Source organism: uncultured Mucilaginibacter sp., assembly GCF_913773635.1.
Classification (GTDB): domain Bacteria; phylum Bacteroidota; class Bacteroidia; order Sphingobacteriales; family Sphingobacteriaceae; genus Mucilaginibacter.
On record NZ_CAJYGQ010000001.1, the window covers coordinates 57,672 to 173,014 of the forward strand.

Genomic DNA, 115,343 nt, shown 5'->3' on the forward strand with positions numbered 1-115,343 from the left:
GCGCAAGGTGGCTTTTTATATTGCTTTTTAGCTGATGTTAACCATCAGGCCATTGCCCGAAACATGGACGAGCAAACTTATGGACGTTGTGTAAAACTTATGCAGCATACAGGCCAGGTATCTAATAGTTACTCGCGTTACCAAAAATGGGGAACGTTGGCTTGTCCATTGCGCACTATTGCTGCTATATTACTTAACTGGGGGTTTTGGTATCTGACGTTTTATTTAATTGGCGGCCACGCACTCGCCTGTACATTATTTGGCGCCGCCGGATTCTGGGCTGTTGGTGTTCGTACTTTCAACTACGAAGGGCATGGCAAAGGAGAAGACAAGCGAAGAGAAGGTACAGATTACAACCAGGCCGATATGTCGGTTAACCAGGTATGGCCGGGTATTGTGGCCGGTGAGTGGCATAATAACCATCACTTGTACCCTAAAAGTGCACGTTCGGGCTTTTTGCCCCACCAGCTTGATTTAGCATGGTGTTACATCAAATTCTTGCATCTCATTGGTGGTGTTACGGAATATACCGATTCTAAAAAGAAGTTTTTGAAAGAATACTACCAGCCTTATAAAATGGCGCAATTACAGCCGCAACCTGTACTTGTGAAGTAGTAAGTTCCATATAACAACAAAACCCGCTTAATAGCGGATTTTGTTGTTATATGGAAATATTGTAGACAAGGTAATTGTTACATCCTGTTATATAGTCGCACCCAGCTTAAAAGCTTGCCTTCAGTGTTCTCATCAATGGTTTCTGTAAGCCGCCACATCCAGTTGTTCTTGAGAGATGAAGGATTGTTCATACGTGAAGATGCATCTGCTCCAATAACATCCTGCATAGGTAAAATAGCAATCTTTGCAGTTGAGGCATAAGCTTGACGCGCCAGAACGTCATGTATGTTTTTTGACTTAACCGACTGGCCCGTATACTGCTCAATTTGCTTTTTAATATCTTTGGTTACATCTTCATTAAACCAGCCAACGGTGGTGTTATTATCATGCGTACCTGTATAAACAAGATAGTTTTCCTGGTAGTTATGAGGTATGTACAATGATGCTGCAACGTTGTCACCAAATGCAAACTGCAAAATTTTCATACCGGGCATTTCAAACTCGTCACGCAGTTTAAACACCGGTTCATCAATTTCACCCAAGTCTTCAGCAACAAACGGAAGCTTACCTAGGGCATCTTTAACGGCATTGAAAAAGTCATTACCAGGACCGGTTTTCCATTTGCCGTTTTTAGCAGTGTCATCACCGGCGGGTACTTCCCAATAAGCAGAAAACGCACGAAAGTGATCTAACCTGATAAGATCAAATAGCTCCATGTTTTTCTTAAGGCGTTTTATCCACCAATCGTAACCCCTTGCTTTCATTACGTCCCAGCGGTAAACAGGCATTCCCCATAGTTGCCCATCGGCGTTAAAATAGTCTGGAGGTACTCCGGCAACGCCTGCCATACGCCCTTCAGCATCCAAATTAAAGCCATCAATATTAGCCCAAATATCAACCGAATCATGGCTTACATAAAATGGTATATCTCCAAAAAGGGTAACGTTCAATTGACTGCAATAGCTTTTAAGATCATGCCATTGGCGGTCAAAAATAAATTGCTGCCACTTAATTTCGTTTATAGTAGCTTCATGCAAACCGCTGAAACGTTTGACGGCTGTAGCTTTCCGTTGCCTGTATTCTGCCGGCCATTCGTACCATGGCTCGTTGTTAAAGTTTTGCTTTAAGGCTATGAACAAGGCAAAATCATTGAGCCAGTAAGCTTCTTTTTTGCAAAACCGTTCATATTGTTTTTCCAGCTTGTTAAAGTTACCTTCGGTATAATTGCGATAGGCCATAGTCAGCAACTGACTTTTGATATTACTTGCCTCATTATAGTCAACTTTGGCATTTACAGGAAGGGTGAATTTCTCAATTTCCTTGTTGGTGAGCAAACCTGCTTCAACAAGCAATTGCGGACTTATAAGTAAGTTGTTTCCCGCCATGCTACTTACCGAGCTGTAGGGCGAAAACTGCTGCTCGGCTCCGGTTGGGTTTAACGGAAGCAGTTGCCAGTATTTTTGTCCTGAACGGCTTAAAAAGTCTGCAAAGTTGTAGGCACCTGTACCCAAATCACCCACACCAAATGGTGACGGCAACGAAGTTATGTGCATTAATATACCAGCCCCTCTGTTTGTTTCAGGTAGCTGTAGTTTGAGTACTGCTAATGGAATGGTATTAAACACATCTTTAATGCGAATACTGCTTTCGATAGCTTTTCCATCGATGCCACTTAAAATGTTACTCCATTCGGCAGGTGCTTCGGCCGGTAGTATAACGCGTGTGTTGCGCCATTTTAATTCAGTTGCATTGCGGTCTTGGTCGCGACAAAGCACAGGTAAATTTACAGGAGCAACGGTAACATACCAAGTTTGCTTATAGCGCCGCGCATAGGCTATGATGTAATCGCTGTAAGCACCTTTCACTTTAAGCGGAATATAGCTCCCATTAGCAAAAGCATCAGCGTTTTCTCTGCGTTCGGTAAACAGCTTTTGCGTAAGCCACAATTTAATTTGGCCTGTAAAGCGTTCATTCCACAGCTTGGTAATGAGGGCTTCGGCGTCTTGGCTGTCACTAATTTCGTTTAGAAAACGGTTTCTTAACTCGTAATCAACCGGTCGGCGGTTATCAGGATCAACTAAACTTAAATCCCACAAATCGGTTCCTTGGTAAACATCAGGAATGCCAGGACTTGTAAACTTAAGCAATACCTGGGCTAAAGAATTTATAATTCCATAGTCAGCAACCTTTTTGTGAAAAGCTTCAAATGAGTGCCAAAAGTCGCTTTCTTTATTTAAAAGCTGTTCAGCAAAGCTCAGTGTTGCCTTTTCGTATTCCTCATCAGGCTGTGCCCAGTTCGAATTTGTCTTGGCCTCGCGTAATGCTTTGGTCAGGTACTCTTGTAACCGGTTCGTAAAGTCATCTTCAGATTGGCCCGGCATAGGGTATGCACCTACCAGTGTTTGGTAAATGAAGTATTCATCGTTAACATCGGGTGCCTCACTTGTTTTAACATCGGCGTTAATTTGTTGCCACTGTTTTACTGTTTGAATCCATGTTTTTGATAAATCAGTAAGCACGTTAAGGCGCGCCCTAACATCTTCCCCACGTTTTGTATCATGCGTGGATGTGCCGTTAATAGCAAGCGGCCACTGCTGTTGCCGCTGTTTCATCAGCTTGTGATACTCTTTAGTGCTTATACCAAACGCTTCCGGCGCATCACCAACCTCGTTATGGCCAATGAAGCGGTTGTAAGTATACATTAAGGTATCCTCAACGCCTTTAGCCATTAGTGGGCCGCTAAACTGCATTAAGCGCTGGTAAAACTGTAAAGCGCGTTGGTTATAATCGGCGCTGCCAAGCTTTGGCTTTTCAAGCAGTACAATTTCCAACAGGTTTAAAGCAGGCCTCAGTTTAGAATTTTCATCTTTAGCTTGCGTAAATATTGCTTTTACCGCATCATACTCATCGGGTTGCAACGGTAACTTATTACCATAATAGCGGTATACAGGGCAAAGAATAAGCAGTTGCGCAATAGCCTTTTTTACCAAATCGGCATCAATGCCGTCAATCAGTTTTTTGTCAGTAAGTTTAAGGCGTTTAAACAGCTGATACAAATTATCCAGCTCGCCACCCATGTGCTCAAATAAAATAGCCGCTTTTTTAGTTTTTATTTGGTCATGTACCGGTTGCTCACTATCAACAAGATCATTGTAGAAAGAAGTAAATCTTTTTTTTGCTGCCGCGTTAGTAAACAGATTGTTTAATACCGACAGGTAATCGTAGCCGGATGTACCTTGCAACGGCCAGCTTTCGGGAAGTTTTTCGCCTTGTTCAAGAATTTTTTCAGCTACTATATAGGTGTCTTCGCCAGCCAGTTCTCTTAAGCGTTCAAGGTATTGCGCCGGGTCATAAAGCCCGTCGATATGATCTATTCTTAAACCTTTAAAAACACCCGCCTCAACCTGATGCTTAATAAATTGATGAAAATGGTCAAATACTGCTTTGTCTTGAATGTTTAAACAGATAAGACTGTTCACCGTAAAAAAACGCCTGAAGTTAATACTCTGATCTGTTTCCTGCCAGCTGCACAGCCGATAAGCTTGATTGTCAGCTAATTGCTTCAACAAATCGTGACTTTGGTTTACCAAAACAATGTTTTGATCAAAGTGCTGCTTAAAGTCTTCATCGTTAAAGGCCTTTATTAGCTTTTGCTTTACACCCTGCCATCTGATTGCATACAGTCCCGCATCTGTAGTGGGTAGTGTGTTGATACTCTTAACCAGGCTTTGCAGCGTTTTATTTTCCGTGTTAAGAACGTTGCCCAATATGGCAGCGTACGAAGCCGGACTTAGCGGATATAAACTATCAAAGTATTTAAAAACCAGGCCCTGCTGCTGTTCATAGGCAACTGTAAGTTCGTTGTTCTCAATGGTTTCGTTTAAGCTGCTTCCTAAAAATGGAACCATAAGCGGTTCATCCCTGAATAGGGCAGAGGTCCATGTTGCATCGAAAAAAGATGCATACATAGACAGCTTCCCTTTTTCAAGCACATCCATTAACCACGGGTTATTGTGATGGAACCCCATGTGGTTAGGAACAATATCCTGCAACCAGTCAATATTGCTTTGCCCCAGTCTGGATGTAATTGCCTTTAGCTGTTTTTCGGTGCCAATTTCGGGATTAATACGATGCGGATTCACCCCATCATAACCGTGCGTACTACCCGGAGCTGCCTCAAATACAGGGGATGCATATATTGTACTTACACCCAGCTTTTGCAGGTAAGGAATTATACGCTCAAAATCATCAAACGTAAACGCCGAATGGAATTGAATACGGTAGGTAGCAACAGGATTATTCATTAATATAAATTATAAATGATTCGGGTTGAAGTTGCACAGGTGCTTCGTTGGTTAAACTTAATGGAGCGGCCTGCGGTCCGTTCCATTTTACATCGGCAGAATCAAATTGTTTAGTCCATGACGATGAAGTAGCGGGTAAATATAACGTTTGAATGTTAAGAGAAAAGTTCATCAACACTACTGCAGTTTGATCCTCATTTTTACGTGTAAGCGTTAGCGTATTGGTTGTTGCATCGGCTACAGCTTCGGTCTCTTTGCGGTTTAATTTACTTAATGCCGGTACGTTTTTGCGCAGGGCTATCAGCTCACGGTAAAAGTTAAGCATAAGCTTGTGCTTGTCATCACTTAGTGAAGCCCACTGCAACTTTGAATTTTTATACGTTTCTTCCGACATTGGGTCCGGCGCTTCTCCCTGCGCATGAAAGGCTGCAAATTCTTCTTTACGTCCTTTACGCACTGCTTCGGCCAATTCAGGATCGGTATGGCTAACAAAGTACATAAAGCGATTGGCTTCGGCCCATTCTTCACCCATAAAAAGCATAGGTAAGTAAGGCGCCGTGAGTACAGCTCCGGCCATTAACTTTTGCATCTCAAAGCTGAATAATTCGCTGCTGCGTTCCCCAAGCATCCTGTTTCCAACCTGATCATGGTTTTGTGAGAATACAATAAACTGCTCTCCACCGTTTTCGGTAGCCTTGCTGCCAAAGTTTTTATCACGATGCGGCGAGTATTGACCATCATAAACGTAAGCATCATTATAAGCTTTGGCTAAATGATCAATGCCGCTAAAGTCGCTGTAATAGCCTGTTTGTTCGCCGCCTGCTGTAATGCGCAAAGCGTGATGAAATTCATCTATCCATTGGCTGTCCATGCCATAACCAGCTTTTTTAATAGGGTTGATGTAACGCGTATCGTTCAGGTCGCACTCAACAATCAGATAGTGTTTCCGGCCTGTTTCCTGCATTAAACTATCTACACTGCTTTTAATTTCGGCCAGTATATGCACCGGGCTAAAGTCTTTAATTGCATGTACAGCATCCATTCGCAGTGCATCAATATGAAAATCGCGGAACCACATCAGCACATTTTCAATAAAGTAATGACGTACCGCATCACATCCTGCATCATCAAAGTTGATGGCATTACCCCATGGAGTGTTATATTTTTCGGTAAAATAAGGGCCATAACCGTTAAAATAATTTCCTTCTGGACCAAGATGGTTATAGACAACATCAAGCACAACTGCCAAACCTTTCGCGTGGCATGCATCAACAAGTGCTTGTAACCCTTTTGCACCTCCGTAGGAATTTTGTACAGCGTATGGAAAAACTCCATCGTAACCCCAATTGCGTTCGCCTGGAAATTGAGCCACAGGCATAATTTCAATAGCTGTAATACCAAGGCTCACCAAATGGTCAAGTTTCGCTTCAATGCCCTTGAAATCTCCTTCTGATGTAAAGGTTCCGGTATGAAGCTCGTATATGATGTAGCTTTCCAGAGCCGGATTTTGCCAGTTGGCATCCTTCCATGCAAATGCTTTTAAATCAACCACCTCTGATGTGCCATGCACCCCGTCGGGCTGACTTAAAGAGGCGGGATCAGGTAATTCATCACCACCATCAATAGAAATTTTATACCTGTCGCCAGCATTTATTTCATCGCTTGTAAGGTGCCAGTAGCCCCGTTCTGCTTCTTGCAAATCGAAAGATTTGCCTTGCACCTTAAGGGCTACTGTTTCTGCCTCCGGCGCCCACACCCATACCGATGCGCGGTTATCAGTTATATTTACTCCGGGGCGTGTGTTAATTTGATTCATTGTAGCTTTGGTCATATATTACCGGGTGATGAAGGACTACAATTGAACGGCCGTTAACAGTTATGTTCGATTCGGCATCATAAGTCTCTTCGTCAGCAACGGTATGGTTGGTGGTGTCAATAATTTTAGTCCAGTTTTTTGAGTACAAACTTCCTGGTAACTTATATTCAACCGGTTCCCAATGGGCGTTGAAAATCACGTAGAACCCATCATCTATAATGGCTTCACCAACACTGTTACGTGTACGTAAAGCGCGGCCGTTTATAAACACCGCCAATGATTTAGCAAAGTCAGTATTCCAATGTTCGTCAGAAAACTGCTCACCTTCGGGTAAAAACCAGGCAATATCTTCAACGCCTTTAATTGGCGTACCTCTAAACCAGCGCTTGCGGGCAAAAGCAGGGTGTTTACGCCTGAAATGGATCATCTGGCTGGTAAATTCAATAAGCTCCTGATCGGCACTTGACCAGTCGACCCATGATATTTCGTTATCCTGGCAATAAGCGTTATTGTTGCCATTTTGGGTACGGCTCATTTCATCCCCTGCTACCAGCATAGGTACCCCTTGCGATAGGAATAGCGTGGTAATGAAATTACGTTTCTGCTGCTCGCGTATTTGGTTTATCGTCTCGTCATCAGTGGGACCTTCGGCGCCATAGTTGCAAGAACGGTTGTTGCTTTCACCGTCTTTATTATCCTCACCATTGGCATCATTATGTTTGTCGTTGTAGCTTACCAGATCATTCAGGGTAAAGCCATCATGAGCCGTAATGAAGTTTATACTTGCAGTAGGATTTCTAAAATCATCTTTATATAAGTCGGCGCTGCCGGTAAACCTCGATGCAAATTCAGCAAGGGTACTATGTTCGCCGCGCCAGTAATCGCGCACGCAATCGCGGTACTTGCCGTTCCACTCGCCCCAGCCTTGTGGGAATTTACCTACCTGGTAGCCACCTTCGCCTACATCCCAAGGCTCTGCAATTAACTTAACCTGTGATATAATCGGGTCTTGGTGAATAATATCGAAAAAGGCACTCAGGCGATTTACTTCATGCAACTCGCGCGCCAGGGTAGAGGCCAGGTCAAAACGGAAACCATCAACGTGCATCTCAGTAATCCAGTAACGCAGGCTATCCATTATCAAACGTAATACGTTTGGCAGGTAAGCATTAAGGGTGTTGCCCGTACCTGTATAGTCCATGTAATGGCGCTTATCTTCGGTGAGGCGGTAATAGCCTTCATTATCAATACCCTTAAACGAAAGGGTAGGACCAAGCTCATTACCTTCGGCAGTATGGTTGTAAACCACGTCCAATATTACCTCTATGCCTGCTTTATGCAGCTCCTTAACCATTTGCTTAAATTCGGTTACCTGTTCGCCTTGTTTGCCGGCGCTTGCATACCGGGCGTCAGGTGCAAAATAACCTATGGTGTTATAGCCCCAGTAATTGGTTAAGCCTTTTTCAACCAAATGACGGTCGGCCACAAAATGGTGTACCGGCATAAGCTCAATAGCAGTTATGCCTAATTTTTGTAAGTACTCAATAGTTACCGGATGCCCTAATGCAGCGTAACTACCGCGTATTTCTTCAGGAATATCAGGATGAAGCTTGGTAAAGCCTTTAACATGCGCCTCATAAATAACAGTGCTATGATACGGAGTTGCAGGAGGGCAGTCGTCCTCCCAATCAAATTTCGAACTTACTACAACGCTTTTTGGTATGAACGGCGCGCTGTCGGTTTCGCTAAAGCTTAGATCTTTTTCATCGCTGTAAACATCATAAGCAAAAAGCGAGTCATGCCAGTCGATAGTGCCTGAAATAGCTTTTGCATAAGGATCAATAAGCAATTTATTAGGATTAAAGCGTAAGCCGTTTTGCGGCTCGTATGGGCCATGTATGCGGTAACCGTATAACTGGCCCGGCTTTAAATGAGGCACATATGCATGCCATATATGGTGCGAATGTTCTGTAACATCTATTTTTAGGAATTCAACTTCATCTTGCGGTGTTTTAAATAAGCAAAGCTCAACTTTAGTAGCATTGCTTGCATATATAGCGAAGTTAACGCCTTTGCTGTCAGGGGTAGCGCCTAACGGATAAGGTTTACCAGGGAAACTGTTTGTTTTCATACCTCATCAAGGATTTTAAACAAAAAATGTTTGAGAAGTGGATAAAATGCGTATGGGCTATTAACAAGTACAAGGAGTAAGAAAAGTTCAGCTTATATAATCATATCCTATTTTTGTTTAACAACTAAACTGAAGTGCCCTGTAACTAAGTCTAACTTCTTAAAATAAACAAAGGTGTTTTTTGTACACTAACTATTGTATGGTAAGAAAATCAAACTATATTTGACAATCGATTGCAAAAGGTGGATTCGCCTTATTTAAGTCAGGCGTAACAGTTATATCAACCGACATCAACGTTAGAAAAAAAGCAAACTAATGCTATTATTAGGTATAGATATAGGCACATCATCGGTAAAAGTATCAGTGGTTGATGCTTATTCACAAAAGGTACTTTCATCGGCGCATTATCCGGAAACCGAATCACCAATTATTTCTTTGCAACTGGGCTGGGCCGAGCAAGACCCTGAAATGTGGTGGCAGCAGGCACAGCAAGCTATTAAAATGTGTAATGCAAAAGGCGGTTACAACCCGCATGATATTGGTGCCATCGGCATCGCTTATCAAATGCACGGTCTGGTATTGGTTGATAAACACCAGCAGGTATTGCGCAATAGCATTATATGGTGCGATAGCCGCGCGGTTGAATACGGTGATAAGGCATTTGAGACCATTGGCGAGGAGCGGAGCTTATCGCACTTACTAAACTCGCCCGGTAACTTTACAGCAGCTAAGCTGGCTTGGGTTAAGCATAACGAACCCACGGTTTTTGAACAAATTGATAAGGTTATGCTTCCGGGTGATTTTATTGCTATGAAGCTTACGGGTGAAATTACTACGTCGGTATCTGCATTGTCTGAAGGAGTATTTTACGACTTTAAAGAGAAATCCCTTTCTAAAGATGTAATGGGCTTCTTTGAATTTGATGAGGATCTGATTCCGCAGGTAAGACCATTGTTTTCAAATCATGGCGGGCTAAAGGCCGATGTAGCTGCTGCTTTGAAACTTAAAGCCGGCATACCGGTAGCTTATAAGGCGGGTGATCAGCCTAATAACGCTTTATCACTAAATGTGCTTAATCCCGGCGAAGTTGCAGCAACAGCCGGAACGTCGGGGGTTATTTATGGAGTAAGTGACCAACTTGCTTATGATCTGCAATCGCGCGTGAATACGTTTGCACATGTTAACTACAATGAGGCAAAACCACGTATGGGCGTTTTACTATGTATTAATGGCACGGGAAGCTTGAACCGGTGGACCAAAAACCTGTTTGGTGCCAACATGAGTTATGCAGAAATGAACAATCTGGCTACACTAGCCCCAGAGGGTAGCAACGGGTTACGTATACTGCCCTTTGGTAATGGTGCCGAGCGTATGCTTTGCAATAAATTGGTAGGTGTTCACTTACACCATATTGATTTAAATTTACACCAACAACCGCATATATTTCGTGCGGTGCAAGAGGGCATAGCATGTGCTTTCCGTTATGGTTTGGATATTATGCGCAGTAACGGTATGGACCCTACGGTAATTCGCGCAGGTAAAGCCAACCTCTTTTTAAGTGATTTATTTGCCCAAACCTTTGTAAACGTAACCGGCGTACCTGTGGAGCTATATAATAATGATGGCAGCGTTGGCGCAGCCTTGGGGGCGGGTATAGGAGCAGGCTTATTTTCAACGCCAGCCGAAGCTTTCAGAGGCATGGAGAAATTACAGGTTGTTGAACCTGACCCCAATAGCAAGATTAATGAAATATACGAGGAGTGGAAATTGCTTTTGGAAAAGCAGCTTATTGCCTAAAATGTTATTTAGGAGAAAATTAAAAAGTAAGAACCGAAATCACAATAATACAAATTAACACAATCGATTAAATAAAGCTGAAATCGAAAATTCGAGATCCAAAAATAAGATAACTATGAGCATATTAACGGGAGACAGAGAGTATTTTAAAGGCATAGGGCAAATAAAATTTGAAGGACCTGAGAGTGATAACCCCTTAGCATACCGCTGGTATGACGAGAACCGGGTGGTTGCAGGCAAAACCTTAAAAGAACATTTAAAGTTTGCCGTAGCTTACTGGCATTCTTTTAATGGTAACGGCAGCGATCCGTTTGGAGGTGCTACCCACAACTTTGCTTGGGATGAAAAGGCCGATGCCGTTGAACGCGCTAAAGATAAAATGGATGCCGCGTTTGAGTTTTTTACCAAGTTAGGCTTGCCATATTATTGTTTTCATGATGTTGACGTGGTTGACTACGGTAACAATATTAACGAAAACGACCGCCGCTTACAGGCGCTTGTTGACTACGCCAAAGAAAAGCAAGCCGCCAGCAGTATAAAATTACTTTGGGGTACTGCCAACCTGTTTTCACACAAGCGTTACATGAACGGTGCGTCAACCAACCCTGATTTTCATGTATTGGCACATGGTGCAGCACAGGTAAAAGCAGCCTTAGATGCTACCATTGCCTTAGGTGGTGAGAATTACGTTTTTTGGGGCGGACGCGAAGGTTATATGAGCTTGCTTAATACCGATATGAAACGCGAGCAGGAACACTTGGCTAAGTTTTTACATGCATCAAAAGATTACGCCCGTGAACAAGGTTTTAAAGGCACATTCTTCATTGAACCAAAACCCTGTGAACCGAGCAAGCATCAGTATGATTATGATGCAGCTACCGTAATAGGCTTTTTGCAGAAATATGACCTGCTTAACGATTTTAAACTCAACCTTGAAGTAAACCATGCCACCTTGGCCGGCCATACTTTTGCCCACGAAATGCAGGTAGCTGCTGATGCAGGTTTATTAGGCTCATTAGACGCTAACCGCGGCGATTATCAGAACGGCTGGGATACTGATCAGTTTCCCAACGATATTACCGAAGTAACGGAGTATATGCTGGTATTGCTACAGTCCGGCGGTTTACGGGGAGGCGGTATTAACTTCGATGCCAAGATTCGTCGCAACTCTACCGATCAGGCTGATTTGTTTTATGCACACATAGGCGGAGCCGATATTTTTGCCCGTGCGTTAATCATTGCCGACAATATTTTGCAAAAATCTGATTACAAAAAGGTGCGTAGCGAGCGATATTCGTCATTTGACAGTGGAAAAGGTAAAGAATTTGAAGAAGGTAAACTTTGCCTGGAAGATTTGAGAGCTTATGCAATCGATAACGGTGAACCAGCCGTAATTAGTGGAAAACAGGAGTACCTCGAAAATTTGATTAACAGGTTTATTTAAGTATACTTGTTGCCAGTTAAAACCAAAAATCCAAGTATACATTAAAAAATGAAAGAGTTAATCGCAGGAGATTGGATCGTATTCGCAGTCTACTTTGTTATTGTGGCCGCTTATGGCTTATGGGTGTATCGTCGTAAACGCAACGCCGACGCTACCTCAAAAGATTATTTCTTAGCCGAAGGCTCGTTAACCTGGTGGGCTATAGGTTCATCTTTAATTGCTTCTAACATCTCAGCCGAGCAGTTTGTGGCCATGAGCGGTAACGGCTTCACCATGGGTTTGGCGGTATCTGCGTATGAATGGATGGCCGCCATTACTCTTGTAATTGTAGCCATATTCTTTATTCCGGTTTACTTGCGGAATAAGATTTTCACCATGCCGCAATTCCTGCACCAACGTTATAATAGCACCGTAGCTATGATTATGGCGGTGTTTTGGTTGTTGTTATACGTTATAGTTAACCTTACCTCAATTTTATACCTGGGTGCTATTGCCGTTAACGGTATCTCTGGCATCAACTTCACCGTTTGTTTAATTGGCTTAGCGTTCTTTGCCGTTATCATTACCCTTGGTGGTATGAAGGTAATTGGTTTTACCGATGTTATTCAGGTATTCTTCTTGATACTGGGTGGTTTGGTAACTACCTATATAGCAGTTAGTCTTGTAGCCGAGCACAGTGGTTCAACAGGTGTATTGAATGGGTTGAAGATCATGAGCGAAAAAGCAAACGATCACTTCCACATGATATTGAAGAAAAACAACCCAAGCTTTATAGATTTACCTGGCTTAACCGTGTTGTTGGGTGGTATGTGGATAGTAAACTTAAATTATTGGGGCTGTAATCAATACATTACACAACGCGCTTTAGGTGCAAACCTCAAAACCGCCCGTAACGGTATCTTATTTGCGGCATTTTTGAAATTAATGATGCCTTTAATTGTGGTATTGCCAGGTATTGCAGCTTACGTGTTGTATAAAGATCAAGTGTTTGACGCTGGCGCACAAGGCAGTTTAAAGGAGAACGCTGATAACGCTTATCCAATTCTGTTAAATTTACTTCCTGCGGGCTTCAAAGGTCTATCATTTGCAGCATTAACAGCTGCAGTTGTTGCTTCTTTGGCTGGTAAGGCTAACAGTATTGCTACTATCTTTACCTTAGACATCTTCAAAAAGTTGAAGCCTGAAACTCCTGATTACAAACTGGTGTCAGTTGGTAAAATTACCGTGGTTGTGGCTATGATTTTGGGCGTAGTTATTTCTCCGTTTTTAGGTATCGATAAAAAAGGTGGTTTTACCTTTATTCAGGAATATACAGGCTTCGTATCTCCGGGCATTTTCGCCATGTTTATTTTGGGCTTCTTCTGGAAAAAAGCCACATCAAATGCAGCTTTATTTGCAACAATCGGTGGCTTTATATTCTCAGTGATATTTAAGTTCCTTCCAAAATATGTTGACTTATCATTCCTGTACTCAAGTGGTTTTGCAGTAATTGGTAAAGACAGCCACAGATATGAAATTCCATTCCTTGACCGTATGGGCTTCGTATTCATCATTTGTATTATTGGTATGTGGATTATCAGTACTATTGAAACTTCAAGAGGTGTTAAAACAAATGGTCTTGACGTTGATACTTCAATGTTTAAAACATCAAAATCTTTTGCTATAGGTTCATTGCTTATTGTAGGCATCCTGGTAGCACTATACTCTTTACTTTGGTAATAAAATTATAATAACCACGAAAGGGCGGTATCTTTAAAAAGACACCGCCCTTTTTATTTTACGCCTGCACGTGCTGGCTAACTTAAATGTATTTAAAATGTCATGAAGCAATATTGCTGCTTAAGCGTTGTAACTTGTGTGCTTTGCGCCTATCTAAATTTAAAATACAATTTATAAGTGGAATCCATACTTGATATTACTAACCTGACTAAAAGTTACGGTAGTGCCGGTAAATCCCTTACCGTGCTCGACGATATAAATTTTTCAATTGAAGCCGGATCAAGCAATGCAATTGTTGGGCCCTCGGGTAGCGGAAAGACAACATTGTTGGGGCTTTGTGCAGGTCTTGATCGCTCAAGTGCCGGGAGCGTGGTACTTAACGGTATCAACTTAAATAATTTAAATGAAGACAAGCGGGCGCAGGTGCGTAATCAATTTATAGGCTTTATATTCCAAAACTTTCAGTTGTTACCCACACTTACGGCTTTGGAAAATGTGATGGTGCCTTTGGAGTTACGTGGCGAGCGCAATATTAAAGCACGCGCAATGGACTTGCTGGATAAAGTGGGTTTATTGGGCCGTAGCCACCACTACCCAACGCAGTTATCAGGTGGTGAGCAGCAGCGCGTTTCAATTGCGCGTGCTTTTTCCAATCAGCCTAAAATATTATTTGCCGATGAACCCACCGGTAACCTTGATACTGAAACTGGCGAAAAGGTAGAAAGATTACTCTTTGACCTTAACCGTGATGCAGGTACAACGCTTGTTGTAGTTACACATGATTTGGAGCTTGCCGGTAAAACGCAACGCATATTACGCATTAAAGGAGGCAAATTAGTTGCTGACGATAAAACCAACAGCCTACAATGAGCAAGCATGATAACTATGTTGATTTGAGGCGTAAGGTTAATTTTAAGTGGCTGTTTACCATGGCCTGGCGCGATAGCAGGCGCAATCGCTCAAGACTGCTTCTGTTTATATCATCAATTACCTTAGGTATAGCAGCCTTAGTTGCCATTTATTCCTTTGGCTACAATTTACGTGCTGATATTGATAAGCAGGCGGCTACCCTGTTAGGCGCAGACCTGGTGATATCGGGTAATAAAGCTCCCGAAAAGGGTATACAAAAACTGCTTGACACTTTAGGTAGTGAGCAATCACAAGAGCGCAACTTTGCATCAATGGTTTACTTTGTTAAAAGTAACGCAACAAGGTTGGTGCAAATACGTGCCTTACAAGGAGATTTTCCTTTCTATGGCACCATTGACGCAACACCCGAATCAGCATCAAAAGAATTCAGAACGGGTAGATACGCGCTTGTTGATGCTTCGTTAATGGAGCAATACAAAGCAAGTGTAAATGATTCCTTGAAAATAGGAAAGACAGCTTTTGCTATTAAGGGCGTTTTAAAACAGGCACCCGGTCAAAGCGGACTTGCTGCAGGTGTGGCACCTGTTGTATATATACCGCTACAATACCTTGATGAAACCGGACTTGTTGATAAGGGCAGCCGCATAGGCTACAGCTTTTATTACAAGTTTAATGATACTACCAACGTTGATGCACTTGCCGAAAAACTTGATAAGCAAAAGCTTGATAAAGCTAACCTGCGCTATGAAACCATACAAACCCGAAAAGAAAATACTGGGCGCGTATTTAGTGACCTTAATAAATTTCTATCATTAGTTGGCTTCATTGCCCTGTTACTCGGTTGCATAGGGGTAGCAAGCGCTACACAAATTTATATACGCGAAAAAGTAGCGTCCATAGCGGTGTTGCGTTGCTTAGGGGTCAAGGCATCTGAGGCATTCCTGATATTTCTTATTCAAATTGCTTGTCTGGGCTTAATTGGTTCAATTATAGGTGCTGCACTAGGCACGCTTGTTCAGCATCTATTGCCTATGGTGCTGAAGGATTTCATTCCTTTTGATATATCGGTGTCTGTATCGTGGCCGGCGTTAACCCAGGGCGTAGTGTTAGGCGTAATTATATCAATACTGTTTGCACTGCTGCCTCTGGTAGGCATACGTAAAATATCGCCGCTAAATACGCTGCGTTCTGCTTTTGAATCATCAGTTTCTAAGATTGATCCGGTACGGTGGGTTGTTTACATTTTAATTCTTGCCTTTGTAGCGGTGTTTAGCTATCTGCAGTTAGGCAACTGGCAGGGAAGCGCCGCCTTCACCGTAGCAGTTGTAGTTTCGTTTTTAATACTGGCTTTGATGGCGCTATTACTCATGCGGGTAATGCGGCTTGTTGTAAAGGCGTCGTGGAGTTACCTGGTGCGTCAGGGTTTTGCGAACTTATACAGGCCAAACAATCAAACCGTTATATTGATGGTTTCGATTGGTTTAAGCACAGCATTTATTTGCCTGCTTATATTTGTTCAGAGCCTTTTAATTAAGCAGGTAACGCTCTCTGCAAGCGGTAACCAGCCCAATATGGTACTTTTTGATATACAAACCCCACAGGAAAAAGGGGTGCTGGATATTACTAAGAAATATAAATTGCCTGTTATACAACAGGTGCCCATTGTTACCATACGTATTGATAACATAAACGGTAAAACAGCTGGTAGTTTGCCAAAGGATAGCACATATGATGACAAGAGGCGCGCCTTCGGTTATGAGTATCGAGTAACTTACCGTAATCAACTGATATCATCAGAGAAGATAGCTTCCGGGAAATGGATTGGTGAAGCTCCGGAAAAAGGTGATATTCCGGTTTCAATAGATGAACGCATGGCTAACCGCCTTGATTTGAAGTTAAATGACAAAATCACCTTTAACGTTCAGGGTTCTTTAGTAAATACATATGTAGCTAACCTGCGCAAGGTAAATTGGAATAAGGTGCAAACCAATTTTCAGGTTGTTTTCCCAACCGGTGTGTTGGAACAAGCGCCGCAATTTCATGTATTGCTTACACATGTGCCCTCAGCTCAGGTATCAGCAAAATATCAAGGCGCGGTGGTGAAAGAATATCCGAATATATCAATTGTTGATTTGGGCCTGGTACTAACAGTGCTGGATGAAATACTGGATAAAATTGGTTACGTAATACGCTTTATGAGCGGTTTTAGCATAGCAACAGGTGTAATAGTGCTTATTGCATCTGTACGTATAAGCAAATATCAACGTATAAAGGAAAGCGTATTGCTGAGAACTTTAGGCGGCAGCCGCACGCAAATTTTATGGATATCGGCGCTGGAGTATTTTTTCCTGGGAGCCTTATCGGCTTTAACCGGAATCTTGCTGGCTATAGCAGGTGGCTGTCTGCTGGCTAAGTATACCTTTGAGGTGCCGTTTAATATAAGCCTGATGCCTGCTGCAATTTTACTTGCGTTAACTATTGGCCTCACAATTGTTATTGGATTGTTAAACAGCCGGGGAGTGCTTAACCGCCCGCCGCTGGAAATATTACGATCTGAAACATAAATTATATCTACTATGAGCAAGCAAACGTTTGTTGCCTTACTAGCTTCTTTAAGCCTTTTAAGCTTTACAGCCTGCGAAAGCGGCACGAGCACCAAACAGGCTGATTCCACGGCTACTGCAGACAGTATGAATGACAGCGCCAAGAGCAAACCCACTAAAACAGTATTGTTTTTTGGCGACAGCTTAACTGCAGGCTACGGGTTGGACGATCCGGCCACAGATTCTTACCCAAGCATTATTCAGCAAAAGATAAACAGTGAAAAGTTGCCGTATACAGTCATCAATGCAGGTAATAGCGGTGAAACCAGCGCGGGGGGGCGAACCCGTATTGATTGGGTATTGAAGCAAAAAATAGATGTTTTTGTACTTGAGCTGGGAGCCAATGATGGTTTGCGTGGTATGCCGGTAAGTGAAACAACCCGTAACCTGCAGTTTATTATTGATAAAGTGAAGGCGAAGTACCCCGAAGCTAAGTTGGTAATGGCTGGCATGCAAGTTCCGCCAAGTATGGGGGCCGATTATGCTAACAGATTTAAGGCTGTGTTTACAAAATTGGCCGATAAGAACAAGATGACTTTGATACCTTTTTTACTGGAAGACGTAGGGGGGATAGCAAAACTCAATCAGGATGATGGTATTCACCCTAACCCCGATGGTGCTAAAATTGTAGCAGATAATGTTTGGAACGTTCTCAAAAACGTATTGTAATTAAATAAGGCTGAACAAATGCGTTGTTCAGCCTTATTTTCAAGTACTACTTTCTGAGTTTTATAAATGCAGTTATCGTAGCTGCAACAGCTAGGGTAACACCCCCTAACAGTGCATATCGTTTTAAGGTTCCTCTTGGTATATGTGGTTTAACCGTGTAAGGTTTTTCCGGATAAGCCTCATTTCTATTGTGCCCTTGCTGCTTAAGCGCCATTTGCAGTACTTGTGCAGTGTGTAGGGCCTCGCGGTCGGTGCCTTGTTCTATTTGCTCCCGGCAACTGAACCCGTCGGTTATAACCAGGGTTTCTTTTGCAGCTTCACGAACTGATGGAAGCAACACCTGCTCGCCTACAGCTAGGCCAACGTCATAATGAGCGCCTTCTTCATAGCCGAAGTAACCAGCCATGCCACAGCAGCCTGTTTTCAGGTGCTCATAGTCAAGACCGGTTTTGTCTAACGTTTTGCTATCGGCCTCAGTTTTCATAATAGCCTTGTGATGGCAGTGTGTGTGCACTATCGCTTTCTTGTTTAACTGCGGTACTTCGAAATCGGGCGCATACTTAACCAAAAACTCAGATATTGTAAACACCTGATTGCGCAAATGCTTGGCATCATCACGGTCGGGCAGTAAGCTGGTCATTTCGTCTCTGAATACAGCTACACAGCTCGGCTCCAGCCCAACAATAGGTATACCTTGCTTAATTTCCTCTTTTAGGCTGCTTAAAATATCTTTTAATAGTCGCTTGGCGGTGTCAAGCATACCGAAGTCATAAAGAGGCCTGCCGCAGCAAAGTATTTGCTTAGGCACAATCACTTTGAAACCTGCAGCCTCAAGTACATCCTTAGCGGCAACCAGTGTATCAGGTTTGAAATAATTGTTAAAGGTATCGGCCCATAAAATAACCTGCGTTTTGTTGATGTTTTTACGCGGTTGCTTATAAAACCAGTCTCTGAAATTGAATTTAGCAAACTGCGGTATGTCACGTTTTTGAGTAACGCCCGCCATTTTTTTAGCAATTTTTGCTGTGAACGGGTTGCTGGTAAAAAAGTTAGCAACTTCCGGCGCTAATGAAGCCAGGCGTGTCCACCAGTAAATCCAACCAAAGGCATAAGCTGATCGTGGACGCATTTTACCTTCATAATAATGTGATAAAAACTCGGCTTTATAAGTCGCCATATCCACGTTTACCGGGCAATCACTTTTACAGCCCTTACATGCCAGGCAAAGGTCAAGCGCTTCTTTAACCTCTTCGCTTTTCCAGCCTTTGGTAATAACATCGCCTTCCAGCATTTCAAACAATAACCTTGATCGGCCACGTGTTGAATGCTGTTCTTCGCGTGTAGCCATAAAGCTGGGGCACATGGTGCCACCTTCGTGTTTACGGCATTCGCCTACGCCCACACACCGTATGGTAGCGTGTGCAAAGCTGCCGCCATCCTCTGGAAAGCTGAAGTGCGTTTTTAGTTTGGGCGGATTATAATCGGGACCCAAGCGTAAATTGCTTGTTTGTCCGTAAGGGTCAATCACCTTACCCGGGTTCATTTTCCACTCCGGATCCCATATTTCTTTAAACTCACGAAAAGCCTGCATAAGCTCTTCACCAAACATCATTTCTAAAAGGTCGGCACGTGATTGTCCGTCGCCGTGTTCACCTGAAAGTGAACCACCATATTTCAGTACCAGTTCAGTAGCCTCAACAGTAAAGTTGCGGTATTTCTCTAATCCCTCTTCTGATGAAAAGTCAAAGTTGATGCGTGTATGCATGCAACCATCGCCAAAGTGGCCGTAAAGAGCACCGTCATATTGGTACTTATCCATCAGCTTATAAAAATCCTCAAGATAGGGTCCTACATGGTCGGGGTGCACGGCAGCGTCTTCCCAACCTTCCCAAGTATCGGCCATGCCTGGTACAAATGCCGTAGCACCTAAGCCGGCTTTGCGTATCTCCCATATTTTTTGAGCTTGACCCAAATCATAAAATAATTGCATTTGAGGGCAATCGCCCTCGGCCTCCAAACGCTTCATTACCTCAACGGCCTTGTTGTCGGCTTCTTGCTGGCTATGACCGTCAAATTCAACCAATAACCATCCTTTGCCCGGAGGTAAAAGGGTTAAATCATCTACGCGCAAACCCTTTTTATGCATAAAGATGATCAGCTTATCATCAATTGCCTCAATAGCAATAGGCTTCATTTCGCGTATATGACTAGAGTGTTTCCCGGCTTCATAAATGGTAGGATAGCCTAAAACCAGTAGTGCACGATATTTGGGGCGGGGTATAAGATTAAGCGTAGCATCTAATATAGTTACGCAGGTGCCCTCGGTACCAACAAGCGCCCTCGCAACGTTAAAACCGTTTTCAGGTAACAGCTCATCAATATTATAACCCGATACACGCCGTGGAATATTGGGGAACCGCGCACGTATCAAATCTGCATACTTGTCGCGTATATCCTTTAATCGTTTATAAATATCACCTTTACGACCGCCCTCACTGATTATCTGTTCCAACTCTTCCTCGGTGGTAGGGCCAACATCAAGCACCAACCCATCATAGGTAAGCACGGTAAGGCGCTCGGTATTATCAGACGTACGCGAACCCCGGCCGGCATTTTGAGCCATTATAGAGTGTGTACCACATGAGTTATTACCCAACATGCCGCCCAGCGCGCAATGATTATGCGTAGCCGGATCAGGACCAAATGTTATGCCCTCTTTTTCAGTTACTTTGCGTAACTCATCCAGTACGATACCCGACTCTACCTTGGCTTCCATTTTTTCTTTATCAACACTTAAAATGCTGTTAAAGTATTTGGTCATATCCATTACTACCGCAATGTTGCAGCACTGGCCGGCTAAGCTGGTGCCACCACCGCGTGATAGTACAGGCGCTTTATATTTATTACATATCGCAACCGTATCGATGATATCTTCACGCGTTTTGGGTAGTACAACGCCTATTGGAATTTGCCTGTAGTTTGAGCCATCGGTAGAATAAGTTGCACGGCTGCCATTATCAAACCTTACTTCGCCGCTTACAACAGCCCGAAGCTCAATTTCGAGCATGTTAACATCTATTTTGGCTACATGGGCCTGTACGTCTTCAACTTTCATAATTATATACCAGCAATTTAGGTACTATGTGAGGATTAATTATAATTAGGTAACGCATTATACAATTATTTGTAGGTGCAAAAGCACTTGTTTAATAATTTATAATCGTTTAAAATAAGGCGTTGCAAGATTAGCTAAACAACAAAGCCGCTGTTAACAAACTCAACAGCGGCTTTGTAAATATTGTTGGTCAACCGGCTACTTTTCGGCAATGTAACCGTCGTATGATATAGAATTTTTGTTATTGCTAAGCACCTGCAACGTTGCACGGCCGCTGGTTGTAACATCTAAAATCATGCGGTTGGTGTACCTTGCATCCTTTGGATTAATCGTAATAGTGGTATTTCCCTTTTTGCCGACTTTTGATCCGTATTCAAATTTTGTTGAAGTAAACTGCACGCCATTATCGCTGTTGGTACCATAAGGAACGGCCATGGTTGCACGCCCGAAATAAGGAAGGAAAGCAATCACCGAATCTGGCTTTATACGTACGTCGTAATTATAATTCAGGTAAATGTGGCCTGTTCCATCAGGCGAAAGGTTAAACATTCTGCCGTTAAGGGTGGTATACGGCCCGCCCAAGGGGTTTGCATATTCAGCTTTAAAAACAAAGCTTTTGCTATCAAGTAATTGTTTAACCTCTTCCGCTTTCATGTCTTTATGTACATGCTTTACTTTCTTTAAGCTGTCAGCCTCCTGCGCATTGCTGCTAAACGTAAAGCCAAGTACAGTGGTAAATAATATAAGATATTTTAAGCTTTTCATATTTGTTATATTATGAGTAACTGGTTAAATTATAAGCATATCCAAACAGTATTGTTTGATAATTGAAGCATTTAGACGCAAAAAAAGCTGCCTGGTTTAAGAGGCAGCTTTGTATATAGCTTATATTTTAACCAATAAATTAGTGATAAATAAATTCACCAAATTCTGATTTTACAGTTACTTGCTTTTTACCTTCCTCAACACGTCCTATGATTTTGGCTTCAATGCCGAAGCTTTGAGAGATATCGATAATGTCGGCAGCAATTTCTTCAGAAACGTAAACTTCCATACGATGACCCATATTGAACACCTTATACATTTCCTGCCACTCAGTGCCTGATTCCTGCTGTATAAGTTTAAATAGCGGCGGGATAGGGAAAAGGTTGTCTTTTACCACATGTACATCATCAACAAAGTGTAGCACTTTGGTTTGAGCACCGCCACTGCAATGTACCATACCATCAATCTGGCTGCGGTATTTATCTAAAATAGCTTTTATTACCGGTGCATATGTACGGGTTGGTGATAGCACCAGTTTGCCCGCGGTAACAGTTTGCCCGTTGCCAATATCAATTACATCTGTCAGGTTTTTTCCACCCGAAAAAACAAGGCTTTCCGGCACAGCAGGGTCAAAACTCTCAGGAAATTGTTGCGCTACGGTTTTGTTGAACACATCATGGCGGGCAGATGTTAAGCCATTGGAACCCATACCACCGTTATACTCTTTTTCATAAGTGGCCTGACCGTATGAAGCCATGCCTACAATCACATTGCCGGGTTTAATGCGATGATTCGATATTACATCATCGCGTTTTAAGCGGCAGGTAACGGTAGAATCAACAATAACAGTACGTACCAAATCGCCCACATCGGCAGTTTCTCCTCCGGTAGAGTAAATGCCTATACCGTGGCTGCGTAACTCTTCCAAAATTTCCTCGGTACCGTTTATAATGGCGGCAATAACCTCGCCGGGTATAAGGTTTTTATTGCGGCCGATGGTAGATGACAGCAAGATGTTATCTGTAGCGCCAACGCAAAGCAAATCATCAAGATTCATGACAATGGCATCCTGCGCAATCCCTCGCCAAACAGAAAGGTCGCCGGTTTGTTTCCAGTACACGTAAGCCAGTGACGACTTAGTGCCTGCACCATCGGCATGCATAATATTACAGTACGCCGGGTCGTTGGTTAATATATCGGGTATTATTTTACAAAAAGCTTTAGGATAAAGGCCTTTATCAATGTTTTTGATAGCGGCGTGCACATCATCTTTAGAGGCTGATACCCCGCGCTGATCGTATCTTTGCTCAGAAATCATGGTCAAATATACGGCTTAGGGTTTTAAATTTTGTTACTTTGCTTACTTCGCATTCTTTAACTATGATAAAAAAGCTACTTGTTATTGTAAACCACTGGCGCACCCGGCAGCCATCGCAACGCAATTTTTTAATATACTGCAGTGTGCTGGTAGGGTTACTTGGTGGTTTAGCAGCAGTAGTTTTGAAGTTTTTGGTTCATTTTATGGAAGAGTTGAGCCGAAACCTGGCATCACAGGTCCCGTATCATTATAGCTATTTATTGCTGCCTGCCTTAGGCATACTAATAACCGTAGCTTACCAGCATTTTATAAACCGCGACAGCATGCAAAAGGGTATTGGTAACATACTCATGAACATTAAGCGGAATCAGGCTAACGTACCGCATGATAACGCTTACGCACACTTGGTAAGCAGTTCGCTAACTGTGGGTTTTGGTGGATCATCAGGTTTGGAGGCGCCAATTGTAGTTACAGGTGCGGCCATTGGTTCCAACGCCGGGCGATTTTTTAAGCTAAGTACGTACGAAAAAACCGTTTTACTTGCAGCCGGTTCGGCAGCGGGTATTGCTGCTGTTTTCAACAGCCCAATAGCCGGAGTGCTTTTTGCGTTAGAGATATTGATAGGGGAGATAACCATTCCAACCTTTATACCACTGCTTATAGCATCAGCTACAGGGGTTGTTGTAGCAAAGCTGCTTAATTCACAACAGCTGTTTCACCTGGTAACCGAGGGATGGCTAGTTAAGGCATTGCCATTTTACGCTATACTAGGGGTATTAAGTGGTTTGATTGCTGTGTACATTAATAAAGTTGGCCACGGTTTAGAAAAGGGAATACTGCCTAAACTGAATAGATATACCCGCGCCCTGGCCGGTGGACTTATGTTAGGGGTGCTGATATTGTTATTCCCTCCGCTTTTAGGCGAAGGTTATCATTACCTGCAGGCTATATTAAACGGCAATATTGATGTTTTAAAAGAAGAATCTTTATATGCCGATTGGTTATCTGAACCGTGGGTAATGTTGCTGTTTATTGCTGCGCTTGTACTTATTAAAATTGTGGCGGCGGGTATAACCTTGGGCTCTGGTGGTAACGGCGGTACATTTGCACCTACCATGTTTACTGGTGCATTTTTAGGCTTGCTATTGGCTTACGGTGTAAATCAAACGGGTTTAATTCATTTAAACACCAGTAACTTTATAGCAGTTGGCATGGCCGGAGCTTTAAGCGGCGTGTTGCATGCTCCGTTAACAGCTATATTTTTGATTGCCGAAATAACAGGTGGGTATATTTTATTTATACCCCTGATGATTGTCTCGGCCATATCATACATTATATCACGGCTGTTTAATAAGCATAATGCTTACTGGCATACGCTTATACATGAAAAAGACATACACCCTGATCAGGATTTCAGCATGTTAAATACAATGAGGCTCGATTCTTTGGTAAACCGTCAATATGTTGCACTTAGGCGAGATATGCCGGTTGCCGAACTTTATAACATACTGTCAACCGGTACGGCCAATATTTTTGCTGTTTTAAATGACGAAAAAGAACTTGAGGGCGTAATATGGATGGACGAAATACGCAAGCAGTTATTTAAAGCCAAACAGCCCGATGCCAAAGTTGAAGATATAATGGTCGACCCACCGGCGCTGATCAGTTATAACCAGCCAGTAAGCAGCGTAATGAATGTATTTGATCATTTGGATGTATGGCAGTTGCCTGTTATCCGTAATGGTAAATTTATTGGCTTTGTATCTAAATCAGGCTTACTTAATCAGTATAGACAGGTGTTTATACAGCAACATAAAGATGCTGACTTATTTTCACGCTCCTAATACATTATACTAGTTCATCTCTGAGCAAAGGCAAACTCATACAATGAAAACCGCCTCTTGCGCGTGATAATTCTGACGATGGCATTAGTATCAGCGTATCCTGCATCTCCTGAGGGTTTATAGTTCCGTTTTCCATGTCTTGCAGCAGGTCGGCTACTTTTACAATTTTGAAGCCGTTTTGCTTAAATGCATCTACGGTTTTGTCGTTACGATCATAACCTAATACCACACCCTCGCGCAAGGCTAACAGGTTGCATGAGTCGGTCCATTGCTCGCGCGCATCAAAAGGAAAAGTGTTATTCCCGGAGTATATAAACTTGGTTTTGGTATTGCTTTTTAAGTCGTTAACACTTACGTCGTCAAGTAAACTTTCAATACTATCAAAAGTGCGTGGTTTGCTTTTACCAACAGTAAATTGAACAATTTCAACCTTGTCTTTTTGCTTCTTTTCGCCAAAGTAATTGATAGGGTCTTGCGATTCCTTTTTGCTTTCATTTTTTGCCAGTGAACCTAAAATTACCCAAGTGTCCCGTTTAACTTGAGTAAACACGGTATCAATGTGCATGTAATCACGCTTATGCGGTATTTTAAGTATAGTTACCTTTTCAATAACTTTGTGGTCGAACAACAACTTCAGGGCTTGTTGAGCTCCGCTAAGCGATGTGCGCTCACTACAGCCTATAATGACGTGATTTGGGCTTACTACCATTACGTCACCACCTTCCAAAGTAGTTTTCTCATCCTGATCTTTGCCGGGACGTAAAAAATGCTGGATGGGATCGGCTATCTCCAAAATATTATTGCGATGATTTTCAAAAATGGGATGATTAAATAATATATATCTGGCAAGCAGTGTCTCGCGTGAGCGGGCTTTTTTTGCGGGCTTATTTATCAGTATATGGTTATTGATGGTGATGCCAATGTCGCGCGAGAAAATGAGATTGGGTATGGGCGCAAATATCATATTGTCCTTATCAAGCGCTCCCGAAATAAATATTTTAGCAAGTTCAACAGGTGAAATCTTATTTAACTTCTCCTGTAGCCTGTAATTGCAGCTCTCAATAGCACAAACAGATGCAGTAAGTTTTTCTCGAATAACACTATCTTGCAGAATATCAGCCAACAGGGTTTGTATTTCTATAACTCTATCCGATGCGTAAAAGTCTTCGTGATCGGGTTTGTAAAAAGTCCGGTCGCTTTCCACAGCATCAATTTGGGCAAGGCGACCCTTGATTTTGTCGGCATCTAAAAAGTAGAGTAACAGTTTTATATAGTAATCATACTCATTGCTGCGCATGGTATCTAAATGAACAATGTCTTCAAAAAGCCAATCTTGCGCCTTTGATGGCACTACCTTACCCAAACCGCTATCAGGACTATGAATGAGTAATGCTTTAAGAGTTCCTATTTCAGACGTAACATTAATATTCAGTTTGTTTGATAGTAGTGTCATAAGTAATTGTAAACTTCAAAGTTATTCAATATAATGAATTTAAATATAGGCATGAGGTTAAGCCAATTTAATTAATTTTGCGCGATGGACTTCATTACCAACGCCACCGTAAAAGCTGTTGAGCATTTATATAACGCAACTATAACCGCACAGGATGTAAACCTGCAACAAACACGCAAAGAGTTTGAAGGGCAGATAACGATAGTAACCTTCCCGTTTACCAAAGTATCGCGCAAGGGGCCTGAGCAAACCGGCCAGGAAATTGGCGAGTACCTGCAAGCTAACGTACCTGAGGTGGCAGGTTTTAACATTATTAAAGGTTTCTTGAATATTTCAATTGCGGATAGCTTTTGGCTTAATGTATTCAAAGGAATATATGAAAATGAAAACTTCGGAACATTGCCGGCTAACGGCAAAAAGGTGATGGTGGAGTATTCATCTCCAAATACAAACAAGCCATTGCACTTGGGGCATGTGCGTAACAACTTGTTAGGTTACTCAGTAGCTGCAATACTACAGGCTGCGGGTTACGAGGTAATCAAAACTAATTTGGTTAACGATAGAGGTATACATATATGTAAGTCGATGCTGGCCTGGCAGCTATTTGGTAATGGAGAAACACCAGAGTCAGCCGGAATGAAGGGTGATCATTTGGTTGGGAAGTATTACGTGGTTTTTGATAAGGAATATAAAAAACAGATAGATCAGCTTAAAGAAGAAGGAAAAACTGAGGAAGAAGCCAAAAAGCAGGCGCCACTTATTTTACAAGCCCAACAAATGCTACAAAAGTGGGAAGCAGGCGATGAAGAGGTGATTGAGCTTTGGAAGACCATGAATACCTGGGTTTATGAAGGTTTTAGCAAAACATACAAAAAACTGGGCGTTGATTTTGATAAATACTATTACGAAAGCAATACCTATTTACTAGGTAAAGATATTATTGAGGAAGGACTTGCAAAAGGCGTGTTCTTTAAAAAGGAAGATGGTTCGGTATGGATTGATTTAACTGAAGACGGCCTTGACCAAAAACTAGTTCTTCGTGCCGACGGTACCTCTGTATATATAACGCAGGATTTAGGCACTGCCCAACTCAAGTACGATGACTTTGGAATGAATGAGTCGATATATGTTGTAGGTAACGAGCAAGACTATCATTTTAAAGTGCTTTTCCTGATTTTGCAAAAGCTTGGCAAAGCTTGGGCAAACGGACTGTACCATCTTTCATACGGCATGGTTGATCTTCCATCTGGCAAAATGAAGTCAAGAGAAGGTACCGTGGTTGATGCTGATGACTTAATTGCTGAAATGGAGCGTACTGCTAAAGAGCAGACCGAAGCGCTAGGGAAAACAGGCGACTTAGCAGAAGCGGACAAGCAGCACTTATATCATATAATAGGTATGGGTGCTTTAAAATATTTCCTTTTAAAAGTTGATCCTAAGAAGCGTTTGTTATTTGATCCTAATGAGTCTGTAGACTTTCAAGGGCATACCGGTCCGTTTATTCAATATACTCATGCACGCATAAAGTCGGTACTCAGCAAAATTCAAAATGCTGGATCAGAAATTTTGCTCCCAGACTCATTGCAAAATGAGGAAAGAGACCTCATTATTTTGCAGTCGCAGTTTATTGATGTTATATCACAAGCTGCAAAGGAATATAATCCGTCTGCAGTTGCTAATTATGCTTATGAATTAGCTAAAACCTATAATAAATTTTATCACGAGCATTCAGTATTACAAGCCGAATCTCAAAATTTAGTCTATTTCCGAGGTGGATTATCAAAAAAAACAGCACAAATCCTGTCAAAAAGCATGCAAATGTTAGGAATTGAGGTCCCGGAACGTATGTAATTCGGTATTTCTTTATTTTAAGTAGCGTTTAGTATCACATTTTTATTACAATAGACTTTCTTGTTCAAAATTTGAAAGCGGGTAGTGTTAACTATCCGCTTTTTTAATTAAACATTTATAATTTGGGTATTTACTTACACAATATTGGAGCTGATTGGGCAAATAGTGCTTTAAAATTCTACGATTTTTAAAAAAAGACACTTTTTTTAAAAATATCTTCAATATTTCTATGATTTATCGAATTGAATTTATAATTTTCACTTTTGAAAACTATTTATTAACTCAAACAATTAACAAATGAAGAAAATTTTACTCAAATTCTTCTGGGTTTTGTGTGTCTTGTGCTCAATAGGGGCATATGCTCAAAACCAGTCAGTTTCCGGTAGAGTAACCGGTAAAGATGACGGACTCCCATTAGCAGGTGTAAGTGTAAATGTTAAGGGCACAAATATCGGGACTCAAACTAACGCCGATGGTAAGTTCTCTATAAACGTTCCTCGCAATGCAACACTTGTTATTACATTTATTGGTTATGCTAATCAAGAAGTTTCTGCTAACGGAAACTTGAACATTGCACTTAATCCAACGTTAAATCAACTTAATGAAGTATTGGTAGTATCGTATGGTACTGCAAACAAAAATACTTTTACAGGTTCAACTGCGCAGGTAAACGCTGCAGATTTTGAAAAGCGCCCTATAACTAACGTGCTTAGTTCAGTTGTTGGAGCGGGTCCGGGTATTTCAACTACTGTTGCCAGTGGTGCGCCTGGATCAAGTCCTGCAATTCGCATCAGAGGTTTTGGATCAATCAACGCTGGTTCTGGTGCTCTGATTATTGTTGACGGTGCTGTATATGATGGAACAATTGCTACAATTAACCCTGATGACGTTGAAGCAGTTTCAGTACTTAAAGATGCAGCCACAACAGCTTTATATGGTTCTAGAGCAGGTAACGGTGTTGTTCAAATTACCACCAAAAAAGGTAAAGCAGGCAAACCTACACTTACTTTTAAGGCAAACAGAGGCTGGCTTAGCAGAGGTTTGCCCGAGTATGACAGAGTTGATGCTTATCAATATTACCCATTAATGTGGGAAGCGCAGAGAAATGCAATGGTGTTCTCAACCAGCAATCCCGTTCCCATTGATATCGCAAACAGCATTGCATCTGGATTAACCACTTCTTATAATGGAAATACCTATTCAGGTATCAAATCAAATTTAGGATATAATCCATTCAATGTTGCTGATAATCAAATTGTGGGAGTTGATGGTAAAATAAATCCTAATGCCAGTTTACTTTACCCTGGTGACCTAGATTGGGCAAAGGAGGCAGCCAAAGGAGGTAAGTCAAGACAAAATTATAATATGACCTATTCTGGCGGTGCTGATAAATCAGATTACTTCGGATCATTTGGTTATACTAAAGAAGAAGGATACCTGATAAATTCAAATCTTGAAAGATATAACGGCCGTTTGAATGTAAATACTCAACCACTTAAATGGTTTAAAACAGGTATGAATTTAACAGGGTCATATACTAAAGAACGTTTTGATAACGTAGGTGACGGTGGAACATCTGTTGTAAATCCGTTTTACATATCTCGTTTTATAGCGCCAATATATCCTGTTTATGCTCATGACGCTAATGGAGGATTTATTCTTGGACAAGACGGACAACCGTTGTTTGACTTTGGTACATCCCGTCCATTCTCACAAAACAGACATACAATATTTGAAAATCTTACAGATCAGCAAAACTTAGTTCGTGGCGCTATAAATAGCCGTGCTTATGCTACAATTAATTTTTATAAAGATTTAAAATTAACTACCAATATAGCTTTCGACTTACAAGACAGCCATCAGCGTACTTATGATAACCCTATTGTTGGTGACGGTGCACCTAACGCAAGAGCATATCATGATTTTTGGCGTACCACTTCGTATACCTTCAACCAATTGTTAGAATACAGCAAAAATTTTGGTAAACATCATATTGATGCACTTGCTGGTCATGAAAACTATGCTTATAAGTATAACATTTTATCAGCAGCCAAGGGAGGATTTATTGTAGCAGGTATTACTGAATTGCCAAACTTTGCTACCATTTTAGGTACGCCTTCGTCAAGAGAAGATAATTCGACTATTGAAAGTTATTTATCTCGATTGAATTACAATTTCGATGAAAAGTATTTATTGAGCGCAAGCTTAAGAAGAGACGGTAACTCAAAAGTAGCTCCTGATAACAGATGGCAAAACTTTTGGTCAGTTGGCTTAGGTTGGAATTTGCATAATGAAGACTTCTTTAAAGTAAGCTGGCTTGATCAATTGAAGTTGAGATCTTCATACGGCGTATTGGGTAATGCTGATATTGGTCTGTTCCCTTATCAGGCGTTATACACCTTGGGTAGAAATAACTATACTCAGCCAGGATTTACCCAAGCATCATTACCTAACTATGATTTAAAGTGGGAAACATCTAAAAACTTTGATATCGGCATTGATTTCACAGCTTTTACAGGTCGTATCAGCGGTAGTGTTGAGTACTTCAACCGCGTAACCGATGGTTTAATTTTCGATGTGCCGATTTCGTTAGCAAACGGTGGTACTACAACTTCAAATAATTTTACTATCCCTACCAATATTGGTTCAATGTACAATAAGGGTGTAGAGTTGAATTTGAATGCACAAGCCGTAAGGTCTAAAGATTTTAACTATAACGTTAATTTAAATCTTACCCACTTCAAAAATCAAATAACAAAAATGCCGGAGAGCAGTCCACTTGTTCAAGATGGTACTAAAGCTTACAGTGCTGGTCATTCACGTTATGATTATTACTTGCGTGAATTTTATGGTGTTGATCCTCAAACTGGTGCAGCATTATATAAAACCAACGCAACAACTGCAAATTCTCGCATTATAGGTCAGGATACCGTTACAACGCAAATTGGTGAAGCTAACTTTAGATATGTAGGTAAGTCTTCAATACCTAAAGTGTCTGGTGCGATGACTCACACCGTAAACTATAAAAATTTCTCTCTAAATGTTCAGTTCACCTTCCAGCTAGGAGGAACTGCATATGACACTCAATACGCACAACTTATGCATAGCGGAAATTATGGTACTGCTTTAGCTACCGATATTTTAAACCGTTGGCAAAAGCCAGGTGATATTACCAACGTTCCTCGTATGGAGGCAGGTAATCTTGCTAACTTAGGAGGTGCTACCAGTACACGTTGGCTAATAAGCGCAAGCTACTTCCAATTGAATGCAGCGAATTTAAATTACAGCCTTCCTAAAAGCTTGCTAACCAAGGTTGGGGTAAAAAATGCTAATATATTTGTTAGTGGTGAAAACCTTGCGCTTTTCAGTGCCAGAAAAGGCATGAACGTATCAGGTACCTTCAACGGAACGAATGATAATACATATAATTTTAGCCGTATTGTATCTTTAGGTTGTAACGTGAGTTTTTAATCTGAAGTAACTTAAAATATTACAACAATGAAAAAAATATTTAATCGCACAGTTTTAGGCTTGGCTATAATAGTTGCGGCAAGTTCTTGCAACAAAGAATATTTGGAAACTAATCCAACCAATCAAGTTTCTACTGCAGATGCGTTCAGCTCTACTCAAAATGCTTGGGCGGCATTGAATGGTATACATCGTACCCTGTATATGCAAATTTATGGTTCACAGCCACAAGGTGGGCAAAGTGGAAATAAAATTTATATGGATATGATGGGTGAAGATATGGTTTTGAATACCACATCAAACTCCGGTTTCCGATCAGAATATCAGTGGACTACACATCGTGTTCCGACAAGTACCGTTAATGAGTATCATTACTCGTTTTATTACATGATCATTGCTAACGCAAACATGATTCTGGAAAATATTGATAATGCAGCAGGGCCGCAAGCTGACAAAAATTTTATCAAAGGTCAAGCCCTTGCTTACAGAGCGTGGTCATATTTTCAAATGGTTCAACTTTTTGGTGAACGTTATGTTGCAAATGCGCCAAACAGTGGGCTTGGTGTACCTTTAGTGTTAAAGCCAACTACCGCAAAAACCCCAAGAAACACTGTGGCAGAAGTTTATGCTCAAATCAATAAGGACCTAGATGAAGCCATAACCAATTTACAAGGTTACAACAGAGCTACAGATAAGTCGCAGTTTAATATTAATGTGGCAAAAGGCTTTAAAGCGCGTGTAGCGTTAACTCAACAAAATTGGGCTGATGCAATTAAGTTTGCGCAAGAAGCCAGAAGTGGTTTTACTTTGATGACTGCAACTCAATATCAGGCAGGCTTTAATGATTACAGCAATCCGGAATGGATGTGGGGATCACGTATGACATCTGATCAAACTAACTACTTCTATTCGTTTTTTGCATATATATCATCAAATTATGCTTCAACTGCAACAAGGACAAGTCCTAAGTCAATTTTTTCTGTATTGTATAATAAAATTACAAATACTGATGTTCGCAAGAAGCTGTGGGAGCCAAATGTATCTAACACCGCATTTCCAATTCCCGCAGGAGGAACCAGATATCCTTACATAAGCAATAAATTCAGATCTACTGATGCCAGTCAACCAACAGGTGACTTTGTGTATATGAGAGCTGCTGAGATGTACTTGATTGAAGCTGAAGCTCAGGCTCGCAGTGGAAATAATGCCGCGGCTGCAACTGCTTTATACAATCTAGTTGTTACGCGCGATCCATCTTACACTTTGTCAACAAAATTAAATGGCGATTTAATTGAAGAAATCATGATCCAACGTCGTATAGAGCTATGGGGCGAAGGATTCCGTTTTTACGATTTGAAACGTACTAATAGTCCTCTTGACAGAACAGGTGGTAATCACACAGCAACTAACGCAAACAATACTTTGCAGGTTCCTGCGGGAGATAAAAGATGGCAGTTTTTGATACCACAGGAAGAAATTATAGTGAGTAATGGTGTTGTTACCCAAAACCCACTTTAATTTTCTATTATTAAATAAAAAAGCCGCCTTATATAGGCGGCTTTTTTATTTAATAAAACTATAAAATAACTTGATTTTTAACTTGATTTCTACTTAAATCATTGATCAAAGGAATAGATGCATGGCAATTATCGTGGCGACTTAAAATTATACTTTCACTATCCTCATCTCTATCTCCGTTAAATATAATTTTGTTTACAACTATTCCTCTTGCCTTTAATAGCTCTAATGAGAGCAGCGTATGGTTAATGCTTCCTAAATAGTGTTTAACTACCAAAATAACTTCTGCATTGAACTTTTGAATTAAATCAATGATGAAATGTTTATTGTTTAATGGCACCATCAGGCCGCCGGCTCCTTCAATAACTAGTTGGTTATCGGTTTCGGGAATAATTATTTTTTCAAGATCAATTTCTACGCCATCTAACCGGGCCGACTTATGGGGCGAAAACGGTTGGTTTAGCCGATATGCTTCTTTATGAAATTTTGAAATGGGATTTGATACTAGTGCCTTAACTTTCATGGTGTCACTGTTATCCAGGTCGCCTGATTGTATGGGTTTCCAATAGTCAGCCTTCAAGTATTCAACCATTATGGCCGATACTACTGTTTTACCAACATCAGTACCTATGCCTGTAACAAACAATGGAGCTTTATTTTTCATTTTGTAATTGTTGTATTAGTTGCACTAAAGTACCTATCTCATGCCTGGTATTGTAGGAGTGTATGCATATCCGTAACCTTTCAGTGCCGGTTCTTACGGTAGGGCTCAAAATAGGCCTTACGTCAAAGCTGTTTTGCTGAAGTGCCTCAGCCATTCGCTTTGTTGCATTATTGCCGCCAATAATTATTGTTTTGATTGTGCTTTCTGTTAAAACCTGCATGGGCGCTTTTTGGTTCATAAGCTGATTATACAGCGCAATATTCTCCTGCAATTTCGAAATCTTGTGAATGTTTAAATTCAGCATCTTGTAGGCCATTTTAATGGCTGCCAATTGATGAAATGATGCTGCGGTTGTATAGATGAAGGACCTTGCAAAATTAATGAGATATTGCCTTAAGGCAGTGTTTCCAAGCACCGCTGCTCCATGGCACCCCATAGCTTTTCCAAAAGTTATTATTTGTGCAAAAATTTCTGTTTTGAGACCCAAGTTCGATATTAGCCCTTTGCCAAAAACGCCAATTGCGTGCGCTTCATCCACTATAACTTCGGCCTTAAAACTATTGGCAAGTTCACATATTTGTTTTAAGGGAGCGATATCCCCATCCATTGAATACACACTTTCAACTATGATAAAGATGGTGCCTTTGGCTTTACTAAGTTTTCTTTCAAGATCATGAATGTCATTGTGTCTGAATGAAAACCTGTCGGCATGGCTAAGTCTTATACCATCTATGATTGATGCATGTGCAAGTTCATCATGTATTACGGTATCGCCACGCTGTGGTACAGAGGATAGCAGACCAAGATTGGCGTCATAACCTGAATTAAAAAGCAAAGCGGAAGGAGCATCATGATATTCAGCAATCAAGTTCTCAAGTTCTTCGGCATACGTTGTATTACCCGATAGTAACCTTGAGCCTGATGAACCGTTTAAATGGTTTGGGTGTGCAGAAAGTTCATCTGCTATGAGCTGTTTTAATTGAGGCGATCTGGCAAAGCCAAGATAGTCATTTGAGGAAAAATCAATTAAATGACTTTCAGGTTTCAGCTCTCTGTATGATAGGCTTTCAATCCGCTGCTGTAGTTTCTTTTCGATGTAAGCGTTTGCTCCCAATGGCGTTGATTTTATGCAAAAATAAAAAAAGCGGCTAAGTGCCGCTTTTTTTAAGGTTACTTTTGTGCCGGGGGAGGGTTACCACCGCCCTGGCGCATTCTGCTTGCCCTTTCAGCTTGCCATTTTTCGAAGGCTGCTTTTTGATCGGCAGTTAATACCTCTTTAATTTTTGCATTCGACGCTTCCATCATGGGGCGCCATGCTTGCATCATAGCCTGGCGGTCGCCATTAGTAGCCGTCATTAGGCTGTCGCGCTTTTTAGCCTGCACATCGTAAATCGCTTTAATTTTTGCGGTTTGTGCATCGTCAAGCTTAAGCTGAGCCTGTAAACGTTTAGCCTGTTCTTCCGGATTGCCACCCATTCTGCCTCCGCCACCTTGGGCAAAGCTTACAGCGCTAATTCCAAGCAGGAAAAAGCACATCAAAAAGATCTTTTTCATTTTAAGTTTGTTTAGTTTTTTGATAAAGATATTGGCTATGAGTTTAATAACAAGCCTGTAACTTAATTGTTGCTTTGCAAACGTGAAATGGATTTCTGCATTTCGGCCATCATGCTAGTGAGGTTTTCAATGCTTGGCTCGGGCGTAGGCATTGGCAAATGTGTAGATAAAAATGCTTTTGCTTTCCATATTTCCAAAATGTCTTCCCCGCCAATTTCATATGGTTCATAAGCCGGGTTATCAGACAGTAACTTCAACTTTTTGTTGTCGCGGTACTTGTTGCCAATCCGTTTATAAACCACGCCTTCGTTTTTTGATAATACAACGTAAGTTTCGCCAGCTTTGATATCGGCCCAGTTTTCAACATACTCACCAATAATTACAGTGCCTGACACTAAAGGCAGCATTGAGTCGCCTTTTATTTCAAATGCACGGTAAGTACCTTGTTTAAACATAGGTAAATACAGCTTAGGTAAATTTGATACGTACTCCGGATCGGCGTAGCCATTAAGGTAACCCGCGCTGGCTTTTACCGGTACCATCTCAATATTTTCGTTTTCATCTTTATCAACCGTAATACTCAAAACACGCAAGTTAGCCGGATTGCCTTTTGGCTTCGGGGCCCATTTCTCGTTGATAGTCTCATTGATAAAATCATCAATACTCACCTCAAAATATAGTGCTATTTTTTTTAGTAAATCATATTTTGGGTCGGCACGGTCTTCCTCATAGGCACCGACTAGGGAGCGTTTAATGCCAATTTCGTCGGCAAATTGCTGTTGCGTAAGACCTTTCTTTTTTCTGAGGAATTTAATATTAGATGAAATTATTGACATAAAATTTGGAAATACTAAATTTGTTAGTAAATTTATGCTCATAAAATTAGTAACAAATTTCTATTTAGCAAAATATATTATCAAATGAAACACTTCATCTATATCCTTACTGATAGGAATCGCAATAATCTTCACGTTGGATTGTGTACTGATATTTTAAAAACAATAAAATTTTATGATGAGATGCCAACGCTGTTTTTTGACAAAGCGCAGCAACTAAATCGCTTAGTATATTTCGAGGAGATAAATACAGAAGAGCAGGCAATGGAACGCTTTAAGCTTTTAAGCACGTTCACCCGTGCGCAAAAAGAAAAGATGATCAGAGCTGTAAACCCTGATTGGATTGATCTTACTATTGGTTTACAGATGGAAAATGCCAGAGTGAGACCACTGCTAAGACCATCGCTTGCTGCCAGAAGACGCGCTTTTGCTGTTTAACAAAGCAACAGGATAGAGCAGTGTTAACTATAAAGCGCGGTCTTGAGGGATAAGGCATTTGCTTAAGGTATGCATAATACCGTTGCTCTCTTCAACATCAAATAATCCAATTACGCTTTTGCCGCCAGTGTTGTCGGTTAAAATAATGTTTCTGTTTTCGTTTACGGTAGCGGTTAATTTGCTGCCGGCTAGCGTTAAAATTGTAGCTGTTCCATGGGCATCTTTTATAAGTTTTAACAGGTCCTTACTTGTATAACGGCCGGGTAATATATGATAGCTCAAAAAGTTTACCAGCTCATATTTATGAGTTGGCTTCATCAATGTATCTAACCTTGCTCCAAGCTGTTGCTTTAAATCATCATCGGCAGGTAACAATAGGGTAAGAGGTCCGCGGCTTTTTAATGTTCCATACATTCCTGATACTCGTAGCGCGTTCAAAAAAATTGTGTTTGATTTTGACGCCGTTAAGTTTTCTATAAAATCCATAGCCTTATTAACAGGTTCCCCATTAACCATTATTACTTTTCCTTCAGCAGCGCTTGCCCGTACCGAGTCTTGATATGACGAGCCGCGCGTGGGTATGGTTTGCGCCGAGGCCGTAACCGATAGAATTGTAGTTATAAACAATATTAAGTATTTCATAGTGTAGGTATTTATATTACTGATTGCTATAAAATTTGTTTTATGAAAAAAAGCGGCGCTACGGCCGCTTTCAAAGTTATAACTTATGTACAATTACCAGCCTGGGGTAAAGTTCAGGCCAAACACCGGTTTTTTAACATCGGTACGGTTAAATGGAATTGCATAGTACGGCTCTAATATAAGCGCACCAAACAGGTTTACTCGTAATGAAATACCAGCACTTAACGCAGGAACACGCTGATTGGTGTTGTAAACCCCATCAAGTATAGGTTTTCCTTCACTGTCTAAAACCGGCCTGTTGTTATCATCAACACGGGGCTGATAATATAATAAGTCAGGTGCTTTTTGGAATTTAATGGTATTACCGCTGTTCCATGCTAAACCTGCATCAAAAAACAGATTCAATTCGCTGAATAAAAACTTTGATTTTATTGCCGACAGCTTTTCAGGACCGGTGAATGGTAATCTGATCTCGAAATTAAATACCGCAACTCTTGATCCTGATAGCTGATCAATAGTAAATCCATTTGATCCTTGCGTAGAGTTGTTGTAAAAGGTTTGACTTTCATAACCTCTTATGAGGAAAGGATAACCAATGTAGTATGGGTACAAACCGGTTTCTTGCCCAAAGCGGCCGAATGAATTAAAACGCGCTGCAAGTGTTATGGGCTTTAAGCGCTCATATTTACGCAAATCAATTGTTGGCGAAAAGAAGCGGTAGGAGCCCACATTATATTCTGCCTGCAAGCGATACCTGAAGCCGCTTAATGGTGATGCAATGCCAAAATAAGAGTTATCGCCAACTAAAGCCGCACTTATTTGAGCCAGTGAAAACGACCTTAAATATCCTACGTTATTGTATTGGTCATTGTTATAATCATCTAATGAAACGCGTCTGCGCCTATCGCGGTAAATGCCGCCACCATCAGGGTAGTAGGTGCTAAAGCGATGAACCATATAAGAGTTATGCGAAAAGCCTCCTCCAAATTCGGCACGTGTTGTTTTTGAAAATGGATAAGCTGTAAACACGCTTACCTGATCCTGAAATATGCGTATAATATCAAATCGCTCTTCAACAGCATCAACAGTTACATCCTGCCCTGAATTGTTTTGGTATGTGAACTTGCTTGGTACAATATTGTAGGTTGCAAGCTGGTAGGGTATGTGAGACAAACCAAAGCCGAAGTTCCAGCGGCCTGTTTGCTTAATGTATAGAGCCTGCGCACCAAAATCATAAATTTCCCCGTTGACAGATGCTCCGGCATATATCTGATTTCTGCCCAATATATCACTGAACATGCCCTGTATACCGCTTGATAAACCCGCACCGTAACTGCCTGCACCGCCTATGCCCACGCCAACGCCTACACCGCTGCTGGCAAGGTAATCAAGCTTGAATTGCGGACGATACGGAATGTTTTGTATAGAGTCGATAGCAATACGCTGGTACGATAAGAAATTATTAAGGTTGGAGTTTATTAAATCAACACCAACGGCACGCGGCGGAGGCAGTAGTGCTGCTTCGAAATTAGTTTCATTGGCAGCAACAGTTTTTACATCTTTAAAGTCGCTGGCCTTTGCATTATAAAGGGTATACTTTTGTGCACGATAATAAGAATACAATACATCGTCATTTGTAGATACGCTTAAAGCAGGTGAAAATTCGGTAATACCTGATATACCGGTGAACAAATGAGTCATTTGCTCAACATTTCCGGTGGCTGATGTAAACCTGTAAAGGTTGCGGAATCCATCTCGGTTAGAGAGGAAATAAATCTGTTTCCCATCACCCGAGTATTGCGGGTTCATGTTGTTGGCACCATCAAAAATTTTAAGATCGATTACTTTGCGAGACGCCAAGTCGAGCTCGGCCAGGTTAAACGTTATGGCTTGCGTTGTTGAAGCATCGTAAGTAGTACGGTCGCTGGTGAAAATTATCTTTCTACCATCGCGTGAAAACGCTGGCTGATAATCTGAAAATTTATCGTTGGTTAGCTGCGTAACTTCTTTGGTATTGAAGTTATACATATACAAATCGCTTTGCCCGTTAGCAAGACCCTGGAACGCTATTAAATTACCATCGGGGGACCAAGTAAGGTTACTGAATTGACCCACCCGCCCCATTGAAATATTTTGAAGAACTTTTCCGCTTGGCACCGATACAACAAGCATTCGGTTTCGACCACCGCTGAAAACGCTGAACGCAAACTTTTTGCCATCCGGCGACCAGGTTCCGGCCGATTCGATAAAGTTGAATTCATCTATGTGCGTATTGGACGTTTTGCTTGTGAGTCGCCGTATAATTTTACCCGTTTTAGCGTCGGCCAAAAATAAATCAATCGAAAACAAATCTTTTTCAGAAAGGAACGTCATGTATTTGCCGTCAGGACTAACAGAGGGCGCAACGTTCATTTCGCCTGAGTTTTTGTTGTCAATTACCTTGGTTCCGGGCAAAAACTGAGTTGTGTCTTTCAAATAAGGTTTATACATATTTACTATGGAGTTTTTCCATAGGTTTGATAAAGTTTTATCATCATATCCAAACGTACGCCGTATACCATACTCTAGTCCAAAACGGGCAACATTTTTGAAGAACGGTACGATGATGGTATCGCCGTAGGTTGATCCTAAGTATGACCAAAACGCCTCCCCATACCTGTACGGGAAATACTTGCCGCTTTCCGTCAAATCTCGTATGGTAGGTATGTCGTTATTTAAGTAGGCATCGCGCATCCACATTGCTGTATATGCATCCTTTTTTCCTAATGATAAATACTCAGCCATACCTTCAATCATCCATAGTGGCAAATTGTTGATGTTATTTTGGCCGGTTGTATCACTCTCTAAAAGTATGTGGTACTGAAATGCATGCACCAACTCGTGCCCTAGTACATGGCGGGTGGTGTGGTTGGTTTCCATAATTGGCATAACCACACGGTTTTTTAACCCTTCGGTAACACCGCCTGTACCTACTCCTATATCACCATCAATGGCCGTGGTTTGTTGAAAATCAGGATGATCGGCATATAATATAATAGGGTTGGGGCGTTTGAAAGTGTCTCTGAAAACCTGTTGATGCAGAGTATACCACAGCTCGCTCTCCTGCGCAAAACGCTTGAGCAAGCTATCGTTTTTCATGTAGTAGTAAATTTCAAAGTGAGGAGTTTTAAATACTTTGAACTTCAAATTTTTATAGCGAACCTTATTTTGCCCAAAATACTGAGCCTGGGCCGGTTGGCTCATGAACACGATACTTAGAACGAAAACAAGCAGGAGGCAAACCTTTTTAACTTTGCTTACCACAAAGTATAATTTACTCATATACAACGGTTATAACTGTAAAAGAACAGGTTAAATTTATTTAAATTACTGCAAATTGCGTAATGGTTGGCAATTATTGTTGCGCAGTAGTATCAGGCGGTGCAATAATACTGCTATCGGCCGGTGCGCTTGTGCTATCACTTACCGATGAGGTGTCAACCCTGATGCGTGGCGACGGACACATGTAAGTTTTAGTTATTTTAGACCAAGGCTTAGGAAAAGGCCCATAAGTGTAGCCTGATGAAGGGTCGGAATAAACCTTCTCCATAAAAGAACCAAAGATAGGTAGTGCAGTATGTGACCCTTCACCTGTTTCAGATGAATTGAAGTGTACACTACGGTCATCGGCACCAACCCAAATTCCTGTTATTAAATCTTTGGTTATACCCATATACCATCCGTCCACATAATCAGATGAGGTTCCGGTTTTACCACCAATTTGATTGCTGGCTTTTTTCCAAAGAATTGGATATTCCCATAGCGCTTGTGAGGTGCCACCGGGTTCCTCCATGCCGCCGCGGAACATATACAGCATTAGCCAAGCTGTTTCCTCGCTGATTACGCGTGTGCTTTTAAGTCCGAATTCTTTAATAACATTATCATTATGATCAGTAATCTTTGTAACCAAAAGCGGATCAATTCTTTCGCCCCTATTCAAGAATGTGCTGTAAGCCCTAACCATTTCATAAACTGATACGTCGTTTGAACCCAATGAGACTGAAGGGACAGCTTTCAGCGGACTTTCAATACCGCACTTGTGAGCATATTCAACCACCTTATCCCAGCCAACTTCCTGCGTAATTTGTGCAGTAATTGAGTTAACAGATTTGCCCATGGCCCAACGTAAAGACATTTCACGGTATGAGAAATGAAAGTCGGCGTTTTTAGGTTCCCAAACTTCAGGCTTGCCGTTATCATCATATGAAATTGATACCGGTTTATCGGTGAACTTATCGCAAGGTGAATGGCCGTTATCAATTGCAGTTAAATAAGCAAAAGGCTTGAACGTTGAGCCAGCCTGCCTTTTAGCCTGGTTAACGTGATCGTATTTGAAGTACTTGTTGTCAATTCCGCCAATCCAAACCTTTATTTTCCCGGTAGATGGCTCAATAGTCATCATGCCGGTATTAAGCAATTTGGTGTAGTAAATAATTGAATCGGTTGTTGAAAATGTAGTATCGCGTTCACCTTTCCAGGTAAATACCTTCATTTGTTTAGGCTTATCAAAATACTTGTTTATCTCAACAGTATCACCGTTGTATTTCTTCTTCAATAAGCTGTAAATAGGCAGCTTCTGTTTGGCTTTCCATAAAAAGTCGGGTATCTCATTGCCTTTTGAGTCGCGCCATGGATTTTTGCCCCGCCATACGTTATAAAACCTGCGCTGCAACATTTTCATCTTTTCGGCAACGGCTTCTTCCGCAAAGCCCTGCAGCTTTGAGTCAATAGTGGTATAAATTTTCAAGCCGTCTTCATACAAATCGTAGTCGTTCTCTTTAAGCCACTTATCAAGCCACTTTTCAACTGCCCTGCGTAAGTAAGAGTCACTTTGACCCACCTCTTCAATGTGACTTAAATCAAGCCCTATTGGCTGTTTAATGTTGGCATCATACTCAGCCTTTTTCAGGTAGCCGTATTTTTCCATTTGCCCTAACACTACGTTACGGCGTTCAACCGCTTTGTCGGGATAACGTATAGGGTTGTAGGTTGATGTTGCCTTAAGCATACCAATTAACAGTGCAGCTTCGGCAGCGTTAACTTGCTGAGGGTTTTTATTAAAATATTTTAACGTAGCTGTTTTTATCCCAAAGGAGTTATTGCCAAATGTTACCGTGTTAAAATACATGGTAAGTATTTGTTGCTTGTTGTAAAGGTGTTCAATTTTAAACGCCGTAAGCCACTCCTTAAACTTAAATGCCACTGTACGCACCAGCGGAATATGCCGTATAAAACCTTGAGCTTTACGTTTACGGGTTTTGAAAAGATTTTTGGCAAGCTGTTGCGTTATGGTACTGGCACCGCGCCTGTCGCCGGTGGCAGTAGATATTAAGCTGGTAAAAAAGCCATAATAGTCAACACCGCCATGTTTATAAAACCTAACATCTTCTGTAGCCACCAGGGCATTAATCAGGTTAGGCGAAAGATCTTTATACTCTATAGGTGAGCGGTTCTCCTTGTAAAACTTGGCAAGCAGTTTCCCATCGGCGGTATATACTTCTGATGATAATGATAGCGTAGGGTCTTTAATATCCTGTAAACTTGGCGAATAGCCAAATATTCCGAACAGGTTTAACTCTATAGAGCAGAAGAATATAATGACGAAATAAATAAATATCAGAAGGTAACGCAGTATAGGATTGCGGACACGTTTAAACATTGGCTAAAATTGTAAGTTATATAGTAACATAAAGCCACCAACCAATACCAATAACGGTAATATGCGTTGTAAATTTTATGCTAACATCGCACAAAGCTATTTTAATCATGCAAAATATAACTAACAATTTTAAAATTACCGGTAATAAGAAAATTTCTCTTAACAATTTCGATACAGACTATACTGCTGATGTAAAAAAAGAAGATGCAAAAGCAATTTTAAAAGCGCTGGTTAAAGAAACAGCCGATTTACAGGATAAGCTTTACGCGGCCAATAAATATAGCATGCTGCTTATATTTCAGGCTATGGATGCAGCCGGTAAGGATGGAGCTATAAAACACACTATGTCGGGCATAAATCCGCAAGGATGCCAGGTTTATAGTTTTAAGCAGCCAAGTACCGAGGAGTATAATCATGATTTTTTATGGCGTCATAGTAAAGCTTTACCCGAGCGCGGACGCATAGGCATCCATAACCGGTCGCATTATGAGAATGTACTGGTTAGTAAGGTACATCCCGAAAACGTTCTAAGAGAAAATTTGCCTGACATACATAGAGTTGAGGATATTGACGATAAGTTTTGGAATGAGCGTTACAAGAGCATCAGAGCCTTTGAACGAAACCTGCATAACAACGGAACTGTAGTTATTAAATTCTTTTTGCATCTATCAAAAAAGGAACAGAAAAAGAGGTTTTTGCAACGTATCGACGATCCTTCAAAGAACTGGAAATTTAGTGCGGCTGATATAAAAGAGAGAGGGTATTGGAAGGATTATATGGCGGCTTATGAACAAGCCATAAGCGAAACTGCCAATGATGATGCTCCATGGTATATTATACCGGCTGATAAAAAGTGGTTTTCACGGATAGCCATATCAAGCGTAATTGTAGAAACGCTGAAAAGCTTGGAATTGCAATACCCGGTGTTGCCAAAGGACGAAGCCTACCGTTTGCAACAAACCAAGGAGCAACTAATGGGCGAATAGTTAATTCAGATCTATTAATGCAGAATCACCAAGGGAAACCTCCTTGCTGATTAAGTCGGCAATGCTGGTTTCAGAAAGTATTTTTAGCGTTGCATCTCTGATGTCCATAAACATACTTCTGATACCGCAGGTAGACTCGTTGTGGCATTCTTCGCAACGGTGATAAAAGTTAAGACTTACGCAAGGCACCATGGCAATGGGCCCATCAGTAATGCGAAGTATGCTTACTAAAAAAATATCTTTTGGGTCTTTGTTTATGGCGTAGCCGCCACCTGCTCCTTTTTTGCTGTACAAAAATCCAGCTTTGCGTAATTCAAGCAATATAACTTCAAGAAACTTTTTAGGTATTTTTTCCAGCTCTGCTATCTGCGCAATCTGCATCGGCGGATTGTCTTTGTTTTTTCCCAAAACAATCAGCGCCTTAATGGCATACTTAGTTTTCTTAGATAGCATAGTTAAAAGTGAGGTACAATTATAGGAAAAAATGCAGCCAAATAAAAAATTGACCTTTACAAGCAAACAATTGGTTTGAATATCGTCTTAAAGCGATTTATAAATACCGCAGTCTTTCAATCAATTTGTAAGACTGTTGATATCCATTTAAATAGCAGTAAGGTCTACTAAAATTATGGATTATTTGCCAAACAAAATATTATTCTTTAATTTTTTGCACCATTAGCACAATTAAACCGCCTAACATGGCTATTAAGCCAAAAGACCAGCGTAGGCCAACCGCTTGTGCAACGTAGCCGACAAATGGCGGTACAAGTAAGAAACCGAAGTAACCTATAGTAGATATAGAAGCAATAGCGACCCCGCTGCTTAACGTGGCAGATTTACCTGCAATACTGAAAACCAGCGGTACAACGCAGGCAACGCCAAGGCCCACAAGCATAAATCCTATAGCCGCAGGTATGGCGTAAGGCACTAGTACGGCAAGCAGCAGTCCGGCAAATATAAACCAACCACTATAGTTGAGCATGTTTTTAATGCCAATACGTGTAACAACCTTATCTCCAACAAAACGCGCTATGGTCATAGCTATCATATAGCCTACAAAAGCCGCTGTTGCCGTGGCCTTGCCGGTATAAATGGCTTTTTCAAAGTAAATGGCACTCCAATCGTACATGGTGTTTTCACAAGCCATGCAGGCGAAGCAAATAACTGCAAACTTAAGCATGTGCTTATCAGGCAGTATTAAAAATGGTTTACGTTCAACAGGCTTTGGTTTCTGGTGAAATGTTGACGGATAGTAATAGATTGAGGCCGCACAAAGCAGTAAACTTACAGCGCCAAGATGATACAGTAAACCGATATTAAAGCTAACCATCACATATCCAACGGCAGCACCTGCAAAGCCGGCCATGCTCCAAATACCATGAAAGGTTGTGATTATAGACTTTGGATATAGCGATTGTACACCTACTGATTGTGCATTAACAGATAAATTAAGCAAGTTTCGGCCTGAGCCAAATGCAAATAGTATAACGGCAAATTGCCAAACCGTGGTTGCAAGACCCAAAAACAGCAGCACAGCATTAAACAGCAACGCACCAAACATCATTATGCTGCGGCTGGTGTAATGGCTAAGCAGCCGGCCTGTAACGGGCATAGTTGCCATGAGGCCAATTGGAAGTGCAAAAAGTAATGAACCTAACTGGGCTTCATTCAAATGCAAATCATGCTGTACACTTGGTATACGCGACGCCCATGATGAATAACCAAAGCCTGAAATAAAAAAGAAGACTGCACACCCTATGCGTAAATCACGAGGCGATTTATTGACGAACTCTGCCATGCGCCGCAAAAATAAGCATTGCAGCGGCTTTTTTGGCCTTTACTTCCTTTTAACTGATGAATCCCTGATTATTATCTCGGATTTTTGCGTGATTCTTTTTGCAGATTGAGCAGCTGCTGATGTGTTATTTATACGGTTAACAAGTATGCGGGCGGCCTCTTCGCCCATTATATCGCCTTTGTAATTTACCGTTGTCAAATTGGGCTCAATTATACTTGCTTCGGTGTCATTGTTAAACCCGGCAAAGGCAATATCCTGAGGAATGCGTATGCCAGATTTTTTTATCTCCTGCATGCAGCCTACGGCGCAGGCATCGTTAGTAACAAAAACAGCATCAGGCCGCTCTTCCATATTCATTATTTGTTGAGCCGCATCAATCCCAGCATTCATGGTAAGGTCTGTCTTAATAACTAAGCTTTCATTAAAAGGTATATTATAATCTTCCAATGCCTTTTTATAGCCGGTAAACCTATCGGCTGCTACACTACTTATTTTAAAGGCAGTAACATGCGCAATGCGTTTACAGCCCTGTGTAATTAAGTGCTCAGTAATATCATAAGCGGCCTTTATATTGTCTATCTCAATACCCGGGCATTTAGGGTGCGGCCAAACACGGTCAAAATATACCAGCGGAATACCGCGTTTTACAAAACTTTCGAAATGGTCTGCATTCTCCGTTTCATAAGCTAAAGATACCAGCAACCCATCAACCCGGTTATTGTACATAGCCTGCGCTATGTTAATTTCTTTGTTAACATTATCAAGGGATTGACTGATGATGAGATTATAGCCGGCATCACTCAAAACTCTTTCGGCGCCGGCAATAACGTTTGACATGAAGCTGCTGTTGAGGTTACCTACTATAATGCCAATGATGTTACTTTTACGCTTACGCAGGTTGCTGGCCATTTGGTTTGAGCGGTATCCCATGCTTTTTGCCGTTTCCTGCACCTTTGCTTTGGTATTAATATTTACCGAGGGATGGTCCATCAATGCACGGCTTACGGTAGCTGCTGAAATATTTAAAGCTTTGGCAATATCGTATATCGTAATTTCTTTATCAGGAATACTCATTTCATCAAATTCATTTTAATGACAAATGTAAAGGTAGCGTTTATAGTTGTATAATAAACCTGATTGTTACGGTATAGAGAGGGGATGTAGCCTCGCTGATTAATACAGCGTGTAAACAGAAAAAGCCGCCTTGAAGGCAGCTTTTTCTGTTTTGTATTAGCGAATTAATTTATCCTTTACGCTGGATAGCTTTTTGCGCTGCCTCAACAATGGCAGGTGCATTAAGCTTATATTTCTGCATCAGTTGCTCTGGTGTACCTGATTCACCAAATGAATCATTAACTGCTACGTACTCTTGTGGTGCCGGCAGGTTTTTAATTAATACCTGTGCAACCGAATCACCTAAACCACCTAGGCGGTTGTGCTCTTCGGCTGTTACCACGCAACGTGTTTTGCTAACTGATTTTAAAATGGCTTCTTCATCCAAAGGTTTGATGGTGTGGATGTTAATTATCTCAGCTGAAATACCCATAGCTTCCAGTTGCTCTCCTGCTTGTATGGCTTCCCACACCAGGTGGCCGGTTGCAATAATGGTAACATCAGTACCTTCACTAACCATCCAGGCCTTACCAATTTCAAAAACCTGATCGGCAGGGGTGAAGATAGGCACTACCGGGCGACCGAAACGCAAGTAAACCGGGCCATGATGCTCGGCAATGGCAATGGTAGCTGCTTTGGTTTGGTTATAATCACAAGGGTTAATAACGGTCATGCCCGGAAGCATTTTCATCATACCCAAATCTTCCAGTATCTGGTGGGTTGCGCCATCTTCGCCCAGGGTTAAACCGGCGTGTGAAGCACAAATTTTAACGTTTTTATCAGAATAAGCTATTGATTGGCGAATTTGATCGTAAACGCGGCCGGTTGAAAAGTTGGCAAAAGTACCGGTGAATGGAACATGGCCACCAATTGTCATACCGGCTGCAATACCCATCATGTTAGCTTCGGCAATACCTACCTGTACAAAACGTTCCGGGAATGCATTGATAAAATCCTGCATTTTAAGTGAGCCAACCAAATCGGCACAAAGGGCAACAACTTTAGGGTTGCGTTTACCAGCCTCAAGCAAACCTGCTCCAAAGCCCGAACGCGTATCTTTTTTCTCTGTATATGTATACTTGGTCACTGTTTTCTTCTTAAGTGATTGAGTTATTCAGTTAATTTTTGTTGGAAACGTGAATTACGAGTTAAAATTTTGTTTTCTACTCTTGGCTCTGTTCTTAGTAGTCTCCTAAAGTTTCCTGTAATTGATCTAACGCCTGCTGTAACTGGGCATCGTTAGGTGCAACGCCGTGCCATTTGTGGCTGCCCATCATAAAATCAACTCCGGCACCCATCTCGGTTTGCATCAATATCATTACCGGTTTGCCTTTACCGCTAAGGGCAATAGCTTTTTGCAGTCCTTCAACAACCAAGGCCATGTCATTGCCCTGCATTTCCATAACCTCCCAGCCGAAAGCTTCAAACTTAGCACGCAAATCGCCTAATGATAATACCACTTTCGTAGGACCATCAATTTGCTGGCCATTTACATCAACTGTAGCAATCAGGTTGTCGACACGGTTGTGTGGAGCAAACATAGCTGCTTCCCAAATTTGGCCTTCCTGTAATTCTCCATCGCCATGTAAAGTAAATACCAGGCGGTCATCACCGTTGAGCTTTTTACTCAACGCAGCACCAATACCAACCGATAAGCCCTGGCCTAATGACCCGGATGCCATGCGAATGCCAGGCAAACCTTCGTGCGTAGTAGGGTGACCTTGCAGCCTTGAATCTAACTTACGGAAAGTTCCTAATTCTGATTTGTCAAAGTAACCGGCGTGAGCCAGTACCGAATAGAAAACAGGTGATATGTGCCCGTTTGATAAAAAGAAAAGGTCTTCGCCAACACCGTCCATATTAAAAGACGGGTCGTTTTTCATGATTGAAAAATATAAGGCTACCAAGTAATCGGTACAGCCTAATGAGCCACCCGGATGACCGCTTTGACAGCCGTGCACCATGCGCACAACATCGCGGCGTACTTGTGAGGCAATATTTTTAAGCTCTGAAATATCTTGTGTCATTTTTAGTATTAGTTGATTGATATTAGTTCATAGTTAATGGTTTATAGTTCATAGCGTGAGCCTAAGCAGCCATGAACTATGGACCATAAACTTAAAATTATTTAACCGGCTCAACGCCCGCTGCAGCAGCTTTAGCATGGTCGGCAAGGAACTGAGCCAGGCCGTTGTCGGTTAACGGGTGTTTCAACAAAGCAGTAATTGCGCTAAGTGGGCCGGTGATAACATCGGCACCAATTTTAGCACAATTAATGATGTGCATAGCATGACGAACCGAAGCTGCAAGAATTTGAGTTTCGTACCCGTAGTTATCATATATCAAACGGATATCTTCAATCAAAGTTAAGCCATCTGTTGATACGTCATCTAAACGGCCAATAAACGGCGATACGTAGGTAGCACCCGCTTTAGCAGCCAATAATGCCTGACCAGCCGAAAATACCAGTGTACAGTTAGTTTTAATACCTTGCTGGGTAAAATATTTAATGGCTTTAACACCATCTTTAATCATTGGCACTTTTACAACAATGCGTTCGTGCAGCTCGGCCAAAGCCAAACCTTCGGCAACCATTTCATCATAAGTAGTTGCAATTACTTCGGCGCTAACATCACCATCGGTAATGTCGCATATAGCTTTATAATGAGCAATTACATTATCATGGCCGGTAATACCTTCTTTAGCCATGAGTGATGGGTTAGTGGTTACACCGTCTAAAATCCCCATGTCATGGGCTTCGCTAATTTGAGACAGGTTGGCCGTGTCGATAAAAAACTTCATAATTAATGGTATGTATTGAATTAAATGTCAGAATAACACTTATTTTAAATTTGTTAAAGCTAAAGAATGCGGTGTAAAAATGCAATTAATTTTCGGGGTTACCTAAATATTTTCTGCAATCGATTGTATTGCTAATTGCTTGTATTTAGTAAATATTGAAGAAGAACTTAGAAAGCTTCACCCAATCCAAAACGTATTGATGAGAAACCTTTGCTCATGCCATAGTCAATGGCAATATTAGTATTTGAGGCCTTGTTTACTTTAATGCGTAAACCGCCACCTGCTGCAGGGTGAAAGTAGTTGAATTGCCGTGTATCAGGCTCATTCACTGTTGTTACGTTTGCAAATAGTACAAAGCCAAGCAAACCGTTACGTGTAATGCTGCGACGATACTCGGCTTCGGTATACCATAATGCTTGTCCGCGGTAACGGTTTTGCTCCAAACCGCGCCCTGATGTATTATAAAAATCCCAACCCACAGCCGGCAGACTTAGATAAGGGGTGCCACGGTCTAACGTTGTCCAGAAATAAGTCCAGAAAGCAAGTGTGTTTTGGCGCGATGGTTTGGTTTCATCAAGTGCAATGTACTTTCTTACATCGGCATAAAGTGATGACCACGGCCTGGTGCTACCAAGTAAAGTTGAGTTATAGCGGTAAACTAAATTAGCATAACAGCCGGGCAGGGGATTGATGGAATTATTACGGGTGTCATAAAGCAAATTAACCGTAACACCCGATGAAAATGAGTTTTGACCTTGAGCGGTTCCGAATATATAGCCAGATGCATCATCAAGTTCTGGCGCATCATGATTGGTTTTAATGCGCATGTGGTAATCAAGGTTGTAACCTACGCCTGCAAAAAAGTACGGTTTAATGCGCCTGAGTAAACTTTGATAAAAACGAATGTACTTATAATCAACACGCATGCGAGCACTTTCAGGAGTGCCGCCACCAAGGCCCCAGGTGTCTTGCGGATAAACTAAAAAACGCGTGTCGCCGGCTATATACCATTTGTTATCGTTTAGCCAAACACTTGAGCGTAGTGGTAAGCCAAACCTACCATTGAGATTGAAGTATGGAGTAAAGCTGATGTTTGAAATATTGGTAGTTTGCTCGTTACCCATGTAGAAGCTGGCAGTGGTAGAGGTAACAAACATTTTTCCACCACCACTCGGCAATGCCGATGCCGTTGGTAAAAAGGAGAAATACACTTTGTCCTCCTTTTGATCAAGCTTTATATCATTGCGTTTAGTTTTTGGCTTAAACACTGTTCTGAAAACATCGATTAAATCTTTTTGACCCGTTGTGTCAATATTTTTTTGCTTAAAGGTTGATACTATAGTACTGGTGTCTTGAGCTACCAGTAAAGCCGGAGCAAGCAACAATATCCATGAAAGCATCAATTTGTTAAGGGCCATCAATATTTAAGCAAGTAACGGGTCAGTATTACAAATTGTAAATAACAAATTATAAGCCAATATTGCAATAGTATGACATTAAATGTTTAACGTGAGCGAGTATCTAAAAGTTATATAAGCGAACCTTTATAACCAAAAAAGGTGCAATGCAGCTGCATCACACCTTTTACCCGTCCGAATTTAAGTAGATTATAGTCTTCCGGGATGATAGTTTTTTCTACTACGATATGCTTTGCGGTTAGCTCTTGCGCGTTTTTCTTTCGCTCTGCGGCTTTCATTGCCTATGATATAACCGCCACCGGCGCCAACAGCTCCGCCTATTATAGCTCCTTTGGCGTTGCCGCCAATTAATCCTCCTGCTACAGCACCACCTGCGCCGCCAATAATGGCACCTTTAGCTTGTGAACTCATCCCTTTTTTGCGCTTTTGAGCAAATGATGAATTAGTTGCACTGATGACTAATGTTAATATAAGGCTTAATAAAAATAGCGTCTTTTTCATGTTGATGTATGAATGTTTTTTGCCAATACTTTACAAATTGCAAGCCAACTTTATTCACTACACCTCGAGCAGGTAGTATGGGCATTGGTAACCGGCTTTGCTTAACACCTGTTTTGCAACGTTAAATACCTTGATGTCACTGTTAGTTATTGAGCCTTCAAGCGTACCTGCGTGAGCATGGCCGTGAAAAGCGGCAGTTACGTTATTTCTTATTAGCGGCTCGGCTAAACGTGATGAACCCAAGAATGGATAAATTTCAGGCGGCTCGCCTACAACGGTAGCTTTAATAGGTGAATAATGTAAAACGGCTATTTTTTTGTTCACCTGAAACTCACTATCAAGTTTGTTGAGTGCACGCTCTAAATGTAATGCTTCATCTACAGCCTCCTGAACGTAGGCCTTGTTGGCGTCTTCGCCAAACATCGTAAGCAGGTAGCGGTCAAAACCACCACCAAAACCTTTTACACCAGCAAAACCAACACCTCCAATTACAATAGCTTCCCCATCAAGTACGTGTACGTTTGCGCTTTGTATAGCTTGCCTTATGAGCTTGTGCCTGCCTTTTTCATAATCATGATTACCAAGCACGCAAACTACCGGTATGGTGCACGCATGTAATTCAGTAGCAAGTATAGCCGCTTCGTCTTCATCACCTGTATCGGTTAAATCACCGCAAATAATGAGCACATCTGCATTAGCCGATACTTCTTTAAAGTAACTTACCCATTTTCCTTTGTCAGTTTCTTTAACATGTATATCTCCAACGGCTGCTATGCGGGTTACTTTTATATCGTCCATAAGTCATTAAACGGTTTTAATGGTGTATGATTTATAGTCCCAATCTTTTACATCAACACTGTATTGTGTTTGGTCAATCATTGGGCCACGACAAACTTTCTCTTCGGGTGAAGGCAAGTCAAACTGTTCAGCCGCGCGGCGTAACAATTCATCATAAAGCCAGCGTGGTATTATGTTTTGATAATCGGCAGGGTAAACAAATTGAAAATTAATCAGCTGACCTAAAAGCAACTGCCAGTGCTGATCGAGCCTGAAAAGTAAATGATGCCAGTCTAAATTTTTTCCGTACTGTACCAGTAAATGGTTTAAATCTGCCCCATCATATCTTTCGCGGTTTTGTACGTATATTTTACTCCATATCAACTCCTCAGGGCCGAGCAGTTTTACATCCCTGTCAAAAAAGCTCGCATCAACTGCGCGTTCTATCCAGGTATCGTCAACCTTACAAATGTTGTTTACGGTATCAAATATCAAATCAATGAAGTATTCTCCTTTGAAAATCTTGGCCAACCAGCGTGCGTCGGTAAATTGGGTTTCGTATCCTAAATCGCCAAAATATTTCATTATCCGCGGACAATCAACCGATTTACAGTACACATCAAGGTCTTTTGTATCGCGGTAAATTCCGGTGTAATGAAATATGGCAAATGCGCCACCAAGCATATATTCTATACCGCTGTCTCTTAAATGGTCAAGAGCTTCCTGGTAAAATGCTATGCAATCTTCATCGTCGTTAATTCTCATTTCAGGTGTTTGTTAAACAGTACTGCGCTATTGAATACTGCGTTCTGTTTAACATAACCTTAATATAATACTTAGTGTTTTAGAGTTAATAGCCAATTTGCTTAAATTGAATTGCTTTGATAAGCAAAAAAGCGACTTGTGGCTTCACAAATCGCTTTTTATACTTTAATAACTAAGCTTATCTATCGGGTGTTCCGCGTTCACCAAGTTGTTTTATTAGTTCTTCGGTAAATTCACGTTCACTTTGAAAAACGCGGTTAACTTTATCAGGAGGTAATATTTTTAAAAACTCCTTTGTATAATGTTTTTTGGCATCAACCAATTGCTGATCGTACTCAAGGTCTTTCTGAATCTGATCTTTTGACTTATTAAGGCGGTTTTGCAGTTTGGCTTTACGTATAGAGTTTACTTCTTCTTTATACTCTCGGTAAACCGGCCAAAACTTGGCTTTCTCATCATTACTTAGCTTAATTTGAGTTTCAATATAACCCTCGCGTATTAAGTTAAGCTTTTTTGACGGAGCCGATGTGCTTCTGAAAGATGCCGGTGGCTGGCTGAACACCTCATAGCCGGCAAAAATCATCAACGTAAACAATAAATATTTCAATAGTAACTTCATCTTAATTAATTATTGCAAATCAACATAATCCTGTATGGCCGCTCTTAAAGCGTTACTGTCTATCTGCGTGCCGTCGGCAATTACTCTGTGTTCGGTTTCGGTAGCTTCAGTTTGGGTTTCCAAAAAGTTTCTGATATCATCAGAAGGTATTTCTGAAAGTTCCTGATGCAGGTACGACTGTCCGTGTGATTTTAACAAAGGCGCGTCGCTGAAATATAGTGCTGCACCCGCTACAATGGCAAAACAAGCCGCTGAAGCATATTTAAATGCCGCAGTTGAAACCAGCTTGCGAATTACACCAACCGGCCTTGAAGGCATTTGAATAACTTTAGCTTCACCCTCGCCGGTAGTTTGGCTTATTATGCTTTGCTGTAAAGTGTCAAAATACCCGGCTGGAACTTCAAAAGCATTTTGATGAGGCTCGGTAGCTTCTTCTAAAGCAATGCGGCTTAAGATGCTGTCACTCAAGTTTTCAAAATAGCCCTTTGGTACCTCAAAGCCTTCATTTTCACCGGCTAAAGCTTCTTCAATCACTAAACGGCTTTGAATGTTACTGTTTAGTTCTTCAAAATAGCCTTGCGGAACGGTGAACGCTTCCTGGCTTGCATCTGTAGCTTTTTCAATAGTGATGCGACTTTGAATATTAGCTGCAAGTTCATCAAAGTAATTTGCCGGTACAGCAAATGCATTTGTTGAACCAGTAAGGGTTTCTTCAATGGCAATACGGCTTACAATATTATTGCTTAAACCGGCAAAGTAATTTTCCGGAACTGTAAAACCACCACTAATGTCGTTACGCTTAAATTGTTCTAAATGTACACCCGATATGATCCGCTCGCTCAAATCATTAAAGTACCCTGCAGGCACATCAAAAGCATTGCCTGGTTGAGGCAGCTTTTGGCGCCAGGAGTTGTCTTCCGGCAGGTCTTTATGTTCTATATCGATTTCCATATCCCTCGTTAGATTAAAATGAAACTAAAAGGTTTAATGTGTAAATGAAAATTAATCGGTTGATAATAAGAATGCTTCAATTTTTTTTACTGCCAAATGGAAAGACGCCTTTAAAGCTCCTACACTTGTACCCAGTATTTCTGAAATTTCTTCATACTTCATATCATCGTAGTATTTCATGTTAAATACCAGCCGTTGTTTATCGGGCAGGGTAAGCAAAGCTTGCTGAAGTTTAAGCTGCACCTTGTCGCCGCTGAGGTACGTGCTGTCGGCCAGTGACTCCGATAACTCATACGACACATCATCCAACGGAATGTTATTCTTTTGTTTCTTTTTATTTAAAAATGTAATGCACTCGTTAGTTGCAATCCGGTACATCCAGGTGTACAGCTGGGCATCGTTCCTGAAACCTGGCAAGTTTTTCCATATTTTTATGAATACATCTTGTACCAGGTCATCTGCATCGTCATGATCAATAACCATGCGGCGAACATGCCAATATATTTTTTGCTGATACTTTTTAAGCAGCAAATTGAAAGCCTCATTTCGGGTACGTTCGTCCTGAAACTTAGCAAGTATCTCGGTATCACTAACGGATGCTGACATTTAAATTTATATCTGTTGGATGGATGCTAAAGTGATAGGTTTAATGCCAAAGCACTTTATTTTACAATAAAGCTAAGTTATAAAAATGTTTTAATTTACCTCATTACGCTTTTAGCAGGTCAAGCACTTGTTGTGATGAGTTTTTTGTATCTACTTTTGCAATAACGTGGCTTATTACACCTTCGGGATTTATAATAAATGTGGTGCGCTGGGTACCCATATATTTTTTGCCGTACATATTTTTTTCAACCCATACGCCATAGTCATTCACAATTTTTTGGTCGGTATCGGCAATTAGTGTAAATGGTAAGCTGTATTTGGTTTCAAACTTTTTGTGAGATTTTTCATCGTCAACACTTACACCAATAACTTCATATCCTTGCGAACTAAGGTATTCGTAATTGTCTCTGAAATCGCATGACTCGGCAGTGCACCCAGGGGTATCATCTTTCGGATAAAAATATAAAATGACAGTTTTTCCTTTGTAATTGTCTAAAGATACCGTGTTGCCATTTTGGTCTTTAGCTGAAAATTCAGGGGCTTTATCGCCTTGTTTTAAACTCGACATATTGTATAGTGTAAATGTTATTTGTTAAATGTAACTCTATATTGTGAAACGTTATCTTTAGCATCGGTAGCTGTTACTTCAAACTCATGCTTACCTGCACTTACGCTTTCATCAAAGGTATATCTGTATATGCGTGTGCGGTAATCCTGGGTAAGTAAAATCCACTTGCCGTCAATTTTTGCAACAACCGATTTTAACCCCGACAAGTCATCACTTGCACGCAGCGAAATGCTTTTGGCTGCTGCTAAGTTGGCGCCGTTACTAATGTTTATTGGAACAATACGTGGTGCAGTAGTATCAACCTTAATGTAGTAATCACCAAATACAGCTGGTTGTGCCTTTATATAACCATCTTCAAATTTGCCGCCCATGCTGCCACGCATAGTGTTCACGATAACTGCTTTGTTAGCCAGCGAACCAATAGACGCATCGGGCTTAATCCATAAGTTGATGTGATCATGAATAGGGGTGAGGCGATTATGTATACGATGTATAACCGAGTACATTCCGGGCTTTTGTGGCAGGGTACTGTACTTAAAATCCAGGTCATCATAAAGGTTGCCCGGATCAACTACCACCTTAACCGCAGCGTTATTAAACTCATTACGTTGATTGTATGAAAACTTGGTACCCGAATAAGTAACCACTGGCTTATCTTTGGGAATGCTCGACTGTACTTTCAATTTAAGTGTTGAAACGTTACCTGCAACGTCTTTAACCAGGTATTCCACATCGTGCAAAAGGGTATCACGGAAGCTAATGATGCCCCGGTTTTCGTTTTGTGGATAAAGTGTTATGCGGCTGCCTGGAGGAATAAAGCACTTCTGAATCCACCGTTTATATTGAATAAACTGCGGATAATCAATATAGCCATTTATAGCGTGGGTTTGATCAAATGCAAAACGTTCAACTGCAAAGGTATAAACGGTGCGGCCATCAAGCTTAAGCTCAACGGAGTAAATTCCGTTACGGTTTGCCGATGAGTTATTGAGATCATTAGCTGTTATTCCAAAACCTATATCGCCGCTTAAATTAAGTGTTTGTGGTTTGGTAAGGCGGTAATTACCTGAAGCACCGGTTACGGCATAAGGCTCTCTGAAAGTATTTTCGCTAAAGGGTTTACCATTCAAATGATAAATGCTGATGCCGCTTATGCTTGGCGGAATGTTATCAGCTATGGTTAATCCGAAAAGCTGCGGATTAATAGTTTCCTCGGTTAACGAATCACGGATTTCAAAGTGAAGATGCGGACCACCCGAAGCACCAGTATTGCCTGATATAGCAATAAGTTGACCCTTGGTTACCGGAAACTGGAAAGGCTGCAACTTAAAGTCAACCTCAAAGCTTTGATGCTCGTACTGATACTTGCGTACAGCAGCAGCAAGCTCGGGTGTAAGATGATCAAGGTGAGCATATACACTGGTAAACCCGTTTGGATGGGTAAGGTACACAGCGTTACCAAAACCGCCTAATTGTACCCGCAACCTTGATACGTAACCATACATGGCTGCATGCACCGGAAAACCAATTTGACGGTTGGTTCTAAAATCGAGCCCGGAATGAAAGTGATTGGCGCGTAATTCACCAAAAGAACCGGCAGTGCTTGGGGTTAAATCAAGTGGATATTGAAAAACCCCTTTTTGATAAGTTTTAGTTTGTACAATTTCTTGCGCCCGGATGCTTTGTAAAGAGGCAAGACATCCGAGCAGGCAAAATAGCTTTTTTAGCATCAAGAATTATTTTACGTGAAAATCGAGTAATTTTTGTCCGTCGAGATAACCCTCTAAGTGGTCACCTTGTTTTACGGCCGATACACCTTCAGGTGTTCCGGTAAAAATTAAGTCGCCCTTTTTTAACGTAATGTATTGTGATACAAACGCTATTAAACGTTCAAATGAAAATAAAAGATCTTTAGTATTGCCATCCTGGCGTGTTTGCCCGTTAATGTCAAGTTTAAGGTTTAAGTTGTAAAGATCAGTAAATTGAGCTTTAGGCAAAAAGTTACTGATAGGGGCCGAGTGATCAAAACCTTTTGCAAGCTCCCATGGTAAACCCTTTTCTTTATGGCGTGCCTGTATATCACGAGCAGTAAAATCAATACCTAAACCAATTTCTTCAAAATAGTCGGCTGCGAATTTCTCATTAATGTATTTACCCTCCTTACTGATTTTGAGCACCAATTCTATTTCATGATGCACATCGTTTGAAAACTCTGGTAAATAAAAAGGCTTGTTATCTTTTAAAATGGCAGTATCGGGCTTCATAAAAATAACCGGGGTAGTAGGTACCGGGTTATTCAGCTCTTTAGCATGTTCGGCGTAGTTGCGGCCAATGGCTATAATTTTCATAGTGATTGAGTAAAAATCAAATCTATAAAATAATACAATTTACGGCCCAATATTATTTTTAAACATCAGGTATGTGTTTTCTTGTGTTTAATCATATTTTAAAATATAATTAATGTTGGTTAAACGAACGTTTGATTGTAATTAAATAGTTGTTAAATATGCTGGATTTGCGTTGTCATAATCAACATAATTGTATATTAGTATTCCTGATTCTTGATTAATAAATATTGTATATTATGGCTGCAAAATTATTGTGTTGCCCTAAGTGCAAAAAGCCATTTAGCTATCGCGTTGCCCGCGCAAAGTGGGTCAAGTTGTTATTGTTTTTTCTTCCGATACGACGTTATTTCTGCAGCGCATGCTTTGCAAAAAGATATGTGCTTTACATGAATACTGCAAGGTTTCAAAACATGCTGGAAAGTAAATAGGATGAAGATTTTATAAGACAGTTATACGGCGTATAACCGATTCGGTACCAACCATAACTCTTAAAAAGTAAAAGCCACTGGTGAGGTTACCCGGTAAAGGTGAGGTGAATTTTTTTTCGCCCGATTCAACCCTGTCTGAAAATAAGGTTGCAACGTTGTTTCCTAAAACATCAACAATTTTAATGGTTACGTTAACATTGCGCGAAACCATGTACTTAACGTTAATCTGATCAACAACCGTTGTAGGGAAAATTTGTACGTTATTTAAAAGCTTATCAGTACTTACCGGAATGGTTGGTTTAATATTACTGTATGGAGATGGCTTAATTTGAGGCATGCTGCCCGGCGTTAAGCCGTTTTTTAAATAGGAGTTTTTGGCAGACCTGGTTTTACGTGCGTAAATGGTATCAGCTTTGGCGTGGCTACCCAACCCCAAAGTAAAGGCAAAGTTTATGGATATTGCTGCTGCAATTAATGTTATCCATAAATAATTAAAAGTATATCTTTGCCCCATATTTACATTTGATACAAAGGTACTAATAAAACAGTAACCCGTTACAGTGTACAAAGTACATATTATAATTTTAACAATTTTTAACAAAATTGAATTATAGGGGTTTGGTAATATAATTACTTGTTTATACAGGCATTCAAATGGTTAAGTGTAGAATGACCGTTTTCTTTTTTCAGTAAAATTTATACTTTAAAAGTGTCATCACATCATAAAGATCTGCAAAAGCTCACAGCTGCTGGGCTGCTTATCAGTTTAGGTATTATATACGGCGATATTGGTACCTCTCCACTTTACGTATTCAAGGCCATTGTAGGTGGCCACCGCATTTCAGAAGCACTTGTTCTTGGAGGTGTTTCGTGTATTTTTTGGACGCTTACGCTGCAAACAACCATTAAATACGTGGTTATAACGCTGCAGGCCGATAACAAAGGGGAGGGTGGAATATTTTCACTCTTTTCGCTTGTAAGGCGCAGGGCTAAATGGCTCATTGTTCCCGCAGTGTTAGGGGGCTGTGCGCTACTTGCTGATGGTATAATCACACCACCAATTACCATATCATCAGCCATTGAGGGTTTGCACACCGTTTATCCAAATTTGCCAACAATGAGCGTTGTTATAGCAATTATAGCCGGCTTGTTTTTCATACAGCAATTTGGTACATCACTGGTAGGTAAAGCTTTCGGTCCTATCATGTTTTTGTGGTTTACCATGATGGGCGTATTAGGTATAATTTATATAACGCAAATGCCTTGGGTTTTCAAAGCACTTAATCCATACTATGCGTATCATTTGCTAAGCACAGATCCCGCGGCGTTTACCATTTTGGGGGCAGTATTTTTGTGTACAACAGGTGCAGAGGCGTTATATTCTGATCTTGGACATTGTGGGCGCTCAAACATCCGCATAAGCTGGATTTATGTGAAAGCCTGCTTGATACTGAATTACCTGGGTCAGGCAGTTTGGCTAATGCAGCACGACGGCCAAATACTGGATCTGAACAAGCTCAATCCGTTTTATCAAATAATGCCGCAGCAGTTCTTGATATTTGGAATTGGTATAGCTACAGTTGCTGCAATTATTGCCAGCCAGGCACTCATATCAGGCTCATACACACTCATATCTGAAGCTGTAAGGCTCAATCTTTGGCCTAAAGTTAAAATTAATTACCCTTCTGAACAAAAGGGACAATTGTACGTGCCGAGCATTAACTGGATTATGTGTGCCGGTTGTATTGGCGTGGTATTGCTATTTCAACATTCGGCCGAAATGGAAGCTGCTTATGGTTTGAGCATTACGGTTGCCATGTTAATGACAACCATTTTGGTGTCAAAGTTCTTAAAGCGACGCAAGGTGCCGGGTTATTTGATTAACCTATTTTTAGCAATATATTTACTGGTAGAGGGTATATTTTTATACGGAAACCTGCGTAAGTTTGTTGATGGCGGCTGGTTTACATTAAGCATTGGCTTAATATTGTTTGGCGTAATGTGGAGCTGGCATACAGCAAGGCGCATACGCAACCGCTATGTTAAATTTGTTGAAATTGAAGACTATTACGACATTCTTAAAGAATTGAGTGACGATGATACAGTACCTAAATATTCATCGCAGCTAGTTTACTTAACCAGTGCAAACTTCAATTCTGAAGTTGAATCAAAGATTATATACTCTATACTTCAAAAGCAACCAAAAAGGGCAGATGTTTACTGGTTAGTACACGTTGACGTAATGGACGAACCATATACCCGTGATTATGAGGTAGACTTTTTAGTGCCTAACAAGTTAATAAGAATTGACTTTAAACTTGGTTTTAGGGTAGAACAGCAGATAAACCTACTCTTCCGCAAGGTGGTGGAAGATTTGGTTAAAAAGGGCGAAGTGGATATTACCAGCCGTTACAAATCACTTAATAAAAGAAAAATTGTAGGCGACTTCCGTTTTGTGGTAATTGAGAAGGTACTGTCACGTTCTCATAGTTTATCGTTTTACGAACGGGTTATTATGGCGGTGTACGCGCAACTAAAAAAAGTAAGTATATCTGAAGAGCGCGGTTTTGGTTTAGATTTAAGCTTCGTTACACTTGAAAAGGTGCCACTTATGCTTACCGATCCGGAGACGGTTGTTATCAATCGCGTTAGTTAAGCGGTTTTTTACATAATATGAAAGGCTGCTGTGCTTATGCATGGCAGCCTTTTTTGTGTGTATTACTTACGCTTGAGTAAGCCTTTGCTCATGGCTTGTGAATGCATAAACGGGCGATTATCCATAAAAGTGATCCAGATGATTGTTGATATGGTACCTACAATTGAGCCTGCCGTAACGTCTTCAAAAAAGTGCTGGCTTAAGTACATGCGTGAATATGCGACGGCAATAGCCATTAGTAAAAATATAAAGCCCCAGCGCTTATTAACAGCGAAATAGGAAAGCACCACTGCCGCCGAAAATGCCGTAACGGTATGGCCCGATGGAAAGCTGTTACTGTGCAATAGAGATATCCCTTTAACAAAATGTATATCGGCAAGCTCCTTTTCAAAGTAAACAACGGGGCGGGGGGCTTGTACTATGTGCTTTATAACTTGTACTGTAATACCGCTTACCGCAAAGCTGGTTATAAGCAACAGCGTTTTACGGTAGCTAAAAAGAAGCATTATAAGCGTTAGCGTTACTACCATGTACCCTTCGCCAAAATCAGTAACGTACGGAAACAGCCAGTCACCCCAATTGCTGTGGCGCGTGTTAACGGCAAAGTAAATAGCCTCACGGGTATAAGAAAGTTTAATAATGAGGCAAGCAATAAGGATGATAAGGTATGGTAAAAAGAACAATCTTATCTGTCGTAAAACGTCGGTAATGCGGGTGTTCATGGCACAAATTAAATACAATATCTGTATTAACGTTAAAAAATGGTTATGTTTGATACTGCTAACGTTTAAACATTCCAATGTCGAAAAGTATATTTCGAAAAAAATCCCTTGACAGAATTCTGGCCGACGTGCAGAGCGGTTTTAGTGACAGTGAACATACCGGCGGAACCCACCTTAAAAAAGAACTTCGTACTAAAGATTTAACCCTCATGGGTATAGCCGCAGTTGTTGGCGCAGGAATTTTCTCAACAATTGGCGAAGCATCATTTCATGGCGGACCCGGAGTGGCTATACTTTTTGTACTTACTGCTATAACCTGTGGCTTTTCGGCAATGTGTTACGCTGAGTTCGCCTCACGTATACCAGTTGCGGGGAGTGCCTACACATATGCCTACGCCTCGTTTGGTGAGCTTATTGCCTGGATAATTGGTTGGGATTTACTTATGGAATATGCCATTGGAAACATTGCAGTGGCTATATCGTGGAGTGGTTATTTTGTAAACCTGCTGGAAGGCTTTAATATCCATATGCCTGAATATTTAACAATGGATTACTTTTCGGCTTTTAAGGCGCACGAAAAGCTTGCAGAGCTTACCGCCGGGGGCAAGGTAGCCGAGCTAACCGATCAAATTAAAACCGGTGCATTGGCTTGGGCAAGTGCACCATCAATTGGTGGCATAAAGCTTATTGCCAATATTCCTGCTTTAATTATTGTAGTGCTCATAACGTACTTGGTTTACATTGGTATACGCGAAACAAAGAAGGTTACCAATGCCATGGTGCTTTTAAAAATAGGGGTTGTACTGGCCGTAATAGTTTTAGGCTTTTTTTATATAACTCCCGAAAACTGGCACCCGTTTATGCCTAACGGCTTTAAAGGAGTAATGAAAGGTGTTTCAGGCGTGTTTTTTGCCTACATAGGTTTTGATGCCATATCAACCACAGCCGAAGAGTGTAAAGATCCTCAGCGCGACCTGCCTAAGGGTATGATTTATTCGCTGATTATTTGTACAATACTTTACGTTCTCATTGCGCTGGTATTAACGGGTATGGTAAGCTATAAAGACTTACAGGTAGGTGATCCGCTTGCATTTGTGTTTGCCAAAGTTGGCCTTAACAAAATAAGCTATGTAATATCAGTAAGTGCGGTTATTGCTACTGCAAGCGTGTTGCTGATATTTCAAATGGGGCAGCCACGTATTTGGATGAGCATGAGCCGCGATGGTTTGCTGCCTAAAGCTTTTTCACGCATTCATCCAATTTATCAAACGCCATCTTTTGCCACTATTATTACTGGTATTGTTGTGGCTGTACCGGCGTTATTTATGAACCTTACGGAGGTTACCGATTTAACAAGCATTGGTACTTTGTTTGCATTTGTATTGGTTTGCGGAGGTGTGCTGTTACTGCCAAAAAACGAGGCCGGTGCAGGTAAATTCAGAATACCGTACATTAACGCAAAGTGGATTGTACCTGTTCTGTTTGTTGCCGGTATTGCATTCTTTTGGGAACCTATGCTTGGAGTATTTAAGGTTGAGAACAGTCACGAGCAATTTCCATTCGCGCTGTTCATCATTTTATCTGCTACTTTAACCGTGCTTGCATTTGTTAAAAACTTGTCGCTTATACCTGTGCTTGGTTTGTTAAGCTGCTTTTACCTCATGACTGAGTTGGGTTACACCAACTGGTTACGCTTTTTAGTGTGGTTGATAATAGGTTTGGTTATTTATTTCAGCTACAGCTACAAAAACAGCCGTTTAGGTAAAGAGCTTAACTAAGCAGCGCTATAAGTTTACAGCGAAGCATTTTCTACTTGTTTCGGAAGTAATTGTTGGGCTGCTTCAATAATTTGCGCAGGTGAAGGTAATGGAACCGGCTGGCTGTAAAGCTTCCGATCTAAAAATCTGATTACCTCGTTTTTGCTCTTAAGGTGTTGAGGAACGCTGAATTCTAAAATAGCCGCAGGTGTATTCCATGGAGTATGCTGTGGGTTAGTTTGTGCGTATAACACTATAGTAGGCGTTTTAAATGCGGCTGCAATATGTATGGTGCCTGTATTTACAGATAGTAAGAGGGGCGCATGTTCAACAAGGCATATGAACTCATTTAGCGGCAATAAACCAGCTACAGAAAATGAACCTGCCCCAATTAACTTTTGGAGGTCATCGGTCATCGCTTTTTCTGACGATGCACCCGTAAGTAAAACCTGATATCCTGATTCTACCAATTCTTTGCCAACCAACGCCCACTCATGCAGAGGATATTGACGTTTAAGCTCGCTAACGCCGGAATGCAGTATTACCCACGGCTTTTTAAGTTCGATGTAATAGGCTTGCAGCTTTTGATTGAGATCAGAAAAACTGTAATTGCTTAGTAGCCTTAAGTCATTGTTGTTTGTGTAAGCACCAACATGCGCAACCAAATCCAAATCGCGTTGAACCTGGTGCTTAATACCCTCATAAGGCTCTTTATCGGGTACCCAGCAATTAATTAATTGATAGGGGTTTTCGCGGCAATAGGCAAGTATTTGAGGTATGCCAGCCAAATAAGCCAACATAGCTGTTGGTAGCGGATTTTGACTTAATACGGTAAAAATTACGGCAGCACCAAAATTACCTTGTTTAATTGTTGCTACTACCTCATTAAGCATTCCGGGCTTTGGAGTATCAGCTGTTTTTACCCAAGGAAGATCAAAAATTATGGAATCGTCAACTTCGGGCATATGGGCAATTATGTTCTTCGCCATGCCCGAAGTTAACACGGTGATATGTGCGTTAAATGTTTCCTTAAGTGCCCGTATGGCAGGTCCGCTCATAATAAGATCACCCATGTTGTCGGGGCGAATCACCAGTATTTTCTTACAGCTTTGCCACTTCATGCAAATTGAGTAGTAAGTATATCACTTGCAGCCTGATTTATTGAACTGCATACGTAGCCTGGTGACCTCATTGGCCCTGCCAGCCATTCAGTTTCATTACCATTGTTAATTAAAATCGTTCTGCAGCCTGCTCTGTTTCCCGCTTCAACATCGTTTAGTATGTCGCCAATCATCCATGATTCTGTTAAATCAATTTTCAATTCACCTGCAGCTTTAATTAAAAGACCTGGCTCAGGTTTGCGGCAAGTGCACGCTGTTACAAATGCTGAATTTGCCTCGCTTACCGCCTCATGAGGGCAATAGTAAAAGCCGGATAAAGCCAAGCTAAACGGTTGAAGCAGTTCTTGTAAACGCGAATAAACACCATTTAATTCTGCTTCGGCAAATAATCCACGCGCCACACCCGATTGATTGGAAATTATTACAAATAAGTATCCCTCATCCCTTAAACGCTGCAAACCTTCAATGGTATCATCACTTATGGTGATCAGGCTGGGGTTAACGTTGTAAGGAATATCGGGTATCAATGTGCCGTCTTTATCTAAAAAAATGGCTTTATTCATGATGGTGTTAAGCGTAAGTTTTGAATAGTACGTTCACTAAGCTGCTGCCTGGCTTTTGCTTTGAGGTACGGCAATGTGGCGGCGTAAAATAGCAGGCTGTAACTTTTTGTATAAGCTGTTAATTTGCTTGGCAACCTCCTCCCAGGTAAACAAGTCATTTACCCGTTGCACTGCTTTAGCACCTGCGTTGTAAAGAAGTGATTCATCATTTAATACCTCTGTAAGTTTTGATGCCAATGCTTGCGGATTATGCGGAGGTACCAACCATCCGGTTTCTCCATCGGCTACGCTATATTTGATGCCACCTACATCCGAACCAATTACCGGAGTGCCGCAGGCCATTGATTCCAGTGGAGTAATACCGAACGGTTCATACCATGGCGTTGTAATAAACACATCTGCAGCGGCGTAATAATATTTCAACTGATCGCGATTTTTACGCCCGGTAAAAATTACCGAATCTTCTAAATTCAAATCGCGAACTATGTTCATCAAACGCGCATACTCCGGGCTTTCACTTTCAGTAAGCTGATCAGATTCGCCACCAACTATTACCAGTTTAACCGGTTTTGAGGCATTCTTTAACTTTGATAGAGCCTGTATAACGTTATCAACGCCTTTACGTGGAACCATACGTCCCAACTGTAAAATAATATGTTCATTTTGTGGAAGACCAGTAATCTTGCGTGCACATTCCTTATCGATTTGATAAAACTCCTGTGAGCTAAAACCGCACGGAACTATGCTCATTTTATTGGCGGGTGCGTTGTAGTATTGCATCAGGTCATCCATATCCTGCGGACATTCGGCAATAATATGATCGGCTTCCAAAACTGCCTGTTCTTCAATTAATAAGCGCTCCTCAGGAAACTTATCCTTTTCGGCCTGATGAATTTTACGTACATGGCCTAATGCGTGGAACGTAACAACAAAAGGTATATCCAATTCTTTTTTTATACCTATGGCCACCAAAGCCGACATAAAGAAATTGGCATGTACCAGCGAATAATGTAATTGTTGATTGATGATGAAGGCAATCATATTGTCCTTAAACTCATCCATGTATTGCAAAATTTCTTCTTTTGCAATAACCGTTGCAGGGCCCGCCGTAACATGAATTACCCTAACCCCGCGCACCCAGTTAACAACTTCGGGAGTTGTATTGCTTTCCTGGCGCGTATAAATATCAACAAGGTAACCTTGCGCTGCCAAATGCTTTGCAAGCTGGGCAACATAAACATTCTGACCGCCTGTATCAACACCTCCAAGGCTTGCTAACGGAGAAGCGTGTTCGCTGATAAAGGCAATTTTTTTGTGCTGTAATTTCATAAGCAATTAATTATGCCGATAAAACATTCTTGTTTTTTTGAGTCACTTCGGCAAATAATTGTTCCCAGTCATTGGTAAACCTTTCAATGTTGAAGCGCTTCAATGCTACTTCACGTCCGTTGTTTCCAATTTCACGGGCAAGTTCAGGATCGGCAATTAACAAATTCATTTTATCGATCAGGTAGTTTATATCTGTATGTATAAATCCCGAAAAGCCGTTATCAATTACGGCCGATAGTTCAGTAGTGGCTAATCCAACTACGGGTATTCCCATCATCATGGCTTCGCAAATAGCCAGGCCAAGGCTTGTGTAGCGTATAGGGTTGAAGAAAAAGCGGTACCTGCTTTGAAATTCAGGTAACTCAGGGTGTAAGACTTCTCCCAGGCCAAGGTCTCCGGTATTCATTCCCACCAAATCAAGCGGAACGTATTCCCGTGCTTCCATAAAAACATCAAGGCCTAACAGGCGGCCACGGCTTGGTAAATTATTAATAACTACTATGCCGCGGGCAATATCACCTTTGTAGCTTATAGGTGATGTTGTTACGCCATGTTCTATTACGCGCGTAGGAGTTTGGTTACTTTCCCACATTAAACGGTTAAAATGCGTAACGTGCACAAGAGTAACATCAGTGGTATCTAAAATATGCTTAGTATCAGTAGGATGCTGGCGAGGTGGATCATGTTCTATGTATATTTTGGGTAGCTCGCGCTGTTCGGCACTTAAAATTTCGTACTGATCTTTTAAGTAATTCTGATTGGTTTGAAATAGTATACAGTCAAATTCATAATTCTTTACTTCATTGGCCGGAATTTCAATGACATTATCGCCAAATGGAAATGTTTCACCTCGCCCGTAATATCCTTCAGTTTTTTCGGGCTTGGTAGGTATGTAAATGGTATAATTTCCCTGCGACAGATAAAACAAATAGCTGCCATGAATATGCCAGGTAAAAATTTTCATAGGTGTTGTTATTAGTGATGCTTGCTTAAGTTGCTTCTCAATAATGACACCGTTTTTGACTTTTAGTTTTAAAATATTGTTTATAATTAAAATTGTAAGCTTTAAATTATGATTGTGATAAATACTGAACTAATAACAGCCTGATATTTATTAAAAATTAAAAAATTAGAAAATTTTAAGAAATGCTTTGGCACGCCACACGCTATGGTAATAATTAATTATGTATAGAGAAGTGAACCTTGTTGTTCAGTAAACGTTTCAACTTAAAGATTGAAGGATTACGGATTTAAGTTTCATGGATAAGCTATTTAATTATTAATGCAATGAATTATTTATAAGTTATTTTTTAAAAACACATGTTGTAAAAATGTTGTAGTAGATAAAAATGCTTCTATGAATAACATCATTTCAAATCTTAACCGTGATGGCAGCCTGGCCAGCCCATGGCAGCAATCCAACATGTTACACGTTAATACTAACAGTGATTTAAGTGAACTTTTTGACTGCCTTGTGGTTGGAGCGGGCATAACCGGCTTAACTGCCGCCTTGCAACTTCAAAAAGCCGGAAAAAAGGTTGTAGTTGCCGAAGCTTATACTATTGGTTATGGTACCACAGGTGGTACTAGTTCGCACATTAATACTTTTGCAGATACTACTTACACAGAAGCTGAAAGCGCTTTTGGAGAAGAAGGCGCTATACTGTTTGCTCAGGCTGTAAAGGGAGGATTAAATATAATCAAACAAAATGTTGAGCAATACAATATCGATTGTGATTTGAGTTTTAAGCCCGGCTATCTTTACGCTGAAGATGACAAGCAAGCCAAAGAATTAGATGACATTTATAAGGGCGCTAAAAAGGTTGGAGTTGACGTTGACTATGTTGAATATGTACCTGTAAACGTTCCTTACCAAAAAGCGCTTGTGTTTACGGGGCAGGCACAGTTTCATCCAATTAAATACTTAAACAGCCTTGCCAATGAATTTACGAAAGCTGGCGGTTTGCTTTTGCAAAATAGCAGGGTAGAAGAAGTTGAAACAAGCACCGATATACATGTTGCCAAAATTGGTGGTGCGGGCGTAAAGGCAAAAACTGTTATTTACGCAACACATATGCCGCCGGGCATCAATAACCTAAACATGCGTTGCGCTCCCTATCGCAGTTATGTGCTGGGCGTTAAACTTATAGGCGACAATTATCCTGATGCCTTAGTTTACGATTTGCAGGAGCCTTATCATTACCTAAGAACACATGTTATTGACGGCGAAAAGTATTTGCTGGTAGGTGGAAACGATCATAAAACCGGACATGATGACGAGGAAGCCGCTTTTAGCGATTTGGAGCAATACACACGTCAGTATTATGATGTGGAAGCGGTAGTGTATAAGTGGTCTTCGCAATATTATGTGCCTGCAGATGGTTTGCCTTACGTTGGCCAAATGCCCGACCGTGCTGATGGTATTTACGCCGCCACTGGTTTCAATGGTAACGGAATGATGCTGGGAAGTATCTCAGGCGCAATACTGGCCGACTTGGTAATGGGCAAAAAAAACGCCTTGGCAGATTTGTTTAGCATTAAAAGATTTAAGCCAGTTGATGGCTTCACCGAATTTGTAAAAGAGAATGCCGACGTGGCCTGGCATTTTATAGCCGACCGTTTTAAGGCCGAAGATTTACAACAGCTAAATGAAATTACGGCCGGCATGGGTAAGCTTGTTAAAATAGACGGTAAAAAAGTGGCTGCCTATCGTGATCATGATGGTGCTTTGCACACGCTCAGTTCTGTATGTCCCCATATGGGATGTACCGTGAAATGGAACGCCAGCGAAACAAGTTGGGATTGTCCTTGTCACGGAGCGCGTTATGATGTAGACGGTAATGTTGTAACCGGACCGGCAATGCACCATCTCGAAAAAATAAATATTTAAAGTACCCCATTATATAAGGCGCTTCCCCAAACCGGGGAAGCGCTTCTTTGTAAATTATTCCTCATTTTGTTGATTTTTTAGCTCTTGCAAGAGCATCTTGATGCATTTATTAACGCTGGATTTAATGTTTAACCGAAAGTTAAGTTCGTTTATGCGTTACAGTTGTAATTTTAATTGACGCAAGATACTATGGCGTTGAATTTGTAGTTATTTTTGCATGGGTTAATAGCCCATCCCTAATTAAACTATTTATTAAATGCAAAACGGGCACCCGTGTGGCGGGTGCTGTATGGTATGAACATTCGTCCAACAGAAAAAATTACAACAAGCCAGTTGAATAGTGGCTTGAACTTGGTTATTGCCGATGGCCTATCTGCCGAAGCAATGGTTGTTTTTACAAGCGGAACTTTTTTGACTGCAATGGCAATTAACATGGGGGCCACCAACTTTCAGTTAGGTGTATTGGCCGCATTGCCTACCTTTACAACCATCTTCCAGCTTGCGGCAATTTGGCTGGTGCGCCGCTTTAATAACCGCAAGGTTATAACCACTATTTTTAATTTTTTAGCCCGATTACCTTTGCTGGCTATTGGCGTTATACCGTTTGTATTTACATCGGGTACCAGTGTGCAAGTGTTGATTATGCTACTGTTCTTTCAGCATATATTTGGCGATATAGGCGGAGCAGCATGGAATTCATGGATGAAAGATCTCATTCCGGGCGAGCGTTTAGGATCGTTTTTTTCGCACCGTAGCAGGATGGCTCAAACTTTAAACGTTACGTTAAGTTTGGCTACGGCAGTGGGTATTGATTACGTTAAAACTCATTATCCGCACTATGAAATTCTTACCTATAACCTGCTGTTTATGCTGGGAGGGATATTAGGTATGGTAAGCGTTGGCCTACTGCTGCGCACACCAGAGCCAAAGGCTGAGGTTATTGACGATAAGCTTTTTACTTTATTTACCAAGCCTCTTAAAAACCGCAACTTTAGAAACTTATTGTTATTTAATTCATTTTGGGCATTTGCGCTTAATTTGGCTACGCCATTTTTCGCAGTTTATATGATGAAAACGCTGGGGTTGCCCGTTGCATACATCATAGCATTAGGCATAGCAGGTCAGTTAAGCAGTATAATATCAATAAAGCTTTGGGGTAAATATTCTGACAAGTTCAGCAATAAAAATATCATTAGTATTTGTGCTCCTGTGTACATAGGTTGTATAATAGCCTACGCATTTGCAGGCGTAAACAGCAACACGGAAACAACGTTGACTTTGTTAGGCGTAATACACGTTTTGAGCGGTGTAGCTACAGCTGGTATTAACTTAGCCTTGTCAAATATTGGTATTAAGCTGGCTCCGCGTAATGAAGCAATCGCTTATATATCGACAAAAAATATGCTGGTTGCTATATCATCTACCATTGCGCCTATGCTGGGTGGTTTGTTTGCTGATTTTTTTGCAGTACATCAACTCAATTGGACCATACAGTGGAATAGCGCGGGCAACATTTCAAATATTCAGTTACTTGCTTTGCACGGTTGGAACTACTTCTTTGTTATAGGCGGAGTATTGGCTTTGTTATCCTTACGCTTGCTTAACAAGGTGAACGAGCACGGCGAAATACGTCGTCATCGTTTGGTGATACACATGCGCACACAATTGCGCCGTAAGTTGCGGGCTAATTTAGGCCGAAGGGTAACCGATGGATTGTACCTCCCTTCAACAATACTGCGCAAAAATATAGTGAAGATTTTTGGAACCGAATCTGTATACAATAAGGCCGCCTAGGTAACAAAAAGTAACTTTCTAATAAGTCAAGTTCAACCGGCTAGCTGTTTTACCAAAAACGTAATTTTTACCTTTATTTAAGTAAATAAATTTTAATAATCAAATAATTTACCTAAAAGTAAACAACAGGTAGTGTGATTTGTAGTAAGGTGTAACAAACCCAAAAATTATAACAGTTATACCTTACTCCAATGTATGTACTAGGCATTAACGCCGTATTCCACGACTCGGCAGCGTGTATTATTAAAGATGGTGTTTTACTTGCTGCTACCGAAGAAGAACGCTTCACACACTTCAAACACGGCAAAAGGCCTGTTCCTTTTTCAACTTGGGAACTACCGTTTCATGCCATTGATTACTGCCTTAAAATAGCAGGCATTCACATAAATGACGTTGACCATATAGCTTATTCATTTGATCCGTATTTACTTATTGGTGAGAAATATAAGGGTAAATCTACCATACAAATACCTTTTGAAGAAGGAAGTTCACATTTAAATCAGGACTTTATAAACGTATGGGATCCACTGTTCCTGTCATCAATTATTAATGCTCCGGGGCAGTTGCGTGATGGTTATCCGCACCACCTTCAAAAGCGGTTTATAGGTTGTAATATTCAGAGCGAAAAATGGCACTTTGTTGAGCACCACATATCACATGCGGCTAGTGCATTCCATTGTTCGCCGTTTAAAACCGCAGCTGTAATGACGGTTGATGGTCGTGGCGAGCAGGCAACAACTACTTACAGCGTTGGTAATGGTAATCAGCTCAACAGAATTGGGCAGGTAAATATGCCGCATTCTTTAGGTTTACTGTACGAAGACGTAACTACTTACCTGGGCTTTTTGCATTCATCAGATGAATACAAGGTGATGGCACTGGCATCTTACGGTAAACCTGAATTTGTAAATGATTTTCGTGAAATTGTACAGTTAGGCGCAAACGGACAGTATACCATTAATGACCAGCGACTTGAAGAACGTTTTGGTCCGAAACGTTTACGCCATGAAGAGTTCACTGCTCACCATTTCAATATTGCACATTCACTACAGCTTGTTTTAGAAGAAAGCATGCTAGAGCTAACGAGCTGGTTACAAAAAGAAACGGGCGAAGAAAACCTGTGCCTGGCGGGTGGTGTTGCGTTGAATTGCGTAGCAAACGCACGTATACGTGATAAGGGTGCATTTAAGAATATTTGGGTACAGCCAGCATCAGGCGATGATGGTACAGCGCTTGGAGCCGCCCTTTGGGTAGATGCCAAAGAGCGTAAAACTGATGAACGCAAGTTCGAAATGACCCACTGTTACTGGGGGCCGGAATACACCGATGAGGAGATTGAAAAATCAATGAAGTTATGGAAAGTGCCTTATCGTAAGCTGGAGAACATTGCTGAAGAAACGGCCGACATACTTGCTCAAAATAAAATTATAGGTTGGTACCAGGGCCGTATGGAGTTTGGTCCGCGTGCGTTGGGCAGCCGGTCAATATTGGCATCGCCTATAACAGCCGAAATGCAGGCGAGGTTAAATGAAGTAAAAGACCGTGAAGATTTCAGACCAGTTGCACCTGTTGTTTTAGAAGAGGAAGCTGCTAACTGGTTTGAAAACGGCAGATACTCACCTTTTATGTTGTTTGTTTATGATGTAAAGGCCGACAAGATTGATAAAATTCCTGCCGTAACGCATACAGATGGTACCGCACGTATACAAACCATTAACGAGCATCAGCATAAAAATTATTATGATTTATTGAAGGCATTTCAGCGTAAAACCGGTGTGCCTGTGTTAGTCAATACCTCGTTTAATACATTAGGAAAACCTATTGTATGTACCCCGCGCGATGCCATTGAATGTTTTTGGACTTCACCGTTCGATGCATTGGTTATCGGATCGTTTGTAATTGAAAAATGAGTGTTATTGCATCAGTAGTAATACCAACTTATAAACGCCCGCATTTACTACGAAAGTGTCTTGAAGCCCTATTGCAGCAGCAGTTTGATAAAGCTGCTTACGAAATAATTGTGGTAAGTGACGGGCCCGACAGCGATACGCTTAAAGAGGTGGAGCGTTTTAGCGGTTACGACAAGCCGGCTGTGCGCTACATAGCTTTACCTGGTAAAAAGGGGCCGGCTGCTGCACGTAATCTAGGTTGGAAAAGTGCGCAGGGAAGCGTTATTGCCTTCACCGATGATGATTGCATACCGCAAAAAAGCTGGCTGCAAAGCATGGTAAATAATTGTGCTCCGGGTCAGGAAATTGCATTAACCGGCAAAGTAATAGTACCGCTTAATGATGAACGCCCAACTGATTACGAGCTCAACACGGCCAATTTGCAAACGGCTGATTTTATAACTGCTAATTGTGCTTGTACAAAATTGGCTCTTGAAAAGGCCGGCGGCTTTGATGAACAGTTTAGTATGGCCTGGCGGGAAGACAGTGACTTGCACTTCAAGCTTCTTAACAACGGAACGCCGATAAAAAAAGTTGGTAATGCCGTAGTGGTGCATCCGGTAAGGAGTGCAAAGTGGGGGGTAAGTATAAAGGAGCAAAAGAAAACTATGTTTGATGCATTGCTGTACAAAAAGCACCCTAAGCTATTTAAAAAGAAAATTCGTGGTGTGTCCCCTTACTTATATTACGCTATTTTAATTGCGTTTGTGTTGCTTGTTGCAGGTTTGCTTTCAAGAAACGAAAACCTTTTAGTAACGGGGCTGGTTGGTTGGGTAACGTTTACCATTTACTTTATATATAAACGTTTAAGCGCTACCAGTTTAACTTCCAGCCACATTGTTGAAATGGTAGTTACCTCGCTTTTTATACCTTTTTTGTCGGTTTATTGGCAGTGGTACGGTGCCCTTAAATACCGTGTGTTATTTATCTGAGATCAATGAAATTACCTGTTAACGAAATAAAAAGCATAGCTATTTTCAGAGCCTTACAGCTGGGAGATATGCTGTGTATAATTCCGGCCGTTAGGGCCTTGCGCAATGCATACCCGCAGGCGTCTATTACGCTTTTAGGTTTGCCCTGGGGTAAATCCTTTACCGAAAGGTTTGATCATTATTTTGACGATTTTATCCATTTTCCAGGTTATCCAGGTTTGCCCGAGCAGCCGTTTGATGCGAGAGATTTTCCTCCATTTTTGCAGGAAGTACAAAGCAGGAACTTTGATTTGGTAATACAAATGCAGGGTAATGGATCGGTAATAAACCCAATGATGGAACTCTTTGGTGCAAGGCATACCGCGGGTTACACCATAGAGGGGCATTACGCGCCAAACAACGGTTTGTTTATGACCTACCCTGATTTTGGTCATGAAATTGAGCGCCATATACGGCTAATGGAATTTTTAGGCATTGAACCGCAAGGTAAGGAGCTGGAATTTCCGCTTAACGAGAATGATGAGCAGGCATTAGAAAACCTCAAGCTGAATATTGAACCGGGAGATTATGTATGTGTACATCCAGGATCGCGCGGAGCGTGGAGACAGTGGCCGGTTCAATACTTTGCAGCCCTGGCAGATCATTGCGCCGAGCAGGGCTATAAAGTTGTAATTACAGGCACCAAAGAAGAAGCCACTATAATTGACGATGTGATATCGCACATGCGCCATGATTGTATTAATACGGCAGGGCAAACCAGTATGGGTGCTGTAGGAGTTTTAATAAGAGATGCTGCTTTACTTATTTCCAATTGTACAGGAGTATCGCATATGTCGTCGGCTTTTAAAACACCAAGTATTGTAATAAGTATGGATGGTGAGCCATATAGGTGGGGGCCGCTTGATACTCGTATTCACCGTACGATAGACTGGCTACAATCTCCTGACTTTCATGCCGTATTTCGCGAAACGGTAGAAATGGTTGTGTAAGAAAGCCAACAGAACAGTACCGGGCTTAATCTTTATTCTAAAACGTTATATATAGTGTATTGATTTGCCTTGTTCTTTAATGAAACTTCGCCAAGCATTTCAAATTTAAATGATTCCTTAACCTGTTCGTAAACGGATTCGGTAATTACAATTTGTCCTGCTTTGGCTACCGACTGCAGTCGTTGCGCTAAGTTCACCGAATCGCCAATTACGGTGTAATCCAAACGTTTTAACGATGCCGAACCGATATTACCTGACACCATTTCTCCGGAGTTTATACCAACTGAAATGTTAGCCTCAAAAGTTTTATCGCCAATTACTATTGGTTGAATTGAACTCATTTGTGCTTTTACGGCAAGCGCCGTATCGATTGCCCGGTCTAAATGGTAATCGCCGCGGTAAACAGCCATTACAGCATCGCCCATAAACTTGTCAACGTGGCCGCCTTGTGCAATAATTTCTTTTACAATACGGTCAAACAGGCTGTTTAAAAGTTCCACTACGGTGTTGGCCGGTACCTGTTCGGTTATTTTGGTAAAGCCGCAAACATCTAAAAACATAACCGTGCCGCTCAAAACTTCATTTTTAAGCAAGCTGTTTTCAAACTCCTTATGCGTCATAAAGTTAAGTACGTTTTCGTCAACATACATCTTTAATATGTTGTTCTCTTTTATGGCTTTTATGGTTTGCTGTAATTGCTTAACATGCTCAATGGTTTTTTGCATGGTAAGGTCAAGGTCGTCAAAATCAACCGGCTTGCAAACAAAGTCAAAAGCGCCCCGGTTCATTGCCGAGCGTATACTTTGCATATCACCATAGGCCGAAACAACTACAGCCTTAAGCATAGGGTTAGCATCAGGCAAACGGCTTAACAAAGTCAGGCCATCCATAACCGGCATATTTATGTCGCTTAGTACAATATCAATATCGGCATGTTCCTGCACACGTTCTAAGGCTTCTTCGCCGTTTTGTGCAAAAACAAACTCATAAATATTCTCTCTGATTTTCTTTCTGAATTTTTGCTTAACCAGTATCTCCAAGTCAGCTTCATCATCAACAACCAGTATTTTAGCCATTATGTAGTACCGTGTTTAGTTTCTCTTTAAGTAAGTTAAAATCGAGCGGCTTTGTCAAAAAGTCATTCGCGCCCAGCTGCAACGCATTGGCATGTGTTTCCTCATCGCCATAGGCTGTTATCATCATCACCAACGGGGGTGGGTTGTCATAATCCTTACGTATGGTACTCAGTAATTCAATACCGCTCATGCCGGGCATATTTATGTCTGATAGTATGAGCACAACCTCTGAATGTTTATCTTTTAAATAATCAAGAGCCTGTTCCCCTGAAAAAGCGAAGTCAAAATCAAACACATGATTCCGTATTTCTTTACGGAAACATTGTAAAAACAACGGCTGAACATCGACCTCATCATCAACAACCAAAATTTTCATAAATGCCCCTAAATATAGTAATAATTAAATAATTGGCAGGGTAATGATAAACACAGAGCCGTTACCTTCTTCAGACTCAATGGCGATATTGCCATTATGACCTTTTACAATAATGTCATAACTGAGCGATAAGCCAAGGCCGGTACCTTCGCCTGTTGGTTTGGTGGTAAAAAAGGGTTGCATAATTTTATCACGTATGGCTTCAGGTATACCGATGCCATTATCTTTAACAGTCAGTTCAATATTGTTATGTTGCAAGCGGGTTGATACCTCAATTTTTGGCCGGAAGGTTTGCCCGATCTCTTTTTGTTTTTGATGAACAGCATAAAACGCGTTGGTAAATAAATTTAGTAGTACACGTCCTACGTCCTGTTGAATGATATTTACCTCAGGTAATGAGTTGTCAAAATTTGTTACTAGTTCAGAGTTAAAACTTTTATCCTTTGCCCTTAAGCCATGATAGGCCAGCCGCATATACTCATCGGCCAGGTTATTGATGTTCACAGGTTCTTTTTGGCCGTTACTTGTACGGCTGTGCTGAAGCATGCCCTTTACAATACTATCGGCACGTTTGCCATGCTGAGAAATTTTTTCAAGGTTTTGCCTGATGTCGTCGGCAATATATCTAGCCTCTTCTAGGTCGCCTTTGGCTAGCTCCTGGTTCATTTCCTCCAGCAATTCGCTGCTTACTTCGGCAAAGTTGTTTACAAAGTTTAGTGGATTTTGAATTTCGTGGGCAATGCCGGCTGTAAGCTCACCAAGCGAGGCTAGTTTTTCTGACTGTATAAGCTGTTGCTGGGTGTTTTGTAAAAGCTCAATGGTTGCTTCCAATTCCTCTTTTTGGTTTTGGATTTCGGCAGTGCGTTCTGCTACCAGGCGGTCAAGTTCCTCATTTTTTGCCTTGTATAAAAGAAGTTCTTCGCGTTGTTTTTTTGATGCAGCCCAACGGCTAATAACCCAAATAAAGGCGGCTACTAACGGCAGCAAAAAGTATTGATCATACTCGTCGTAAAAGCCTGGTGCAATTATGGAAATCAGAAAAATCAATATTCCAACAGCAATAAGCGGGTAATGCGATTCAAAGTATGAGCGGAAAGATTTAAAGTCTTCCTGCTCGTTAAAATATTTGATAATGGCCCCCAAGGCAATGCTACCTATAAGTAGGTGCACCTCATCACTTAAAGGCTTTTTTAAAACAAAGTAAGCTACTGCTGCGGCACCCTGGCCTATTCCTAATACGGCTTTCCACTTGAAACTTAACGGCGTCATTTTAACTGCTCTGTTAAGCCAGTTAAACAGTAAGAAAATAGACAAGTAAGTTAAAAAGCTCATAGGCCCAGGTATGAAAATGAATGAATGATAAAGATAATTAAATAATGATACACTCAAATAGCTCATAGTGTACAGCAATGCAAACTATTTATATATTAGCGCATAAAATAAACCTATGCGAGCTGAGAAGGCAGGGCAGTGTATTATGCAAAAACTAGCGCAAGAGCTGCCGCCACATTTTACTTACCATAATGCAAACCACACGCTGGATGTGAACAACGCAGCCTTAAGCATTGGAAGGGCAGAGGGCATAAACGAAGCAGAAACTGATTTGCTTTCAGCCGCAGCCTGGTACCATGATGCCGGTTACCTTGAAAGTATTACTGACCATGAGGATGTATCATGTAAAATAACAAAACAATACTTACCTGAGTTTGGCTATCATGAAAATGAGATAGCGGTAATATGTGATATGATAAGGGCAACACGGCTTCCGCAGGCGCCGCAAAACCACTTAGAGCAAATACTGGCTGATGCTGATTTAGATTATTTGGGCCGTAAAGACTTTAGTGTAATCAGTGAAAAACTCTACATAGAACTTAAGCATTTAGGGGCTGTTGCCAGCACGGTAGACTGGGACAGAAAACAGGTAAAATTTTTGCAGGAGCATCAATATTTCACAAAAACATCAATTAATACCCGACAAGCGCAAAAAGAACTTAATTTAGCAGAAATTAAAGCTCGCTTACACCTTCATGAAAAATAGACTTCTGCCGCACTGGTTAACCGACATATTTTACACCCTACTTGGTATCCTGTTCTGTAGTTTTGCTTTAAAAAGTTTTTTGGTACCCAATAGCTTTTTTGATGGCGGTGTAACCGGCATATCACTGTTAATACACGAAACCTACCACTCAAACATTGCTTATGTAATTGTATTGGCAAACATTCCCTTTATTGTTATGGGAGCTTACCATGTTAATAAAATGTTTGCGGTTAAAACCCTTGTAGCAGTTATTTTGCTGGGCCTGGCTTTACTACTCATACCTTTCGAACCCGTAACAAGCGACAAATTACTGGTATCTATTTTTGGAGGTGTATTTATGGGTATTGGCGTGGGCTTGGCTATGCGTGGAGGTTGTGCACTTGACGGTATAGAGGTACTGGCCTTGTATACTGGTAAACGTATAAGCTTCACCATAAGCGAAATTATCCTTGGAATAAACATTGTTATATTTCTAATTGCCGGTATAAAATTAGGATTACCTACTGCACTATATTCCATACTTACCTATTACACAGCTTCGCGAACTATTACTTTTGTGATTGAAGGTTTGGAAGAGTATACTGGTGTGACCATCATATCTGCCGAAAGTGAAGCTGTTAAGAAAGAACTTGTGATGAATCTAGGCCGCGGTATAACGGTTTATAAAGGCGAACGCGGGTTTCTAAAAGACAGTTTTGATGTAAGCCATCCGGTTGATATAATTTACACCGTGGTAACCCGGCTTGAGGTAAGGCGCCTGCGTAACATTGTGCATGATCTTGACCCCAAAGCCTTCATCTTTACAGGCATTATTAAGGAAGCTTCCGGCGGTATATTAAAACGCCGTGCAAGGCACTAATAATGTACAAATTAATTTTTTTTCATTTACCTCAATTAAGTCTTTTACTTCTTCGTATGTAAAACTATTTAATAGGCGTACTGTTAAATAATTCCAGAAAATTAAGATACATTGGATAGTTTAAACAACGGAGAATTCAGCTTTTCGAACGATACAATTAAGCAAGATCTTAGTCTGCTGATAAAGGCTTTGGATGCTTCATTATCGGGTGTTATTCTTACAGATAACCAACAGCCTGATAATCCCATTATTTACTGCAACAAAGGTTTTGAGCGCATCACTGGCTACCGCCGTCAGGATATAATTGGGCATAACTGTCGTTTTTTACAAAAAGACGATCGTAATCAGCCTCAACGTCAGCAATTGAAGGATGCTATAGCTAAGGGCGAAAATATTGTTTTAGAAATTCGTAATTACAAAAAGGATGGCTCGCTGTTTTGGAACGAGCTTTACATGTCGCCTATAAAAGATGCAAAGGGAAATACCTGCTATTTCATAGGCGTACAAAATGATATAACCCGCCGTAAGAAAGCGGAGGCTGAGCTGGAGCATGAAAAAGATGTAATGGAGCAGCGTATAGAGGAGCGAACCAAAAGCCTACGTGAAAACGAAGAGTATTTGGCAAGCATTGTACAAACTGTACGCGAAAGCTTAATTGTGCTTGACCCCGATTTGAAAGTACTGAGCGTAAACAGTCATTTCTTAAAAACATTTAAAGTTTCACAAGAGGAAACTGAAGGAAAAAGTTTATATGAATTAGGTAACGGCCAATGGGATATACCTAAACTAAAAGAATTATTAGAAAAGATTCTACCAACTAATAACCCTGTTGAGGAGTTTGAAGTAGAGCATGACTTTCCGCACATAGGCCGTAAATTGATGCTGCTTAACGCTCATCGAATTGAGTTGGAAGGGCAGTACCGCGACCGCATCTTAATTGCGATAGAAGACATAACCGACCGCCGTGATATTGAGCGCCGCAAAGATGATTTTCTTTCCATTGCGAGCCATGAGCTTAAAACGCCGCTTACCACTATTAAAGGCTATGTGCAAATAATGCAAAGGCTACTGCCAAAAGATGCTTCGGAGAAATTCAAAGAAATTTTGACAAAAACCGGTGTATACGTGGAGCGATTAAATAGCTTGATAGCTGAATTGCTTGATGTATCGCGTATTCAAACCGGCAACATTGAATTGCACAAAGAGCCGTTTAATTTCGACAAAACGGTATACGAGGTTGTAGAAAATCTGCAGGCCGCTAACCAAAGTCATCAAATAATAATTAAAGGTGAAGCCACTGATAGCTTTGAGGGAGATGAATCACACATAACCCAGGTTATAAATAATTTGCTGTCAAACGCAATTAAATACTCACCTGATGCAAATAGGGTGGAGGTTTATTTGTCACGCGTTAGCAACTACTTAAAGTTTGCCGTAACCGACTATGGAATGGGCATAAGCCTTGATGAGCAAAAGAAGATATTTGAGAGATTTTACCGCGTTGGAGAAATACAACAACGCTTCCCGGGAATGGGAATTGGACTATACATCTGCGATCAGATAGTCAAAAATCATGGGGGCAGCCTGTGGGTTGAAAGCGAGCCAGGTAAAGGGTCAACCTTCAATTTCACACTTCCGTTAAATGAAAGGATCAGTTATGAGTGATAAAAAAGTACTGATCTGCGATGATGATGAAGGTATTTTAGATATGTTGGGATTGATATTGAGTGATAGTGGTTATCAAACTATACCAGTTCAAAACAGTTTGCAGATATATGAGGAGATAAAGCGTGAGAAACCAGACCTTGTGCTGCTTGATTTGTGGATGCCAGTTTTATCTGGCGATCAAGTGCTGCGTACGTTAAGAAAAAGTCCTGAAACTGAGAATTTGCGTGTAATTGTAATTTCTGCCAGCCGCGAAGGCGAGCGTATTGCTACAGAGGCCGGGGCTGATGGTTTTCTGGCAAAACCATTTGACCTGGAGCAGCTTATAAGTAGAGTAGAGCAGGTTATTGCTGCGTAATACTTGTTCATATATAAAAAAAGCTGCACATCTGGAATGATGTGCAGCTTTTTTATTTAAAAAAATTGTAATAACGTTCCGTTACTTTTCTTCTTTGCCTTTTTTTGAGGTTTTTTTACGTTCGTTAATTGCTTTGTTAAGTAGGTATTCAATCTGTCCGTTTATACTTCTGAACTCATCGTTTGCCCATTCTTCAATCTCCTTGAGCATTTCGGCACTTACCCTTAACGCAAATGATTTTTTTTCAGCCATAATTACTCCATCAAAGGTGTTAGCCTTCGGCCGCTAAAAATTTAATTTTATATTCATCAAGTAAGCTAATTTCTGATTTAAACTCAAATGAGCTTCCACTTATCAATGGTATAGTGTTCCTGTATTTACAACCGGCGATACCGCACGTTCGCCGCAAAGTACAACCAATAAATTGCTTACCATGGCCGCTTTGCGTTCTTCATCAAACTCTACAATGTTTTTTTCAGACAGTCGTGCCAGTGCCATTTCAACCATGCCTACTGCACCTTCAACTATTTGTTTACGTGCCGCAATAATTGCTGATGCTTGTTGCCGTTGCAGCATAGCGTTTGCAATTTCAGGTGCGTAAGCCAGGTGTGAAATGCGTGCTTCAAGTACCTGAATGCCTGCGCGAAATAAACGCTCATTAAGTTCTTTCTCCAGCATCTCGCTTACCTGGTCGGCACCATCTCGCAAGGTAACCTCGGCAGATTCATCTTCCATGTTGTCATATGCAAAGGTGTTAGCCAAATGGCGTACTGCTGCTTCGCTTTGTATATTTACATACTGCACATAGTTTTCAACCGAAAAAACTGCTTTAGCGGTATCGTTAACCTGCCAAACAATTACAGCTGCAATTTCAATAGGGTTTCCCATTTTATCATTAACTTTAAGCTGCTGCCCGTTAAGGTTGTTGGCTTTAAGCGATACTTTCCTTTTTACGGTAAAGGGGTTAACCCAAAAAAAGCCGTCTGCTTTTACGGTTCCTACGTACTTGCCAAATAGTGTGAGTACCTTAGACTCATTTGGATTAATAATAATGAGGCCTGATAATAAAATTAAATCAAAAAGTGCTAAAACAACGCAAGCTACTATGTATTCCTGTATGCCCAGGTATACGCATGTTGCACCTAATGCTAAAAACAGAAGCAGTGCACCATAGCCCGAAAGCGGTTTGATTGATTTTTCGTTTTCCATGTCAACTTGTTATTTATTTTGATATTATAAAGATATCAAAATGTATCTGAAAAATCAAGATGAATTTTACTCAACAGAAAAACCCGCAGGCTTGCAAGGCAATGCACTGCGGGTTGGTAACCGCTACGTTACAGCTCTTTATCAGCTATCAGTTTTGAATCGCGGGTGTTTTTTTGTACAGCAATAGCCGAGAACATACTCAGACAAAAAGCCATAGCGTAAAAACCTTTTTCGCTTTTTGCCAAGTCTGCATTCCAAAGTCCTATGGTTAGTAAAATCATGGCTGCTATAGTGGCAAACCAACTGAGGCCATAGTATAAGTCGGTAACTATAAGTCCTTCGGCCCTGTCTCTAACGCTTTTTTGTACAGAGATTACGGCAAATAGTCCGAATAATAAAATAGTGAAATAGTACCCCTTTTCATTTAATTGCATGCCGGCATTCCATAATCCAATGCAGTAGCCAGCTACCCCGGCCAATAAAGCAAACCATGATGCTCCGGTAAACGCGGCTGTTGGTTTGTAAGGATTTCTAACGCGATCTGCGTATTTACTGCTGCTTGTAATTTCTTCCATTTTGTTTTGTAGCGGTTCCATGATATTGTTTTTTGTTGTTATTATGAAAGCAAAGATGGGCCTGTAGCAATAGCATTAAAAATCAGAATTGTTAAATAACTGACGATATAAATTCAGAATTTTATAGCTTTAGAATGATTGACTACAGCATATGGACTCATTAAACGAGCTTGTTAAAATACTTGATGATACCGACTTTAAACAATTTAAGCAGTATTTGCAGAGTAGAAATAAACGTGATGATGTCAAGAATTTAGAATTACTTAATTTGTTAAAAACTGACGATATAGATAGTTTAAATAGGCTATATAATTGTGATAAAAATAAGGATGCCTACCATGCATTGCGTAAGCGGCTTCAGGAAAATTTGTTGATATTTTTATCTAATAAAACGTTTGAAACCAGTCATTCTGAAAGTCAGAACGCATTGCGCTTATTAGTGGTTGCCCGCTATTTATTGGAAAATGACCTGGTAAAATTAGCTTTTAGGTGCCTTAAAAAAGCGGAAGTAATGGCAGAGCGCGCAGAGCAGTTTAATTTGCTCAATGAAATTTTGTTGCTCAAACTGCAATACGCTCATTTGCCGCAAGCCGGAAATTTTGACCTGATTACCGCACGCTTCACGCAAAATCAATTGTGTATGCAGAGCGAAGCTAATCTAAACGTAGCGTATGCTTACCTGAGGCAGCAATTACACTTCATAAACCAGGAGGGGAGGATTGTAAATCTTACAAGTCTTGTTATAGCAACTATTCGTAAATACAAAATTTCCGTGGCTGATTTAATGACATATAAGTCTGTTTATCAAATTCTTTTCATTGCTAACGAGTACGCAGCCATACAGCAGAACTACCAACTGATTGAAAGATTTGTTAACCGTGTTAACCGCTTTATTGAACTTAGGTCAGCAGAGAATAAGTCTCATACTTACTACCAAATACAGGTCTTATACTACCTGGCGAATTTCCATTTAAGGCAGAAGAATTTTATGAGGAGTATGGGTTATTTAAACGAAATGATGGCTATTATGCAAGGAGGTAAGTATAATCAAGTATTTTTTATGCAGCACCAGTTGTTGTATGCGCTCAATAAGTTTTTTACAGGTTCTGCTGATGACGCGATAGATGTGCTTCAGGCTGCACTTACTGGTAAAAGCAATAACGCCAAACTTGAAGATATGGAAGATCTACGCATTTGCATTGCTATGTTTATGGCCTTAAATGACAATCGTAAAAGCTTAAAGCATTTAAGTATGCTTAACCAAACCGATGCCTGGTATGAAAAGAAAATGGGTATGCTTTGGAGCATCAGAAAGCATTTGATGGAAGTGTTAATTTACGCACAGTTTTCAAACTTTGAACTTGCAGCATCGCGTCTGCAAAGCTTTAGGCGCAGATATAAAAGTTACTTGTTAAAAACGTCAGAGCAGCGGGTGCTTAATTATTTAAAACTTGTTGAGCGTTATTTAGTCAACCCTAATGTAATTGACGACGAGCGATACAAGCGTTCGGTACACGAAATGGCGAATGCAGAACAAAACAACGATATATTTACCCTGAGTTTTATTGGTTGGCTTATAGCAAGATGGGAAAAGAGCAGTACTTATGAAATTGTGCTCAACTTAATAAAAATAAAATAAGCAGTGTTCAAAGCAATGGTTGCTAATCATTTATAGCATAAGCTTATCTACGAGCCTTTAAACGATAATATCCGTATCTGCTTAAATAAAGATTTATGGATTGGTATCTATAAGCAGATACAGATTTGTAAGGCTGTGTTATTGTAGCTTAGTAATTACCTGGTACTTTCAACGGTGTACACAAAACTGCTGGCCTTGTAATAACCCAGGTTATATTCAATTGCCCGCTCACCCGGATCAAAAACATATCTTTTTCTGAAAAGCAGCGGACTTCCCGCCGGCAAACGTAACTTATCGGCTATGTCATCATTAGCGGCAACAGCGCTAATTTCTTCTTTGGATAGGGTAGCTATAATAGAGTGCTCATGTTCAAGCATTTCGTATAGCGGCCGTTTAAAGTCTTCTTCACCTGTTAAGCCTACCCTTGGGTGAAAGTACGACACAAAGTATACAAAAGGCTCGTCGGGCCGGCCGCGCACCCGCTCAAGTTTAAGCACTTTGCGATCGGGTTTTATCTCAAAAAATGCTGCCAGTTCTTCATCCGGAGTTACCCACGTAACATGTAATTCAAAGTTCTTAATAGGAATACCGCGCAGCTTCATCTCCTGCGAAAACGAAAGCCAGTTGTTTGACTTCGAACTTACCACATTTTGAGCTACTCTTGTTCCTGAGCGTTTTTTACGAACCAGTAATCCCTCAAAAACAAGCTTATTTATTGATTGCCTGAGTGTTGTACGCGAAATAGCAAGCTTTTTTGCAAGCTCAACCTCATTAGGTAGTACTTTTCCGTTTCTGTAATCTTCTTCTTGTATCAGCTGCCTAAGGAGGGTTTCGGCCTGTGCATGTAATGGAATCGGACTTTTATGATCTATGCTATACTTTCTCATTGTGTACTAAGTACAATAATAAGGCTTTTATTTAAAACTTTAAATGTATGTACATATATCCTGTACGCACATTTCAACTTCTTCAACATCAGTATAAAAATAAATCAAAAAAAATTTGCAATCAGTAAATTATAGTTATGTTTGTACATATAAACAATAAACCGATTGTCAGCTTTTGCTGAATTCCTCTAATATAACTAAGCATGCTTCGGCTTTGCTTATTATTATGTACATACATTATAACATTATGAACGAATCTACTCTTGTTCAAACGCTGCCGGGCAGCAATACTGCCGATGCCAGAAAAACTACGCAATACTTGATGCCTCAGCGCATTGATACGTCAGTTTCAAAGTCGGCCAGGTACAATATTTATCCAGCTTGCTCGCTTCAGACTGGTAGTATACAAAATGGATATGAAGGTTTGGCCGAATGGATTGCCGGACAAAAAACGGTAATTATCGATGGTTATGTAGGCGTGTTTTGGAAGCAAATTCAAGCAGCATTGCAAAGTTGCTTACAAAATAAAGGGCTCAAAGTAAACTGGGTCGACGCCGCAACGCTTTTAAAGCCGGCATCAGTAATTGACGAGATGGTTGCTCCGTTCATGGGCACTTATGAGTCTGTTTGGGGTACGCGCTGTACCTTAACACTGGCAGACTACTTTGATCAATCAGCTGCAGAGATGCATTCGCCAGACGCCAAAGCCGACATCAACATTATCATTGGTACAGGCGCTGCTTTAGCGGGGTGGGATGGTGCATTGGTATATTTTGATTTACCAAAGAACGAATTACAGTTCAGAATGCGCGCTGAGTCTATCACCAACTTAGGCAGTGAGCGCACCTATGAACCGTTTTACATGTACAAGCGGTTTTACTTTGTTGACTGGGTATTACTTAACGAGCATAAAAAAAATATACTGAACAAAATAGATGTAATAGCCGACGGACAATGGCCTGATAGCGTTAACTGGATGGCAGGCGACACACTAAGAATTGGCTTGAGTACTTTAACCACCATGCCTCTACGCGTGCGCCCCTGGTTTGAACCTGGTGCATGGGGAGGACAATGGATTAAATCAAATATTGAAGGCGTTAACCCCGATGCAGTGAATTATGCATGGTCATTTGAACTGATTGTACCCGAAAACGGGCTGGTGTTTGAAAGTGACGGTTGGTTGCTTGAGGTGTCGTTTGATATGTTGATGTTTCAAAATGGCAAAGATGTACTTGGCAGCCACGCTGAGGTTTTTGGCGATGAGTTCCCGATACGTTTTGACTTCTTAGATACTGTTAAAGGCGGTAACTTATCAATTCAGTGCCATCCATCCCTTAAATATATTCGGGAAAACTTTGGTGAGCGTATTACCCAGGATGAAACTTACTATATTTTAGATTGCGATCCTGACGCACAGGTTTATCTTGGCTTCCAAGATTCAATAAACCCGGAGGAGTTTAAGTCGGCATTGGAAAGCAGCCAGGCTGAAAGCAAGCCGCTGGATATGGAAAGCTATGTACAGGTACACTCTGCGCAAAAGCACGACCTGTTTTTAATTCCAAATGGAACCGTACACAGCGCAGGTGCCGGCAATTTGGTGCTTGAGATTAGCGCTACACCCTACATCTTCACTTTTAAAATGTATGATTGGCTTCGCCTTGACTTAGAAGGCAATCCAAGGCCTATCAACATTAATCATGCCTTTAATAACCTTGATTTCACTCGTAAAGGGCAACGCGTGCAGGAGGAACTGATTTCAAAGCCTGCCGTATTAAGCCAAACTGATGATGTAAGGGTTATTCATCTGCCTACACATTCTCAACACTTCTATGACGTGCACCGGCTGGAATTTGCCAACGAAGCTTATGTTGAATTAAACGGTGGTTGCCACGTGCTGATGGTAGTAGAAGGGGAGAGCGTAACCGTTAAAACACCTGGGAGCGCAGACCAAACGTTTGCTTACGCCGAAACCTTTGTTGTGCCGGCCGCAGCAGGTAGCTACACTTTAACCAATTCAGGTAGCACACCGCTAAAAGTTATTAAAGCCTTCTTAAAGTAAGCAGTCAAAGATCTTCATACATGTGTGAGGCATGTATAAGGCTGCCAAAGCAAATAAAACCATCAATTATTTAACCATATGAGATCTAAACAACTACTAAGTCCTTTGACGCTTCCTTCGGGCCGGCGTTACTCCAGGATTGGGTTGATGCTCCTTTTGGCCTGCTGCAGTGCAGCACAAGCCGAGGCAACGGCCAACCCAACCATTTCAAGTACAACGGTCAGGAAGAGTGCCGATGTAATTATCACCGGGCAGGTAAAAGATGAGCAGGGCTTGCCTTTACCGGGTGTTACCGTTAAGCTTCAAAATTCACAACTTGGTACGCTTACCGATGTAAACGGCAATTACAAGTTAACGGTTCCCGAGGGGGAGGCTAACAAGGTATTGGTGTTTTCGTTTATTGGTTTTACATCACAAACTGTAACCATAGGCCAGCAAACCCAAATTAACATATCGTTAAAACCCGATACGTCAAAGTCGCTCAACGAAGTAGTAGTTGTAGGTTACGGTACACAGCGCAGGGCAACTATCAATAGTTCTATAGGCGTAGTTGCAGCCCGTGATATTAATGAAAAACCGGTACTAAATGCTGTTCAGGCCTTACAGGGCGAATCGCCCAACCTGGTTATTCAGCAAAGTACTTTAGATCCGGGTGCTACACCACTTATTAATATCCGGGGTGTATCTACAACGGGTAATAATGATCCGCTTTTAGTTATTGATGGTATTGTTTCTCAGTCAATTGGAGATTTGAGCTTGCTTAATCCAAATGATATTGCGAGTGTAACTGTACTAAAAGATGCAGGCGCGGCAGCCATCTATGGTTCACGCGGTGCAAATGGTGTATTGTTGGTAACTACAAAAAGCGGTAAGCCTAATCAAAAAGCAACGGTTAATTACAACGGTAATTACGGTTGGCAAAAGCCAAACATATTAGTCAGGAAAGTAAATGCAGCCGATAATGCATATTACAAAAATGAGTCGTTGGTAAATTCAGGGTTGCCTCCGTCATTTACCCCAGCCCAAATACAGGAGCTTGCCGCACAAGGTAACGGTACGTGGGATGTTGATCATTTATTATACAATGCACCCCAACTGTCGCAAAACTTAAGTGTTAGCGGTGGCGGTGCAAGTAACACCTACTTTATATCTGCAGGTTATTTAAACCAACTGAGCAACTTTATTGGCAACGGTGGCAGCGGCAGTAAGTTTGGTTATCAAAAATATAACTTAAGAGTAAATCAATCAGTAACTGTTGGTCGCTTCAAGCTGTCAGGTATACTTGAGTATACCAAGTCGCGCAACAAAACCAACAGTGTAGGCAATAACAACGTTTTTGCTGATGCCAACAGGGTACCGTACAATTACAGTTGGCAAGATGAAAACGGAAACTACCTGACTAACCCAATCGCTTCCCAATACAATGAGTATGGTGTATTAGAAAAAGGTGGCTTTAACCAGGCTGATAATGACCGTATATTCGGTAACCTTACCGGTATACTTAATATTACCAAAGAGTTGAACATTACTGGTGTATTTGGCGGTACCATACAAAATAACGGTAACTTATTCAGAAGAACGCAGGTTAATTATTTACCGGCCGGTGTTTACGGTAACGACTTAACCACCTTTGATAATAATTCAAAGTCACATGCCTTTAACACGCAGGTGTATTTGAACTATATCAAATCATTCAAACAACATAACTTAAATGCTACGTTAGGTGTATCAAGCGAGATTACCAATCAGCGTGGATTCCAGCTGCAAAAAACATTAACAGATCCTGTGTTTGGTAACGCCACTACCGGAACGTTGATTGATGCTACAAATTCATACAACAGTATTGGTGTGCAGGCTAACAGCTTACAATCGGCCTTCGGGCGCTTTAGCTACGATTATAAGCAACGCTACTTCCTCGATTTTGTATTCCGAAATGATGTTTCATCAAAGTTTGCTAAAGGTGAGCGCAGCGGCTTTTTCCCGTCAGTGAATGCAGGTTACCTTATATCTGACGAAAGCTTTATGGAGCCGTTGAAAAACACGCTGAACAGTTTAAAACTACGGGCCACTTATGGTATTGTAGGTAATAATCAAACAGCAGGTAATTATACTTACCTTACTACTTACTTCAACTACCCCGGAGCTTACGGATACAATGGTGTAATTCAAGGCGGTGCAGGTACCAACCTCTCAAACCCATTACTAACCTGGGAAGAGGCGGCCACCTTAAACTTCGGCTTTGATTTTGGTTTGTTTAATAATAAACTTACTGGTTCATTTGATTATTTCGATAAAACCACTAGAAAAATTCAGCAAAACCCGTTAGACGTACCAAGTGTTTTTGGTGCTACGCCACCTACGGCCAACGTTGCTAAAGTGCAAAACAGGGGATGGGAGGCGCAATTAACCTACACATGGAAAACTCCGAAAGTAACGCAAAGCTTCAGTGCAAATATTGGCAATACCCAAAATAAGCTGCTTGAACTTACCGGGAATACCCAGCAAATTATTTATAACCAAGATGTATATCAGTTACTGCGCAAAGTAGGTCAGCCGCTTACACAATATTACGGCTATGAAACCGATGGTTATTTTCAAAACCAAGCCGATGTAAACACTTCACCCAAACCGGCTGGTGCCATAGTAGGGCCAGGTGATCTTAAGTTCAAAGATTTAAACGGCGACGGCAAAATTGATGATAATGATAAAAAAGTAATAGGCAATCCTTTCCCGCATTATACTTTCGGTTTCACATATCGCCTTGCAGTGGGCGGGTTTGATTTAACGCTTTTTGTACAGGGAGTTGGCCAGCGCGATGCGTTTTTGCGCGGCGAACTTGTTGAGCCGTATCATTACAACTACGGTGCAACACTGTATGAGCACATGACCAACTACTGGACGCCTAGTAACCCCGATGCACGTTATCCAAGACTGGCCAGCATAGGTTCGCCATCTAATACTAACAACTGGCGCAATGGCTCCGATGTTTACCGTTACAATGCGGCTTATGCAAGGCTTAAAAACGTCAACATCGGATACACCTTACCCAGCGCACTTACACGTAAAGCAGGCATGCAACGTGTAAGAGTTTCAGCAATAGGGCAAAACTTGTTAACGCTTAGCAAACTTCGGTTTATCGATCCCGAAACTACCGAGTTCGGTAATAGCGTAAGCCCTAATACAAGCTCTAATAGTGCACGCAACTACTTACTGCCCATCTTCATCGGTGCCGGCCTTGATATTACCTTTTAACCAGTTAAAAAAGGATTATGAAACACATTACTAAATATTTAGCAATAACGGCATTGATTGTTGTGAGCAGCTGTCGTAAACTCGACTTAGCACCAACAGATGCCTACTCCATACTTAATTTTTGGACGGCAGATGCCAACGTATATAATGCGCTGAACAATAACTACAGCTTAATGTACAACAGCGGCTTATATTTTGGTGCCGAAGGATTATCTGATAATGCCTACTCTCAAAACAATAACGACCTCATACAAATAGCAAGTGGTAACGCTAATTCGCTTACTCCAAAATTTGCCGGAGATTGGGCTTACTACTACAGCACAATTAAATCATGCAACCAATTCCTTGAAAACGTTGATAGAAATACAACACTTGGCACCGCAACCTTAAACAGGTTAAAGTCTGAAGTAAGATTCATCCGTGCATTTGAGCATTTTAACCTAACTAAATGGTATGGTGACGTGCCCTTGGTTACTAAAGACCTAACGCAGGATGAAGCAAAGGTAATCGCTAAAACTCCACGTGCCGAGGTAGTGAATTTTGTGATCAATGAGTTAAAAGATATTGTAGCTTCATTACCATCAAAAGATCAGCTGTCACCTGCCGAAAACGGCCGCATTACCAAAGGTGCTGCATTAGCCTTGCAAGCACGCGTATTATTGTACCAGGGTAACCGCATGGCCGAGGTAGTAACCGTTTGCGAAGCATTGATGAATAACAGCAGTGTTAACGGCACTTACTCATTAGCATCTAATTACAGTAATTTATTCAGCGACCCATCGGTAAATCGCAATAATCCTGAAACTATATTGTCTTTACAATATGTGCCTGCCACTACCCGTACCTGGACGGATTTTTGGGATTTTGCCCCTAACAGCGTAGGTGGACGTGTAAGCGCCCTTGCTCCAACCCAGGAACTGGTGGATGATTATATTATGCTTAACGGTAAAGGAATTACCGAATCTGGTTCAGGATATGATGAGAACAACCCTTATGTTAACCGCGATCCACGCTTAACAGCAACCGTTGTTTATGACAGATATAACTGGAACAATGGCGGAGGTGTTAACGGTACCAGCAAAATCATTTATATCCGTCCGGGCAGTGATCCAACCCGTCCTGGGCCCGATGAATATTCATCAGGCAGGCAAAGTTCATCACCAACAGCTTACTACTGGCGTAAATACTTTGACCCATCAGCTCTTGCAAACTTCACATCGGGCAATAACCTTCACCTTTTCAGGTACGCAGAGATATTGCTTACCTACGCCGAGGCAAAAAATAGTTTAGGACAAATGGATGCCACTGTTTGGAACCGTACTATAGGAGCGCTGCGTACCCGCGCAGGCTTTTCAGATGCGGCAGCTTTAAGTTACCCAGGTGGTGATTTAACTAACGTTATCAGACGTGAGCGCCGCGCCGAACTGGCTATGGAAGGTATTCGTATTGACGATATCAGACGTTGGAGAATAGCCGAAACAGTACTAAACAGGTACGTACATGGTGCACGCTTTTCGGGCGATCCGACTACCGATAATGGTTACATCCGCGTTCAGTTAAGACGTTTCAACCCCAACCGCGATTACTTATGGGCTATACCAAGCGGCGACCAAACGCTGAACGCTAACCTTACTCAAAATCCTGGCTATTAATAACCAAACCAATTAAACCAATTATCCAGATGAAAACCTCTGTTATAAACATTGCCTTAGGTGTGCTTGCACTTTTTACAGCTAGTTCATGTAAGAAGGACACTCGCCAATTAAATAGTGATATTACTGCTGTGAGTACGCTTTCTGCACCGGTGAATTCCGCTTCTTTAAACCTGCAACCGGGTGGTAGCAGCGTAGTATTTAAATGGAACGCAGCATCGGCCTCTGAGGGTGGTGTTATATTATATGAAGTTGCTTTTGATAAAGCCGATGGTAACTTCAGCAAACCAGCGTACCGCGTTTTAGCCGATGGAACAGGCGTTCAGCAGCAGGCTACTATTCCGCAAGATACGTTGAACAAAATTGCTTCACTGGCGGGCATAGCTTCATCAAGCACTGGCACGCTTAAGTGGACGGTGAGGGCATCAAAGGCTGCTAACGTCCAAACCGGCAGTGCCGTAAATACATTGCAGATAACCCGCCCGGCTGGTTTTGCAGTTGCACCAAGCACTTTGTTCCTTACAGGCTCTGCTACTGAGGCAGGCGCAGCTGATGTTACTAAAGCAATAGCATTTAAACAAACTTCGCCAGGCGTGTTTGAACTCTACACATCGTTACAGCCGGGTACGTATCAGTTTACTGATAAAGCAACTACTGCAGGCACAAAGTATTATTTAAACGGCAGCGGCACAATTCAGCAAGGCGAACAAACAACCGCCGTTAGTGCTACAACAAGCGCATATCGTATAAGGCTTAACTTTAACGTGGCTACAAGCAATGTTATTGGCATACAGTCGGTTGGTTTATTTATGTCGGCATATAATACTGAGATAGGCCAGCTTACCTATTCAGGTAACAGTACCTGGAGCAATGCACGTATCCCCGTTACTTTCTACCAGTTTTCATGGGGACGTGATGAACGTTATAAGTTCATATTACATACCTCGGCAGGAGCAGAGTACATGGGGAGTGTAAACAGAGATAACGTAGCTCCTGCAGGGCAACCCGCAAGTTATTTTAACCTTGCTCCGGTTACTAATGATCAATGGAACAACACCTATAAGTTTGATCCATCTATTGATACGCATAACGCCAAAGTAGATGTTTATTTCAAAGCCAATGCCGCTTATTCACATACCGCAACAGCCGTAAACTAACCAATAAGTAAATTAAAACGAAACGGGTAACGTGAGTGGTGTAATTACTACCGCGTTACCCTCATTTACCTGATAAACCATGAGAAAGCAGTATTACAACCTGATTATTGTACTTGGCGTTTTGTTTGCCTCGTGCGGTAAATCAAAAACCACACCTGATAGTGAAAATAACGGTGGTAACAACGGAGGAGGGGGTGATGGTGGAAACCCGGTAACTGAATCTGTATACCTCACTAATGCTAAAGCCACGCAAGCCTTTATCAATTCGGGCTATGGTACTCCTTTTGGCAGTTACAAGGTAAATACAACTACGAATACCACAAGCGCCTTTGAGTGGTATGTAGCAAGCCATATTTATGCTGATGCTGCTATGGTGGCTAACGGGCAGGCAGGCTCCATGACCTCCATGAACAACACCTTTAACTGGCTAAAAAAGCTTGAGGATAAGTCAAACGCCAACGGAGGTTACTTTGCTTATGCCAATTTAGACGGAACAGGAGCCAGTGGCGTTAAGTACACTGATGATAATGCGCTTACTGGTATGGCTTATTTAGATGCCTATGATGTAACCACCGGTACGGTTAAAAGTGATTACCTGGCAGCGGCACAATCTTGTGCCAAATGGTTAATTAACAGCGGTCAATGGGATAATACCTTCAACGGTGGCTTTTGGTGGACTACCGAAAAAACTGTAAAGCCCACCCAGTCAAACGGACTTGCCATGCAGCTGTTTGCAAGGCTTTATAAAATAACCGGCACTACGCAGTATAAAGACTGGGCTGTTTTAGTAAACGACTGGCTTAACAGCCAATTATATGATAGCAACTCGGGCTTATACATTTGGCAGATAGAAAAAAACGGCTCTAAAAATAATGTGAAGTTTACCTATGATAACGCCATTATGGTTGAAGCGCAGTTGCTATATGCCGATGCCATGGGCGATAATACCTACAAAACCAAAGCCCAGGCATTAGGTAACGCCATGATAAGGGGCTTATGGGATAAAAGCTACAATGTTTTTATTTTCAACACCAATGATTTACGTGTAAACGGCTGTTACAGCGGCTGGGCTACGCAAGCCATGATAAAGCTTTACGAGTTGGACCAGAACAGTAACTGGCTGGTTTATGCCAAAGCAAACGTAGATGCTATTAACGTAATACTAAAAAATCCTGCTTTGAACGGGTACTATCAGTACGCAGGTTTAAACGGCGCCGGCAGATATAGCAACCTGGAAGGTGTAGACCAGGCCTGGATGCAACGTGTGCAGGTGATGTTGTCAAAATACCGTTAATAATATCAGGCGTTTCTAAAATTTTCTATCCTTTTTTATGAAAAAAATACTCTTTTTACAAACAGCGCTGGCTTTAGCCACTCTCACTATAGGCCAAGCCATAGCGCAGGATGTATTACAATATGTTAACCCCGGAATAGGAACAGCACATAGTCGCTGGTTTTTCTTTACACCGGCAGCTGTGCCGGGCGGAATGGCCAAACTTGCACCATCAACCAACGGTAGTTATGGCAATGCGCAGGGTTGGGAAGCTGTTGGTTACGATGTAAGGCATAACTCAATTGAAGGTTTTGTCCATTTTCATGAATGGCAGGTTGGGGGTGTGAGCTTTATGCCTACCACCGGCGAACTTAAAGTTGTGCCTGGCCAGCTTGACAAACCTTCAAGCGGTTACCGTTCAGTATTTGACCGTAAAAATGAAGTAGCACAGCCTGGATATTACAAAGTAAAGCTTGACGATTATCAAATCACCGCCGAGCTTACTGCAACCAAACGTGTAGGCTTTCACCGTTACACGTTTCCCAAATCAACCAATGCGCATATAGTTTTAGATATTGGCCGTAAACAGGGAGAAAGCGGCGAGGCAACGGATGCAGAGATACACATGATTGATGCTACACACTTTTCGGGTTATGTATACACGTACCCAAAATATGTGGCAAGCTATGACCCCGGCGGCAAAGTAGCCATGTTTATTTATGGCGAGCTTGGCAAAAAGCCGTCATCGGTAACGGCCTTCACCAAGGCAGGTACCAAGCCGGGGCAAAAAGCAGCCAAGGGCGTTGGTGCAGGCCTGGCCTTAAATTATAAAACAGTAGCAGGCGAAAAAATTGAAGTAAAAGTAGGGCTAAGCTACACTTCAGTGGCAAACGCAAAGGCTAACTTTATAGCTGAGGCGGCAAAGCTAAAATTTGACAGCGCCTTGGAATTAGCTAAAAAAACCTGGAGACAGGAATTAAACAAGCTACAGGTTGAAAGTAATATTGAAGCCGATAAAATAAAGTTTTATACAGGCCTTTATCATGCTTTACTTGGCCGTGGCTTAGCCAGCGATGTTAATGGAGCTTATCCAAAACATCGTGCAACTATTGGTCAACTGTCGGCTCAGGAAAAAAAGCATGGTTTCATTAATACTGATGCCATATGGGGTGGCTACTGGAACCTTACTCAGTTATGGTCATTAGCTTATCCGGAATGGTATGAGCGGTTTGTAAATACACAACTTAGGCTATACAAAGATAAAGGCTGGTTTGGTGATGGTATTGCCAATAGCGAGTACGCATCGGGCGTAGGAACCAACTTTGTAGGGTTAGCCATTGCAGCTGCATACCAGGTGGGTATACGTAGTTTTGATACCAAGTTGGCTTATGAGGCTGTAAAAAACAACGAGTTGGGTTGGAGAAACCGCTTAGTAGGCTCAGGAAAAATGGATACCAGGGCATTTTTGAAATATGGGTATGTGCCGCATCTTGATGGTGACGGCAGTAATTTTGTGACCGATTCAACAGGGTCAAATTTTTCTGCATCGCACACGCTTGAATACAGCTACAGCGCTTTTGCTGCAGCCCAAATGGCAAAAGCACTGGGTAAAACCAGCGATTACAAGCAACTTATTAATTACGCTGAAGGGTGGGATAAGTTATTCAATTCAGCAAGTAAGCTTATTCAGCCTAAAACTGCCGAAGGTAAATTTATAGAGCGCTTTGATCCGATGCAGCCTTGGAGAGGATTTCAGGAAGGGAATGCTACGCAGTATACCTTTTTTGTGCCTCATAACCCTAAGGCCTTAATAAACGCCGTAGGCGATTCGACCTTCAATTCGCGCTTGAATACCATATTTGAAGCGTCAGAAAAGAATGGCTTTGGTGGTGGTAAAACCATTGACGCTTTTGCCGGGGTGAACGCATTGTATAACCAGGGTAACCAACCTAACCTGCACATCGGCTGGTTATTTAATTTCTCGGGCAAGCCGTGGCTTACGCAAAAATGGATACACAGTATTTGTAACGAATTTTACGGTACCGAGTCAATTCACGGTTATGGCTATGGGCAGGATGAAGATCAGGGACAACTTGGCTCGTGGTATGTGCTATCGTCACTAGGTTTGTTTGACGTAAAAGGCTTTACCGATCAGCGTCCCATCATTCAATTCGGCAGCCCTATATTTAATACTGCACGCATAAGCCTGTTGGCCGGTAAAACGTTACAAATTGAAACCCGCAACAACGCAAAAGACAACGTTTATGTACAAAGCCTCACCTTTAACGGTAAGCCTGTCGAAAATTGCTGGATGTACCGCGATGAACTGATGAAGGGTGGCAAGTTGGTGTTTGTTATGGGTAAACAACCCAACCAAAAGTGGGGAACCAAAACACCTCCACCATCAATACAATAGCACCAAATTATAACGCGTTATGCTGAAATTGAAATTATTGACGGTTGCTGTATTTTGCTGCGCTGCAGTGCATGTATCTGCTCAATCTAAAGATGATAAGGCTCAAAATTACTTGCAAAGGGCTGAGAACATTTACGATTTGGTTTGGAAACGGTACCGTGTACCGGCACAACCGGGTTTGTTTAAGGAGAATTATCCTGATAACAAAAAGGATTCACTGAGTTACATGCAGGGCGGCGGCGTAGCCGAAAAGCAGGTTAGCTTTTTATGGCCTTTTTCAGGTGTGTTTTCGGCAACAAATGCCCTCATGCATCTTTCCAATTCTTATAAGCTTAAGTACAAGCAATATCAGGATACGCTGGTGCACGGAATTGAGTTATATGCCGATTCGAAGCGGCAACCATTAGGTTACCAAGCTTATCCTGTAAAATTTGAAAAAGCCGACAGGTATTACGATGATAACGGTTTGGTGGGTATCGACTACATGGAATCTTACTTTGTAACACGCAATCCTTTGTACTTAAAACGTGCCAAACAGGTGTTTAAGTTTATTGAGAGTGGTTGGAATAATGATGCAGGTGGGGGAGTTACCTGGCTGGAAGGTCATAAAGACCAAAAACCGGCATGCAGCAACGGAATGGCTACACTGACGGCGCTAAAAATTTATCAGGGAAGTAAGGACAAAGCTTACCTGGAAGCAGGCAAACGGTATTATACTTGGATGTATAAAACCCTTAAAGATACCAACGGCGTTATAGCTAACGATATAAAAACAGGTAGCAATAAGTTAAATCATGTTTACTGGACCTACAACACAGGGTCGTTAATTGAGGCAGCCGTTCTACTGTACCAATTTACTAATGATAAGCAGTATTTGCGTGAGGCCCAGCAAATGGCAGCAGACAGTTACAAGTACTTTTCGAGCAAATCTCGTAATAAAAATTTGCCTATAGCTATTGATTTACCCTGGTTTGTTACGGTACTATTCAGAGGTTATGCGGCACTTTATAACGTTGACGGTAATTATTCCTACATCAAAGCCGTTGAAGATGCTTTGAATTACGCGTGGACCAATTCGCGTGATGAATACGGATTTATTACCCACACCTGGTTGCCCGATGCCGAGGGTTTAAAGAAGCCTAAATGGCTGCTTGATGAAGCATGCATAGCCGAATTATATACCCGTTTAAGCCAGTTACAGAGCAATAAAAAGTAACCTGCTTAATAGCCAATTACATAGTTTTTATGATGAAGAATAAAAGTATAAGCCTTATTGCTATCACCATAGTTGCCTCTTTAGGAGGGTTTTTATTTGGTTTTGATATGGCTGTTATATCGGGCGTGCTGCCTTTTGTTAAAACTCAATTTTCACTCACTGCTGTGCAGGAAGGTTGGTTTGTATCATCAGCATTAATAGGTTGCATTATAGGCGTTGCCTTATCAGGTGAGCTAAGCGACCGTTTGGGCCGCAGGGTACCTATGTTGCTGTCAGCCGCGTTGTTCCTGCTGTCGGCTGTGGGCTGCGCCTTTATGCCCACGTTAACGCTTATAGTAATTTCGCGCCTTATAGGCGGTATAGGTATTGGTATTGCCAGTAACGTAGTTCCGTTGTACATATCAGAAATAGCTCCGGCAAACATTCGTGGCCGGTTGGTTACCTACTATCAGCTCGCTATAACATTCGGCATATTAGTAGCTTACCTGACTAACGCGGCATTAGTTCATTACGCAGCTACATCTGCTTCGCAACTTATACTTGTAAAGCAAATATGGCGTGCAATGCTTGGTTTGGGTGCTATACCTGCAGTTGCTTTTTTGGGAGGATTGGTTACTGTTCCTGAAAGTCCGAGATGGCTGATGCAAAAAGGCAGAACTAATGAAGCGACAGCAATTTTGCAGGCCATATCACATAACCAGGGTAGTATTAATGACGTTAGTAAAAGTGAAGCTGCGCCACAAGGATCATACAAAGAGTTATTTGCGCCCGGCATGCGGAAAGCCTTACTTATAGGTATACTTTTGCCATTGTTCTCGCAGTTTAGCGGCATAAACGCCATAGTTTACTACGGGCCAAGCATTTTAAGCAGTGCAGGCATATCGCTAAGCAACTCGCTTATTAGTCAGATTATATTTGGTGCTGCAAACATGATTTTTACCCTGTTTGCTATTTGGAAGGTAGATAGCTGGGGCAGGCGGCCTTTATACCTATACGGCACAGCCGGGGCAGCCATTACGCTTATAGCAACCGGCTATTGCTTTTACACAGGTGCTACCAGCAGCGTATGGTTACTGGTATGTGTACTTTCGTTCCTGGCGTTTTTTGCTTTCTCAATAGGCCCGCTAAAGTTTGTAGTTGCATCTGAAATTTTCCCTAATGCTATAAGGGGCCGTGCTTTGGCCATAAGTATTATGACTATGTGGATAGCTGATACCATTGTTGGCCAGCTTACCCCCATACTGTTGAAAGACTTTGGCAGTGCTGGAACATTCTGGTTCTTTGCTTTCTTTTGTGTGGTGGCATTTATAGTTGTTTACAAACTGTTGCCGGAAACCAAAGGTCAATCGCTGGAGCATATTGAAAACTATTGGAAGGCCAAAGGCATGAATGCTCATGACCAGCAAGACTCAGAACCATTTATGCCGGTTCATTAAAAGTATGTGACGGCGGTGTCAGCAAATTACCATTCTTATCAATAAAACTTATAAGCTAGCAACTAACCATTAAATGGAAAACCAACTACCAGTATCCTGGATGCCTAATTTTTTAGCCTGTAAGCCATTGAAACAACAATTGGCTGATGTGTTAATAAGAACAATAAGTGTCCAAAATTTAAATAGCGATTACTATTTGCCAGAAATTGGTAAGTTAAGTACAACGTACAAAGTTTCAAGAGATGTTGTTTTCGAGGCATACCACATTTTACTGGAAACTGGAATTGTACGTTACGATAAAAACAGAAGCAAATTTGTCCTATCTTGATTATGCAACAAAATGAAAATATCCCGAGGTTTTAGTCTGCTGCTGTTGATAGCGCCTTAAACAAGCTATTGTATAAAACTGTTAAGGTGGTAATGACCAGGCATTACCATTTCCCGGCTACCCGTGCTACGCTGATAGGTGTGATACTTATTTTTGTATCATTATTGCCTTTAATAATCTTTTCGTTAATTGATAAGTCTATCATCTCCGGTTTAAAATTCTATGCTGAGTTGTTTACCGGATTTCCTCAAATTCTTTTAGGGTTAATTAATCTGTTAATTATAATTAGCGGCGTATCGTACATAATCAAATCGAGAAAAATTGTTTGGCTAAAGCTTGATGATCGAGGTGTTTATTATCTGCCGTGGGGCGATGGCGCACCATCAAGAGCGAAACCTTTGTTCAATATTTTTTACCTGGAAGAATCTCTCGTTTTTATACCTTACCGGGATGTGCACTTTGCAAAAATTCGAGAAAATAAGTGGACCGGCGGTTACATTAGGTTAAACCTGAAAGGTATGGAGTACAAAGATATAAAGTCAGTTCCGTTTACAGTTGTCCAAAAGCAAGAAATAATTGCTATCATTAACGAACATTGTAATAAAAATCAGAAATCTACTTAGGGTTTGATTACCAGTAGGCATATGATTGTAATAATGATTCTTGATGAAACCAAAGTTGACCTTATTATTCTTCATTATAGCATGCCGGGTATTTGCGCAGCATCATCTTCCGGTAGTAAAAGCCAATTCAAACAAAGCTAAATTTTATGAAGAAAATATGGCGGTTTACAACTGGTATATTAACCCGGCCGAGAAACCTGATGTGTTTACCACCGGTAAATTAACCCGCGCCACCAGCTTTGTATTTAAAACAGATACAGACTCTATTAGCTTTAAGTTGAAGCCCGGGCAGCAAAAAGATTTCATTGTACTTTTGAATGGAAAAGATTCATGCTTTACCCGTATACAAAGTTCGGAGCCTAAAAATTATAGTGCCAGCGCCAACGCTTTTCATGATACGGTTGCGTTTAAAATCAACAAGTTTAACACTAACTATTTGCCTGTTGTAATCAACGGTACCGACTCAATTCTTTTAAACTTTGATACCGGCGCAACAGATGTATGTATAATTAGCGACAGCCTGAAAAAGAAGGTAAAAGCAAAGTTGAAACTATACAGTACCCCTTACGCTATTAGCATAGGGAATAAAGAATTCAAGAGTAAGATTTATGACATAACCACTGCCGGACATGAGGTTGATGGCTTGTTAGGATGGGATTTATTTGACGGTATGGTTGTGGAGCTTGATTATGACAAGCAAAAAATGATCATCCATTCAGCAATGCCTAAACATTTAACTAAAGACAAAGGTTACGAAAAGCTCAACATCACTTACATCAGGAATAAACCATTTATTGAAAGTGAGATATCACAGGATGGCGTAATTAGTAAAAGCTTATTCTTTTTTGATTTAGGTTATCAGCGAGCTGCAATGTTTGATAACGATGTTCTGGTAAATGCAAAGTTTCCTGTTAACAAAATGCACGTTATAAAGAAGGTAATAATGCATGGTAGCAGGGGCAATGAAATACCGGTGATTACAGCTGCTTTGCAAGATTTACAAATTGGGAAGTTTCGGCTAAAAAATGTCCCTGCCCAAATCATGACGGAGGGTAAGCCTTTGCCCGGTACAAACGTTCATTACCTGGGCAGCGACGTTTTGAAACGTTTCAATACCGTGCTTGATTTTCAGCATAACGTTATTTATTTGAAGCCAAACAGATACTATAACACCGCCTTTGCCAATTAGGCCAAAGACGGTGCTTAAGGCCAAATTTTTTGCTTATAAATAAGCTGAAATTTTTTAGCTGTTGAATTCAAATTGCTCTTTGAACTTTGCCACTTGCCTGCGTGATACTTCGGTTGTAAAGCCATCACTTAATGTAAGCCTCAGCCGGTTTCCCAATGATAAATTAACCTTTACAACGTGCCTTAGGTTTACAATCTGCTGCCGGTTTATGCGTATAAAATGTTTGGGGTTAAGTGTTTCTTCCAATTGCTGCAAAGTGCGCAACATAAGCGGACTTTGATTGCCAAAAAATACCTGTATATAATTGCCTTTCGATTCAAAATATCTGACATCTTTTAAGGGCACCAGCCACGCTTTGTGCTGGTCTTTAATAAATATCCGGTTATCCTCATCGCTTGTTTTATCCGGTAATTGCTTAGAGCCAAAATGCGCTGAAGCTTTAAGTATGGCTTTCGCTAACCGCTCCGGGGCAATTGGTTTTAGCACATAATCAATTGTATGATAGTCAAACGATTGTAGGGCATACTGCTCAAATGCTGTAGTGAATATTATTGCAGGTAAACAGTCAAGTTTTTCAAGTAAATCAAAACCGGTTGCACCGGGCAGGTGAATGTCTAAAAATACCAAGTCCGGATTCGTAAGCTTGATTAGTTCTATTCCCTTATCAGCGGAGTCTGCCTCGCCAATAATATTGATGTTGCCATGAGTACGCAGTAATTCTTTAAGTTCCACACGGGCCAACCTCGAATCTTCAACAATTACAGCTTTAATCATTTTATTATTGTAATAGTAACATTTACATAAGGGGACTCCTCTGTCACATTGAGGGTTGCGTTGTTGCCATAAAGCAATCTAAGCCTTTCTTTGATATTGTTAAGGCCAATGCCAAGGCTATCTTCCAGCCGGTTGTTTATAGCTAAGGTGCCGGTATTAGTAACCATTAAAATTAATTTATTACTATTACGGCTGATGTTAACTCGTATTTCGCCACCATTATTTTGTAGTGCAATGCCATGCTTAATAGCATTCTCAACTAACAGCTGCAGTACCATGGGCGGAATAGAATCCGCAAGGCAAGCGTCATCTACATTAATGTGGTAAGTAAGCTTGTCTTCATATTGAATTTTAACCAGTTCAAGGTATTGTTTAAGTATATCAACCTCCTCGGCCAAGTTAATTTCCCGGCCGTCTGTATGCTGTAAAGCATGCCTGAATATTTCCGAAAAGCGGGTTAAAGTTTGTCTCGCCAGGCTTGGATCCTCTAAAATTAGCGCCCTTATATTATTTAGGGAATTGAACAAAAAGTGCGGATTTATTTGAGCCCGCAATGTGCCTAACTGAGCTTGCCTTACCTCGGCCTCAAGCTTCCATTTTTCTACCTCCGTTGAGTGATAGCGCCTTACAAGGTAGTAGCCAAGGTAAACAGAATCCCATGCCAGCATTATACCCATTAACGGAACAATTTGAAACAGTATTGGCATTATTGATAGCGGCTTGTTCCCTAAAAAAGGCAGCATCATAATTATGAGTATTACAAGCCATAACGCCGCTTGTACAAAGGCCGATGCAAATAAAAATGCAACAAGTCTAGTTGCATTAATTTCAATCGTTGCTTTGTATCTTCTAAAGTAGGCACGATAAAGGCTGGTAACCGCAAAGCCTCCGGCGCACATACCGGCCAGGTTCAAGTACAAATTAACGTTACTGAACGATCCGCTGGAGTACTGAGCAATCCAGTTGAGAAAGCCGATGAGCAACCAGCAGCTAATTTGAACTGGCCAAAACCATGACTGTTTCTTGCTCATTACTTTAACCGGGTTATCCAGCTGCTAACTTTAACCAAAGCTGAGGGGTTAACGGTCTCTTCAATTTTTTCATACTCACTGCCAGACCCCGTGCTGGCCAGCTGAAAAAGATGGTTAAGTTTTGGTAAGGGTACAATTTCAAAATGTTTGTTTCTACCTTTTGTTAGGGCGACTTTTATACCGGCAAGGTTTGCCCTTTCCTGCACCTGCATATCTAGCGTTCCGTTAAGCGCTAGCACAGGGCAACGCAGCTTTTCAATGTTAACAGCAGGATTATATGCTATAAAGTATCTGAACCATGGAGTATAAATTTGGCTGGTTGTACGTTTTGCTACATCATCAATGCTTTGACCACCAAGGGCTTCTTTAGGTGTTGCCCTTAATTGCTGATATATTACCGTATCCATCTTTGCTTTAAAGGCAGCCTCGGGTAGGTTGTTAAACTGCCTCATTGCCTTAAATAGTTTGCTGTTGGTGGCTACAGATTGTGTTATGATATTTTCAGGCGCACCTGAAAGGCGCATTTGGTCAGTGCTTTGTTGCACCATAAGTTCATTGATAGGTACACCAGGCGCTGCCAGCAGTACAACAAACTTTACTTCATTATTGCGCGCGGCCACCATTGGAGCAATCATACCACCTTCGCTATGACCCATAAGCCCTATGGATACGCCTTTGAAATCAGCCCTCGACTGTAAGTAGTTAACAGCTGCTTCAGCATCATCTGCAAAATCTGCGCTGGTGGCAGTACCAAATTTTCCGGTAGATTTTCCAACACCTCTATCATCGTACCTCAATACCGCTATACCCTGTTTGGTCAGCCAATCGCTCCATACCAAAAATGGCCTGTGATTAAATTGCGCTACCTCCTCGTTACGATCTTGCGGACCCGATCCACTAATTAATATGACTACTTTTTCCGGCTTTTTACCTGTAGGTATAGTAAGCGTACCAGCGATTATGTTGCCGGCTTTCACATTGTTGAAAGTAATGTCTTCCTGCTTGTAAGGAAATGAGGTTGGATCTTGCGGGCGCTTAACTGATGCTTTTTTACTATCCGCGGGTTTGTTTGGTGTAAGTACAAGTGGCAGGCTTGCTGGGCCTTGTTTAAAGATGCCGTTAATTTTATTACTATCAGCCTTAAACGTACCGGTATATTTCATACCAAACTTTGCAGCTTCTATGGTAAGCTCATTGTTGACGAATTGCGTTTTATCGGTTGCTATGCCTACTGCACCCTGATCGGGGCTATCCATGGTTGTTACATAGTCATTACCGCTTTTGGTAACGTGGAATACGACGTGCAAAGGGTTTTCACCAATTTTGAGGGTGCCATACCACGTACCGGTAATGGTTTGGGCATAAGTGGCAAGTGTAACAAGTACAAGGATGCAGGTTGAGAGTATCTTCTTCATTTTGTTATTATTTAAGCCAAATATGCATGTGTGCTAAATTACTTAATAATAATTTGTGTTGAACGGCTACATAAAGTGATAGGCGGTTAAAACTGTTATCAAATGCCGGTAATCAGTTACTGATTTGTGACAGTAAACCTCAATCTGTCCAATAAAAGTCAATTACACTAACTGCTTCAATGTGGCGTTATTTATTAAAGCTACCTTATGACCTGCAAAATACTCACTTTGATATCGGCCTTGTTTTTATTCTCCCAAATTAACACCTTATCTGCTCAATCTAAAGATTTTAAACATGTAAAGCTTGCACTTAACGCCGATACATGCTTTAAACAAGCGCTTGACTATCTTGAAAACCATGACTACTTTATTGAGGACGTAGATAAAGCCAGTGGTTTTATAAGGGCCAAGTTGTATACTAAAGACAAAAAAATTCTGACATCTAAAGTTGGAGAGCGTAGAACAGTCACCATGCGTTTTAGCACTATTGCTGGAGGAACTTTACTATCGCTTAACATGTATAGTGAAACTTTAAGATGGAGTGGCAGTGTACACAATAATGTGTTGTCTTATGAAGATGATGGCGTAGTTGAGCAACCAACCATATATAAAGCGTTTATAGATGATTTTTCAAGTGCGATAAGGCGAAGTACAGATTACTAAAGAGTCGCCTGTCAAAGCTAGAGTGTACCTGCGTAAGAGGTTAGATATTTTTTTCCGAACATTCATTTAAACCGTTGACAGCACATATAAATGAGGAATGTACAAACGTTTGCGGAAAATTGCCCAACATCATGCTTTCTTGTAAATCAAATTCCTCGCTGAAATAGCCAACGTCATTGGCGCAGCTTTGTACCGCCTGTAATATGGCCTTTGATTTTTTAATGTTTCCTGCCAGAGCATAATGATGCGCCATCCAACAGCTGGCAGCCAAAAACACACCTTCTTTGGCCGAATCGAATTCAAGTAAATGCCGGCGATACAAGTTGCCTTCTTCGTAACGCTCTTCAATAGTTGCTATTGTTTTTTGCAGATGGAAGTTAGCTGGCTCGTCAAAGCCAAAAGGTGCAAAAAGGGCACATGCTACATCAACCTCTTCCGATCCGGCATGCACAGCGTAAGCACCGTAACTGGTTATACAGTTTTCCTTAATGAAGTTTCTGATAAGCCCGGCGTTATACAACCATCGTTCAGCTGTTTCGGTATTGGTTTGGTACGGAGCCATAACTTCTAAAGCGCGTGCTGCAAGTGCTTTGCTTGATGTATAATGCTGCACCTGCTCTTCTTCCCATATGCCGTTATCTTTCCTTTCCCAGTTTTTGCATATATAGTCTGCAATGGCTTCAACCGTTTCCCATTCGGGGCGTTCGCCAGTTTTTGCGTAAATGGCACCGCAAGCCAGCAGTATACTAGCCTCGGCATCTAATTGAAATTGATTTGCAGCGGCATTGCCTTCCGTCACAGGGCTGCTATTTTTGTAGCCCATCAAAGGCAGCTCTCTAACATCCGTGCTTATGGAACCATCAATTCCGTAAAAACAGGATACATGCGATTGATTGTTTTTCTTCATTGCACCTGATACAAATGACATGAACGCATACTCAACCTGTCCGTCAGTTTGCAAGGATACCAGAGATGAAGTGATGAGTGCTGCATCGCGCATCCATACATAACGATAGTCGTAGTTGCGCTTGCCACCAACAACTTCGGGTAGCGCTATAGTAGGTGCGGCAATGATACCGCCAGTAGGCTCGTAAACCAATTGCTGCAAAGCACGTAAAGAATTATGCACTTCGGACTCAAAAGAACCGCTGTAATCAATATGTTTTTCAATCTCTTTCCAAGCCGCCAAAGTAGATGCCAGCGCATCGTCAAGCATATTGCAATCAAGCTGTTCGCTGTTAATCAGGGCAACCCAGGTTGGTTCACCAGCCGGAACGTCAAATTGGATGACATCATCAACAATGTTTAGTTTATGTGAACAATGAAGCCACAACTGCTGCTGGGGCAATACAATGGTATGAGCAGATGCATGGTGCAGGCTCAAGGGGTTTAAGCCATAATCGCCTACCAACCGAACCCGCCCGGTAACAGTTGCCGGTGCCGGGCTTATTTTACGGCATATGCCCTGAAATTTTGATGCAAGCGGCATAAAATCGGTAATTGACAGTTGGCCGCCATTTACGTTAAAGTTGGTTTGCAGCACACTGCTTCTGTCAATGAAAGCCCGGTCAACAAAAGTCTTGTTATCACATTCAATTTCCCAATATCCGCCTTTGTCCTCATCAATAAGCGATGATAAGAGAGCCGCACGGTCAAAAGCGCCGGGGCAGTACCAGCTTATAATAGCATCTTTATCAAGCAGGGCACAGGTGTTACGGTCACTGAGTACCGCCAGTGACGAAATATCGGGTTGTTTCATGGGTTTTAGCGGCTAAAATAAAAGCCGGGCAGTAAGCACTGCCCGGCATTGAATGGATGTTAAATAAAATCTTATGGGTGACCGTTACCACCTGCGGCGCCATATACCTGACCGGTAGCATAGCTTGCATCAGCATCGGCCAACTGCACAAAAATGGAAGCTAGCTCTGCAGGCTGACCAGGACGGCCAAGCGGTGTAACTGATCCGAATTTTTCAATGGCATCCTGCGGCTGGCCTCCGCTTACTTGCAACGGGGTCCATACCGGTCCGGGTGCTACACCGTTAACACGAATACCTTTTGAGCCTAATTGTTTAGCCAGTGACTTTACATAAGCAACGTTGGCTGCCTTAGTTTGTGCATAGTCAAAGAGGTTCTCTGACGGGTCATATGCCTGTACCGATGAGGTGGCAATTATAGCCGAACCCTCTGGCAAATGCGGCAATGCAGCTTTGGTTATCCAAAATGGTGCATAAATGTTGGTTTTGATGGTGGCATCAAATCCTTCTTCCGTAATGTCTAATATAGAGTCAATGGCTTGCTGCCTGCCGGCATTGTTTACCAGTATATCCAACCCGCCAAGTTCTGAAACAGCTGTGGACACCAATTCTTTGCAAAATTCCGGATCGGTAATATCTCCGGGAATGGCTACACCTTTTCGTCCGGCTGCCTGTATTAAAGCAATTACTTCATCGGCATCACTTTGTTCTTCCGGTAAATAGTTTATCACAACATCGGCACCTTCACGTGCATAAGCAATAGCGGTTGCCCTGCCAATGCCCGAATCACCGCCGGTAATAAGTGCTTTACGGCCTTGCAATCTTCCCGAACCTTTGTAACTTTCTTCACCATGATCGGGCAGTGGATCCATTTTTGAGGCTAAACCGGGTGCCTGTTGCGGCTGTCTGTTAAACGGAGGAGCTGGGTATTTACCCGCCGGGTTCTCCAGTTTTTTTTGTGTTGATTCTGACATGTTTTTCTTAATAGATAAATTTTGATGTTATGAAGCAACAGGCTTTTATAGTAATTGTTGAGATTATTGATATCTTTTATCATGCCGCGCTCGGCAGCTAAAATATGTGCGTACAAGTATACCCTGCATATTAATTAAAATCTTTAAACATGGTCGTTGTAAGTAATATAGCCAGTTAACTAGGATATCAATTTAATTTAAAATTTAATTATCTATGTTTACTGCTTTTTCCTATAGCTGCACTACGGAGAGGGGCCTGACCGGGCTTTTTAAAATACGCACCTATTAACATTCATTTTTTATTTTTCAACTACTAATCACTATTTATGATCAAAACTTTACTGTTAAGTATTGTTGTGCTATTTTCATTTTCAAACATCTTTGCTCAGCAAAGAACAATAACCGGAAAGGTTACCGAAAGTGAAACAAGTGCAATACTACCCGGTGTTTCTGTTACCGTAAAAGGGACTACCATTGGGGTAAACACCAATAATGAGGGGCGCTATTCTTTAAGCGTTCCGTACAACGCAAGTGTGTTGGTTTTCACACAGGTTGGCATGCAAGCCACCGAAATAAGCATTAATAATCAAAATGTAATCAACGTTCAGCTTAAGCCCGATAGCAGGCAGTTGGGCGAAGTTATTGTAAATGCTATAGGTGTTGAAACCCAACGCGATAAATTTGCCTCTTCTATTTCAACAGTAAAGGGTAAAAGCATAGCACAAAGCGGCGAAACCAACCTGCTAACCGGAATGAGCAATAAGCTATCGGGCGTTTTAATTACCCGAAACGGCGGCGACCCGGGCTCAGGCGGCTATATACAGGTACGCGGACAAAATACAATTAACGGCAACGCACAACCCTTATTTATTGTAGACGGGATGCCGGTAAGCAATTCTAATGATAATTTGGGTGCCGCTGCTGCAAATGGTATTGTACAGCAATCGCGTATTAATGACATTAACCCTGAGGATATCGAAAGCATGGAGGTGTTAAAAGGCGCTTCCGCTGCAGCGTTATGGGGTACCCGTGCGGCTAATGGCGTAATTATCATCAAAACCAAACGTGGTAGAAACACTAACGGAAAGTTAAATATTACCTATAAATCAACCGTTTCGTTTGATCGTGTAAATAAACTGCCTTCATTACAATCTGCTTACGGGCAGGGTTCCGGTGGGTTCTATAACCAGGGTAATAAAGTAAGCTTTGGTGATTTAATTGCATCACGTAGAGGTGGAAGCGATACTTACATCACATCACCGGGTGCCGCAGGCTACCAGGGTTATGTTACCTTCCCTGACGGATCGCAGCGATACGCCATAGCGTCAGGTAATGCGGCTAATCCACACGGTGGGAAAAATTCTACCGAAACTTACGACCATTATAAAGACATATTCAGAACCGGCCATTTTTGGGAAAATAACCTTACGCTAAGTGGTGGTGACAGCAAATCAACGTTTTTGATGAGCTATGGCAATTTAACTCAAAATGGTGTTGCCAAAGCGTTTAGCAAATATGGCCGTAATACCGCCCGCGTTAATGCTGCTTCACAATTTAACAGCTGGTTGCGCGGATCTGCCAATATCAGCTATGCAAAAATTAATTCACAGCGCAACCAGGAAGGCGACAACGTGGATGGACTGATGCTGGCGGCCACCCGTACACCGGCCGATTTTGATAACCGTTACTATACCGGAACCTATACCAGCACAACAGGAGAGATGTTCCAAAATGCGCATGTATCATACCGCAATCCGTTAGGAAAAGACCTTGGGACGATATATGCCAATCCTATATGGAATTTGTACAATAATCGCAACAGCAGCGATGTAGACCGTTTTACCGGAACTTTTGAATTGAACATTACGCCTGTAAACTGGCTAAACGTTACAGGCCGTGCAGGCATTGATAACTTTACCGATGACCGTACCGAGCGCTTTGCGCGCAACTCGGCTACGTTTCTAAATGGTTACTTATCAAAAAACCTGCTGATGGAAAAGCAGTTTAATACTGACGTTTTCGCCAGCGCTAACAAAACCTGGAGCGACCAGTTTAAAGGCACATTGCTGGTAGGTTTTAATTACAACAACAGACGACGCAGCACACGCTCAGATGCTATCTCAAATTTAATTGTACCTACAGCACCTGATATTTTAACTAATGCACTTAACTCTAATTTAGTAGCCGGCAACACCACTTCACTCATAAGAACTTACGCATACTACCTTCAAACTGATGTTGAAGCGCTTGATATGTTTTACCTGACCCTAACTGGCCGTAGCGAAAGTGCTTCAACCTTTGGCAATAAAACCAGCAGCAGCTTTTTCTTCCCGTCGGCAGCGCTGGCCTGGCAGTTAACTAAATTAAAAGCGTTCAATAATCTTACATTCCTTGATTTTGCCAAGCTGCGTGCAACCTGGGGACAGGTGGGTATACAGCCGCAACCTTATCAAAACTTTACAGTATTCAATCCGGCAATTTACGGTGATACGTTTACACGGGGACTGTCATCAGCAAGTTCACTTTACGGCGGGGGATACAGCCGAAGCTTTGTTGAAGGTAACGACTACTTAAAGCCTGAGCGTAAAACCGAAACGGAATTAGGCCTTGATTTACGCATGTTTAAAAGCCGCGTAAATTTTTCAGCTACCGTTTACACCAACAAAACAAAAGATGTTATTCTATCGCTCAACGTACCAAACGAAACAGGCTTTACCGTGCGTAACACCAATGCAGCGGTATTGTCAAATAAAGGTATTGAGCTTGATGCAGGTGCTGACGTGTTAAATGTTAACGCCTTCAGATGGAACCTGTCGGCTAACTTTTCGGCTAACCGCAGCAAGGTAAATTCTTTGGCGGGTACTACGGTGTATACGTTGCCTGATGCCTTCCTGGGATTGGCCTCTTTGATACCGGGTCAGGCGTTTGGCTCGTTTTATTCTACCGATTTCCTCAAAGACGGATCGGGTAAGTATATTTTAGATAATAATGGTTTCCCTCAGCCAGGTATAAGTAATGAAATTGTGGGTAACCCTAATCCAAAATGGCAAGGAGGCTTGGGTACAACGCTATCCTACAAAAAACTGTCGTTGTACGTGCTATTCAGCAGGGTAGCAGGTAACGCAATTTTTAATGGTACACGTGGTTCGCTGTACAGCATAGGTACTCATGCTGATCAGGGGCAAACAGCCATTGCACCTGCAGGAGGTGTTAAAGATGTAAGTGGCGCGTTGATTCCGGCAGGTACTTCGTTTCAGGGCTATATTACCGATTTTGGCGCAGGCCCTGTAGCTATAAATCAGGCATGGTGGCAGGGACGTGGTTCGGCCAGTAACACGGCTTCGTACAAGCAATTTGTAGAAGATGGCAGTGCTACCCGTTTACGTGAAGTTACACTTACTTACACGTTGAACTCGCCTGCATTTCAGCGTTTAACGCATCTTGCTGCTGTAGATTTTAGCGTTACAGGAAGGAATCTGGTGCTTTGGACCAAGTACACCGGCGTTGACCCTGAGACTAACGTAACAGGTGCCGGTCTGTCACGCGGTCAGGATTGGTTTAATAACCCTAACACCCGCTCCTTATTATTTTCATTACAAATCAGGTATTAATCTAATTCCGGTTTGCATTTAAGCTATATATGAAGAATTTAACTACTGTAATTATTATATGTGCCGCTTTCACCAGTAGCGTGTTAAGCAGCTGTTCAAAATTATTTGAAAATCCTGATATCAATACCAATCCTAATGCCGTAACCAATGTGGATTTGCCCACACTAATGGGTGGAACTTTGTTAGGAGTAGGTTTGCTGCATGAAGATACCGATGTAAGGATAGCCTCCATGTGGGCGGGCGAATTGAACGGATTAGCCCGAGCTCACCTGGGTTATTCACAATACATTGTATCTGCCCAAAACTTTACCTGGAGCCCGTTATACCCCGTGGCCGGCCAGGCAAGGCTAATGCAACTGAAGGCTGATTCGATAGGCAATGCCTGGGGAAAAGGAATTGGTCAGGTTTTAGAAGCTATGGTTATTGCCAAAGCCACAGCTTTGTACGGAGATGTGCCTTACAGTCAGGCTTTTGATGCTGCCCGATACCCAACACCAGCATTTGACAAGCAACTTGATGTATACGGTGCGCTGCAAGTTACACTGGACAACGCCATTATAAATCTTTCGGCAGCTACAGGTTCAGCTTATCCTGCAAAAGATTTCATTTATAAAGGCGATGTAAAAAGATGGCTTGCCGCCGCTAATACTCTTAAAGCGCGTTTGTACCTGCATACCGGCAATTATGCACAGGCTGTAAGATATGCACAGCAGGGCATAAGCAGTTCTGCTGGTGATGCGTTGATGCCTCACGGCACCGCTATAGGCGTTGACATTAATCAGAACTATGATTTCTTTGCCGTATCGCGCATTGGGGATACTGGTTTTGATGGCGCTTATTTACCAAAACTGATGCAGTCGCGCATCGGTTCGGCCAATACTAAAACAGATGAAACCGCACTGTATAACTACTTCTTCAAAAAAGGTATTACAGCTACTAACAGTTTGGATGGTAACACCGTTGATGGAGCCTTTGTGGCAGCTGCGCCGCAGCCGTTGGTTACTTACTATGAAAACCAATTGATTTTGGCCGAAGCACAGGCAAGGTTAGGACAAAATAACGAGGCTTTGAACTCCTTGAACAGCGTAAGGGCAAGCCTGAACAATGGTGTAATTAATGGACGCACTTTTGGTGCAACCGGCCGCAGGTATGATGCCTACACACTTGCTGACTTTGGTGTTGCTGGCCTGGCTAATAGTACAGGTGCGGCTAATGTGCAGGTAGCCTTATTGTATGAAATTATTTCACAGCGTTACATTTGTTTCCTGATGCAATATGAGGCATTTAATGATTACCGCCGTTTGGCAAGTGCTGTGCCGGTGGTGCAACTGCCTATTCCTTTGTATACAGGTACACAAAAGCCGCAGCGGTTTATTTACCCACAGGTTGAAATTAATACAAACCCAAATGTGCCTAAGCCGCTTGCCAGTCAGTTTACTAAGCTTTCGGTGTTTCCCTAATCATGACAATAGATTTTAGCCGCTACCTATGAAATTAAACAAACGGTTATCAACTTTGGCCGAACGTGTTTCGTTAAGATATTTCACCTTTATTGCTTTGTATTTTGCCGAAGGATTGCCCATGGGCATTTTATTTATCGGCATACCGGCCTGGATGGCCATGAACAATAAAACTGTTACAGAAATTGGTGCCTTTGATGTGGCGTGTGCCATGCCATGGACTTTCAAGTTCTTTATTGCGCCAATGATGGACAGATATACATTTTTACCCATGGGCCGTAAGCGCCCCTGGGTAATTATATGCCAGTTAGGCTTATTTATAAGTTTGCTGGTGATGGCATGTATAAAAGATCCGCTCAACAATTTATCTTTACTTGTTGCAGGAGGGTTCCTGGTATCTGTATTTGGAGCTGCGCAGGATGCCGCAACCGACGGCCTTGCGGTAGACAATATACCTGCTGAAGAGCAAGCGCGCGCCAATGCTTTTATGGGCGGCGCAAGGATGATTGGAAGCTCATGTGCGCTAGCCTTAAGCACTTGGTTGCTTGAGAAATACAATTTCCTCGTCTCCACAGCTACCATTGGTGTTATGGTGGGCTTGGTTACGTTGGTGCCATTACTTATAAGGGAGCACCAGGAAGAACGGCTGCTACCTTGGTCGGAGGGGCAGGCAAACCCGAGCAACAAGGAAATACAGATTAACAGTTGGGTTGAAATGTACCGTTCGCTGTATGCAGCATTTAGTTTAAAAAACGCCTTTTTGCTGGCTTCGCTACTGTTTTTGTCGCAAGGGTCATATAATTACTTTGAAAAGCTGCTACCCATATTTGCGGTAAAAGTTACCGGCTGGACGCATGTTTAT

At 41.5% G+C, this 115,343-nt stretch carries 88 protein-coding genes (2 of these 88 cut by a window edge); 40 read left to right on the forward strand and 48 right to left on the reverse strand.

What is annotated here, in order from left to right; all coding sequences use genetic code 11:
• A protein-coding gene (locus tag QZ407_RS00280; RefSeq protein WP_295767062.1) for a fatty acid desaturase crosses the window boundary here: on the forward strand, positions 1-615 show its 3' portion. 441 nt of this gene lie to the left of the window's left edge; only the last 615 of its 1,056 coding nucleotides appear in the window; its start codon lies off the left edge, out of view; its stop codon occupies positions 613-615.
• A gap of 77 nt (positions 616-692) precedes the next feature.
• On the opposite strand, the gene treY is transcribed toward QZ407_RS00280, so the two are convergent.
• Genes treY through glgX form a run of 3 tightly spaced genes read right to left on the reverse strand, consistent with a single transcriptional unit; the run spans position 693 to position 8,866 of the window.
• The gene (treY, locus tag QZ407_RS00285; protein ID WP_295767063.1) at positions 693-4,919 is read right to left on the reverse strand and encodes a malto-oligosyltrehalose synthase; all 4,227 of its coding nucleotides are present in this window, start codon (positions 4,917-4,919) and stop codon (positions 693-695) included.
• The gene (gene treZ / locus QZ407_RS00290; protein ID WP_295767064.1) at positions 4,912-6,750 is read right to left on the reverse strand and encodes a malto-oligosyltrehalose trehalohydrolase; all 1,839 of its coding nucleotides are present in this window, start codon (positions 6,748-6,750) and stop codon (positions 4,912-4,914) included. Before treZ ends, treY begins: the two co-directional genes overlap by 8 nt.
• On the reverse strand, positions 6,722-8,866 hold the full coding sequence (glgX, locus tag QZ407_RS00295; RefSeq protein WP_295767065.1) for a glycogen debranching protein GlgX: 2,145 nt from the start codon (positions 8,864-8,866) through the stop codon (positions 6,722-6,724). The genes treZ and glgX overlap by 29 nt, the downstream gene beginning before the upstream one ends.
• A 315-nt stretch (positions 8,867-9,181) precedes the next feature.
• Between glgX and QZ407_RS00300 the strand changes: the two genes are divergently transcribed.
• From QZ407_RS00300 to QZ407_RS00325, 6 genes are all read left to right on the forward strand, one after another.
• Positions 9,182-10,663 carry an FGGY family carbohydrate kinase gene (locus QZ407_RS00300; RefSeq protein WP_295767066.1) on the forward strand — a complete coding sequence of 494 codons (1,482 nt, stop codon included), beginning with the start codon at positions 9,182-9,184 and terminating at the stop codon, positions 10,661-10,663.
• A gap of 115 nt (positions 10,664-10,778) precedes the next feature.
• Complete coding sequence (gene xylA / locus QZ407_RS00305; RefSeq protein ID WP_295767067.1) at positions 10,779-12,107, forward strand: xylose isomerase; 1,329 nt, start codon at positions 10,779-10,781, stop codon at positions 12,105-12,107.
• Between the two features lie 48 nt (positions 12,108-12,155).
• Positions 12,156-13,826: a sodium/solute symporter gene (locus tag QZ407_RS00310; RefSeq protein WP_295767068.1), complete on the forward strand. Its 1,671-nt coding sequence runs from the start codon at positions 12,156-12,158 to the stop codon at positions 13,824-13,826.
• A gap of 177 nt (positions 13,827-14,003) precedes the next feature.
• Positions 14,004-14,696, forward strand: a complete 693-nt coding sequence (locus tag QZ407_RS00315; RefSeq protein ID WP_295767069.1) for an ABC transporter ATP-binding protein — start codon at positions 14,004-14,006, stop codon at positions 14,694-14,696.
• Positions 14,693-17,260, forward strand: coding sequence for an FtsX-like permease family protein (locus QZ407_RS00320; RefSeq protein ID WP_295767070.1), 2,568 nt, complete (start codon positions 14,693-14,695; stop codon positions 17,258-17,260). Before QZ407_RS00315 ends, QZ407_RS00320 begins: the two co-directional genes overlap by 4 nt.
• A gap of 12 nt (positions 17,261-17,272) precedes the next feature.
• Positions 17,273-17,968 carry an arylesterase gene (locus QZ407_RS00325; RefSeq protein WP_295767071.1) on the forward strand — a complete coding sequence of 232 codons (696 nt, stop codon included), beginning with the start codon at positions 17,273-17,275 and terminating at the stop codon, positions 17,966-17,968.
• Between the two features lie 46 nt (positions 17,969-18,014).
• Here QZ407_RS00325 and QZ407_RS00330 read toward each other — a convergent pair whose 3' ends face one another.
• The 3 genes from QZ407_RS00330 to QZ407_RS00340 all read right to left on the reverse strand — a co-directional run bounded on the left by QZ407_RS00330 (position 18,015) and on the right by QZ407_RS00340 (position 23,166).
• A complete protein-coding gene (locus QZ407_RS00330) occupies positions 18,015-21,083 on the reverse strand; it encodes an FAD-binding and (Fe-S)-binding domain-containing protein (RefSeq protein WP_295767072.1) in 3,069 nt (1,022 codons plus the stop codon).
• A gap of 198 nt (positions 21,084-21,281) precedes the next feature.
• Positions 21,282-21,848 carry a DUF4251 domain-containing protein gene (locus QZ407_RS00335; RefSeq protein WP_295767073.1) on the reverse strand — a complete coding sequence of 189 codons (567 nt, stop codon included), beginning with the start codon at positions 21,846-21,848 and terminating at the stop codon, positions 21,282-21,284.
• Positions 21,849-21,987: 139 nt separating this feature from the next.
• Positions 21,988-23,166 (reverse strand): AIR synthase related protein, encoded by a 1,179-nt coding sequence (locus tag QZ407_RS00340; protein ID WP_295767239.1) that lies wholly within the window; start codon positions 23,164-23,166, stop codon positions 21,988-21,990.
• A gap of 62 nt (positions 23,167-23,228) precedes the next feature.
• On the opposite strand from QZ407_RS00340, the gene QZ407_RS00345 reads away from it, so the two are divergent.
• Positions 23,229-25,010 carry a chloride channel protein gene (locus QZ407_RS00345; protein WP_295767074.1) on the forward strand — a complete coding sequence of 594 codons (1,782 nt, stop codon included), beginning with the start codon at positions 23,229-23,231 and terminating at the stop codon, positions 25,008-25,010.
• A 4-nt stretch (positions 25,011-25,014) separates the two neighbouring features.
• Here the strand turns inward: QZ407_RS00345 and QZ407_RS00350 are convergent, their stop codons facing one another.
• Positions 25,015-26,463 (reverse strand): arginine deiminase family protein, encoded by a 1,449-nt coding sequence (locus QZ407_RS00350; protein WP_295767075.1) that lies wholly within the window; start codon positions 26,461-26,463, stop codon positions 25,015-25,017.
• Between the two features lie 84 nt (positions 26,464-26,547).
• On the opposite strand from QZ407_RS00350, the gene argS reads away from it, so the two are divergent.
• The 3 genes from argS to QZ407_RS00365 all read left to right on the forward strand — a co-directional run bounded on the left by argS (position 26,548) and on the right by QZ407_RS00365 (position 33,300).
• A complete protein-coding gene (gene argS / locus QZ407_RS00355; RefSeq protein WP_295767076.1) occupies positions 26,548-28,314 on the forward strand; it encodes an arginine--tRNA ligase in 1,767 nt (588 codons plus the stop codon).
• Positions 28,315-28,611: 297 nt separating this feature from the next.
• Positions 28,612-31,785: a SusC/RagA family TonB-linked outer membrane protein gene (locus QZ407_RS00360; RefSeq protein WP_295767077.1), complete on the forward strand. Its 3,174-nt coding sequence runs from the start codon at positions 28,612-28,614 to the stop codon at positions 31,783-31,785.
• 27 nt (positions 31,786-31,812) lie between these two features.
• Positions 31,813-33,300 (forward strand): RagB/SusD family nutrient uptake outer membrane protein, encoded by a 1,488-nt coding sequence (locus QZ407_RS00365; RefSeq protein ID WP_295767078.1) that lies wholly within the window; start codon positions 31,813-31,815, stop codon positions 33,298-33,300.
• A 58-nt stretch (positions 33,301-33,358) separates the two neighbouring features.
• Here the strand turns inward: QZ407_RS00365 and bioD are convergent, their stop codons facing one another.
• From bioD to QZ407_RS00385, 4 genes are all read right to left on the reverse strand, one after another.
• A complete protein-coding gene (gene bioD / locus QZ407_RS00370; protein WP_295767079.1) occupies positions 33,359-33,964 on the reverse strand; it encodes a dethiobiotin synthase in 606 nt (201 codons plus the stop codon).
• Positions 33,954-35,078 (reverse strand): 8-amino-7-oxononanoate synthase, encoded by a 1,125-nt coding sequence (locus tag QZ407_RS00375; RefSeq protein ID WP_295767080.1) that lies wholly within the window; start codon positions 35,076-35,078, stop codon positions 33,954-33,956. Before QZ407_RS00375 ends, bioD begins: the two co-directional genes overlap by 11 nt.
• A gap of 56 nt (positions 35,079-35,134) precedes the next feature.
• Positions 35,135-35,518 carry a hypothetical protein gene (locus tag QZ407_RS00380; RefSeq protein WP_295767081.1) on the reverse strand — a complete coding sequence of 128 codons (384 nt, stop codon included), beginning with the start codon at positions 35,516-35,518 and terminating at the stop codon, positions 35,135-35,137.
• Between the two features lie 62 nt (positions 35,519-35,580).
• Positions 35,581-36,354 carry an XRE family transcriptional regulator gene (locus QZ407_RS00385; protein WP_295767082.1) on the reverse strand — a complete coding sequence of 258 codons (774 nt, stop codon included), beginning with the start codon at positions 36,352-36,354 and terminating at the stop codon, positions 35,581-35,583.
• Positions 36,355-36,438: 84 nt separating this feature from the next.
• Here QZ407_RS00385 and QZ407_RS00390 point away from each other — a divergent pair, with 84 nt between their 5' ends.
• Positions 36,439-36,792: a GIY-YIG nuclease family protein gene (locus QZ407_RS00390; RefSeq protein WP_295767083.1), complete on the forward strand. Its 354-nt coding sequence runs from the start codon at positions 36,439-36,441 to the stop codon at positions 36,790-36,792.
• A 27-nt stretch (positions 36,793-36,819) separates the two neighbouring features.
• Here QZ407_RS00390 and QZ407_RS00395 read toward each other — a convergent pair whose 3' ends face one another.
• The 3 genes from QZ407_RS00395 to QZ407_RS00405 form a co-directional block, all read right to left on the reverse strand.
• Positions 36,820-37,434 (reverse strand): fasciclin domain-containing protein, encoded by a 615-nt coding sequence (locus QZ407_RS00395; RefSeq protein WP_295767084.1) that lies wholly within the window; start codon positions 37,432-37,434, stop codon positions 36,820-36,822.
• A gap of 93 nt (positions 37,435-37,527) precedes the next feature.
• The gene (locus QZ407_RS00400) at positions 37,528-40,755 is read right to left on the reverse strand and encodes a DPP IV N-terminal domain-containing protein (RefSeq protein ID WP_295767085.1); all 3,228 of its coding nucleotides are present in this window, start codon (positions 40,753-40,755) and stop codon (positions 37,528-37,530) included.
• Between the two features lie 73 nt (positions 40,756-40,828).
• Positions 40,829-43,132, reverse strand: a complete 2,304-nt coding sequence (locus QZ407_RS00405; protein WP_295767086.1) for a transglycosylase domain-containing protein — start codon at positions 43,130-43,132, stop codon at positions 40,829-40,831.
• Positions 43,133-43,239: 107 nt separating this feature from the next.
• On the opposite strand from QZ407_RS00405, the gene QZ407_RS00410 reads away from it, so the two are divergent.
• On the forward strand, positions 43,240-44,118 hold the full coding sequence (locus tag QZ407_RS00410; protein ID WP_295767087.1) for a polyphosphate kinase 2 family protein: 879 nt from the start codon (positions 43,240-43,242) through the stop codon (positions 44,116-44,118).
• Here the strand turns inward: QZ407_RS00410 and QZ407_RS00415 are convergent, their stop codons facing one another.
• The 17 genes from QZ407_RS00415 to QZ407_RS00495 form a co-directional block, all read right to left on the reverse strand.
• Positions 44,119-44,571 (reverse strand): Rrf2 family transcriptional regulator, encoded by a 453-nt coding sequence (locus QZ407_RS00415; protein WP_295767088.1) that lies wholly within the window; start codon positions 44,569-44,571, stop codon positions 44,119-44,121.
• A gap of 199 nt (positions 44,572-44,770) precedes the next feature.
• Positions 44,771-45,916, reverse strand: a complete 1,146-nt coding sequence (locus QZ407_RS00420; protein WP_295767089.1) for an MFS transporter — start codon at positions 45,914-45,916, stop codon at positions 44,771-44,773.
• A 39-nt stretch (positions 45,917-45,955) separates the two neighbouring features.
• Positions 45,956-46,990, reverse strand: coding sequence for a LacI family DNA-binding transcriptional regulator (locus QZ407_RS00425; protein ID WP_295767090.1), 1,035 nt, complete (start codon positions 46,988-46,990; stop codon positions 45,956-45,958).
• A gap of 169 nt (positions 46,991-47,159) precedes the next feature.
• Positions 47,160-48,116 carry a transketolase C-terminal domain-containing protein gene (locus tag QZ407_RS00430; protein ID WP_295767091.1) on the reverse strand — a complete coding sequence of 319 codons (957 nt, stop codon included), beginning with the start codon at positions 48,114-48,116 and terminating at the stop codon, positions 47,160-47,162.
• Positions 48,117-48,210: 94 nt separating this feature from the next.
• Complete coding sequence (locus QZ407_RS00435) at positions 48,211-49,056, reverse strand: transketolase (protein WP_295767092.1); 846 nt, start codon at positions 49,054-49,056, stop codon at positions 48,211-48,213.
• Between the two features lie 97 nt (positions 49,057-49,153).
• Complete coding sequence (gene fsa, locus QZ407_RS00440) at positions 49,154-49,831, reverse strand: fructose-6-phosphate aldolase (protein WP_295767093.1); 678 nt, start codon at positions 49,829-49,831, stop codon at positions 49,154-49,156.
• A 167-nt stretch (positions 49,832-49,998) separates the two neighbouring features.
• A complete protein-coding gene (locus QZ407_RS00445) occupies positions 49,999-51,249 on the reverse strand; it encodes a BamA/TamA family outer membrane protein (protein WP_295767094.1) in 1,251 nt (416 codons plus the stop codon).
• A gap of 189 nt (positions 51,250-51,438) precedes the next feature.
• Entirely contained in the window at positions 51,439-51,750 is a 312-nt protein-coding gene (locus QZ407_RS00450) for a YMGG-like glycine zipper-containing protein (RefSeq protein WP_295767095.1), read from the reverse strand.
• 57 nt (positions 51,751-51,807) lie between these two features.
• A complete protein-coding gene (locus QZ407_RS00455) occupies positions 51,808-52,548 on the reverse strand; it encodes a metallophosphoesterase (protein WP_295767096.1) in 741 nt (246 codons plus the stop codon).
• 6 nt (positions 52,549-52,554) lie between these two features.
• The gene (locus QZ407_RS00460) at positions 52,555-53,292 is read right to left on the reverse strand and encodes a nucleotidyltransferase (protein ID WP_157543381.1); all 738 of its coding nucleotides are present in this window, start codon (positions 53,290-53,292) and stop codon (positions 52,555-52,557) included.
• 178 nt (positions 53,293-53,470) lie between these two features.
• On the reverse strand, positions 53,471-53,911 hold the full coding sequence (locus QZ407_RS00465) for a hypothetical protein (RefSeq protein WP_295767097.1): 441 nt from the start codon (positions 53,909-53,911) through the stop codon (positions 53,471-53,473).
• Between the two features lie 9 nt (positions 53,912-53,920).
• Positions 53,921-54,862: a hypothetical protein gene (locus tag QZ407_RS00470; protein ID WP_295767098.1), complete on the reverse strand. Its 942-nt coding sequence runs from the start codon at positions 54,860-54,862 to the stop codon at positions 53,921-53,923.
• Positions 54,863-54,913: 51 nt separating this feature from the next.
• Positions 54,914-55,468: a sigma-70 family RNA polymerase sigma factor gene (locus tag QZ407_RS00475; protein WP_295767099.1), complete on the reverse strand. Its 555-nt coding sequence runs from the start codon at positions 55,466-55,468 to the stop codon at positions 54,914-54,916.
• Between the two features lie 103 nt (positions 55,469-55,571).
• Entirely contained in the window at positions 55,572-56,036 is a 465-nt protein-coding gene (gene bcp, locus QZ407_RS00480; RefSeq protein WP_295767100.1) for a thioredoxin-dependent thiol peroxidase, read from the reverse strand.
• A 17-nt stretch (positions 56,037-56,053) separates the two neighbouring features.
• Positions 56,054-57,766, reverse strand: a complete 1,713-nt coding sequence (locus QZ407_RS00485; protein WP_295767101.1) for a M23 family metallopeptidase — start codon at positions 57,764-57,766, stop codon at positions 56,054-56,056.
• Between the two features lie 6 nt (positions 57,767-57,772).
• Complete coding sequence (locus tag QZ407_RS00490; protein ID WP_157543375.1) at positions 57,773-58,384, reverse strand: fumarylacetoacetate hydrolase family protein; 612 nt, start codon at positions 58,382-58,384, stop codon at positions 57,773-57,775.
• A gap of 438 nt (positions 58,385-58,822) precedes the next feature.
• The gene (locus tag QZ407_RS00495; protein ID WP_157543374.1) at positions 58,823-59,326 is read right to left on the reverse strand and encodes a T9SS type A sorting domain-containing protein; all 504 of its coding nucleotides are present in this window, start codon (positions 59,324-59,326) and stop codon (positions 58,823-58,825) included.
• A gap of 195 nt (positions 59,327-59,521) precedes the next feature.
• On the opposite strand from QZ407_RS00495, the gene QZ407_RS00500 reads away from it, so the two are divergent.
• The gene (locus QZ407_RS00500; protein ID WP_295767102.1) at positions 59,522-61,468 is read left to right on the forward strand and encodes a KUP/HAK/KT family potassium transporter; all 1,947 of its coding nucleotides are present in this window, start codon (positions 59,522-59,524) and stop codon (positions 61,466-61,468) included.
• A 62-nt stretch (positions 61,469-61,530) separates the two neighbouring features.
• Here QZ407_RS00500 and QZ407_RS00505 read toward each other — a convergent pair whose 3' ends face one another.
• Complete coding sequence (locus QZ407_RS00505) at positions 61,531-62,190, reverse strand: phosphatase PAP2 family protein (RefSeq protein WP_295767103.1); 660 nt, start codon at positions 62,188-62,190, stop codon at positions 61,531-61,533.
• Between the two features lie 77 nt (positions 62,191-62,267).
• Between QZ407_RS00505 and QZ407_RS00510 the strand changes: the two genes are divergently transcribed.
• Positions 62,268-63,968, forward strand: a complete 1,701-nt coding sequence (locus QZ407_RS00510; protein ID WP_295767104.1) for an amino acid permease — start codon at positions 62,268-62,270, stop codon at positions 63,966-63,968.
• A 14-nt stretch (positions 63,969-63,982) separates the two neighbouring features.
• Here QZ407_RS00510 and QZ407_RS00515 read toward each other — a convergent pair whose 3' ends face one another.
• The 4 genes from QZ407_RS00515 to QZ407_RS00530 are packed head-to-tail and all read right to left on the reverse strand — an operon-like array spanning position 63,983 to position 67,924.
• Positions 63,983-65,068 carry a glycosyltransferase family 9 protein gene (locus QZ407_RS00515; protein ID WP_295767105.1) on the reverse strand — a complete coding sequence of 362 codons (1,086 nt, stop codon included), beginning with the start codon at positions 65,066-65,068 and terminating at the stop codon, positions 63,983-63,985.
• On the reverse strand, positions 65,065-65,631 hold the full coding sequence (locus QZ407_RS00520; RefSeq protein ID WP_295767106.1) for an HAD family hydrolase: 567 nt from the start codon (positions 65,629-65,631) through the stop codon (positions 65,065-65,067). Before QZ407_RS00520 ends, QZ407_RS00515 begins: the two co-directional genes overlap by 4 nt.
• Before the next feature lie 36 nt (positions 65,632-65,667).
• On the reverse strand, positions 65,668-66,960 hold the full coding sequence (locus QZ407_RS00525; protein ID WP_295767107.1) for a glycosyltransferase family 1 protein: 1,293 nt from the start codon (positions 66,958-66,960) through the stop codon (positions 65,668-65,670).
• Positions 66,961-66,970: 10 nt separating this feature from the next.
• Positions 66,971-67,924, reverse strand: coding sequence for a glycosyltransferase family 4 protein (locus QZ407_RS00530; protein WP_295767108.1), 954 nt, complete (start codon positions 67,922-67,924; stop codon positions 66,971-66,973).
• Between the two features lie 393 nt (positions 67,925-68,317).
• Here QZ407_RS00530 and QZ407_RS00535 point away from each other — a divergent pair, with 393 nt between their 5' ends.
• From QZ407_RS00535 to QZ407_RS00555, 5 genes are all read left to right on the forward strand, one after another.
• A complete protein-coding gene (locus QZ407_RS00535) occupies positions 68,318-69,850 on the forward strand; it encodes an FAD-dependent oxidoreductase (RefSeq protein WP_295767109.1) in 1,533 nt (510 codons plus the stop codon).
• Positions 69,851-70,144: 294 nt separating this feature from the next.
• Complete coding sequence (locus QZ407_RS00540) at positions 70,145-71,644, forward strand: MFS transporter (protein ID WP_295767110.1); 1,500 nt, start codon at positions 70,145-70,147, stop codon at positions 71,642-71,644.
• A gap of 191 nt (positions 71,645-71,835) precedes the next feature.
• A complete protein-coding gene (locus tag QZ407_RS00545) occupies positions 71,836-73,554 on the forward strand; it encodes a carbamoyltransferase C-terminal domain-containing protein (protein WP_295767111.1) in 1,719 nt (572 codons plus the stop codon).
• Positions 73,551-74,525: a glycosyltransferase gene (locus QZ407_RS00550; protein WP_295767112.1), complete on the forward strand. Its 975-nt coding sequence runs from the start codon at positions 73,551-73,553 to the stop codon at positions 74,523-74,525. The genes QZ407_RS00545 and QZ407_RS00550 overlap by 4 nt, the downstream gene beginning before the upstream one ends.
• Before the next feature lie 5 nt (positions 74,526-74,530).
• Positions 74,531-75,514 (forward strand): glycosyltransferase family 9 protein, encoded by a 984-nt coding sequence (locus tag QZ407_RS00555; RefSeq protein ID WP_295767113.1) that lies wholly within the window; start codon positions 74,531-74,533, stop codon positions 75,512-75,514.
• Positions 75,515-75,546: 32 nt separating this feature from the next.
• On the opposite strand, the gene QZ407_RS00560 is transcribed toward QZ407_RS00555, so the two are convergent.
• The 3 genes from QZ407_RS00560 to QZ407_RS00570 are packed head-to-tail and all read right to left on the reverse strand — an operon-like array spanning position 75,547 to position 78,298.
• Positions 75,547-76,590: an adenylate/guanylate cyclase domain-containing protein gene (locus tag QZ407_RS00560; RefSeq protein ID WP_295767114.1), complete on the reverse strand. Its 1,044-nt coding sequence runs from the start codon at positions 76,588-76,590 to the stop codon at positions 75,547-75,549.
• Positions 76,583-76,966: a response regulator gene (locus tag QZ407_RS00565; RefSeq protein WP_295767115.1), complete on the reverse strand. Its 384-nt coding sequence runs from the start codon at positions 76,964-76,966 to the stop codon at positions 76,583-76,585. The genes QZ407_RS00560 and QZ407_RS00565 overlap by 8 nt, the downstream gene beginning before the upstream one ends.
• Before the next feature lie 24 nt (positions 76,967-76,990).
• Positions 76,991-78,298: an ATP-binding protein gene (locus QZ407_RS00570; RefSeq protein ID WP_295767116.1), complete on the reverse strand. Its 1,308-nt coding sequence runs from the start codon at positions 78,296-78,298 to the stop codon at positions 76,991-76,993.
• 145 nt (positions 78,299-78,443) lie between these two features.
• Between QZ407_RS00570 and QZ407_RS00575 the strand changes: the two genes are divergently transcribed.
• From QZ407_RS00575 to QZ407_RS00590, 4 genes are all read left to right on the forward strand, one after another.
• Positions 78,444-79,004, forward strand: a complete 561-nt coding sequence (locus QZ407_RS00575; RefSeq protein WP_295767117.1) for an HD domain-containing protein — start codon at positions 78,444-78,446, stop codon at positions 79,002-79,004.
• The gene (locus QZ407_RS00580; protein WP_295767118.1) at positions 78,994-79,863 is read left to right on the forward strand and encodes a YitT family protein; all 870 of its coding nucleotides are present in this window, start codon (positions 78,994-78,996) and stop codon (positions 79,861-79,863) included. Before QZ407_RS00575 ends, QZ407_RS00580 begins: the two co-directional genes overlap by 11 nt.
• Positions 79,864-79,974: 111 nt before the next feature.
• Positions 79,975-81,528: a PAS domain-containing protein gene (locus QZ407_RS00585; RefSeq protein ID WP_295767119.1), complete on the forward strand. Its 1,554-nt coding sequence runs from the start codon at positions 79,975-79,977 to the stop codon at positions 81,526-81,528.
• Positions 81,506-81,886 carry a response regulator gene (locus QZ407_RS00590; RefSeq protein ID WP_295767120.1) on the forward strand — a complete coding sequence of 127 codons (381 nt, stop codon included), beginning with the start codon at positions 81,506-81,508 and terminating at the stop codon, positions 81,884-81,886. Before QZ407_RS00585 ends, QZ407_RS00590 begins: the two co-directional genes overlap by 23 nt.
• Positions 81,887-81,967: 81 nt before the next feature.
• Here QZ407_RS00590 and QZ407_RS00595 read toward each other — a convergent pair whose 3' ends face one another.
• From QZ407_RS00595 to yiaA, 3 genes are all read right to left on the reverse strand, one after another.
• Positions 81,968-82,138: an Arc family DNA binding domain-containing protein gene (locus tag QZ407_RS00595; protein ID WP_295767121.1), complete on the reverse strand. Its 171-nt coding sequence runs from the start codon at positions 82,136-82,138 to the stop codon at positions 81,968-81,970.
• Positions 82,139-82,240: 102 nt separating this feature from the next.
• On the reverse strand, positions 82,241-83,095 hold the full coding sequence (locus QZ407_RS00600; RefSeq protein ID WP_295767122.1) for an SPFH domain-containing protein: 855 nt from the start codon (positions 83,093-83,095) through the stop codon (positions 82,241-82,243).
• Between the two features lie 128 nt (positions 83,096-83,223).
• Positions 83,224-83,691, reverse strand: coding sequence for an inner membrane protein YiaA (gene yiaA / locus QZ407_RS00605; protein WP_295767123.1), 468 nt, complete (start codon positions 83,689-83,691; stop codon positions 83,224-83,226).
• 130 nt (positions 83,692-83,821) lie between these two features.
• Between yiaA and QZ407_RS00610 the strand changes: the two genes are divergently transcribed.
• A complete protein-coding gene (locus QZ407_RS00610; RefSeq protein WP_295767124.1) occupies positions 83,822-85,309 on the forward strand; it encodes a hypothetical protein in 1,488 nt (495 codons plus the stop codon).
• A 155-nt stretch (positions 85,310-85,464) separates the two neighbouring features.
• Here the strand turns inward: QZ407_RS00610 and QZ407_RS00615 are convergent, their stop codons facing one another.
• Positions 85,465-86,196: a GntR family transcriptional regulator gene (locus QZ407_RS00615; protein ID WP_295767125.1), complete on the reverse strand. Its 732-nt coding sequence runs from the start codon at positions 86,194-86,196 to the stop codon at positions 85,465-85,467.
• 247 nt (positions 86,197-86,443) lie between these two features.
• Here QZ407_RS00615 and QZ407_RS00620 point away from each other — a divergent pair, with 247 nt between their 5' ends.
• The 11 genes from QZ407_RS00620 (at position 86,444) to QZ407_RS00665 (ending at position 102,797) form a co-directional block, all read left to right on the forward strand.
• Entirely contained in the window at positions 86,444-88,255 is a 1,812-nt protein-coding gene (locus QZ407_RS00620) for a class I mannose-6-phosphate isomerase (RefSeq protein WP_295767126.1), read from the forward strand.
• A 78-nt stretch (positions 88,256-88,333) separates the two neighbouring features.
• Complete coding sequence (locus QZ407_RS00625; RefSeq protein ID WP_295767127.1) at positions 88,334-91,507, forward strand: TonB-dependent receptor; 3,174 nt, start codon at positions 88,334-88,336, stop codon at positions 91,505-91,507.
• 17 nt (positions 91,508-91,524) lie between these two features.
• Positions 91,525-93,159: a RagB/SusD family nutrient uptake outer membrane protein gene (locus tag QZ407_RS00630; protein ID WP_295767128.1), complete on the forward strand. Its 1,635-nt coding sequence runs from the start codon at positions 91,525-91,527 to the stop codon at positions 93,157-93,159.
• A 29-nt stretch (positions 93,160-93,188) separates the two neighbouring features.
• Positions 93,189-94,316, forward strand: coding sequence for a SusE domain-containing protein (locus tag QZ407_RS00635; protein ID WP_295767129.1), 1,128 nt, complete (start codon positions 93,189-93,191; stop codon positions 94,314-94,316).
• Positions 94,317-94,395: 79 nt separating this feature from the next.
• Complete coding sequence (locus QZ407_RS00640; protein WP_295767130.1) at positions 94,396-95,610, forward strand: glycoside hydrolase family 76 protein; 1,215 nt, start codon at positions 94,396-94,398, stop codon at positions 95,608-95,610.
• A gap of 37 nt (positions 95,611-95,647) precedes the next feature.
• Positions 95,648-98,005, forward strand: coding sequence for a GH92 family glycosyl hydrolase (locus tag QZ407_RS00645; RefSeq protein ID WP_295767131.1), 2,358 nt, complete (start codon positions 95,648-95,650; stop codon positions 98,003-98,005).
• Positions 98,006-98,024: 19 nt separating this feature from the next.
• A complete protein-coding gene (locus QZ407_RS00650; protein ID WP_295767132.1) occupies positions 98,025-99,221 on the forward strand; it encodes a glycoside hydrolase family 76 protein in 1,197 nt (398 codons plus the stop codon).
• A gap of 29 nt (positions 99,222-99,250) precedes the next feature.
• Positions 99,251-100,657: a sugar porter family MFS transporter gene (locus tag QZ407_RS00655; protein ID WP_295767133.1), complete on the forward strand. Its 1,407-nt coding sequence runs from the start codon at positions 99,251-99,253 to the stop codon at positions 100,655-100,657.
• Positions 100,658-100,757: 100 nt separating this feature from the next.
• Positions 100,758-100,985, forward strand: coding sequence for a GntR family transcriptional regulator (locus tag QZ407_RS17540; protein ID WP_365334403.1), 228 nt, complete (start codon positions 100,758-100,760; stop codon positions 100,983-100,985).
• A 92-nt stretch (positions 100,986-101,077) separates the two neighbouring features.
• On the forward strand, positions 101,078-101,608 hold the full coding sequence (locus QZ407_RS00660) for a hypothetical protein (RefSeq protein ID WP_295767134.1): 531 nt from the start codon (positions 101,078-101,080) through the stop codon (positions 101,606-101,608).
• 43 nt (positions 101,609-101,651) lie between these two features.
• A complete protein-coding gene (locus QZ407_RS00665; protein ID WP_295767135.1) occupies positions 101,652-102,797 on the forward strand; it encodes a hypothetical protein in 1,146 nt (381 codons plus the stop codon).
• 54 nt (positions 102,798-102,851) lie between these two features.
• Here QZ407_RS00665 and QZ407_RS00670 read toward each other — a convergent pair whose 3' ends face one another.
• Genes QZ407_RS00670 through QZ407_RS00680 form a run of 3 tightly spaced genes read right to left on the reverse strand, consistent with a single transcriptional unit; the run spans position 102,852 to position 106,017 of the window.
• Complete coding sequence (locus QZ407_RS00670; protein ID WP_295767136.1) at positions 102,852-103,571, reverse strand: LytTR family DNA-binding domain-containing protein; 720 nt, start codon at positions 103,569-103,571, stop codon at positions 102,852-102,854.
• On the reverse strand, positions 103,568-104,602 hold the full coding sequence (locus QZ407_RS00675; RefSeq protein WP_295767137.1) for a histidine kinase: 1,035 nt from the start codon (positions 104,600-104,602) through the stop codon (positions 103,568-103,570). Before QZ407_RS00675 ends, QZ407_RS00670 begins: the two co-directional genes overlap by 4 nt.
• Complete coding sequence (locus QZ407_RS00680; protein ID WP_295767138.1) at positions 104,602-106,017, reverse strand: alpha/beta fold hydrolase; 1,416 nt, start codon at positions 106,015-106,017, stop codon at positions 104,602-104,604. Before QZ407_RS00680 ends, QZ407_RS00675 begins: the two co-directional genes overlap by 1 nt.
• A gap of 207 nt (positions 106,018-106,224) precedes the next feature.
• Here QZ407_RS00680 and QZ407_RS00685 point away from each other — a divergent pair, with 207 nt between their 5' ends.
• A complete protein-coding gene (locus tag QZ407_RS00685) occupies positions 106,225-106,680 on the forward strand; it encodes a hypothetical protein (RefSeq protein WP_295767139.1) in 456 nt (151 codons plus the stop codon).
• Positions 106,681-106,720: 40 nt separating this feature from the next.
• On the opposite strand, the gene QZ407_RS00690 is transcribed toward QZ407_RS00685, so the two are convergent.
• Positions 106,721-108,439: a glycoside hydrolase family 15 protein gene (locus tag QZ407_RS00690; RefSeq protein WP_295767140.1), complete on the reverse strand. Its 1,719-nt coding sequence runs from the start codon at positions 108,437-108,439 to the stop codon at positions 106,721-106,723.
• 71 nt (positions 108,440-108,510) lie between these two features.
• The gene (locus tag QZ407_RS00695) at positions 108,511-109,410 is read right to left on the reverse strand and encodes an SDR family oxidoreductase (RefSeq protein WP_295767141.1); all 900 of its coding nucleotides are present in this window, start codon (positions 109,408-109,410) and stop codon (positions 108,511-108,513) included.
• Between the two features lie 326 nt (positions 109,411-109,736).
• Between QZ407_RS00695 and QZ407_RS00700 the strand changes: the two genes are divergently transcribed.
• The 3 genes in view from QZ407_RS00700 to QZ407_RS00710 are tightly spaced (at most 29 nt apart) and all read left to right on the forward strand, a layout consistent with a single transcriptional unit that may run on beyond the window.
• Positions 109,737-113,021, forward strand: coding sequence for a SusC/RagA family TonB-linked outer membrane protein (locus QZ407_RS00700; protein WP_295767142.1), 3,285 nt, complete (start codon positions 109,737-109,739; stop codon positions 113,019-113,021).
• A gap of 29 nt (positions 113,022-113,050) precedes the next feature.
• The gene (locus QZ407_RS00705) at positions 113,051-114,481 is read left to right on the forward strand and encodes a SusD/RagB family nutrient-binding outer membrane lipoprotein (RefSeq protein WP_295767143.1); all 1,431 of its coding nucleotides are present in this window, start codon (positions 113,051-113,053) and stop codon (positions 114,479-114,481) included.
• A 28-nt stretch (positions 114,482-114,509) separates the two neighbouring features.
• Positions 114,510-115,343 carry the 5' portion of an MFS transporter gene (locus QZ407_RS00710; RefSeq protein ID WP_295767144.1) on the forward strand. It continues 483 nt past the right edge of the window, so the window shows 834 of its 1,317 coding nt (coding positions 1-834); it begins with the start codon at positions 114,510-114,512; its stop codon lies off the right edge, out of view.

Excerpts from the sequence above, each read along its gene's own strand:
- QZ407_RS00640 (WP_295767130.1), top strand. The coding sequence starts at position 94,396 with ATGAGAAAGCAGTATTACAACCTGATTATTGTACTTGGCGTTTTGTTT.
- argS (WP_295767076.1), top strand. The coding sequence starts at position 26,548 with ATGGACTTCATTACCAACGCCACCGTAAAAGCTGTTGAGCATTTATAT.
- QZ407_RS00645 (WP_295767131.1), top strand. The coding sequence starts at position 95,648 with ATGAAAAAAATACTCTTTTTACAAACAGCGCTGGCTTTAGCCACTCTC.
- QZ407_RS00390 (WP_295767083.1), top strand. The coding sequence starts at position 36,439 with ATGAAACACTTCATCTATATCCTTACTGATAGGAATCGCAATAATCTT.
- QZ407_RS00465 (WP_295767097.1), bottom strand. The coding sequence starts at position 53,911 with ATGAAGTTACTATTGAAATATTTATTGTTTACGTTGATGATTTTTGCC.
- bioD (WP_295767079.1), bottom strand. The coding sequence starts at position 33,964 with ATGAAAAATAAAGCTCCATTGTTTGTTACAGGCATAGGTACTGATGTT.
- QZ407_RS00415 (WP_295767088.1), bottom strand. The coding sequence starts at position 44,571 with ATGCTATCTAAGAAAACTAAGTATGCCATTAAGGCGCTGATTGTTTTG.
- QZ407_RS00365 (WP_295767078.1), top strand. The coding sequence starts at position 31,813 with ATGAAAAAAATATTTAATCGCACAGTTTTAGGCTTGGCTATAATAGTT.
- QZ407_RS00545 (WP_295767111.1), top strand. The coding sequence starts at position 71,836 with ATGTATGTACTAGGCATTAACGCCGTATTCCACGACTCGGCAGCGTGT.
- QZ407_RS00340 (WP_295767239.1), bottom strand. The coding sequence starts at position 23,166 with ATGATTTCTGAGCAAAGATACGATCAGCGCGGGGTATCAGCCTCTAAA.
- QZ407_RS00470 (WP_295767098.1), bottom strand. The coding sequence starts at position 54,862 with ATGGAAATCGATATAGAACATAAAGACCTGCCGGAAGACAACTCCTGG.
- QZ407_RS00620 (WP_295767126.1), top strand. The coding sequence starts at position 86,444 with ATGAACGAATCTACTCTTGTTCAAACGCTGCCGGGCAGCAATACTGCC.
- QZ407_RS00525 (WP_295767107.1), bottom strand. The coding sequence starts at position 66,960 with ATGAAATTACAGCACAAAAAAATTGCCTTTATCAGCGAACACGCTTCT.
- QZ407_RS00515 (WP_295767105.1), bottom strand. The coding sequence starts at position 65,068 with ATGAAGTGGCAAAGCTGTAAGAAAATACTGGTGATTCGCCCCGACAAC.
- QZ407_RS00625 (WP_295767127.1), top strand. The coding sequence starts at position 88,334 with ATGAGATCTAAACAACTACTAAGTCCTTTGACGCTTCCTTCGGGCCGG.
- QZ407_RS00535 (WP_295767109.1), top strand. The coding sequence starts at position 68,318 with ATGAATAACATCATTTCAAATCTTAACCGTGATGGCAGCCTGGCCAGC.
- QZ407_RS00520 (WP_295767106.1), bottom strand. The coding sequence starts at position 65,631 with ATGAATAAAGCCATTTTTTTAGATAAAGACGGCACATTGATACCCGAT.
- QZ407_RS00595 (WP_295767121.1), bottom strand. The coding sequence starts at position 82,138 with ATGGCTGAAAAAAAATCATTTGCGTTAAGGGTAAGTGCCGAAATGCTC.
- QZ407_RS00675 (WP_295767137.1), bottom strand. The coding sequence starts at position 104,602 with ATGAGCAAGAAACAGTCATGGTTTTGGCCAGTTCAAATTAGCTGCTGG.
- QZ407_RS00570 (WP_295767116.1), bottom strand. The coding sequence starts at position 78,298 with ATGAGCTTTTTAACTTACTTGTCTATTTTCTTACTGTTTAACTGGCTT.
- QZ407_RS00510 (WP_295767104.1), top strand. The coding sequence starts at position 62,268 with ATGTCGAAAAGTATATTTCGAAAAAAATCCCTTGACAGAATTCTGGCC.
- QZ407_RS00560 (WP_295767114.1), bottom strand. The coding sequence starts at position 76,590 with ATGGCTAAAATACTGGTTGTTGATGATGAAGCTGACTTGGAGATACTG.
- QZ407_RS00530 (WP_295767108.1), bottom strand. The coding sequence starts at position 67,924 with ATGAAAATTTTTACCTGGCATATTCATGGCAGCTATTTGTTTTATCTG.
- QZ407_RS00505 (WP_295767103.1), bottom strand. The coding sequence starts at position 62,190 with ATGAACACCCGCATTACCGACGTTTTACGACAGATAAGATTGTTCTTT.
- QZ407_RS00325 (WP_295767071.1), top strand. The coding sequence starts at position 17,273 with ATGAGCAAGCAAACGTTTGTTGCCTTACTAGCTTCTTTAAGCCTTTTA.
- QZ407_RS00580 (WP_295767118.1), top strand. The coding sequence starts at position 78,994 with ATGAAAAATAGACTTCTGCCGCACTGGTTAACCGACATATTTTACACC.
- QZ407_RS00590 (WP_295767120.1), top strand. The coding sequence starts at position 81,506 with ATGAAAGGATCAGTTATGAGTGATAAAAAAGTACTGATCTGCGATGAT.
- QZ407_RS00665 (WP_295767135.1), top strand. The coding sequence starts at position 101,652 with ATGAAACCAAAGTTGACCTTATTATTCTTCATTATAGCATGCCGGGTA.
- QZ407_RS17540 (WP_365334403.1), top strand. The coding sequence starts at position 100,758 with ATGCCTAATTTTTTAGCCTGTAAGCCATTGAAACAACAATTGGCTGAT.
- QZ407_RS00655 (WP_295767133.1), top strand. The coding sequence starts at position 99,251 with ATGATGAAGAATAAAAGTATAAGCCTTATTGCTATCACCATAGTTGCC.
- QZ407_RS00385 (WP_295767082.1), bottom strand. The coding sequence starts at position 36,354 with ATGTCAATAATTTCATCTAATATTAAATTCCTCAGAAAAAAGAAAGGT.
- yiaA (WP_295767123.1), bottom strand. The coding sequence starts at position 83,691 with ATGGAACCGCTACAAAACAAAATGGAAGAAATTACAAGCAGCAGTAAA.
- QZ407_RS00685 (WP_295767139.1), top strand. The coding sequence starts at position 106,225 with ATGACCTGCAAAATACTCACTTTGATATCGGCCTTGTTTTTATTCTCC.
- QZ407_RS00450 (WP_295767095.1), bottom strand. The coding sequence starts at position 51,750 with ATGAAAAAGACGCTATTTTTATTAAGCCTTATATTAACATTAGTCATC.
- QZ407_RS00335 (WP_295767073.1), bottom strand. The coding sequence starts at position 21,848 with ATGAAAAGCTTAAAATATCTTATATTATTTACCACTGTACTTGGCTTT.
- QZ407_RS00320 (WP_295767070.1), top strand. The coding sequence starts at position 14,693 with ATGAGCAAGCATGATAACTATGTTGATTTGAGGCGTAAGGTTAATTTT.
- QZ407_RS00330 (WP_295767072.1), bottom strand. The coding sequence starts at position 21,083 with ATGAAAGTTGAAGACGTACAGGCCCATGTAGCCAAAATAGATGTTAAC.
- QZ407_RS00700 (WP_295767142.1), top strand. The coding sequence starts at position 109,737 with ATGATCAAAACTTTACTGTTAAGTATTGTTGTGCTATTTTCATTTTCA.
- glgX (WP_295767065.1), bottom strand. The coding sequence starts at position 8,866 with ATGAAAACAAACAGTTTCCCTGGTAAACCTTATCCGTTAGGCGCTACC.
- QZ407_RS00660 (WP_295767134.1), top strand. The coding sequence starts at position 101,078 with ATGACCAGGCATTACCATTTCCCGGCTACCCGTGCTACGCTGATAGGT.
- QZ407_RS00575 (WP_295767117.1), top strand. The coding sequence starts at position 78,444 with ATGCAAAAACTAGCGCAAGAGCTGCCGCCACATTTTACTTACCATAAT.
- QZ407_RS00680 (WP_295767138.1), bottom strand. The coding sequence starts at position 106,017 with ATGAAGAAGATACTCTCAACCTGCATCCTTGTACTTGTTACACTTGCC.
- QZ407_RS00600 (WP_295767122.1), bottom strand. The coding sequence starts at position 83,095 with ATGGAAAACGAAAAATCAATCAAACCGCTTTCGGGCTATGGTGCACTG.
- QZ407_RS00610 (WP_295767124.1), top strand. The coding sequence starts at position 83,822 with ATGGACTCATTAAACGAGCTTGTTAAAATACTTGATGATACCGACTTT.
- QZ407_RS00460 (WP_157543381.1), bottom strand. The coding sequence starts at position 53,292 with ATGAGAATTAACGACGATGAAGATTGCATAGCATTTTACCAGGAAGCT.
- QZ407_RS00635 (WP_295767129.1), top strand. The coding sequence starts at position 93,189 with ATGAAAACCTCTGTTATAAACATTGCCTTAGGTGTGCTTGCACTTTTT.
- QZ407_RS00345 (WP_295767074.1), top strand. The coding sequence starts at position 23,229 with ATGATAAAAAAGCTACTTGTTATTGTAAACCACTGGCGCACCCGGCAG.
- QZ407_RS00695 (WP_295767141.1), bottom strand. The coding sequence starts at position 109,410 with ATGTCAGAATCAACACAAAAAAAACTGGAGAACCCGGCGGGTAAATAC.
- QZ407_RS00670 (WP_295767136.1), bottom strand. The coding sequence starts at position 103,571 with ATGATTAAAGCTGTAATTGTTGAAGATTCGAGGTTGGCCCGTGTGGAA.
- QZ407_RS00630 (WP_295767128.1), top strand. The coding sequence starts at position 91,525 with ATGAAACACATTACTAAATATTTAGCAATAACGGCATTGATTGTTGTG.
- QZ407_RS00420 (WP_295767089.1), bottom strand. The coding sequence starts at position 45,916 with ATGGCAGAGTTCGTCAATAAATCGCCTCGTGATTTACGCATAGGGTGT.
- QZ407_RS00490 (WP_157543375.1), bottom strand. The coding sequence starts at position 58,384 with ATGAAAATTATAGCCATTGGCCGCAACTACGCCGAACATGCTAAAGAG.
- QZ407_RS00565 (WP_295767115.1), bottom strand. The coding sequence starts at position 76,966 with ATGAAAATTTTGGTTGTTGATGATGAGGTCGATGTTCAGCCGTTGTTT.
- QZ407_RS00380 (WP_295767081.1), bottom strand. The coding sequence starts at position 35,518 with ATGAAAAAGATCTTTTTGATGTGCTTTTTCCTGCTTGGAATTAGCGCT.
- QZ407_RS00350 (WP_295767075.1), bottom strand. The coding sequence starts at position 26,463 with ATGACACTACTATCAAACAAACTGAATATTAATGTTACGTCTGAAATA.
- QZ407_RS00705 (WP_295767143.1), top strand. The coding sequence starts at position 113,051 with ATGAAGAATTTAACTACTGTAATTATTATATGTGCCGCTTTCACCAGT.
- QZ407_RS00495 (WP_157543374.1), bottom strand. The coding sequence starts at position 59,326 with ATGGGGCAAAGATATACTTTTAATTATTTATGGATAACATTAATTGCA.
- QZ407_RS00650 (WP_295767132.1), top strand. The coding sequence starts at position 98,025 with ATGCTGAAATTGAAATTATTGACGGTTGCTGTATTTTGCTGCGCTGCA.
- QZ407_RS00395 (WP_295767084.1), bottom strand. The coding sequence starts at position 37,434 with ATGAAATACTTAATATTGTTTATAACTACAATTCTATCGGTTACGGCC.
- treZ (WP_295767064.1), bottom strand. The coding sequence starts at position 6,750 with ATGACCAAAGCTACAATGAATCAAATTAACACACGCCCCGGAGTAAAT.
- QZ407_RS00435 (WP_295767092.1), bottom strand. The coding sequence starts at position 49,056 with ATGACACAAGATATTTCAGAGCTTAAAAATATTGCCTCACAAGTACGC.
- QZ407_RS00400 (WP_295767085.1), bottom strand. The coding sequence starts at position 40,755 with ATGAGTAAATTATACTTTGTGGTAAGCAAAGTTAAAAAGGTTTGCCTC.
- QZ407_RS00425 (WP_295767090.1), bottom strand. The coding sequence starts at position 46,990 with ATGAGTATTCCTGATAAAGAAATTACGATATACGATATTGCCAAAGCT.
- QZ407_RS00310 (WP_295767068.1), top strand. The coding sequence starts at position 12,156 with ATGAAAGAGTTAATCGCAGGAGATTGGATCGTATTCGCAGTCTACTTT.
- xylA (WP_295767067.1), top strand. The coding sequence starts at position 10,779 with ATGAGCATATTAACGGGAGACAGAGAGTATTTTAAAGGCATAGGGCAA.
- fsa (WP_295767093.1), bottom strand. The coding sequence starts at position 49,831 with ATGAAGTTTTTTATCGACACGGCCAACCTGTCTCAAATTAGCGAAGCC.
- QZ407_RS00360 (WP_295767077.1), top strand. The coding sequence starts at position 28,612 with ATGAAGAAAATTTTACTCAAATTCTTCTGGGTTTTGTGTGTCTTGTGC.
- bcp (WP_295767100.1), bottom strand. The coding sequence starts at position 56,036 with ATGTCGAGTTTAAAACAAGGCGATAAAGCCCCTGAATTTTCAGCTAAA.
- QZ407_RS00445 (WP_295767094.1), bottom strand. The coding sequence starts at position 51,249 with ATGGCCCTTAACAAATTGATGCTTTCATGGATATTGTTGCTTGCTCCG.
- QZ407_RS00485 (WP_295767101.1), bottom strand. The coding sequence starts at position 57,766 with ATGCTAAAAAAGCTATTTTGCCTGCTCGGATGTCTTGCCTCTTTACAA.
- treY (WP_295767063.1), bottom strand. The coding sequence starts at position 4,919 with ATGAATAATCCTGTTGCTACCTACCGTATTCAATTCCATTCGGCGTTT.
- QZ407_RS00410 (WP_295767087.1), top strand. The coding sequence starts at position 43,240 with ATGCAAAATATAACTAACAATTTTAAAATTACCGGTAATAAGAAAATT.
- QZ407_RS00690 (WP_295767140.1), bottom strand. The coding sequence starts at position 108,439 with ATGAAACAACCCGATATTTCGTCACTGGCGGTACTCAGTGACCGTAAC.
- QZ407_RS00550 (WP_295767112.1), top strand. The coding sequence starts at position 73,551 with ATGAGTGTTATTGCATCAGTAGTAATACCAACTTATAAACGCCCGCAT.
- QZ407_RS00475 (WP_295767099.1), bottom strand. The coding sequence starts at position 55,468 with ATGTCAGCATCCGTTAGTGATACCGAGATACTTGCTAAGTTTCAGGAC.
- QZ407_RS00405 (WP_295767086.1), bottom strand. The coding sequence starts at position 43,132 with ATGTTTAAACGTGTCCGCAATCCTATACTGCGTTACCTTCTGATATTT.
- QZ407_RS00540 (WP_295767110.1), top strand. The coding sequence starts at position 70,145 with ATGAACATTCGTCCAACAGAAAAAATTACAACAAGCCAGTTGAATAGT.
- QZ407_RS00455 (WP_295767096.1), bottom strand. The coding sequence starts at position 52,548 with ATGGACGATATAAAAGTAACCCGCATAGCAGCCGTTGGAGATATACAT.
- QZ407_RS00300 (WP_295767066.1), top strand. The coding sequence starts at position 9,182 with ATGCTATTATTAGGTATAGATATAGGCACATCATCGGTAAAAGTATCA.
- QZ407_RS00615 (WP_295767125.1), bottom strand. The coding sequence starts at position 86,196 with ATGAGAAAGTATAGCATAGATCATAAAAGTCCGATTCCATTACATGCA.
- QZ407_RS00555 (WP_295767113.1), top strand. The coding sequence starts at position 74,531 with ATGAAATTACCTGTTAACGAAATAAAAAGCATAGCTATTTTCAGAGCC.